Below are 115,343 nucleotides of genomic sequence, written 5' to 3'. Positions count from 1 at the left end.
GCGGAATTTATTTTTCTTATCCGAAAGAGCGAACGGAAGAAGTGGCGACAGATACACTTACGTATCATCGCCATGAAATTGAACGTATCGTTTCGTATGCTTTTCAATTAGCGAATAAGCGGAAGAAAAAAGTAACATCTATTGATAAAGCGAATGTTTTAGAGTCTAGTAAATTATGGAGAACTGTGACAGAAGAAGTAGCACTTCGCTACCCAAATGTGGAAGTAGAACACATTTTAGTAGATGCAGCAGCTATGGAATTAATTCGGAATCCAGGAAGATTTGACGTTATTGTAACGGAAAATTTATTTGGTGATATTTTAAGTGATGAGGCTTCAGTATTAGCTGGATCATTAGGAATGCTTCCATCAGCAAGTCACGCTGAAAAGGGGCCTTCATTATACGAGCCTATTCACGGATCAGCACCGGATATTGCGGGGAAAAATAAGGCGAATCCAATTGCGATGATGCGTTCTGTTGCAATGATGCTTGGGCAATCGTTCGGATTAACGAGAGAAGGATATGCAATTGAAGAAGCAGTTTCTGCAGTCCTTAAATCAGGAAAATGTACAGCAGATATCGGGGGGACTGAAACGACAACTTCATTTACAAAGGCAGTTATTCAAGAAATGGAAGAGCAAGCGTTAGTAGGGAGAGGAAGATAATGGGGAAAAGGTTACTAGATAAGCTTTGGGAAAGACATGTAGTTGCGACTAATGAAAATGGATTGGATTTATTATATATCGATCTACATCTTGTTCATGAAGTAACGTCACCGCAAGCCTTTGAAGGCTTGCGGCTTACAAATCGAACAGTCCGCAGACCAGATTTAACATTTGCAACGATGGATCATAATATTCCAACGAAAGATGTTTGGAATATTACCGACCGCATTGCGAAGCAGCAACTAGATACACTTCGGGAAAACTGTAAACAATTTCAGGTGCCATTAGCGGATATCGGAGATGAAGAGCAAGGGATCGTTCATGTAATAGGACCAGAACTTGGACTCACACAGCCAGGAAAAACGATTGTTTGTGGTGATAGTCATACAGCGACACACGGTGCTTTTGGCGCACTAGCGTTTGGTATTGGTACGAGTGAAGTGGAACATGTATTGGCAACGCAAACGTTATGGCAACGAAAGCCGAAAGCGATGGGCATTGAGTTAAAAGGAAAGTTACCGCAAGGTGTTTATGCGAAAGATATTATTTTACATCTTCTTTCAAAGTACGGAGTAGCAGTTGGAACAGGTTACGTAATGGAATTTTACGGAGAGGCCATTCATGCTATGGATATGGAAGAGAGGATGACGCTTTGCAATATGGCAATTGAAGGGGGAGCAAAGGCTGGCATTATTGCACCAGATGAAAAAACGGTTGCTTACGTAAAAGGGCGTAAATATGCACCGAAAGACTATGAATCTATTAAGAAAAAATGGTCAGAACTTTATACAGATTTAGATGCAGTTTATGATTTACATATTCTAGTAGATGTTACGGATTTAGCACCGTACGTTACGTGGGGAACAAATCCTAGTATGGGTGTTCGGATCGATGAGAAATTGCCAGAAAAGCATGATGCAAATGACGAAAGAGCGTTTTCTTATATGGGATTGAGTCCCGGACAAAGTACGTATGACATTCCAGTTCAACATGTTTTCATTGGATCTTGTACAAATTCCAGGCTTTCTGACTTAGAAATTGCTGCATCTGTCGTGAAAGGTAAAAAAGTAAAAGAAGGTGTGCGAGCACTTGTTGTACCTGGATCTCAAAGGGTAAGAGAAGCAGCGATGCATAAAGGATTACATCGCATATTTGAAGAAGCTGGATTTGAATGGAGAGAGCCCGGATGCTCAATGTGTCTAGGTATGAATCCAGATCAAGTGCCTGAAGGGGAACATTGTGCCTCTACGTCAAATCGCAATTTTGAAGGAAGACAAGGAAAGGGAGCACGAACGCATTTAGTTAGCCCGGCAATGGCGGCAGCGGCTGCGTTATATGGTCATTTTGTTGATATTAGAAAGGAGAGTTATGATGGAGCCATTTCGTATTCATAAAGGTACTGCCGCAGTACTGATGAATGATAACATTGATACAGATCAAATTATTCCGAAGCAATATTTAAAGAGAATTGAAAGAACTGGGTTTGGGAAGTTTTTATTTGATGAGTGGCGATATGATAATAATCGCCAAGAAAACCCTAATTTCCCGCTTAATGCACAAGAAAGAAAAGGAGCCAGTATATTAATCACAGGCGATAATTTTGGATGTGGCTCGTCAAGAGAACATGCTCCATGGGCACTTGCTGATTATGGTTTCCGCGTTATTATCGCTGGAGGATTTGCCGATATCTTTTATATGAATTGTATGAAAAATGGCATGTTACCGATTGTAATGGATAAAGATATGCGTGAACAACTTGCTAAAACAGATGCGAGAGAACAAATCACAGTTGATTTAGAAAATGAAATAATGACAACGAATACGCATAGATTCCATTTTACAATCGAGAGAATGTGGAAAGAGAAGTTATTAAATGGTTTAGATGAAATTAGTATTACAATGCAATATGAACAAGAAATAAAAGAGTATGAAAGAAAAGTGGCTTTACATTAAAAAAATGACGGAATATTAAAAATGTATTTACATTCAAAATTAACTGTTATATACTATGTGAAAATCAGAGGAGAAAGGGAGTAAGTATTATGAATATCGTGCAATCTATTACAATGCTTACACAACTACATCATCATACATGAAACCCTTGAACCTAGCGTGAAAACGTGTAGGTACAAGGGTTATTCCCGTTGTACCTACACTCTACTGAAGAGCCTTGTAGGTATTTTGTCTACAAGGCTCTTTTTATTTTCGGCTTAGGGGAATGAAATAGGCATACATTAGAAGGGGAAAGGTGTGAAAATTTAGATGACAAAATGGAAACGGGCAAATCCAAATGGAACGAGAGATTATTTATTCGAAGAATGTACGTTAATTGAAGAAGTAGAACAAAAATTAAGGCTTACTTTTTTAGAGAGAGGTTATGAAGAAATAAGAACACCTACAATTGAATTTTATGACGTTTTTGCATTTCAAAATAGACCGATAGATGAAGAGAAGATGTATAAATTTTTTGATGAAAAGGGAAGGATTATCGTTTTACGTCCAGATATGACAATTCCTTTAGCGAGAGTTATTGGAACACAGAGATGGGATACGCCACTTAAAGTGACGTATAGCGGGAATGTATTTCGAGCGAATGAATCCCATTCTGGAAAATATAATGAAATCGTACAAAGTGGTATTGAAGTTATCGGGATTGATAATGTAAGAGCTGAAATTGAATGTGTAATAAGTGTCATTCAAGCACTTCAAAAGTTGAAGGTGCAATCTTTTACAATTGAGATTGGGCAAGTACAGTTATATAAATGTATTGTAAAAAAACTCTCCATCCATGATGAAGAAGAAAGGGTACTTAGAACGTATATAGAAAGTAAAAATTATGCAGCCCTCTCAAATTTTATCGGAGAAAAGAAATTAAATCGATGCGATGAGACAGTAAGGTTACTTGAGAAATTGCCAAGGCTATTTGGAAATTTAGAAGTTATTGAGGAAGCAGAAAAGCTTGCTTCAAGTAATGAAATGAAAATGGCAATTGCAAGAATAAAAGAAATGTATGAAACAATTGAAACGTTAGGATATGGTTCTTACATATCAATTGATTTGGGCATGATTCAACACTTAGATTACTATACGGGTGTTATTTTCAAAGGATATATATATGAAATTGGAGAAGAAATCGTTAGTGGCGGAAGATACGATGAGCTAATTGGCAATTTTGGAGAAATGCTGCCAGCTGTTGGACTCGCGGTACAAGTAAATCAAATTGTGAAGGCGCTGCAAGAGCAGCAAGAACCATATGAACGAAATCAAATTGATATTGTGATTCATTATGAGTTAAATAGATTAGCGGAAGCAGAAAGGCTACGAAATTTACTTCGAAAGGATGGGAAAAATGCTTGGTTATCTCTATTCTCTAATTTAAGCGATACCTTTCAATTCGCAAGAAAAAATAAAATAGGAACGGTCGTTGAGGCAAAGAATGAATACTTAGTGGAATATGTATGGAATGAGAAATGGGTAGTCCAGAAAGAAGGAGAGGCTTCATGCGTAACATTCAAATTGCGTTAACGAAAGGAAGATTAGAAAAACATGTCATTCCACTTTTTGAGCAGATTGGAATTGATTGTTCCGAGCTCAAAAATAAAGGTCGGAAGCTTGTATTTCAAAGTAAAAATACAAATATTTCATTTATTTTAGTAAAAGCGGTTGATGTTGCTACTTATGTAGAACATGGGGTAGCTGATATTGGCATCGTTGGAAAAGATATTTTAATGGAAAACGAGAAAGATATTTATGAAATGCTGGATTTAGGAGTGGGGATTTGTAAGTTTTGTGTTGCTTCTATTCCTACGTATAATCCGAAGAGTTACCGGAAGAAAAGAATCGCTACGAAATACCCACATATTACTTCTACTTATTTTCATGATAAGGGAGAGGATGTAGAAATTATTAAAATAGAAGGTTCTGTAGAAATCGCTCCTCTTCTTGGATTGGCAGATGCGATTGTAGATATTGTTGAAACAGGAAAAACATTACAAGAGAATGGACTCATTGTATTTGAGGAAATGTACTTTATATCGGCTCGGATGATTGTAAATAAGGCAGCCTTAAAAACTAAAAAAGACGAAATATTCAGTATTATAAATATGATGGAGCAAGAAATCTTATCAGGGAAATAGGAGGATTTAAAATGGAAATCATTTATGAAGACTTTAAGGAGGCATTATCTAAAATAAAAGTGCTAAGAGAAAACGCTAATATAATAGAAGAAACTGTTCAAAGAAGTGCAAGAGAAATCATTAGACATGTAAGGGAAGGGAATGATGAGGCTTTATCTTTCTATACAAAAAAGTTTGATGGTGTAGAGATGAAAGATTTTCGTGTAAGTGAAGAAGAAATACAGCAAGCGAGTATGTTTGTAGAGAATTCATTTTTAGAAGCTTTAAAAGAGGCGAAGAAAAACATTGTTTCGTATCACGAAAAACAAAAGAAGTATTCAATCTTCGATTGTGAAAGTAAAGGCATAATTAGAGGGCAGCTTATTCGGCCATTAGAAAATGTAGGTGTATATGTACCAGGTGGGACAGCTTCATATCCTTCTTCAGTATTAATGAATGTATTGCCGGCGAAACTTGCAGGTGTGAAAAAAATTGTAATGGTAACACCGCCGAGGAAAGGGGGAATTGATCCTCATATATTAGCTGCTGCAAATCTTGCGGGAGTAGATGAAATTTATACGATAGGTGGCGCACAAGCAATTGCTGCTTTAGCATACGGGACGGAATCGATTCCGAAAGTGGATAAAATAGTTGGACCGGGAAATTTGTACGTCGCTCTAGCGAAACGAGAAGTATACGGGATAGTAAATATCGATATGATTGCTGGTCCATCAGAAATTGTAGTTGTCGCGGATGAAACAGGTAATGCAAAATATATCGCAGCGGATTTATTATCGCAAGCAGAGCATGATGAGAGAGCAACGGCGATTTGTATTACAACGAATATGGAACTAGCTAAAGAAGTAGAAAAAGAGGTAGAAAGACAGTTAGAAACGTTACCAAGAAGTGAAATTGCACGTGAATCAATAAATAGAAATGGAGCCATCTTTATCGTTGCTTCTTTAGAGGAGGCACTAAAGTTATCAAATGAAATTGCTCCAGAACATTTAGAGTTACATATAAAAGAACCGATGAATGCTCTAGATTATGTGAAACATGCAGGCTCTATTTTCCTTGGGCCATATGCACCTGAACCGCTCGGGGATTATTTGGCGGGACCGAATCATGTATTACCAACGAGCGGAACGGCAAGATTTTTTTCTCCGTTATCAGTCGATGATTTCGTGAAAAAATCAAGTTTTATTTCTTATACAGAGGAAGCATTAAAAAATGTACAGCATCATATTGTAGAGCTTGCAAATAAAGAAGGGTTACATGCACATGCGAGAGCAATCCAAATAAGGTTTGAGGAGGAAAAATAATGCGTCAGTCCAGTCAAGCACGTGAGACGACAGAAACAAAAATTAAATTAAGTTTGCAGCTTGATGAAAGTACGAGTGTATCTATTCAAACGGGGGTTGGTTTTTTCGATCATATGCTGACTTTATTTGCTAGACATGGAAGATTTGGATTGCAAGTTGAGGCAGAAGGTGATGTATTTGTCGATGCACATCACACCGTTGAAGATGTTGGAATTGTACTCGGAAATTGCTTGAAAGAAGCATTGCAAAATAAAGAAGGAATTAATCGTTACGGTTCCGCGTATGTACCGATGGATGAATCTTTAGGATTTGTTGCAATTGATATAAGTGGACGCTCATATTGTGTATTTCAAGGGGAATTAACAAATCCGAAGCTCGGGGATTTTGATACAGAATTGACGGAAGAATTTTTTAGAGCAGTTGCACATGCTGCCAATATTACATTACATGCGCGCGTTCTATACGGAAGTAATACACATCACAAAATTGAAGCATTATTTAAAGCTTTTGGTAGAGCGCTTAGAGAAGCGGTCGAAAAAAATGCCAACATTACTGGTGTAAATTCAACGAAAGGGATGTTGTAATTGATTGCCATTATAGATTATGGAATGGGGAATATTCGCAGTGTAGAGCAAGCATTAAAATATATTGAGGCAGAGTACATTGTAACGAGTGATAAAGAAGAGATATTGAGAAGCGATGGCGTGATTCTACCGGGAGTAGGTGCATTTCCGAAAGCGATGGAAGTATTAAAAGAAAGAGATTTAGTGTGTGTACTAAAAGAAGTTTGTGACATAGGAAAACCACTCCTCGGTATATGTTTGGGCATGCAACTTTTATTTGAACGAAGTGAGGAACTAAAAGATTGTAGCGGGTTAGGTTTACTACCAGGTGAAATTCGGAAGTTAAAAGTTTCGTATAAAATTCCTCATATGGGATGGAATGAATTAAGGAAGGAAAGAGAATTTCCGCTTTGGAATGGATTAGTGGATGGTTCTTTCGTGTATTATGTTCACTCATATTACGCGGATTGTCCAGATGAAATTGTATGCGGAGTAAGTGATTATGGAATGCAAATACCAGGGTTTGTCGCGAAAGGAAATGTATTTGGTGCACAGTTTCATCCAGAAAAAAGTGGCGAAATTGGCATGCAAATATTAAAAAATTTTCAAGGAGTGGTAGAAGCATGGAAATCTTCCCAGCTATCGATTTAAAAGAAGGGCGATGCGTTAGACTTTATCAAGGAGAGTTTAGTAAAGAAACGGTGATGAATGAAGATCCGGTAGCGCAGGCAATCATATTTGAAAAGCTTGGAGCGGAAATACTACACATTGTTGATTTAGACGGTGCAATTGCTGGCGAGTCGTTAAATTTGCCCGTCATTGAAAAAATCTGCAAGGCGGTACGTATTCCTGTGCAAGTGGGAGGAGGAATTCGTTCACTTGTAACGGTGGAGAAGTTATTGTCAGCAGGTGTAGAAAAAGTGATTTTAGGAACAGCAGCTCTTTATGATAAGTCATTTTTAGAGGAAGCAGTTCGTCTATATAAAGAGAAAATCATTGTTGGAATTGATGCGAAAAATGGTTTCGTAGCAACGAGAGGTTGGCTTGATCTGTCTGAAATTTCTTACGTTAGTTTAGCGAAACAAATGGAAAGTTTAGGTGTTCAAACGATTGTGTTTACAGACATTTCGAAAGACGGGACGCTTGCAGGTCCAAATTTTGAACAATTAGCGATACTTCAAAAAATTGTGGGCATTCGTCTCATCGCCTCTGGAGGAGTGGCATCTATTCAAGATGTGAAAAAGTTAAATGATATGAATATATATGGTGTCATAATTGGAAAGGCGCTTTACGAGAAAACGATTGATTTAGAAGAAGTGTTACAGGTAACGAAGTTATGTTAGCGAAACGAATCATTCCATGTCTAGATGTGAAAGAAGGGCGAGTCGTAAAGGGTGTAAATTTTATAGGATTACAAGATGTCGGTAATCCGGTTGAAATAGCTGAAGCATATAACGAGGCAGGGGCAGATGAAATCGTATTTTTAGATATTACAGCGACTCATGAAGGAAGAAAAACGATTATAGATGTTGTAGAAAAAACAGCAGCTAAAGTATTTATTCCTCTTACGGTTGGCGGGGGGATTTCAAGTGTGAAAGATATGTACAATTTACTAAGAGCTGGAGCAGACAAAGTTTCAATAAACTCAGCGGCAGTGCGAAACCCGAAGCTTATAGAAGAAGGGGCAGAACACTTTGGATCACAATGTATTGTCGTGGCAATTGATGCTAGAAAAGTAGCAGAAGGTAAATGGAACGTATACGTCAACGGCGGAAGAGTTGACACAGGAATGGATGCCATAGAATGGGCGAAGCGTGTTGTTAAACTTGGGGCAGGTGAAATTTTGTTAACGAGTATGGATGCAGATGGAACGAAAAGCGGATATGACCTTCGTTTAACAGAAGAAATTTCAAAAAGTGTTTCCATTCCAGTCATCGCATCAGGGGGCTGTGGTCATACGGATCACATTATAGAAGTTTTTCAAAAGACAACAGTTGATGCAGCGTTAGCGGCATCCATCTTTCATTATGGTGAGGCGACAGTGCAGAGTGTAAAGCGAAAATTAAGAGATGCAAATGTTGAGGTGCGGTTATGAAACCTAATTTTTCAAAAGGATTAATACCAGCAATTGTCATCGAAGAAGGTACGAAAGAAGTTTTAATGCTAGCTTATATGAATGAAGAAGCATATGAAAAAACGTTAGAGACGAAAAGAACATGGTTTTATTCTCGTTCGAGGCAGTCGTTATGGAATAAGGGGGAAACATCAGGGAATCTTCAATATGTGCAATCTTTATATTTAGATTGTGATCAAGATTCAATTGTTGTGAATGTGAAACAAGTAGGACCTGCTTGTCATACGGGAGAGAAGACATGTTTTCACTATCAAATTATATAGGGGGATACATATGGAAAATGCCTTTAAGTTGCTGTATAAAACAATTGAAGAACGAAAGGAAAGCCCACTTCCTGAATCGTATACAAATTATTTATTTTCAAAAGGAGAAGATAAAATTTTAAAGAAAATTGGTGAAGAGTGTGCTGAAGTAATTATCGCATGTAAAAATAATGATAAAGAAGAAGTAGTGAAAGAAATGGTTGATGTATTTTATCACTGTTTCGTTTTATTAGCTGAAAAAAATATTACATTGGAAGATGTCATGCGGGAGGTGAAAGAACGAAATGGAAAGCTTTCGAGAGTTGGGGATAGAAGGGAAATAGATACATTATAAGGGGGAATGTATATGAAAGTAGATTATCATCTTCACTTAGAAGAAGGACCGTATTCAATAGGATGGCTTGCTAAAATAAATGAAGCGCTGGAACGTTATGAACCGCTTCAAGAAAGGCATTCTATTGATTGGCTTATGAAAACACAAGAGCGTTTGCAAAAGCGTGTGAAGGAAGGGCCATTTACAACAGAATGGATGGACCTCTATTTAGAAGAAGCTGTGCGAAAAGGTATAACAGAAGTTGGGATTGTTGATCATTTATATCGTTTTCATGAAGCGAAAGGATATTATGAAAAATATGTAGATATTAGTGATTCTAAGCTCGGTCGTATACAGAAGGAATGGTTAGATCAAGTAAGGGTAGTTTCACTGTATGATTTTACAAAGGTCATTGAAGAGGCGAAAGAACGATGGAGTAAAAGAGGTGTCACACTTAAACTTGGAATTGAAGCGGATTATTTTATTGGTTGTGAAGGAGAGTTAAAAGAATTATTAGCGCTAGGAGACTTTGATTATATAATTGGTTCCGTTCATTTTCTAAATGGCTGGGGATTTGATAATCCAGATACGAAAGAATATTTTGAGAAGCATGACCTACGCGCATTATATGATATGTTTTTTAAAACAGTTGAGAGTGCGATTCGTACCGAGTTATTTGATATTATCGCTCATCTTGATAATATAAAGGTATTTAATTATCGATTGGATGAGAATGAACAGCTTTCTTATTATGAGGAAATTGCCTGTGCGTTAGTAGAAACGAATACGGCAACAGAAATAAATGCAGGATTATACTATCGTTATCCTGTTCGTGAAATGTGCCCAAGTCCACTATATTTACAAGTATTAGCTAAGTATGGTGTTCCAATTACGATTTCTTCGGATGCCCATTATCCAAATGATTTAGGGAATTATGTACAAGAAAATGTACAAACATTACTAGCTCACGGTGTTACTCAGGTTGCAACATTTACGAAGCGAGCAAGAGTAATGAGGTCGCTTGAAGAAGAAGTAACAAATTCAAAATGAAACGCAATTTTTTGATGAAAACCGTCCTTTTTGTCCAAAATAAGAAAGAATGAAAAGGAGGGTAAGAAATGGCGAAACAACAAAATAAACAAAATGTACAAGGTGCACAGCAACAAGCTTATACTTCTGAAACGAATGCTGAATCTCAATCGGTTATTGAGGAGCAAATTAGCGATACGGTTGCAGAAGGAACGATTGATGTGAAGCTTGGAAAAGAATCGCAGGAAAAAGCGTAAGAAAAGGGGAGAGTTGCATCTCCTCTTTTTTCATGGAAAAGTGTCGATTTTTAAAACTATAATCAAATTCCTTGGTTTTTATATGTGGATTTCTTACAATGAAATATAAGAGATATCTTATTTTCTATAGAAGAGGTGTTAGTAGTGGCAAAAATATTAGTAGCGGGAAAAATTCCGGAAATTGGATTAGAACTATTAAAAGATCATGATGTAGAAATGTACGATAAAGAGGAGTTAATTTCTATAGATGAATTAACAGAGCGTGTAAAAGATAAAGATGCATTGTTAAGTTTACTTTCGACAAAGGTGCCAAAAGAAGTTATTGATGCAGCGCCTCATTTAAAGATTGTTGCAAACTATGGTGCTGGTTACGACAATATTGATTACAAGTATGCGGGCGAAAAAGGAATTGCAGTTACGAATACACCGAAAGTATCAACGGAAGCGACTGCAGAATTAACATTTGCACTTCTTTTAGCAGCGGCGCGTAGAATTCCTGAAGGGGATACGTTATGTCGTACGACTGGATTTAACGGATGGGCACCGTTATTTTTCTTAGGACGAGAAGTTCATGGTAAGACAATCGGAATTATAGGTCTTGGAGAAATCGGGAAGGCTGTTGCAAAACGTGCGAAAGCATTTGGAATGGATGTTTTATATACAGGGCCAAATCGTAAGCTTGAAGCTGAAAGTGAGCTGGGGGCAACGTATGTGATGTTGGAAGAATTATTACAAACAGCAGACTTTATTACAATTAACTGTGCTTATAATCCAAATTTACATCATATGATTGATGAAGAGCAGTTTAAAATGATGAAGAAAACAGCGTATATTGTAAATGCTTCACGTGGACCAATTATGAATGAAGCAGCACTTGCTCATGCATTAAAAACGAATGAAATTGAAGGAGCAGCTCTTGACGTGTTTGAATTTGAACCGAAAATTACAGAAGAGCTAAAAGAATTAAAGAATGTAGTACTTGCTCCACACGTAGGGAATGCAACATTTGAAACTCGTGATGCGATGGCTGAAATGGCTGTCAGAAATATTTTAGCTGTATTAAACGGCGAAGAGCCAGTAACACCTGTAAATCAAAAGGTATTAGTTACAAAATAAAAAGAAACCTTCCGGACTCGGAAGGTTTTCTTATTTTTCTTTATTCGCTTTTTTAGACGGTCTTTGTCTAATGAATTGAGATAACATGTACAAAATATATAGTGGAATGGCAATAAATAAGAAAACAGAAAAATTTCCAAATCCTGTTTGATACATTGTAATAATGATTCCAACTAAAAATAGTGTAATAATGATGCTATATCGTGGAATTGGTACATCTTTTAAACTTGGGATACGAATGCGGCTCACCATTAAAAATGCGAACGTTACAAATACGGTAATAAGAACGATTTTTGGAATGGTATGTGAAAATAATGTTAAGAAAGCAACAAGCCCTCCCGCTGCTGTAATCGGTACTCCAGTGAAATATTTCATTGAAGTAGAAGATGGTGTTACATTAAATCGTGCTAAACGATATGCTCCGAAAAGAGGGAATAATCCCGCTATGTATAATCCGATGATTCCGTAGTTTGAGAAAGATGTGTAATACATTAAAACAGCTGGTGCTGCACCAAATGTTACGACATCTGCAAGCGAGTCGAGCTCTTTTCCCATTTGTGAATCAACACGTAATAAACGAGCAACACGACCATCAAGACTATCTAACATCATCCCGATAAGTACTAAAATAGCAGCTGATTTATAATATCCTAAAGATGCATAGCCGATTGATAAAAATCCGCTATATAAATTTCCGAGCGTAAATAAGTTTGGAATAGCTGCTCTATACAAAATCTGATCCCTTGCTTTCTGTAATAAATTCTTAATTAGTGTATGAAAGTTTACTTATTTTATCATACCATAAATTTATTCCTCATACGAAAGAAATTACCAATTTGTGAAAGATTTCATAGAAGGATGGTTTGAAAATTAAGTGCAAATACAAAGAGGAAGCAACTTGTATAAAGTTGCTTCCTTTACTATTCAAATTTCGTTGTCATCGTTCCAGTTTTATACCGATTATTAGGATCGAAGCGTAATAAATCTCCATAAATTAATTTGTCGGAGAGTTTTAATTCTGTTTTTGCTTTTTCAATATACGGCTGACATAGCGTCATGTCAGCTTCTTCACCCGTATTTCTTTTGTAACACATATTTTTTGTATAAACATACTCTTCAGAAACAAAGCTACCATCACGCATTACCATAAGCGGGTCTTTCTCTTTAATAAATAAGTCAGTTCCAAATTCAACGGATTTATTTGTTTTAATACCAAGTAAATGAAGGAGCGTTGGCTTAATATCAATTTGACCGGATACTTTAGAAACAACTTTTCCTTCTTGACCAGGCACATGAATAATAAGAGGGACTCGTTGTAATTGCATAGAATCGAATGGTGTAATAGTATCTTTTCCTAGGAACTGTGCCATAGCTGCGTTATGGTTTTCGGAAATACCGTAATGATCACCATAGATGACAATAACGGAATTATCATACAATCCTTCTTCTTTTAATTGTTTAATAAATAATTTAAGAGCTTCATCTGTGTAACGAACAGTTGGGAAGTAGCGGTTTACAACACCACTTTCCGAGTTGAATTCATCAACATATTGATCTTCCGGATTTAGAAGAAACGGAAAATGATTTGTTAATGTAATAAATTTTGTATAGAACGGTTGCGGTAAAGATTTTAACTTTGGAATAGATTGTTCAAAGAACTCTTTATCTTTTAATCCCCAACCGACAGACATTTGCTCCGTTCCTGCGTAATCATTTAAATTAAAGTAACGATCATATCCAAGCGCAGGATACATTACATCCCGATTCCAAAACGTTTTATCATTTGAATGGAAGACGGCAGAAGAATATCCGTATTTCTTTAATTGTTCTGGTGTCGCTGTGTATTCATTTGTTGCATGAGTAAAGAATACAGAACCACGATCTAGCGGATAAAGTGAGTTTTCAACGATAAATTCAGCATCAGAAGTTTTACCTTGTCCAGTTTGATGATAGAAGTTATCGAAATAGAAACTATCCTTAATAAATTCATTTAAAAATGGTGTAATTTCTTTTCCATTTATTTTTTTATTAATAACAAAGCTTTGTGTAGATTCCATTGAAATTAAAATTACATTTTTACCTTTTGCAGCTCCAAATAAGTTTTTATCAACTTGTTTGTCTTTTGAGTCTGTATAGTTTTTAATTTCAGAAAACCCATCCCCACTTGCAAATACACGCTCAGCTGAGGACTTGGATTGAAGCGTAATATCAAATAGATGATATGTGTATAAACCTAAATTCTTCACGACAGTTTGACGGTCAAATGAGCGTGAGAACATTTGTGGTTTATAAATAACTGATACAACAATTTGTAGTGCTAATAAAGCTGTTACACCGCTAAAGAAAGTTCGCTTCTCTGAGCGGGAAAGTGGTGTTTTGTCGCCAAATGATGGGAATTTACGCGAAATAAACATTAAAATAATTGCATCTGCAAATAAAAGTAATGTTTTGTACGTAAAGAGTTCTTTTATACTTGTCCCTAAATCAGCCATATTGTTTGTTTGGAATAAAACTGGGAAAGTAACGAAATCGTTATAGAACCCATAAAACATTGCGTTTCCAAATAAAATAAATGACAGTATAAAACTGATTCCAATTATAATTCGGTTTCGGTGCTTAGATGCAAGTAAAGCTAAGCCGAAAAATAAAAGTAACGCAGCTAGTGGATTGATAAAAAGCATGAATTCTTCAAAGAAATTATCAATTTTAATATCAAATGCTAGCTTGTACACAATATATGTTTTAATCCATAGTAAAACGACTGCAACGAGTGCAAATCGCAGTTTTGGAAACAGATGTTGTAGCATAATATACTCCTCTCCTAAAAAGCATGACAGTTCTTGAGAGTCAGTTTGCTTAACGACTCATTTTATATATACGAACAGTCCTTTGTTATTATGATTATTATACTATGAGTATCATTATACGAAAATAAAAGAAGGTTGTGGGCTTTTTTATAATAATCGAGTAGAAAAAGAGTGGTGGGAGACAATAAAACAGAATTTCTATGTATGATAATTATCGTACGCAGAAAGAATCGCGTGATAATACGGAGGTTATAATGCGAAAATTATTATATTTTATAGCATGCAGTAGTGTTATACTTTTTACTTCACCGAGTGTGTCGGTAGCCCAATATGATGCATCTCTTATGGAAGATGCACTTTATTCTGTTTTATTTCCAAAAATAAATAAAGCAATTGAAAAACAATATGGAAGTTTGAAACCTTATCAATGTCCTAAAATTATTAGTTTAAAAAAAGTGTATAGCGGTACATATTTATTTCAAGCAAGTATTGAAGTGACAAAGTATGAACGTGTTGCTGGGAAAATTGCTCCACCATTTGAGAAGGTAACGATTACATTTAATAACGAAGAAGGCGAATGGGAAGTAACAAAGGTATTAGTAAAGCGCTTACCAGACGATACGAAATTAAACTGCAAAAAAACAATATAAAAAATTGTTTGACAAATAAAATGGTCCTTTGGTATTGTTAATAGCAACAATTAGATGTTTGAAAATTAAATAGACTTACCTCATCTACTCTCAAAGGTAGAGGCCGCGATAGGAAAGAGTAAGCTATGGGAGATTTAATGGAATCTGTGATCATAGGTTGAAAGGGACTATTGCCGAAATATAAGAATAACCATCTTATTCATATATTGGGACTGCATTGAATAAATGTAGTACTGTCATAAGATTTATTTTATGGAGAGCTATTTGGAGATGTTGATGCGGTTTCTTATTTTGAGGAGATAACAACTCGTTTATTTTTTCAATATATATTTTTCCTAATAAGAAACGCGTGTGAACATTGTTCCGCGCGTTTTTTGTCTATCTAAAAGCGTGCTGCAATGAATAGAAGATTGGGGTTATGAGTTTTAGAGGAAATAAGGGAGGAATTTAAATGTATTTACACGGCACAAGCCGAATTAATGGGCAAGGACACTTAGAAATTGGAGGGTGCGATACGACGCAGCTAGCAAAGCAATACGGAACACCACTTTATGTATACGATGAAGAGTCTATTCGAGGAAAATGCCGAGCATTTCATCGTGCTTTTAAAGAAAGTGGTTTCTCTTATCAAGTAGCATATGCAAGCAAGGCGTTCTTGTGCATGGAGATGTGCCGAGTAGCTCGTGAAGAGAATATGTCATTAGACGTTGTCTCTGGGGGAGAATTATATACTGCGCTCCAAGCAGGATTTCCGGTATCACGTATTCATTTTCATGGAAATAATAAAACAGAAGAAGAAATAGTGATGGCTCTTCAGGCGAATATCGGTTGTTTTGTCGTAGATAACTTCTTTGAATTAGAAGTTTTACACGATTTAGCGATGCAACATGGGAAATTTGTGAACATATTAATTCGTGTAACGCCTGGAGTAGAGGCGCACACACATGAATATATTACGACAGGTCAAGATGATTCGAAATTTGGATTTGGCGTTTCAAACGGTCAAGCAATGCAGGCAATTGGATTTGCTTTACAAAAATCAAATTATAATGTGCTAGGGATCCATTCACATATTGGATCGCAAATATTTGAAACAGCTGGTTTTGTTCGAGCGATTGAAGTTCTTCGCCAATTTTTAGTAGAAGTGAGAGAGCAAACAAACTATGTAGTAAAAGTGTTAAATGTAGGCGGGGGATTTGGAATACGTTACACAGAGTCAGATACACCATTAACTCTTGAGACATATGTGCGAGCTGTAACAAGTGCAGTGAGAGAACAATTTACTGTATGTGAATATCCATTGCCAGAAATATGGGTTGAACCAGGCCGTAGCATTGTAGGTGATGCTGGGACAACACTTTATACAGTTGGATCTGTGAAAGATATTCCTGGTATTCGGAAATATGTATCAGTCGATGGTGGAATGACAGATAATTTAAGACCAGCTTTATATAGCGCGCGTTATGAAGCGATGTTAGCGAATCGAGGGAATGATGAGAATGAGGAACTCGTTTCGATTGCCGGGAAATGCTGTGAGAGTGGAGACATGTTGATTTGGGATATTCATTTACCGAAAGTCGTTGCTTCTGATTTACTAGCAGTTTCCTGTACAGGAGCATACGGGTACTCGATGGCGAATAATTACAATCGGATTCGAAGACCAGCCGTTGTCTTTGCAAAAGGCGGAACATCGCAAGTAGTTGTGGAACGCGAAACATATGAAAATATTATTGGGAACGATCGCATACGTATTAAAGAACTTGTCTAAATAGGAAAAGGAGTTGTTCGTATGGGCAATTCCTTTTTTATAAAATAAAATAATTAAAATATATCGGAAAACTAGGATTGAAAAAAATCAGAATTGTGATAAAATACAAATACAAAGCTTATCAAGAGAAGCGGAGGGAACTGGCCCGAAGAAGCTCGGCAACCTGCTTATAGAAAGCAAGGTGCTAAATCCAGCAAAATGGGATCCATTTTGAAAGATAAGGTAAAATATATTACCGAACAGTCTTTTCGAAATGGGAAAGATTTTTTTTATGAATAAAAAGGGGGGGCTGTTCGCGTGAGTGTACGGGAACATTTTGATGAAGTATCCGAGAAGATTGAAGCGATGCTTGCTGATATGAAATATGGTTCAATTACAATTGTTGTGCAAGATGGAAAAGTAATTCAGTTAGAGAAAAGTGAAAAAGTACGTTTAAAGTGAAAAGCGCTGACTAGAAAAACTAGAGGCGGTTTTAACCTATTTTCATTAGGTTAAAACCGTCTTTTTGCTTTTACAGGGGGAAAAAACATGTTGACGTATGAAACGTGGGAAGAAAATGTTGTTTCATTCTCGGAAGAAGACGAAACAAAAGGCGCGCTATCAGTATTAAAGTGGGCTTATGGAGAGTATAAAGATGAAATTGTCTACGCATGTAGCTTTGGGGTGGAAGGTATGGTATTGCTGCACCTTATAAACCAAGTAAATCCATATGCTAAAGTCGTATTTTTAGATACAAATGTTCATTTTCAAGAAACGTATGAATTAATTCGGAAAGTGCGGGAAAGATTTCCTTCATTGAATATTATAGAAAAACAGCCAGAACTTACACTTGATGAACAGGCGAAGTTGCATGGTGAAAAACTGTGGGAGAGCAATCCGAATCTTTGTTGTAAGATTAGAAAAATTTTACCTTTAGAAAAATCATTAGTCGTGGAAAAAGCATGGATATCGGGCTTAAGAAGGGAACAATCAGAAACACGTAAGCATACAAAGTTTATAAATCAAGATCATCGTTTTCAATCTATTAAAGTTTGTCCACTCATTCATTGGACGTGGAAAGAAGTTTGGCGATATGTATACAAACATAGCTTGCCGTATAACCCGTTGCATGATGTTGGCTATCCAAGTATTGGGTGTGAGAAATGTACGTTACCTGTAGGGGATGGTGGCGATTCAAGAGATGGTAGATGGGCTGGAAAAGTGAAAACTGAATGTGGTCTTCATTACCAATAAGATGAATCTTGAAATAAAGCTAAGAGAGGATATAGAAAAATGAGCATAGTAAACGAATTAGTAAACCGTATAGATGAGACATATGACGTATCACAAATTGAAAAAGAAATTAAATTAGACAATATTGCGTTAAGTGATTTAGAACTATTGGCGACAGGTGGATATAGCCCCCTTACTGGTTTTTTAGGGAAGGAAGATTATGATTCAGTTGTAGAAACGCTTCGTTTAGCAAATGGTAGTGTGTGGAGTATACCAATTACATTACCTGTAACAGAAAAAGTCGCAGAAAGCCTGAAAGTTGGAGAGGAAGTAAAGCTTGTCAACAATGGAAATATATACGGTGTCATTCAAATAGAAGATATTTTTGTACCAGATAAAGAAAAAGAAGCGTTACTTGTATATAAAACAACGGATGAGGCTCACCCAGGAGTGAAAAAATTATATGAACGACCAAACGTTTACGTTGGAGGAACTATTATTCTAACAAAACGCTTTGAAAATAATCAATTTCCTTCTTATCATTTAGACCCAATTGAAACGAGGGAAGCATTTAAAAAACGTGGGTGGAAAACAGTGGTCGGATTTCAAACGAGAAACCCGGTACATCGTGCCCATGAGTATATCCAAAAGTCTGCTCTTGAAATTGTAGATGGTCTCTTTTTAAATCCGCTCGTTGGAGAAACGAAATCGGATGATATTCCTGCTGATGTAAGAATAGAAAGCTATGAAGTACTCCTTCAAAACTATTATCCGAAAAATCGTGTCTTTTTAAGTGTATTTCCTGCTGCAATGCGTTACGCAGGACCAAGGGAAGCGATATTTCATGCGTTAGTAAGAAAGAATTTTGGATGTACCCACTTTATTGTAGGGCGTGATCATGCTGGAGTAGGAGATTATTACGGAACATACGAAGCGCAAGAAATTTTCACGAATTTTACGATAGAAGAGTTAGGAATTACACCACTATTCTTTGAACATAGTTTTTACTGCACGAAATGTGAAGCGATGGCTTCAACGAAAACATGTCCGCACGGAAAAGAAGATCATGTTATTTTATCGGGTACAAAAGTAAGAGAATTATTAAGAAACGGTGAGATTCCGCCAAGTACATTTAGTCGTAAAGAAGTAGTGGAAGTGCTAATTAAAGGATTGAAAAAAGAAGTAGTAACAGAATAGGGAGAGAACGAGATGGATACGAATATTACTTGGCATACAGCTTCGGTTTCAAAAGATGAGAGAAGAGCGAAGAATGGACATCATAGTTTTGTAATTTGGTTTACTGGTTTATCAGCTTCGGGTAAATCTACAGTAGCGAATGCGGTCGCTCGTAAACTGTTTGAAAAGAATATTGGAAATTATGTGCTGGATGGGGATAACATTCGCCACGGTTTAAATAAAGACTTAGGATTTTCTGAAAGTGATCGCATGGAAAATATAAGACGTATTGGCGAAGTGGCAAAGTTATTTGTAGATCAAGGAGCAGTTGTCCTTACAGCATTTATTTCACCATTTCGAGTAGACCGCAAACAAGTAAGAGATTTATTAGCGGCAGATGAATTTATTGAAATTTTTGTGAAGTGTCCGATTGAAGAGTGTGAGAAACGTGATCCGAAAGGGCTTTATAAAAAGGCAAGGAAAGGTGACATTAAGGATTTCACAGGTATTGATTCGCCTTATGAAGAGCCAGCACAAGCGGAATTAATTGTAGAAACGCACAAATATTCTATTGAAGAATGTGCGGAACAAATCGTGAAGTATTTACAAGAGCGTAGTTTTATATAGGGGGATAAACAATGAGTTATGAAAAAGTATGGGCTAACAATGAAAAATTAAATCAGACGGAGAAAAATAAATTAGAAAAAGATGGCTTAGAAATTTTTAATGATATTCCTTACTATGCGGAAAATGGATTCGAATCTATTCCAAAAGAAGAGTGGGATGCCTTTAAATGGGCAGGATTGTATTTACAACGTCCAAAAGAAGCTGGTTATTTTATGATGCGGGTAAATATTCCGTCAGGGATTATTACAAATGCACAGGCAGAAGTGCTTGCTTCTATCGCTGAAGATTATGGACGTGATGTAATAGATATTACGACGAGACAAGCGATTCAGTTTCACTGGTTAGAAATTCAGCAAATTCCAGATATTTTTAATAGATTAGCGAGAGTTGGATTGTCTTCAGCTGGAGCGTGTGGTGATATAACGCGTAATATTACAGGTAATCCGCTTGCTGGCATTGATGCAAATGAATTATTTGATACAACGCATATTGTAAAAGAAGTATACGATTACTTCCAGCATAATGAAGAGTTTTCTAATTTACCACGTAAATTTAAAATGTCTATTAGTTCTAATATTTATAACTCAGCAAACGCAGAGATTAACTGTGTTGCATTTACACCTGCTACGAAAGAAATAGATGGTGAGAAAAAAGTTGGTTTTCATATAAAAGTAGGTGGAGGATTATCAGCCCGTCCGTATTTAGCTGAGGAATTAGATGTATTCGTTTTACCAGAAGAAGTGAAGGCGGTGGCGATTGCAATTGCTACTATATTCCGTGATTTTGGATATCGTGAGAAACGTCATTTAGCGCGTTTGAAATTTCTTGTTGCGGACTGGGGAGCAGAGAAATTTAAGGAGAAACTAATAGAGTATACAGGGCCTTTACAAAGTAAAGGGGAAAGTGCACTCAAAGGATGGAATGCAGGCTATTTTTATGGTGTTCAAGACCAAAAACAAGAGGGATTAAAATATGTAGGTTTTAATGTACCGGTAGGTCGTTTACATGCAGAAGAAATGTTTGAGGTTGCAAGAATCGCAAAGCAATATGGAAATGGACAAATTCGTACATGTAATTCACAAAATTTCATTATTCCGAACGTTCCTCCGGAAAATGTAAAAGGATTACTTAGTGAACCGCTGTTTGAAGCGATATCTGCAAGCCCGAAATCATTTATTGGTCATGCGGTTTCATGTACCGGTATTGAATATTGTAATCTTGCACTAGTAGAAACGAAAGAAAGATTACGTCAAATTGCAGAATACTTAGATACACAAATTGCACTCGATGTTCCAGTTCGAATTCATATGGTAGGCTGCCCGAATTCATGTGGTCAACGTCAAATTGCTGACATTGGGTTACAAGGGGTGAAAATGAAAACGAAGGAAAAAGGCATTGTTGAAGCGTTTGAAATATACGTAGGTGGAACATTGTTAGATGGCGGTGCCTACAATCAAAAGTTAAAAGGAAAAATAGATGGCGAGGATCTACCTGATGTACTTGCATCATTTATAAGTTATTTCAAAGAGAATAAATTACCAGCCGAGACATTTTATGATTTTGTAGGTCGTGTTGGTGTAGATACATTACAAATAGCGTTAAATAACGTGTTAGAAGAAGTCATAGCGTCTTAGGAGGGACGATATGGATTTATATCGATTTGAAGCTGTATTAGTGAGTGATATTGTTCCGATAGTTGTTGTTGCTCAAAGTGAAGAACAGGCATTTAAGCTTGCGGAGATTGAGCTTGAAAAGCATTTTTTACCGTTGCCAGAGGTAAAAGAGATTTCTTTGTTTGAAAAAAAGAAGATTCGAAAAGGTGCGGCATTTGTTATTCATGAGTAGAGATCAGTAATACGAAAAAATAAAAACTTCCATTCTTATATACGAATGGAAGTTTCATTTTAATAGAAGAAATGAGGAGAGATGATGGGAAAGGTTTATATTGTTGGAGCGGGTCCTGGCGATCCAGATTTAATTACTGTTAAAGGGTTGAAATGTATTGAGAAGGCAGATGTTATTTTATACGACCGACTTGTGAATAAAGAGCTGCTTTCACACGCAAAGCCTGACGCGGATTTAATTTATTGTGGAAAACTCCCGAATTATCACACGATGAAGCAAGAGACAATTAACACGTTTCTTATTAAGTATGCGAAAAAAGGAAAAGTTGTAACGAGGCTTAAGGGCGGCGATCCATTTGTGTTTGGTAGAGGGGGAGAAGAAGCTGAAGCATTAGCAAAGCAAGGTGTACCATTTGAAATCATTCCTGGTATTTCAGCTGGAATAGCTGCTCCTGCTTATGCGGGCATTCCAGTGACGCACCGTGATGCAAGTGCAAGTTTTGCTATTGTGACTGGGCATAGGAAAGAAGGTGCTGAAGAAGAAGTGAAATGGGAGAGTTTAGCGAAAGGTGTAGAGACTTTAGCGGTATATATGGGGGTTAGTAATTTGCCCTACATATGTGAGCAACTTATGAAGCATGGAAAAGATAAAAGTACGCCAGCTGCTATTATTGAGCAGGGGACGACGTCTATGCAACGCACAGTTGTTGGAACGTTAGGGACAATTGTAGATGTTGCGAAAAAAGAGCAAATTCAAAATCCGAGTATGATTGTAATTGGAGAGGTTGTCCGTTTTAGAGAAAAAATTCATTGGTTTGAGAAGCAGACAGAAAATGCTTATCAAGTAAGTGGAGTGTTGTAAAATGAAAGCCGTCTTATATATATGTCATGGAAGTCGTTTGAAGACAGCGAAAGAAGAGGCGATTCAATTTATTACATCGTGTATGAGCCGTATAGAAGCGACTATTCAAGAAGTTTGTTTTTTAGAGTTAGCGAATCCTTCTATTGAAGATGGTTTTCGTACATGTGTGAAGCGTGGGGCCACTGAGATTATTGCTATCCCTGTTTTTTTATTAGCGGCAGGGCATGTAAAAAAAGATATCCCTTTTGAATTGGAAAAATTAACTAATCAATTTTCGGATGTTAAAGTGACCTATGGTAATCCGTTTGGTGTATCAGAAACACTTGTTAAATCGGTGTATAGCGGAAGTGGCATCGAACAGGAAGATAAAAATGAAGTGACGTTACTTCTTGTTGCAAGAGGGAGCAGTGATCCTGAAGTATTAAGAGATATAAACTGGATTGCTTCTTTATTTCAAACAAAAGAGAAGGTTAAAAAAGTAGAAGTTTGTTATTTAGCGGCTGCAGAGCCAAAATTTGAGGAGAAGTTAAAGGAAGTTGTAGAACAAAAAGAAAAGAACATCGTTGTACTGCCTTACTTGTTATTTACAGGTTTACTTATGAAACATATTGAGAAAGAAGTGCGCCAATATGAATTGGGAGAGATAAAAATCAGTCCATATTTAGGGAAGAATGAAGCGTTTCAAGATATGTTAATTCAGAAAACGACGGAGTTATTGAAAGGAGATCAGTATGTATCCACTTACAGTGCGAGTTAATGAGAAACGCGTTGTTGTTATTGGTGGGGGAAAAGTTGCAGGATTTAAAATTATTCCTTTACTCAAACAGGGTGCGGATATAGTTGTGATCAGTCCAGAATTAGATGCGAATTTAGTAAAACTTGTGGAAGAAAAGAAAATTCGTTGGTATCAAAGAGAATATGAGAAAAGTGATATTAAAAGTGCTTTTTTAGTTGTTGCAGCGAGTAGTGATTCAATATTAAATGAACAAGTTGCTGAAGATGCCGCCGAGAATCAATTAGTAAATGTTATTACAAATCCGGAAAGTGGTAATGTTCATTTTCCGGCAGCAATTCATCGTGGTTTACTTAATATAGCAGTTTCTACTGGGGGAGCGAGCCCTAAGCTCGCAAAAAAAATTCGAGATGAGATTGCAAATAAATATGATGAGACATATGAATCGTATTTAGATTTTTTATATGAAGTAAGGGTGAAGTTAAAAGATTTACAGTTAGAAAAGAGAGAGCGAAATATATTGCTTCAAGAAGTGTTGAAATCAGTATATGTGCAAAACGAGGGGAAAAGAGAAAGTTTTTTACGAGAATTAGAGGAAAAGGTTTTAAAATAATAAAAGATAAAGTGAGCTTTACAAATATAAAAATATAATTTATAATCACAAGTAACTTCAATAGATAAAATCGATGAGCAAGAAGAGTACGTATATTTGATGCGTTCAGAGAGCTGGGGTTAGGTGGGAGCCCGGTACGATAAAATATACAGAATGGGCTTGCGAGAGGTATGTTGAACATTGTAGTAGGCAACCCGGGTTCCGCCGTTAAAAGGATAGAGTATCGGAATTATTCCTGTACTTGAACAAGTGGGATTTATCAATCCAATTGAGGTGGTACCACGGTATTTATATTACATATATCGTCCTCTACATGCATATTTGCGTGTAGGGGACTTTTTTATTTTCTAAAGGAGGTGTGCGAGTATGAAATGAAAGTGTATAATTAACAAAAGTTTAAATATTCAGAAAAGGAGAATTTATGATGAAAGAAACACAGCAATGGACGTCGAAAATAGGCTTTGTACTCGCAGCAGCCGGAGCCGCAGTAGGTCTTGGTGCGATATGGAAATTTCCATATGTTGCAGGTAATGGCGGGGGAGGCGCATTCTTCCTTGTATTTTTACTATTAACTTTATTTATAGGTATGCCTCTTTTAATAGCGGAGTTTGTTATTGGACGTAGCACGCAAAAAGAGGCCGTTACAGCTTATAAAGTACTAGTGCCAAATAGCAAAGTATATCCTTGGATTGGTCGTATGGGAGTTGTTACTTGTTTTAGTGTACTATCTTTTTATAGTGTTGTAGGTGGATGGATTTTACTTTATTTATATTATAGTGTGACAGGAAGTTTCTGGAATAGAGCAGCTGATTATGGACAATTGTTCGGTGAAACGATTTCAAATCCGTTAAGTGCGATTGGAGCACAATTTATCTTTATGCTTTGTACAATTTTTGTCGTAAGTAAAGGTGTAGAGAAAGGTATAGAAAAGGCAAGTAAGTACATGATGCCGCTATTATTTATTTTATTTATTGCGATTATTGTTCGTGCGTTAACACTCGATGGTGCTTTTGCTGGAGTAGAGTTCTTCTTAAAGCCAGATTTTTCAAAGCTTACAGCAGATACGATTTTATACGCGATGGGACAATCTTTCTTCTCACTAACAGTAGGTGCCTCAGTAATGGTCACGTATAGTTCGTATTTAAAGAAAGAGGAACATTTAGCGAAATCAGCAACATCTATTGTAAGTTTAACTGTTTTTGTTACAGTACTTGCAGGATTAGCAATTTTCCCAGCGATTTTCGCATTAGGAGTAAAACCAACTGAAGGACCAGGATTACTGTTTATCGTCCTTCCAGCAGTATTTGCAAAAATACCATTTGGTCAATTTTTCTTTATTATGTTTTTAATTTTATTCTTCTTTGCGACTTTAACATCAGCAATTTCAATGCTTGAAATTGTAGTAGCATCTGTTGCGAAAGGTAATGAGAAGAAGCGTCCGTCAGCATCATTATTAATCGGTATTCTTATTTTTGCAGTCGGTATTCCATCAGCTTTATCATTTGGGATTATGAGTGACGTGAAAATATTCGGGAAAACATTCTTTGATTTAGTTGACTTTTCGGTAAGTAACGTATTGCTGCCGTTAGGAGTACTAGCTATTTCATTATTTGTACCAAATAAAATGAGTAAAGAGTTATTGATGAAAGAATTAGAAGTGACGGAAACGAAGGGGAAAATGTTATTTAACATTTGGTTCTTCTTACTTCGTTATGTTATTCCGGTAACTGTAATAATTGTATTTTTAAATGCGATAGGTGTATTTAAAATGTTTGCATAAAAAAAGGCGGGGATCTCCCGTCTTTTTTTATGTGGATGTTGATGAGTGTAATAAACGATTATATGCTTTATAGGCTGTAGTGACTGCAAGGAATGAACCGATTAAAAATAATACTGAGCCGCCAAATGTAAATATCCGGCCAATATACGTCTCTCTAGCTTCTTCTATTTTTTGTTGTAATTGCGTATTCATATTGATCACCCCGTAAACTATAGGCATTTAGTTATAGTCTATGTAGAATGCCTATATTGTGTGAAGTGTAAATAAAAAACCTCGGTAGGCACCGAGGTTTTTTATAATCCGATATAAGGAGATGGGTCAACTGCGTTTGTCTTGCCGACATTCCATTCTCCAAGATGAAGTTCGAAGTGTAAATGTTGTCCGTATGATTGGCCCGTGTTCCCCATAAATCCAAGCTGATCGCCTTGTTTTACAGTTTGTCCATTCGATACAGAACGGCTATTCATATGAGCATATACTGTCGTATATGTTTTTCCGTTTATACGGTGAGATAAATACACTACGTTTCCGTAACTAGATGATAATTCTGAACGAATAACAACGCCATCTGCAGCGGCGATAATTGGAACCGTTCCCGAAGCAGCGATGTCAATTCCTTTATGATTATCTAAAGAACGTACACCAAATCCGGAAGTTTTTGATCCAGCTGCTGGTTTGATAAAGCCACCGATATTTGTATCATGTGGTGTTGGGGCCGCTTGAGTTGCTTGAGCAGATTTAGTAGCTTGTTGTTTGCGAGCCTCTTCTGCCTGGCGAGCTTCTTCCGCTTTACGAGCTTCTTCGGCACGTTTTTCTTCTTCAATTGCTTTTTGAACAGCTTGACGTTGATTTTCTAAAATGCCTTTGGATTCTTCTAATCCTTCAATCTCTGAATCTACTTTTGCTACTTTCGTATGTAGATCGTTAATAAGAGTTTGTTGCTGTTGTTGGTTATTTTGTAATTCTTGCTGTTTTTGTTCTAGTTTTTGTTCAGATTCTTTCAGTTGTTGTTCTTTTTTCTCAACAGCCTCTTTTTCTGACGTTACAGCATTTTGATCAGATGTTTGTTTTTTTACAATATCTGTATCGTTGTTTAATATTAAACTTACGGAGTACATATTATCAACAAGATCAGCGATGTTTGTAGAGTTTGTTAATACTTCTGTAATGATATTTGTACGCGGTTTTTCTTGCATAGATTGTAATCGTTGTTTAATAACTTCCTGACGTGTATCTATGTTTGTTTGTAATTGTTCTATATGTTTCTTTTTGTCAGTAATTACTTGTTGTGTTTTGCTAATTTCTTTTTTTGTATCGTTTAATTCAGTCTCGTTTTTATTAATGGAAGTAGTTAATTCATCGATTTTCTTCTGTAATTCTTGAATTTCTTTTTCTATTTGTTCTTTCTCGACTGATTTATTTTGTAAGTCACTTTGTTTGCCTTCTAATTCAGATTGAATGTTAGATAATTTATCTTGATTCGTTTCAGCGTATACGGGTGAAAGTAACGGGGAAGCAAAAATCGTTCCTGCTGCTAAAACACTAAACGCTGCAAATTTCTTTTTCATTGTTGTCTGACTCCTTTCCCTATGAATGTTATATATCATAAGAAGAAGGGTGTCTATCGTTGTAATCATAATGTAAAGAAAATTTTATAAAATTGCTAAGTTTTGTCGGAATTTATCATTTTTCAACTGTAATTGTCATAATGCTTACATTTTATTCATATGCACATAAAGGTAAATTTTGGGATTCATCTGTAAAATGAAGGAGGAAAGTAATCGTTTTTATGAGGTGAAATATTACTTGGAAAGCTAATAAAACACTAGTGAGGAATCGTTCTCATGTTAGGTTTTCTGACATGGGTCTGCTTTTTGTCAAGAAAATTATTTGTGTTCGGGCAAAGTTATTTTGTTGTCAGATTTTAATTTTTGATTTATGATTTTTAACAGGGACAAAATGTAGTGAATTGTCGAATAATATGTAATACTCTTAATTTCTTAGTTTTATAGAGATAGAATGAGAGATAGAGTGACACATCGAAGAGGGGGTTACAACAAATATGAAAAGAATAGGACTTGCATGGCAAATATTAATAGGACTTGCGCTTGGTATTGCGGTTGGTGCGATTTTCTTTGATAATCCAGCTGTTGTGAAGTACTTACAACCAATTGGTGATATTTTCATCCGATTAATTAAAATGATCGTTGTACCGATTGTTGTAGCAAGTATTGTTGTTGGGGTTGCTGGTGTTGGCGATGTTAAAAAACTAGGTCGACTAGGCGGAAAAACAATTCTTTACTTTGAAATTATTACAACAATTGCAATTATTGTTGGTCTATTAATAGCGAATATTTTCCAACCAGGAAAAGGCGTAAATATGGAGCAGTTAACAAAGACAGATATTTCGAAATATACACATACGACAGAGCAAGTACAAAGTCATTCATTTGCAGATACATTTGTAAATATTGTTCCAACGAACATTATGAAGTCGTTAGCTGACGGAGATATGCTTGCTATTATCTTCTTCTCTGTACTATTTGGTTTAGGTGTAGCAGCAATTGGTGAACGAGGAAGACCAGTTCTTCAATTTTTCCAAGGTGTAGCTGACGCAATGTTTTACGTAACAAACCAAGTTATGAAATTTGCACCATTTGGTGTGTTTGCACTAATTGGTGTTACAGTTTCTACATTTGGTCTTGCTTCATTAATTCCATTAGGGAAATTACTAATTGTCGTATATGGGGCAATGATTTTCTTCGTCGTAGTTGTCTTAGGACTTACAGCGAAAATATTTGGAATTAACATTTTCCAATTCTTTAAGATTTTAAAAGACGAGCTGATCTTAGCGTATTCTACAGCAAGCTCAGAAACAGTTTTACCAAAAATCATGGAGAAAATGGAGAAATTCGGTTGCCCGAAAGCAATTACATCTTTCGTTATTCCGACAGGTTATTCATTTAACTTAGATGGATCAACTTTATATCAAGCAATTGCGGCTATTTTCTTAGCGCAAATGTACGGTATTGATTTATCTATTACACAACAAATTACATTATTGCTTGTATTAATGGTTACATCAAAAGGTATCGCAGGTGTACCGGGCGTATCATTCGTTGTATTATTAGCGACACTTGGTACAGTAGGTATTCCACCTGAAGGCTTAGCGTTCATTGCTGGTATTGACCGTATTTTAGATATGGCTCGTACAGCAGTTAACGTTGTAGGAAACTCTTTAGCAGCTGTAGTTATGTCTAAGTGGGAAGGTCAATATGACGCTGAAAAAGGACAAGCTTATTTAAAAGAGATTTCTGAAAAGGGTCAAGCGGCTTAATTATAATATGAACAAGCTCTCACATAATATGTGGGAGCTTTTCTGTATATAGAAGAGGAGCAGACATAATGAAACGAAAATATGGTGACGGTTCTTCGTGGAAGAGGCTAATAGAAAAGAGTTATACGGTTAAGCAAGTGGAAGAGGGAATGCTCGGAATACTGGATATAAAAAAGGTGAGAGAGCCTAGTTGTAAAGAATATGATGGTGAAGAACTTTGTATTGCAGCGGATCAGTATACGTGGGTTCAATATTTTATAGAAGGGAAAAACTTTGCGATTACCGCTATGTTAGATGATCAGAAAAAATTAGTGCAATATTATATCGATGTGGCGAAAGAATATAAAATAGACGATCGTGGTTTACCGTATTTTGATGATTTATATTTAGATGTAGTATTATTACCTAGCGGTAAGGTGTATGTATTAGATGAAGAGGAGCTAGAGGATGCTTATAAAAGTGTCGATGTCACGAAGGAAGAGTATGAGTTAGCTTGGTACACTACGAAATGGATATTAGCAGCAATAAAAAATAATGAATTTTATTGGATTTCAATGTTGAAAGAAGAAATAGAAAAGTTAAAATGATTGTTGTATTCGAATTTTTGTATAATTACCAAAAAAATCTATACAAAAAATAATTGACTTTTGTTTTGTAAGCGAGTAAAGTTAGGAAAGAAATTATTATTAAAAAATAAATATGAAACCTTCTTATAAAGAGAGGCGGAGGGACTGGCCCTACGATGCCTCGGCAGCGGACTCGATTTCAGAGTGCTGTGCCAAATCCAGCAAGCGTGTGCTTGAAAGATGAGAAGAGTGTTTCTTATAGATGTATAAGACCTCTTCTCATCGGAAGAGGTCTTTTGTTATTCATTAGAAAAAGGTTGAAACTAGGGAGAGATGATACTTTGAAAGAAACGAGAGGAAATGGTTTAGCTTTATTACCACTTGGGATATTTTTGGCGCTATTTATTGGTTCTGGAATTATTACAGGTGATTTCTATAAATTGCCGATACTTGTAGCGATCTCAATTGCTGTAGGAGTCGCTTTAATGATGAATCGTAAAGAAAGTTTTAATGTGAAAGTAGAGCGGTTCGCTAAAGGTGCAGGAAATCCGGATATTATGATTATGGTATTAATTTTTGTGCTTGCAGGTGCATTTTCTGAAACTGCTAAAGGAATGGGCGGAGTAGACTCAACTGTTAATTTAGCATTAACTATTTTACCGCCAGGATTTATCGTAGCTGGAATCTTTGTTATTGGTGCATTTATTTCATTAGCGATGGGAACTTCAATGGGAACAATTGCAGCATTAGCGCCGATTGCTGTAGGTATTAGTGGTCAAACTGATATCTCAATTGCGCTTGCAATGGCTACTGTTGTTGGCGGAGCGATGTTTGGTGATAATTTATCATTTATTTCAGATACAACAATCGCAGCTGTTCGTTCACAAGGAACAGAAATGAAAGATAAGTTTAAAACGAACTTTTTAATTGTGTTACCAGCGGCTATTATTACAATTGTACTATTAGTAATAGTTACTTCAGGGAGTGACACGCAGATTAAAGCACATAGCTTTGATTGGATAAAGATTTTACCGTACGCAGGAGTACTGATTACAGCGCTACTTGGCTGGAATGTACTTATTGTATTAACTGGTGGAACTGTACTATCTGGTGTTATCGGTCTTATAGATGGAAGTTACACGTTAGAAAGTTTCTTTAAAAGTGTAACGACTGGAATGGGCGGTATGATGGAGTTAGTATTACTTGCTATATTAATTGGCGGTATGGTTGAATTAATCCAATATAATGGTGGTATTCAATATTTAATGAATGTATTAACACGTAATATTCGTTCGAAAAAAGGAGCGGAATTTGGTATTGCTGGTTTAGTGAGTATGACGAATATGTGTACAGCGAATAATACAATTTCAATTATTTTTACAGGCCCGCTTGCAAAAAATATTGCAGATCAATATGAAATAGACCCTCGTAAATCAGCGAGTGTATTAGATCTTTTCTCATGTTGTGTGCAAGGATTGATTCCGTACGGTGCCCAAATGTTAACGGCAGCAGGATTTGCAGCGTTATCTCCAGTTGAATTGTTACCGTATGCGTTTTATCCAATTTTAGTTGGAGTATGTGGGATTGTTTCTATTTTAATTGGGTTTCCAAGGTTTTCGAAAGTAGCTAAGAAAAAAGAGTATCATAAAACTGCTTAATTTAATATGAATGTTAGTAATTAAAAAACGTGCAGAGAATAGACTCTGCACGTTTTTTTTGCGTAAAGGGCTGAATATGACTCGGTCTTAAGTCTGAGTTAAAAACGGTTCTTAAGCTCGTTATGGAAAGATGAAAAAATAGTTAAGATAAGAGTATCAAATCGAAGGGAGGCAAGCACAAGATGAAACAATTTCTAGCGTTTATCGCAGCCGGTATTTTGGCTTTAATTGCTCTTGGTAGTCTTGCTGGTATTGTAGGATTCGCAATCGGAGCAGGAGTTGTATATTGGAGCTATAAATCATTTGTGCGAGCTAAATCATTTTTTGGAAAGTTAGCTTGGGGTATTGTTGGTTTAATCGGTTTATCCATTGCACTTTCTCATTCGCCAGCATTAATCGGTATCGCTGCTTTAGTGGTTTTATACTACGGATACCGTGAGTGGAAAAAAGAAAAAGATGTAGTTGTTCAATCTGCTCCAGAAAGTTCTAAATCATATAGCAACTTTGAAGATGAGTGGAACAAATTAATGAAAAACTAAAACAATAAATCAAATTATAATTAAAGTAGAAGAGAGGAAGATTTATAATGAAACAATCTTTATTCGGACGTGTACGCGATGCAATTTTAGCTGATTTTCATAACGTGTTAGATGAGAAGGAAAGAAAAAATCCAATTGCGATGTTAAACCAATATTTACGTGATAGTGAGCGTGAAATAACAAAAATTGAGAAGTTAATTGAGCGTCATAAAACATTAAAATCTAACTTTGCTCGTGAGCTTGAGCAAGCACGTTATTTCGTTAATAAAAGATCAAAGCAAGCTATCATTGCTCAAGAAGCAGGTGAATTACAATTGCACGAACGTGCGTTAGAAGAGGTAGCTTATTATGAAGGGCAAGTAACTCGATTAGAAGAAATGTATGCAGGTGTTGTAGAGCAAATTGATGAGTTAGAGCGTCGTCTTTCTGAAATGAAAAATAAATTAAAAGAAATGCACGCAAAGCGTATGGAACTAATGGCACGTGAAAATATGGCACATGCAAATCGTCGTATGAATACTGCGATGCATAAAATGGATGAAAATAATCCATTCTTACGATTTGAAGAGATTGAAGATCATATTCGTGACTTAGAAACTCTTATGAATGAAGAGCATGAGCGTGACACATTTGATATGAAAATTGCAAAACTTGAGCGTGAAATGAAAGAAAAGAATGATGTATCGTTAACGAAAGAGTTAACAAAATAATAGTAGTATATTATAAAACAGGCTTATGATATAGTGATAGGAGAAAAGGTGTTGGAAAGCAATGCCTTTTCTTCTATGTATATGTGACAAGAAGGGGGGAGCTGAAATGAAGAAACATTTTTCAAAGACACAATTAATGGGGATGCTCCTCATCATATTTGGGTTCGGTCTTTTTCTTGATATGATACTTGGACATTTTGAACCAGGTGGTCTCATTTTTGCATTTATTATGCTTATGTTTGGAAGGCATTATCGTAAAAAGAATCGTTATGTACGGGGAAATGTATTTTTATTTGTTGGTGGTATCGTATTTTTATTCTTCTTATTTTCATCAGCAGCATTTGTTCTTGTCGTATTTGCTTGTTTAGCTTTAATTGGTTATCAATTGATTCAACAAGGGCATCAGCAAAAAGCAATGAAGGTTGAAATTAAAGAAAAAGGGATGATAGACGAAGAGAAGCAAATATATCGTACAGAACCATATTTAAAAAATATGTTTGTAGGCAATGTGCGAATGATGGATCATATTTATGAACTTGAGGATATTAATGTTCAATATGGTGCTTGTGATGTGGAAATAGATTTAACAACTGCTATGATTCCAGAAGGGGAAACGGTAATTGTTATTCGAGGTGTCGTTGGTAATATTCGTTTATATGTGCCATATGATATTGAACTTTCTTTAAATCATTCTGTTATTGTCGGGCGTGTGCTCTTGCCAGGTCATGAAGAGACAGGGTTTAACCGCAATGTTACATTTAGAACAGAGCAGTATAAAGAGGCTCCTCGACGTATTAAAATTATTTCTTCGCTTGTCGTAGGCGACACGGAAGTGAGGAAAGTATAATGAAGAAACAAAAAAATATTTCGTGGATGTATATTCGTTATTCTATGTTGTCCTCTGTTAGTATCGCACTCATTTGTACAATTGTATATGTATGGAAAAGCGAGCAACAAGTGTATGATTTATTATGGAAGGAATCCATCGCTTCTGTTCCAATTGGCTTGTTTATTATGACTACAAGTTTACTTATCGGGGGAATTGTAGGATATGCAATCGGTTACTATATAGAGCAGCGTATACAAGGATTAAATACGTTTCTATTTGAAGTAGAGCGAGGGAATTTTCCGAGCGATGTTTCGTTTACTGCAGATGATGAATTTCATGAAGTGGAACGAAAAGTAATCGTTCTGGCTCGTCGATTAGAGGAGCAAGCTGGACTCTTTCAAAAAGTAACGAATGAACGAGCTCATTGGAATGAAGAGATGAGACAAGAAGCGATTTCTCAAGAAAGGCATCGTTTAGCAAGGGAGTTGCATGATTCAGTAAGTCAGCAGCTTTTCGCAATGTCGATGATGATGTCAGCGATTAATGAACAAATAACTGAATTTCCAGATGTGACAAAAAAACAATTGCAACTTGTTGAAAATATGGTTGTAAATGCTCAATCAGAAATGAGAGCATTGCTCCTTCATTTACGTCCTGTACAATTGGAAGGTAAGAAACTGACAGAAGGTATAGAGGAATTATTAACGGAATTATCGCGAAAACAACATATGAAAATTGAATGGCTTATTGAGCCAATAGAATTAAAAAAAGGTGTAGAAGATCATTTATTCCGTATTGTGCAAGAGGCGCTATCAAACACGTTGCGACACGCGAAGGCAAAGAAAACAGAAGTGCGCCTTCGAAAAATTGATCAATATGCGATTTTAAAAATCATTGATGACGGCGTTGGGTTTGAAGTAGGGGTTAATAAGGCTGGTTCATATGGCCTAAGATCGATGCAAGAGCGTGTTCATGAAATTGGTGGGACACTTAAGGTACTTAGTTTCCCGGCCAAAGGTACACAAATAGAAGTAAAAGTACCGATTATGATTGAGAGAGGGGGAGAAGTATGATAAAAGTATTGCTTGTCGATGATCATGAAATGGTTCGTATGGGTGTATCGGCATATTTATCTACACAGCCAGATATTGAAGTAGTAGGGGAAGCTGAGAATGGAAGAAAAGGATCACAATTAGCATTGCAATTAAGGCCGGATATTATTTTAATGGACCTTGTTATGGATGAGATGGACGGTGTCGAAGCAACACGTGCTATTATTCAAGAATGGCCAGAAGCAAAAATTGTAGTTGTAACAAGCTTTTTAGATGACGAAAAATTGTATCCTGTTATTGAGGCTGGGGCGACCAGCTACTTATTAAAAACATCAAGAGCAAGTGATATTGCTGATGCTGTACGAGCTACTTATGATGGAGAAACAGTATTAGAGCCGAAAGTTACCGGGAAAATGATGTCCCGTATGCGTCAAAAGAAAGAGCAACCTTTGCATGATGATTTAACGGAAAGAGAGTTTGAGATTTTGTTATTAATTGCAGAGGGAAAAAGTAATCAAGAGATTGCGGACGAGTTATTTATTGCACTGAAAACGGTAAAGACACATGTGAGTAATATATTAAATAAATTGAATGTAAGTGACCGTACTCAGGCGGTTATTTATGCATTTAGGCATCAATTAACGAAGTGATAAAGTGAAACTTTAATTGGCGGGGAATTCCTCGCTGATTATTGGCTCGATACAATATAGATTTGGTGTTAAAACAATTGAATGTTTTTATTGACGATAAATAATGTAAGCGTTATCATTGAGGTGTTAACAGTACATATAAAGGGGAGAATGTATATGTTAGTTCAAACTATATTCGGAATGGATCAGTCTAAAAAATTAGGGGATTATGTGAACGCATTACAAGCGCTTTGTGAACGATATAATGTTGAAACAGATAAAATTGCGATTATTGAGGCAACAGAGGAATACTATTTATTTTTAGTAAAGCAAGAAGAGCGCTATGATGTTGTCAAGGTAGAAACAGTTGATACGAATATTGAATATTATACGAAGGCTTATAAAATAAGCAGTTTTAATCATGCTGCGTATCAAATATAAAAAAACTCCCTTTTGGGAGTTTTTTTAGGAGGCTTTTACTTCGTGAGATTCGGTTACTAATGGAACTTTTTTCGTACCGCTTAACTTAGCCATTGCAAGACCAATAAGAGCTCCTACTAATGCTGGTATTAGCCAGCCGATTCCTTCATTATATAAAGGGATAAATTCAAAATATGGTGTGATAAATGCAACTGAAATACCACCTTGTTTTAATCCATCAAATACGCTCACTACAGCTGCTCCAATTAAAGCACCTACATAAACAGAGCGATATCCACCGAAGTATTTATGAAGTAATGATAGTAGTACGAGTACAATCGCAATTGGATACACAACAAGTAGAATTGGAACAGAGATTGCGATAATTTTCGTTAAACCTAAGTTGGCAACTAGTAATCCTAATGCGCAAATGATACTCGCGAACGTTTTGTATGAAAATGTAGTCAATAATGTTGAAAAATATTGGCTGCACGCAGATACGAGTCCAACGCATGTCGTTAAACAAGCGAGTGTAACGATAAGAGATAATAGGAGCAAACCGTATGGACCGAATAATTGTTGTACGATAACAGTAAGTAGCTGTCCGCCATTTTTTGCATATCCGAGCGAGACGCTAGTTGCTCCAAGCCAGCCGAGTGCACCGTATACAAGTACGAGCCCTGTAGCGGCAATAAGCCCTGCTTTTGCTGTGGCGATGGCAATGGACTTACGATCATTCACACCTTTAGAGCGAATTGCATTTACAACGATAATTCCGAATGCAAGTGCTGAAATAGTGTCCATTGTTAAGTAGCCTTCCATAAAGCCTTTGAAGATTGGAGAAGTTTGATACTCTTGCATTGCTGGTCCTGATTGCCCAAGTGGTGTAAATACACTTTTAACAAACAATAAGAAAATAGAGAGTAATAAAATAGGTGTTAATACATTTCCAATACGATCAACAAGTTTAGATGGATTCAAACTCAGCCAAAATACGATAGTAAAGAAGATGATTGTATATACAAATAGCACTAGGCTGCTAGAGCGGATTGTTTCTGGTAAGAAAGAACTAACCCCCATTTCATAAGCGACATTTGCAACACGTGGGATGCCCATAGATGGACCGATAGCAATGTATACAATTACTGTAAAGAAAATTCCGAATAATGGATGAACATGACTTGCAAGTTGCTGCATTCCATTTCCAGATAGAGAAATTGCGATAACAGTTAGTAGTGGTAAGCCAACTCCTGTTAGTAAAAATCCAATCATTGCTGGCCAAAAGTTTTCACCTGCATTTTGGCCAAGCATGGGAGGGAAAATTAAATTACCTGCCCCAAAAAATAAAGAAAATAGCATAAGACCCGTGAAAAAAATATGTTTTTTTGATACAGTGTTCATTGTTTTTCCTCCTTTTTTATTCATTTGTAAGAACACAAAAAACTCGTCCCTAAAGAAAGGGACGAGTTATATTTACCCGCGATACCACCCTAATTTACACATGTAGAAATAAATCTATATGTATACGGCTTTGCAACGTACAACATGATACGTGTTCCTTGTAACGGGGGACGGCCGGTAAGAACTTACTGTAACATTCGGTTCTACTTCTCGGAGATGATTTTCGGTTACGCGCTGAACGTTGGCTTTCAGCAAATCGCCAACTCTCTGGGGAACAGTTCTATAACGTACTCGTTCTCGTCAATGAATTTTTATTCAAGTATTCTGACAGTATTGTTGCATGTTTTTTTTAGAAAGTCAATATGTTTTTTGAAAGATATATTTATATACGGAAATATCGAAAGTGATATTCGTTGTTGTAAAGGAAATGATGAATTGTAAAATGGTAGTGAAAATTTGCGGAGAATTGTAAATTTTATAGAGAAAATTGATATTTATAGGAGTGAAGAAGGGATTGTTTGAATTTATAGAGAATAATACAACAATCCACTTGCTGGAAAGAACAAACCAAAAGAGGTGACTGAAATGCTTGCGATGGGAGTATTATTTGGCATTATTGCTATAATTGGTTTTATGTGGTTATATTATTCGCGTTCGTTTAAACAAGCAGAAGTTTTACTCTTTCAAAAAGGTAGTTTGTTGACAAATCAGTCTAGATATTTAGTATGTCCGAAGTGTGGAAGTGCACAGGCCAGAAGTGGAGGATATCAAGAGTGTTGCAAAATTAGATTATGAAAGAAAGGAAGCCTCACATTATTTTGTGAGGCTTCCTTTCTTACAACTTCATGGCGCTCCAAATTGTCCATCGATCTCTTTCAATAATAGGAGAGACGTTTTGTAATGCGGTCTGTATATGTTGTAGAAGTTGAGAAAGTTCATCATCTGTTAACTCATATAGAATGGATCGACCTGTTCGAGGAGATAAATCTTGCAATAATGTTTCTACAGAATCATGTATTTTTCGTATTTCCCATTGTGTTTGTGTGGGAAGTACATGAAGAGAATGTTTTTGTAATTCTGTCTGTATAGTGTTGGTTTTTGGACGTCTTTTTGACTCTATTTCAATAAGTTTTGGAAATAGAGAGAAAAAATATCCGCGAATGTGTTCGGAACTTCCTGGAATTGTACAATCTTCAATTGTTCGATCTTGTAAAATAAGTACACCGTTTTTATTTAATATACGAGAAGCTTCACGTAAAAATGTAGGAATGTCTTGTAAATGATGAATAACTGCACGCGAAATAACTATGTCGAATGTTTCATTAGGGTATGGGATATTATGTGCATCACCGTGGATGAATGAAATGTTTGAAAAGTTGTTACAATTTTCTTTTGCAGCTTGTAATATTTCTTTTGAAAAATCAAGTCCCACAACATTATTGGCTCCCATAAGAGCGAGTTCTTTCGTATAAATCCCACCACCACAGCCGATATCAATTATTTGCTTGTTTTGTATTTCTGTAATGTTTTTTACCATTTCAGCCCAAGAAATATGAGCGTTTCTTGTTGCATATGTGTACTTATTATTTTCATCATGAAAATTAATGGACATGATAAAGACCTCCTTTCAATGATTAGTATAGCGTATTTAATAGGATGTCACGTTTTTGTTTTATGTATGAAGATTATAAGGATTTCTTATCGTAAGAGGAGGATTAATTTGAAAGGGAAATATGTATTGGTGTTGTTGTTTGTTATGTTACTAGCAGCTTGTGGTCAAGTTGAGCCGAAAAAAGAAACAAAAAAAGTAGAAGAGACGGTGAATGAAGTGAAAGAAACAATAGGGGTAACCGTTATACAAAAAAAACATAAAGAGAAAAAGTTGCAGGAATCAGAAGCGAAGTTAGTAATAGACATTTTGAATAAAGCTGAGAAACAAGAAATAACAGGAAGCTTCGGTGAACCTGAATATGAAATACAAATTAGTAGAGATGGGGAAAAAGAAACTTATTATGCATGGTTAAGGGGAGAAGATAGACGAGGATGGGTGCAATATAAGAAAGCTATGTATATGTTGAATGAAAAAGATACGGAAAAGCTTTTGGATATATTTCCAAATGTCTCAGAACAAAAAGAAGATGAGATGCAGGTAAGCCCTTTAACGGAAGTAACAAAAAAAGATTTGCAGATTACCGCGTTTCATATTAAAACAGGCGATCAAAACGTGAATTATACGGTACGGTATACGATTTCACAATCACTATACAATAAGTTAGTGAAGGAGCAAGAATATTATTTGCAACTCAATTTTCCAGAAAAAGTTCAAAAATTAATTGGAGCAAAAGAGAGTGAAATGATTTTAGGTGAAAAAGTAAAGGAAGGGTATAAGCAATATGAATTGCATGCTACTGTTCCGATAAAAAGCGCTTCAGAATCACAATTAAAATCATTAGAAACATATTACGAAAGTTATGATTTGAAAATATTAAACAGTAAAAAAGAAAAAATAGGTGTGTTTCAAAATATAATTCAGATTGTTAAAGATTATGGTGAAAAAATGAATTTTCAAAGATAAAGTGAGACTTTAATTAGCCCTTACGGATTGGAATGAATATAAACTCGTCAAATCTATATGACCTTTCCTAGGAAATGATAATAGAGAGGGGAAAGCACCCCTCTCTATTACTTTGCTTTTGCAGATGGCTCATTCATTGATTTTCGTGTAATAAGAAAAGAAATCATAAGAGCGGAAAGGATGACAAGGGCAATAAATACGTGATTGGGCAACAAATCTAATAATAATACGTAACTAACGGTATAAAAAATAAGAGTTGAAGCTAAAAACGATAGAGCACCTATTATAAGAGATTGTAAATTCATTTTTGTACACCTCCTTTTATTTATATTTTTGGCTGAAAATGGATTATATAAACATTATTTCTAACAATAGAAAAAAATATGTCATAATAGAGAAAAGAACAAGCTTTGATGAATGATATGATTCATTAATGAGGGATAAAGGAGAGGAATATGAAAAATAATAAAAAAGGATTATGGGGAATTATTGTTGCGATAGGTCTATTTTTACTGTCTAAGTTAAAGTGGGTATTTGCAATTTTTAAATTAGCAAAGTTTTCAACGGTATTTAGTATGTTTCTATCGCTTGGCGCATACGCAGTTCTATATGGTTGGAAATTTGGAGTGGCGCTCATTTATTTGTTGTTTGTTCATGAAATGGGCCATTTATGGGCTGCGAAAAGAAAGGGGATCCCAACATCGCCAGCAATCTTTATTCCATTTATGGGGGCCCTTATTGGAATGAAAGAGATGCCGAAAAATGCGAAAGATGAAGCTTACATTGCCTATATGGGTCCGCTTTTCGGACTTCTGTCATTTTTACCAGCGATACCGCTTTATATAATGACGAAAGAGCCATTTTGGGCGCTTGTTATTTTGCTTGGAAGTATGATTAATTTCTTTAATTTAATTCCCGTTTCGCCGCTAGATGGTGGGCGAATTATTTCAGTTGTCAGTACTAAAATTTGGGGAGCAGGCCTTATTTTATTACTTGGCTATTCAATTTACTTTAAAAGTATTTTGGGAGGATTTATTGTTATTATCGGTTGTATGGAGTTATATAGAGTAATAAAGAGAGATGAGCCGATTAAGGAATTAGGGCATAAAATTGATGGGATGAAAGAATATGTTACTAGGCTTGAAGAGGAATTAAAAGAAACGGGTGCTGTACATCGGACTATATACGTGATGCATCATGAGATGAATGCATTAAGACAAAGAGAACGGGAAAAAGAGTTACAAATAGGTGAACTTCAAAAAATGGAAGTGTTAGAGTATCTTTTACCGAAGTTCGAACCGTTAGATTATGTTCCATATGAAGATGAAAAAGATGAGTATACAATTCACATAAGGGAAGCATTTGAAGCGTCAGAAAGAAAATTAAATGAATGGAAAACAGAAAAGGAACAACAAGAAAACTATTATAAAGTGGATGCGAAAACGAAATGGACAGTATTTGCTTGTTATATCGGATTAATGGCTATACTCGGTTACACAGCTTATGAAGGATATATTGTTTTACAAGAACATTTGCCAACGAGAAATGTATAGAAAAATATTGTCGAAATGATAGGAAGAATTTATACAGGAATTATATTTCTACGAGAGAAAGTTACAAGTATAGTCATACATTGTAATATTTTTAGTAGAGACGGAGTTCTGTATATGAAGAAATTCTTAAGTGTATTCGGGATTATTATCGTGATGGTCATTGCAAGCTATAGTCTTATGAAAGTGCTGTTACATTATGCGAATAAGCCTGCTGAGGTAAATACAATAGCTCAAATAGAAGATGTGCAAGAAGAGACAAAAGTGCTAAATTTTATTCGAATGACACATGAAAGCTATAATAATTTCTTAAATTACGGTAAAGCAGAGAATTATACAGACGGGGATTGGAATCAATTTAAGCAATGGTTTCAACAACAAGAATCATCGTTAAAAAATATACATACAGAAATAAAGAATAAAAAAATAAAACGTGATGTAAATAGAAGCTATGAAATTGTAAAAAAAGGTGTGGAACTTCAAAATATTGAGTATGTAGTGTATGCCCACCGTGTATATCATGACTTGGATATTATCGTAAATAAATATAGAGGTGAAACGAATATCTGGGGATATACGGAGTTTGGCGATGGGAAAGATATAAAAGTAATTGAACAAGCTATACAAACAAAAAAATAAGCTAGCTAGAATTCTAGTTAGCTTATTTTTTTTTGTAAATACAATGTTCATATATTATTCACAAAAACACCGTGTTAATAGTGATTAAAATCACAATCTGCATTATAAGATTCAGTTAAACTAAAAACAGTTAAGGAAATAGAGGAGTGGGATACAATGTTAAGTGCAAAAACAATTGAAATCGTAAAGTCAACAGTACCATTATTACAAGAAAAAGGCGTTGAAATTACAACGAGATTTTATGAAATTTTATTTTCGGAACATCCGGAGTTATTGAATATTTTCAACCATACAAATCAGAAAAAGGGAAGACAACAACAAGCGTTAGCGAATGCTGTTTATGCAGCTGCAACGTACATTGATAATTTAGAAGCTATTATTCCAGTTGTAAAACAAATTGGTCATAAGCATAGAAGTTTAGGTATTAAAGCAGAGCATTACCCGATTGTAGGTAGATGTTTACTACGTGCCATTAAAGAGGTCGCAGGTGCACCTGATGAAGTTTTAAATGCATGGGGAGAAGCATATGGTGTCATTGCTGATGCATTCATTAGCATTGAAGCAGAGATGTATGAAGAAGCTGCACATAAAGAAGGTGGATGGAAAGACTTCCGCAACTTTGTGATTGTTAAAAAAGTGAAGGAAAGCGATGTTATTACGTCATTTTATTTGAAACCTGAAGATGGAGGGAAAGTTTCTTCATTCATCCCAGGTCAATATGTAACGATTCAAATCAATATTGAAGGTGAGACATATACACATAATCGTCAATATAGTTTATCCGATGCTCCTGGGAAAGAATATTATCGTATTAGTGTAAAAAAAGAAAAAGGTGTAGATACACCAGACGGTAAAGTGTCTAATTACTTACATGAACATGTAAAAGAAGGAGATGTTTTACCAGTAAGTGCACCAGCGGGAGATTTCGTGTTAAATATGGATTCAACATTACCAGTTGTACTAATTAGTGGTGGAGTAGGGATTACACCGATGATGAGTATGTTAAATACGTTAATTGAACAAGATTCAAAACGTAATGTATATTTTGTTCATGCAGCAATAAATAGTAATACACATGCAATGAAAGAACACGTTAAGGCAGTAGAAAATGAATATGAACAAGTTAAAGCATATACTTGTTATTCTGCACCGACTGAAAAAGATTTAGAAATGAAGAACTTTGATAAAGAAGGTTTCATTGAAAGTGAATGGTTAAAAACTATTATTCCGACAACTGAAGCAGAGTTTTATTTCTGTGGTCCAGTAGCATTTATGAAGCATATAAATGCTGCACTAACTGATTTAGGTGTGAAACAAGAGCATATTCATTATGAATTTTTCGGCCCAGCAACAAGCTTACAATAAGCAAAAAACGAGGTATTTATTTTACCTCGTTTTTTATTTGTTCTCGTAATAAACGGTTTACTGTTTCACGACGTATACCTATCAGTTGACCAATTTCGGTTTGTGTTAATATTTCATATATAGGAATGTCACCTAAATATAGGGTGAACCATTCTTGTAAACGATGAAGACGTTCTTTCGGAGAGACGGTTGTCAATTGATCAATTCGTTGTTGCATCATTCTTAATTTAGATTGCAATTGCATAGCGATGTTAGCATACGATTCGGGATTTGCTTGAAGTCTCTCGTACCATTCACTACTAGTGATCGGTTCCACTTCTGTTTTTATTAAAGCGATAGCTGTACCGTGATATTCTTTCGGTGAAATTAAAGAATGATGAGGTATCGTTTCACCTGGAACGATAATGTTGAATAAAAATGGTGTTCCGTCTTCTTCTAGCCGAACTACTTTTAATAAGCCTGTTTTTATAAAGTATAAAGGACCGTCCTCGCCTTGACGGAATAGTACATCTCCTTTGTGTAGAATCAATGTTAGCCCCCCATTAATATGTTTCTATTTCTTCTATTTTAGCGTATATGTATATAGACAATATGCTATTTCAACAGCAATTTCATTGACGAAATGTATGCTATTACAGTAGTATACTATTTAGTGTGTAATAGTACTAGCAATGAATACGCTGTAGGGGGTTTAGTATATTGTTAGATGCGATGAGAATGACGGATATGAGAATTCCGGCGAATGCTATCATTCATGTAGAAGAGATGAAAGGTGGAGTCGTTTTATCCGTTGAAGTAGACGGCCAAATTATTTATACGATGGCTTATGATGAAGAAACAGATAGCTATGCTGAATTATATGATCGAAACGATAAGAGGGCGTGCCAAGTACATGAAGACTTCATGGGGTGGTCACTTCTTCATTAAAAAAGATGTCAATATGACATCTTTTTTTATTAAATCGATAGAATATACAAAGAAATGAAATATAAGGATAAAATTTGTAATAATTGATTTTGCATTGTTAGCACTCTGTAACTGCAAGTGAACTATTTTTTCGCTATCATAAAGATAACAGTCGCAGTTATAGGAGTGGTCAACTTGAAGAAAGTACATATTTCAAATTATATGTTATTATGTGTTTGTTTAATTTTATTTGTTCTCCTCGGAGGATTTTTATATTCATGTGTATAAGAAAAACGCATTCTAAAAAGAATACGTTATAAAAGGGAAATAATGATTAATCTAGTTCCAAGAATAATCAACGTAATACGTAATAAATTAATTACGGCGTTACCACTTAGTTTTGTATTAATGTAAGCCCCGATTTTTCCGCCAATCCATGCACCCGGAATCAGGATTAATGCATAAATCCAGCTGACATTTCCAAGTGAGATGTGAGTTGCAGAACTTACAATTGCTGATAGAAATACGATGAACATTGAAGTTGCTACTGCAATATGTGCTGGGAATGCAAAAAGAAGCATCATTGCTGGAACAAGTAAGGCACCGCCACCAATTCCAAATAATCCAGATATAAACCCAACTATAAAGGCGATAAAGATAGCAAGAAACGGTGGGAATTGGTAGTGTACAGTATTTCCATCATTATCTGTAAAAGAACGCTTAATTACAGACGTATTTGAGAGGGAAAGAGGTTTTAATTTGTCTCGAAGCATAAGTAGAATTGAGACGAATATAAGGAAAATCCCAAAGTATAAAGAAAATGTGTCTTGGTTTAAAAATTTATTTGCCCATGATCCGATAATACCACCAGGGCCGCTTCCGATAAATAAAATAAGTCCACTTTTATAATCTACTCGCTTATGCTTCATGTAAGTAAGGGTGGAAGATAGTCCTGTGAAAACGACTGTTACCATGGAAGTCCCTACTGCAAGTTGTGGTGATAAACTGTGTAATCCAATTAATAACGGAACAATAATAATTCCGCCTCCAAGCCCAACTAGGCTGCCGACTGTTCCGGCGATTAGTCCGATGAAAAGTAACATGATGTATTCCAAAATTGCCAACTCCTCTAAATAACTTATCCACCAATTATTATACACGCTTTTTAATGAGAAATAGGCTTGTTCACAAAAAAGTCGTCTTCCTAGAAAAATAAGGAAGACGACTTTTGATTAGAAAACAAAATGTAATAGGTAGTAAAACAGAGCAGCTAAAGAAGCTGAAATAGGAAGTGTAATAACCCATGTAATTAACATGCGTTTTGCAGTTCCCCATTTTACCCCTTTCACACGGTGAGAAGCACCAACCCCTAAAATAGAAGAAGAGATAACGTGCGTCGTACTAACCGGTAAGTGAATGAATGTTGCACCGAAAATAACAAGTGATGATGATAAATCGGCAGCTACACCATTTACAGGACGAATTTTCATAATTTGTCCACCGACAGTTTTAATAATTTTCCATCCGCCGACAGAAGTACCAAGCCCCATTGCGATAGCACAAGATAATTGTACCCAGAACGGGATATCGCTAGAAGTATGATAGTTATTAGCCATAAGAGCCATCGTAATGATTCCCATTGCTTTTTGTGCATCATTCGTACCGTGTGTGTAGGCTTGTAATGCTGCAGTGAAAATCTGGAATATACGGAAGTTCTTATTCGTTTTTGTTAAGTTAAAGTTTTTAAATACTACTTTAAAAATACTGTATACGGTATAACCAATAACGAAAGCGATAATCGGTGAAATGATTAAAGCTTCAATAATTTTAATAAATCCTTTAAGATTTAGCGAGCTAATCCCAGCGGCCGCAATTGCTGCACCTGCGATTGATCCGATAATTGCATGCGAAGAACTACTTGGAATACCGTAGTACCAAGTAATTAAGTTCCAAGCTATCGCCGCAAGCAAAGCAGCTAAAATTACAAGAGAACCATTTTGTAAGGCGAATGGATCAACGATATCTTTTGTAATCGTTTTTGCTACACCTGTAAATGTCATTGCGCCCAAAAAGTTCATAATAGCCGCCATAATAATGGCATGTCTAGGCTTTAGAGCTTTCGTTGAAACAGCCGTTGCAATAGCGTTTGCTGTATCGTGAAATCCATTGATAAAGTCAAAAGCTAAAGCGCAAATGACTACTAAAACGGTCAGTATCAAGAGTGTATCCATGATCAAACTCCTTACGCGTTCTTCATAATAATTGTTTCTAATACGTTTGCAACGCTTTGACAGCTATCAGCTACTTCTTCAAGCTCTTCGTAAATCTCTTTAAATTGAATAATCTTAATCGGATCTTTTTCACGAGAGAATAAGTTCTTAATCGCATGACGGCGAATATCATCACACTGTGATTCATAATCCTTAATCTTAATCGCATTTGTACGAATGTCGACTAATTTTTTGTTAGACATTAATTCAACAGAGTTTGCAATCTCAATCGCACATTGATTAATTGCTTCTACGAATTTAATCATGTATTCATCTGCTTCTGTAATAGAATACATTTCGAACAGACCAGCACTGTGATCTAATCCGTCTAATACATCATCCATACTCATTGCAAGTTGTAGGATGTCCTCACGTTCAATCGGAGTGATAAACGCTTTGTTTAACTCCATAATGATTTCGTGAATAAATGAGTCACCTTTTGACTCATACTCTTTCATGCGCATAGAAAACTCTTTTAAATCGCTAGCATTTTTAATTTTATACTCCACGAAAAACTGCGCGCCTTCTTTTAAATTTTCGGAAACATTCATTAACATTTCAGAAAATTTATCTTTTTTTGATTTAAAGACCATTATTGTTACCCCCACAAAAGTAATATATGTAAAATATATTGGCTAATCAATTCTAACAAAAAACTGTCGTTTTTTAAAACATTTTATCGAAAAGTTTACAAAAACTTAACATAACTCTCGTTGTTCTATTAATAATATTAATATCCAATAGTGAATATCTTACTTGTAGAATGTCCTTTTCTTGCAAAAAGTATGAATGTAAAAGAAAAGCTTTACACTATAGGAATGACTACGTTATTATAATAAATTTAAAAGGCGGTATATTCTTCCTTTTAAAAAGAAGAGTGTAAATAAATGAAGGAAGTGAACGAATGAAATTGAAGAACACTCATTTTAAAAAAATGCTTGAGTGGTTCAATAAGAGGAAGAAACTTCGTAATTCATTAATTGTATTGGGAAGTGTATTCGTTACTCTATTTATTGCTGTAAATATAATAATTTCCATTCAAGACATATCTGAACTAAAACAAGCTGTTCCACAACCGACTTTAATTTATGATGCAAATAATGAGGTCGCAACTAAATTAGCTTCTTCGAAAACAGAAGGCGTTAAAAGAAAAGATATTCCTGATATTATGGTTCAGGCAATTGTTGCAGTAGAAGATAAGGAATTTTTTAACCATCATGGTATTTATTATAGTGGAATTATAAGTGCGGTTTTTAAAAATATTACAGCAGGAGAAGTTGTAGCTGGGGGAAGTACAATTACACAGCAGCTTGCGAAGAATGTATTTCTGACACAAGATCGTACATTTTCTCGTAAAATAAAGGAATACTTTTTAACAAAAAAAATAGAACGTACTTATACAAAAGATGAAATTATTGAAATGTATATGAATCAAATTTATTTTGGGGAAGGTGCTTGGGGTATAAAAAGGGCAGCAAAATCTTATTTTGATAAAGATGTAAAAGATTTAACAATTTCAGAAGCTGCAACGATTGCAGGCTTGATTAAAGCACCATCTGCATATTCACCTTATAAAAACTTTAACAAGTCAATTGAAAGACGTAATGTCGTATTAAGCTTAATGAAAGAGCAAGGGTATATTTCTGACGAACAGTATAATAAAGAAAAAGAGAGCGGTCTTGTATTAAAACGTGGTGTGGATGATAAATACAAGGGAAAATATTCTCAATATGTAGACTATATTGTTAGAGAAGCAATGGACAAGTACGAATTGACACAAAATGAAATTTTAGCGGGTGGTTATCGTATTTATACAGAGCTTGACCCGAAAAAACAACAGGCTGTAGAAGACGTTGTGAATAATGATAGTTATTTCAAAGATAATGGCTCAGACCAACTGATGCAAACGGGTGTAGTTCTTATGAATCCAAAAACAGGTGGTGTACCAGCTTTAGTTGGAGGGAGAGGACCGTATCAGTTTTTACAGTTTAATCATGCAACCCAATTAAAAAGACAACCTGGCTCAACGTTAAAGCCTTTAGCTGTATATGTACCCGCGTTAGAGCAAGGGTATGAAGTATACGATATATTGAAAGATGAACCATTTAATATTAAAGAATATAAACCACAAAATAGCGATCATACTTTTCACGGTGATGTGACAATGTATGAAGCTGTGGCAAAGTCGTACAATGTTTCGGCTGTTTGGCTATTGGAACAGATTGGATTAGATAAAGGATTGAAATCTTTAGAGCGATTTGGTATTCCATTAGTGCCAGAAGATCGTACGTATCCAATCGCTTTAGGCGGTATGCATGTAGGAACATCCCCATTTGTAATGGCTCAAGCGTATAGTACATTTGCAAATGATGGTGTTCAAGTGGAAGCTCATGCGATTAGAGAGATACAAAATGCGGAAGGTGAAACGATTGGAAAGTGGTATAAGAAAGAGACACGAGTGACAAGCGAGAAAATTTCTCAAAAGATGACATATTTATTAAAAGGCGTTGTCGAAAAGGGAACGGGCGAAAAGGCGAAAGTTAATAATGTTGATACGGCCGGTAAGACAGGAACTACTCAAATTGTAAATGGCCCAAGCACCGGCGCAAAGGATTCATGGTTTGTTGGATACACACCAGATTTGGTAGGTGCGATTTGGGTAGGATATGATAAAACAGATAGCGATCATTATGTTCCGGGTGGTAGTCAAATTACGACGACAATGTTCCGGGATATTATGAAAAAAGCGAACGCAAATCCAGCTCAAAAAGCATTTCAGTTATCGCTCATATCTGAGGCTGATTATAAAAAACAATTGACTACAATAGAAGAGGAAAAACGAAGAAAAGAAGAAGAGAAGAGAAGGAAAGAAGAGGAACAACAAAGAAAAAAAGAGCAACAAGAGTGGATTGATAAAGTGAAAGAATGGATTCCTTCATTTTGGTAAAAGAAAGAGGCGAATAATGAAATTCGCCTCTTTTTTGTATGAAAAACAAAATGAAACTTTAAACGATTGAAATTATCCCTTCTCCTTACTAGTTATTACTCGTTAAGTATAATGTTCGTACTGCCAAAGGATTGGGAATCGTATGTGACAATTATTTTTCCTTTACTAATAGGTTCGTAAGGTAATTCTTCTTCGTAATTACCATTATTTTCATTGTGGATAGAAAGTGTAATTTCATCGATTTTTTTATTTGTATACTGATCTTTAATCGTTTCAGCAATTTGAAGTAACGCTTCGGAACTAGAAGCTTTCGTAATAAGCATTCCCGTTATAACTTTCTTTTCATTTTTTGTTGCATTGGAATAAGGGATGTTGCTTTGTTTCGTATACAAAATTTTGTATGGAACAGTTTTTCTATCTGCTTTTGAAATAGTGGAATATTTTAGAGTTAAAAAAAATCCTACACATAAAATAATGCATACCATAAGAGCAATCCAAATGCGTATTAGTGACATAACTCTCATTTTCATCCCTCTTTCATATCTTTGACTTCACTATTTATCATACAAAATGAGGATTAAGATAGAGTAAATTTGAGGTAAAGAAACGTAAAGAAGGAGCACTTATCCTCCCAAACAAGTGCTCCTTTTTATTAAAAGAGAGATTTAATAGACAATCAAAATCACATCTATTAATTATAAATGTGCTTAGTCCTACCAAAATATTATCGGAAATTGTGGTTAGTAAATTCGGAAGACAGATAGTGTCGCAGTTGTATCGCCCGCAGGTCCTTGAGGCCCTTGAGCACCAGTAGCCCCCGTAGTTCCTCCGCCTAGGCAACCAGATCTATATTGAACTAGAATAGCTTGACCAAGAGCTTGAAGAAGTCTTTCTGTAAGTTCTGACTTAGGGATGTTAATATGGCTACATGCTTTTAATTTGCAACAATCATTACCATAAAATACTTTTCCTTTATTTTTATTGTTCATCTTTTCATTCTTTTCTTTCATAGAATCATTAGTCATTACTATATATTAAAATGAAATTTATACTAAATTCGTGATGGACAAACTACCATTTCTAAAAAAATAAGAAATTGGCCCACCTAGAAAGAAATAAGTAAGATATAGAGAAAGGTTTATATAATGTAAAAAAGAAAAGTGCAACATAAAAAACTACATGCTAATTGTTGGGAGTGTTTAACAATTGGCATGTAGTTCGTGGATAGTCCTTTATTTACATTGATTTAATTTTTCAAGGGTTGTTTTAGGTAAGATTGGAATTGAAATAGTGAAAGTTGTACCATCTTCATTACTAGTCATTTTTAATGTGCCGTTATGATTTTGGATGATTTTTTTTGTTACTGACAAGCCTAGTCCTGTTCCCGAATCCTTCGTTGAGAAGAATGGATCAAAGATATATTCTTGAATAGCTGGAGGAATACCAATTCCATTATCTGTGAAAGTAATCCGAATGAAGTTATTAAGGCGATAACTAGTAATTTGAATAGAAAGAGGTTTGTCGCCTTGAGCATCGACGGCATTTTGAAATAGATTTAAAAACACTTGAACAAGTTCATGTCGATCAATATTGACTAAAATATCATCTAATTCATTAGAGAAGTTATAATCAATTGAAATATTATGCAAGGAAACTTCACTAGCTAGTAACTGTTGAATATAGTCACGTAAAAATGTATTGATGGGAAACGGTTCTCTTGTAAATTCCCGTGTTTTTGAAATGGCTAAAAATTTTGTAATAATATTATTTGCACGATCTAATTCAGGGATAAGCAAGTTTTTAAATAACTCTTTATTTGATGGAGAAACGCTTTCTTGTAAAAATTGTAAGTATCCTCGTACTGTTGTAAGGGGATTTCGTACTTCGTGTGCAATTCCAGCTGCGATTCGCCCTGCTAACGAAAACTTCTCTGCATCACGTTCTGTATTTAAATAATGAAAGACACTAATAACTCTAAAAATCTCCCCGTTATAATCGCGAATAATTCGGTTATTTATAATGCCATAGTTTTTGTCTAAAACTTCTTCATTATATATTTCTGTTCCCGTTTTTAATGTTTCAATTGCTTTAATTTTTTCTTCCGGCAAGTTTAGTAATTGTTGAATCGGTTTTCCGATAATATCATTTCGTATTATACCGAAATCATCTGCAGCAACTTGATTACATAAAGTAATATTCCCTTTACTATCGATAAAGGTTACATGATGTGAAAAGGCATCAAAAATATGTACAAAGTGTTTTTCAAGTTGTTTAAATAAAAATAATGAATCACAAGTAAGTTGAAAATGAGCCTCTTTATTCTCTTTTGGTATTTCTTGAATGGAATGAGTCGTTCTAGTTTTCTTTATTCGTAAACCAATATGTGGATTTTTGTATGTGAAATGATGTGGTAATTGATTCACAAGTTCTTCATAAAAACGTACTTTATTTTCTAGTTCTTCAATTCGTTTTTCATGAGATACAGTAGCATCGTTTGGAAGCATAAATAAATAACCCCTCATTTTAAAAATTCTTCCATATAGTATATCATATTTTTATAAGGATACTCTTAAAGAAAAGGCTACATGATGCAAAGTGTTTGGAAAGTGAATTGAAGATGAAGTTAAAAGGGAGGGGTATATGTGCTGTTTATTGGAGTGACAGGATGGGGAGATCATGATTCTTTATACATAAATCCCTATGAGAATAGAAATAAATTACGAACATATAGCGAGTATTTTCCTATTGTGGAAGTGGATAGTTCATTTTACGCGATGCAACCTGCACGAAATTATATAAAATGGGCAATGGAAACGCCGAAAGATTTTTCCTTTGTCGTAAAAGCGTATCAAGGAATGACAGGACATATGAAAGGTGAAATTCCTTTTTCTACGTTCGATGAGATGTTTGATGTGTATAAACAGTCTATTCTTCCTTTAATAGAAGCTGATAAATTAAAAACAATTTTATTTCAATATCCACCATGGTTTGATTGCAAAAAGAAAAATGTAGATTTTCTTCGATATACGAAAGAAAAAATGGAAGGTTTACCATGTGCAATAGAATTTCGAAATCAAACATGGTTTTATCCAGAAATGAGAGATAAGACGTTACAGTTTCTAGAACAGGAGAAATGGATTCATACAATTTGTGATGAACCACAGGCTGGGATAGGTTCTGTGCCACTCGTGTTAGAGGTTACGAATTCAGACATGGCATTAATACGTTTTCACGGTCGAAATGTTCATGGTTGGCTTGATAAAGGGGAAAATTGGAGAGCGGTTCGCTGTTTATATCGCTACAACAATAAAGAACTGGAAGAATGGGTTGAACGACTAGAGCAATTAAAAAAGAAAACAAAGGATATATACGTACTGTTTAACAACAATTCAGGTGGGGATGCAGCAGATAATGCGAAACAGCTTATGAAAATGATGAACATTACATATGGTGAGCCGAAGCCGGAGCAATTAAATTTTTTTGAATGATAATAAACAAGAAAGGCACTGTACAAACAGGGGGAATGTACAGTGCCTTTCTATATGAAAAAGAGGGGTAACAATGTTACTGAGCGTTTGGTTGATTCATCAATTGTTGGCTTCACAATAAATGATAATGGTTATCATTATCATTGTCAATGGTTTTTCTAAAAATATATAAAAAACTTTGTGTATTTTAAATAGAGATAAAAAAAGAACAGCGATTAATGCTGTTCTTTTCCATTGACGAATTGTTGTAAATCAAAAGGAGTTATCGCTTGGATAAATTCTTTTGAGATAAGTGTTTGAACGAGAGTGCTCTCAGAGATAGAAGCACCTGTTTTCTTTTCATAAGCTTGTTTTAATAAATCAAGTTTTTCAGCCGTTTCTTTTGGTAATTCAATTGTAAGTGTGTTCATAATTTCTCCCCCTTATTATTAGAGTACCACTACAGTATAGGAGAGACAAGAAAAGAGAATATGAAATATAAAAAAGGTTACCAAATTTTAAAATGGTAACCTTTTTTATGTATAAGAGTTATTAAGCAATACCGATATACTTTAAAGTTTTTGATGGAGTACTGTGATCAAAGAAGTGTTGTAAAAACGCAATATCAACACCTGATTTGTATGCACAATAACCCCAAGTTTTTCGAAGTGTATGTGAGCTAATCCCTTCTAATCCAACTTCTTTTGCGGCTTTGTTTAAAATGTACCATGCATGTTGTCTCGTAATAGATTTTGTTCCTTTTTGAGATTTTAACAATGGTTCATTACGTTTCCAAGTTTTACGTTCTTTCATGTAGTCTTCGATTGCGTGCTGTAAGTCTTCATTTACAGCAAACCATTTATGTTTCTTCACTTTTTCATTGTAAAATAAAATGGAATGGCGAACATTTTCATTTTCATCGATTACATCACTAACTTTTAATTGTAAGATTTCACTTACTTTTAAGCCAGAATTTACAGCTAATACGAATAATAAGCCATCACGTTTCGAAGATTGTAAAAGTATATTTTTGATAGTTTCTAATTGTTTTTCATTTTGAATAGGTTGTCCTGCTTGTTTCATTTCACGCACTCTCCTCTTTTATATGTGTAAAGGAAAGGATTAACTTGTTTCTTACTATAAAGGGAGAGTGTGAATTTCATGTGAACTCCTAGTGAAATTAAGACAAATTATTTGACTTCTTTTACTTTTTGTAAATTGAAATAGAATACAACACTGTTAGTCGTATTATACACACCATACTCGGCATGATGAAGGTCTAAAATGTTTTTTACAATAGATAATCCGAGACCGGTACCTCCGGTGTGACGGCTACGTGATGCATCTAGACGATAGAAGCGATCCCAAATTTTTTCAAGGCTTTCTTCAGGGATAGGGTTTCCTGTATTCTCGATTTCGACTTTTACGGTATCTTCTGCTTCTATAATGGAGACTTGTATTTTTTCTCCCTCTGGCGTATAACGGATTGCATTACTTAGTAAGTTCACAACTACTTGTTCAATGCGACTGCGATTTGCTGTAACAAGTATAGAAGGGTCTGCATCGATGTTCACTTGTAAATGTTTTTCTTCCATGCTAAATAATAATTTTGTGTAGACTTGTTGCGTTAATTCACCGATTGAGAACGTCGTCATATCTAGTTTGTAAGTACCAGATTCCAACTTTGCTAATTCTAACATTTCAACAATCAGCCTGTTCATATTTTCTGTTTCTTCTAAAATAACATCAGTATAATACGAAGTATCCTTACTAACACCATCTTTAATTCCTTCTGCAAAACTTCTAATTACACTTAGCGGTGTTTTTAATTCGTGTGATACGCCAGAAATGAATTCTTTTCTTGTTTTTTCTAATTGACGTTCACGTTCAATATCTTGTTGTAACTTTGTATTAGCAACATTTAATCGATCGATTCGATCTTTTAAATTTACAGATAATGTATTGATACTGCCAGAAAGCCCGCCAATTTCATCGTCAGCTGTAACAGGTAATTTCTCGCTGAAATCAAAATTAGCCATTTTTTTTGTAACACGATTTATTTTAATTAATGGCTTTACAATAATTTTTGAGTAGTAGAAGGATAACAAAATAATTACGAGAAACACGATGATTAAGGCATAGACATAATAATCTTTTAAAACGAGCATCGCTTCATTAACAGGCTGCAAAGATGCTATCGCAAAAGCATATTCTGTAATCCTTCCATTTTCTATAATCGGTTTTACAAAGATACTATTTTTTATATTTTCTCCGCCATCTAATATGAAAGTACTTAATTGGTTCGAGTTAGAAGTGCCCTCTCTAATCATATCAGCAAAATATTGAACGGCTTGTAATGTTTCAATATCATTTGCAAGGCGAACCTCAGCTTTGGATGGGAGCTGTAACTTAGTTATAACACCTGTAAAGACGATTCGAGTTGTAGATTTGTATCGGCTCGCAAGTCTATTCTTAGAAGGATTTCCATTAATTGATTGAAAATCCGAATAGAAATGTTCGTTTTGCCATTGATTATAATTCGTTCCTAATTTTTGTGGTGTGATTATATTATTCTCTTGCACGACTCCATCAACATTGATTATTACATCTTTTTTTAAACCTAAATTTTCGAATTTATTATATTCTTCTGGTGTTAAAAGATTATTGAGTGGAATGGAATACTGTTTATTATTGTTGGGATTAAATACATCGATATAGTAATTGTTATCACTTTTAATAATACCGTTAGAATCTAAAAACTGCATATCGGCATTTGTTTTATCATGAAATTCTTGTTTTAGTTTTCTAACCTTCTCATAACTTTTATCACTTTTATCATAATTATCTACGAATTTTTCAAAAGCAGTTTGGACTGTTTTTACTTTCTTATTAATATAAAATTTCTCTAAAAATAGAGATTGTCCTAGGAAAAAAAGTAGGAATATGATTGTAAATAAAGTGGATGTTAATAAAAATAGTTTAAAGACGATACTTCTGTTTTTCACTGCGTCACCTCTTATGAGAAATACTGTAAATGATTTCTTTATCCCGCTTTAACGGGCAATAAGACTCCCACTTCAAAATTCGGCGAATACAAGGGAGTTAAGTGGGAGATCAATTGCCCGTAAAATCCGATTGGTTCAACTAATAATCAGTGGGGGATGGAAAAAACCCCCACTGATTAAAGTTTCACTTTATTATAACAAACGTTACAAGAAAGTAGAGGGGAGAAATCTGTCTCTTTATAAAGTAGTTATTTATAAAAAGTCACATAAAAAGAACTCGCCAGACGTATGACAAGTTCTTTAGTGTACTATTGTTGAATTGCTGCATCTAAAGCGATTTCAATCATTTCGTTAAATGTAGTTTGACGCTCTTCAGATGTTGTTTCTTCGCCAGTGAAGATGTGATCGCTAACTGTTAATACTGATAATGCATTTACACCGTATTTCGCTGCTAATGTGTAAAGAGCAGTTGTTTCCATTTCTACTGCTAATACACCGTAATCTCCAAGTTTTTTAACCATGTCCATGCTTTCACGATAAAACACATCTGCTGTTAAAACGTTACCGACACGAACGTGTAATCCTTTTTCAGTTCCAGCATCATAAGCTTTCTTTAAAAGGTCAAAGTTTGCAGCTGGTGCAAAATCAAATCCTGGGAATGTTAAACGGTTCATATTAGAATCAGTACAAGCCGTCATTGCGATAATAACATCACGAACTTTTACATCTTTTTGAATTGCACCGCAAGTTCCAACGCGAATTAAATTTTTAACTCCGTAGCTTTGGATTAATTCGTTTACATAAATAGAAATAGAAGGAACACCCATACCTGTACCTTGAACAGATACACGTTTTCCTTTATAAGTTCCAGTGAAACCTAACATACCACGCACATTATTATAGCAAGTAACGTCCTCTAGAAATGTTTCAGCGATATATTTTGCACGTAATGGATCACCAGGTAATAGAATAGATTCAGCGATTTCACCTTGTTTTGCTTCGATATGTACACTCATAAAAAAGTCCTCCTTATAATGTATTGATAGAAATCAATATCATTTGCATTATACACTACGAATCCTTTCAATTAAAATCTTTTTATTATTTGTAATATGTGCAAAATAGGAGGATTTCATAAATCATAATCTAGAATATATATCTTAAGAAGTTTTGTATGAATAGAGACAATAAAAATGGTAGGTGATGTTTTGAAAAATCTTGTCATTGGGCTTATTGCGTTAGTACTTATTGTGGCAGGAGGATTTTACATAAAAAAATATCAAGAAAACGAAGAGACTGTAGGAGATGTTCAGGAAGTAAAGTGGGATGTTTCGAATGGAAAGGGAAATGAGAAAGTAGATATTGTATTTCAGTTGTTAAACAACAAGAATAATGAAATTCGTGGTGTAAATGATCAAATGCGGGCAGTGATTGTAGATGGACAGTTAAAAAACATACAACAAATTAAACCCACATTTGCAGGGAACGGGTCATATAAGTTATCTTCCAAAATAGCGAAAGACGAAGAATATACAATATTTTTATACGAAGACAAAAATAAGTCCGTAGAGTCATTCGCTAGGAAGAATTTTGGTAGAACGAAAGAGGAGAACAATAAGAAAAAAGTGAAATTTCCAATCGACAGTGTACTTACAAAAAAAATAGGAGAGTATGAAGTTTCTCTTTTATTTGGTGCATTACATCCGAATGAACCAGTTACGTTAACATTTCAGTTTCAAGCGAAAAAGGGTGAAAAATTGAAATTGCATTCAGAGAGAGGAGAAGTAGAGTCACTCTATATAGTGGATGAAACGAAGGAGAATTTTTTATACGCTATGCCTGTAGATACAGATGAACAATTACAATACCGAATTACATTTCCTGCCGAGGGCACGTATAAAATGTGGGGGAATTTCTATATAAATGGTAAGAAGTATGAAAAAGAATTTATTGTACAAGTTCAAAAAAGAAAAAACAGCTAAGAATTTAGCTGTTTTTTCTTTTTCCTATTAATTTTGTTACAGAGAGCATTGTAATTGGTAAAGAATGATTCTTCCTAAATGCTAAATATTTACCGCTCCATGCTGGTTTATATTTTTCTTTAAAATGTCGTAATCCGCTGAAACTATACGTATAACGAACGTTATTAAAGATTGCAGCAGCCACTCGTTCAGACCAGAAAGACTGTGTGGATAAACCAACATTTGAAAGTGGTGCCATACCGATATTAAAGGAGTGGTATTCATTTTCTTTTGCCCACTGGAATAAGTGGATGAAAATTGCGTCCATAATGCCGCTAGGCGCATCTGGATAATATCGCATTAAATCGACAGATAATGATCCGTTTTGATATACAGGCATGAATGTTGTGAATGCAATAATTTTTCCATCCGCATCAGATAATGTTGCGATAGGAGCGCGACTAATATATTCACGATCGAAGTATCCGAGTGAAAAACCTTTCTCTTTTTTTCCACCAAGCCATGCATCTGAAACTTTTCTTAACTCTTCATATAATTCGTCGGAGAAAGGTGGCTCATGAATAGAGAATGTATAGCCTTCTCTTTCAAAACGGTTGAAAGTAGCTCGCATGCCAGCGCGTTTCTTTCCTGTTATTGTAAAGGTATTTAAATCAACAACAGCTTCTTCACCAAGCTTAAAGAAGTTATAACCAAAATCGTGGTATAAACTCATCCATTTACTTTCAATTTGATAGAATACACAAATGTATCCAAATCGATCAGCCTCAGCTAAAAACTCTTGCAATACAGTACGATAGGAGGAAGGGTCCCCAATTGGATCACCTAGTACAATAAGTCGTTTTCCAGTTATTGAGAAGAGAATGAGTGCTTTTCCATCACTACTGAAAAAGAACTGTTTATCTCCTAAAAAACCTAAATGACTAAGTACATTTCCACCATGTTCATCTAAGAAGTTTTGTAATCGTTTATCATTAGCTGGTTGCCCGGGAAATTCATTTCGATAACGATTTGCAATGAGTGAACCAATTAGTAAAAAAGTAGGAACAAAAAAGGCAGCTGCTAATGCACTTCGTTTCACTTGTGTAATATTACGAACGACAAAATCAGGTTTGAAAGCTTCTTTTGCACCTGCAAATAAAATACCTAAGTTTTTATATAAATATAACGTTACAAGTAGGAATATAAAAACTTTTACGATATCGGAAAGTGAGACTTCCATTTTCTCACGTACAAACCTTTTACGAAGCATATACAATACAGCGAGTACGATTAATAAAATAAAAGTTTCTTCAACATCAATTCCTTTTAGTGTGTTAAAAATAGCCGCTCCAATTAAAGAAACAATCGTCATATAATAAGAACGTTTTGTTCCGTAATATATCCCCCGCGAAAGAATGAGGAGGAGAATACCGAATGTTAGCGATAAGCTAAAAGAAAATTGAATAAGATGTTTTGGAGCTAGAATATGTAAGGCGTGTGCCCGATTTATACTTGTCGGTAGAATGGTTGATAAAATAACCATTAAGCCAGCAAATACTGTTAAAGCAGCAGATGCCCAAGAACCTAACTTTCCTAGAAAGTCACGCTGCAAAGTCCATATAACACCAGTTGTCTCTAATGCAGGCGCAATAAAAGGTTTATCTTCAAACTTTTTAATGGCTACTCCTGTCATTTCAAAAGCTGCAAAAATGAGACCAAGGCAGAAGGGCAAGATGTAATAGACGAGACGATATAATAACATAGCAGGGAGTAAAACACCTGTATCGATGCCGTATTGCCCAAGCCCAGTTAAGAAGACAAGATCAAATGATCCAAGGCCACCAGGAACAAGACTAACGACACCAGCTAAAGCAGCAATAACATATACGCCTAAAAACTTTTGGAATTCGATTTCAATGCCAAATAATAGTAATATGACGTACATAACAATACCAGCAGATACCCATTCGACTAATGAAACTAATGAGTATAAAACAGTTGGGTTTTTCTCCTCTTCTTCTTGTTCCTCTGTTTGCGTCGCTTTTCTATTTTTTAATTTAGAAAATCCGATATATATAGGGACGAAAAGAGCGAAGAAGATAAGAACAGGCCATAGCCATGGTTTTTCATGCAAAATAAATCTCGTGTCTAATATTCCGATGAGACCAAGAAATGAAAGAATGGCTAATCCATTAATAAAGGCAGTTGTCATCCAAGCGATACTTTTAATAAGTTTTCCATTTTCTTTTATATATGGACGATAAAGCATTGTGCGTACGCCGGCTCCAACAAGACCACCAAACCCGATAAATCCATTTAAAGTATTAGCAATCCACGAGATACGGAAAATCTTTTGGACAGGGATATCAGCTTTTAAGTAACGAAGCATAACATAGTCATAAAAGAACATTGTTGATACAGCGAATGCACCAAGTGTAATTGCTAAAAAGACTCCTCCAGTTGGAATGTTTTTAATTGTATCAATCGCTTCTAAAAAAGAAATGCCCGCTAATTCTTTTTTTGCTTGAAAGAATACAATTGTTAATACAACAAATGGGAAGACAATTTTCCCGATTTGTAAGAAACGTTTCCATGAAAACGACATAAATACAACTCTCCTTGTATAAGAAAACTGAGACAATAATATTATTATGACAAACTTCAAGAAAAATAAAAAGGTAAATTCCTGTATAGGCGAGCTATTTTTTATATAGGTATATTTAAAAGAATATTTTGTTTATCAGAAAATTAAGTTAGAATAAGATGAAAGAGGGGGAGGGGAGTATATGATTATAAAAGGTTACGTAGGATATGAGTTAGAAAAAGCGAAACCTAATACATCAGAAGATTTTTTTAACAGATCTGAAGTGACATATATATTAAATGGTAAAGAGAAAACTTTTTCGGTTTTATACGTTCGATATTTTGAAGAAGTTTTACAAGAAATTACTCCTTTTGAAGGAAATCCAGTGTATAAAGTAGAAGAACAAAACATATATTTGCGTGATATTGTAGCGATATGTTGTTTAGTGAAAGATAAGGAGCTTCGTGCGCAAAAACGTTTGTATTTAAATAATATGGAAGAATTTCAACAATATTTTGATGAGGGAACGGTGTCGAAAGTACAAGAAATATTGGCTGAATTACATAAAAATAAAAGAGTAGAAATAGCGTGAAATGGCAAAGGAGAGAGAAAAATGTCTAATTTGATGGTTGAAAATCAAACAGAACAAGTTTCTATATTTTTAGAAGATGCTATTAATTTGATAACTAATTATGTAAATTATCATACGTTACCTTCTTTATTAGAGGAAACACCAGCAGGGAATGAGCAATATTATAAAGGGGTATTAGCATCAATGAGACGACTTCTCGTTTTTTGCGAAGAAGGACAGGATGCATGTTTTGTTTTGTTGAATAGCCAGCCATTTCGAAAAACAGCAGCTGAAAAAATTTTATATAAGATTTACCATCAAGTAATTGCAGAGTTTTTTTCACCAAAGAGTGATCATTGGTATGAAAATAGTCGGTCTGCATATACAGGGAAAAATTCTATCGTTTTTCAACAAACACCACCTGCATCTTTGGAGCAAGTGATGAAGAGTTTAGAAGGTAAATTTCAATTGATGCGTGAAGAACTAGAATATTATGAGACGGATTATCAGACAAAGATGTTACACAAATATTGATTGAGGAAAAGAAGCTAAGGTTACTTAGCTTCTTTTCCTTTTGTACAGTTATATAAGGGATTTTCATTGAATATAGTTAAGTGGATAGCATTAGGGAGGTGCAACATGAATCAGCAAGGTGTATTTACAGATTACTTTCATGAAGTAGAAAATTGGTGTGAAAGTGTTCTTCACGTATTAGATAGCCGCGCAATGGAAGTGTATGATGTCCATATGCTTGCCTATAAAATTCAGACGTTATTAGAGCGTATGAAAGAGCATGAGTATGAAACAGATGCAGAGTTTATGTATGAAATAAGCGATGATGTAGAACATATTCAGCATCACTTGCAGGAAGTATTTATGCAAGAAGAAGAGGAATATGAATTATATGAAAGAGGGGATAGTGAACGAGCTGTCCCGATTGGAGGACATACACTCCCGCCATTACCTTATCCGTATAATGCATTAGAACCGTATATTTCTAAAGAAATTATGATGTTACATCATGATAAACATCATCGGAGTTACGTGGAAGGGTTAAATAAAGCAGAGAAGATGATGGAAGAAGCGAGAAAAACAAATAAATTTGATTTAATTAAGCATTGGGAAAGGGAAGCGGCTTTTCATGGGTCAGGTCATTACTTACACACGATATTTTGGAATAACATGAAAAAAGACGGTGGTGGAAGTCCAAGAGGAGCTTTTTCACAACAAATTGAACAAGATTTTGGGAGCTTTTTACGTTTCCAAAAACATTTTACAGAAGCGGCCTCTAAAGTAGAAGGTTCAGGCTGGGCAATTCTCGTTTGGGTACCCCGGTCTGGAAGGTTAGAAATTTTGCAAAGTACACTTCATCAATTATTTACACAATGGGATACGATACCGCTCCTTGTACTAGATGTCTGGGAACATGCGTATTATTTACAATACCAAAATCGAAAAGATGAATATATTAAAAACTGGTGGAATGTTGTAAATTGGCCTGATGTAGAAAAAAGGTTTGAAACTGCGAAACAAATTGAATGGACACCATATTAGACGCAAATTCTCTGCGTCTTTTTTAATGGAAGTAGAAGGAAGATTTCGTTCATATTTTAAAAGGCCAAGCATACACTTGTACAAAAAGTGCCAAAAGGACGTGGGGGGAAATATGAGACGAATTTGTGTAATCATTACGCTTCTTATGATGTATGCAAGCGTTATGCCGATTCCTACATATGCAAAGATGAACAGCAATGTCAGTGCTCGAAATGCTGTATTAATGGAGCAACAGTCTGGTCGTGTATTATACGGAAAAGCAGAACATGAGCCTCAAAAAATTGCTAGTATAACAAAAATTATGACCGCCTTATTAGCTGCTGAATCAGGGAAGATGAAAGAAATGGTATCAGTTAGTAATGAAGCGGTGAGGGTGGAAGGATCGGCAATCTATTTAAAGCCTGGACAAAAAGTGAAGTTAGAAGATTTAGTATACGGACTCATGCTTAGATCTGGTAATGACGCAGCGCAAGTAATTGCTGAAAGTGTGGGTGGGAGTATAGATGGATTCGTATATTTAATGAATCAAAAAGCGAAAGAAATTGGAATGAAAGATACGCACTTCTCAAACCCTCATGGCTTAGATGGAGATGGATCACATTATTCGTCGGCTTACGATATGGCATTATTAACGAAATATGCAATGGGAAACGAGACATTTAAGAAAATCTTTGGAACCAAAACATATAAATCAGATTCTTGGGATTACCCGTGGAAAAATAAACATAAGCTGGTAACGTCTTATTATGAATTTGCAACAGGAGGAAAAACAGGCTTTACGAAGAAAGCTGGGCGAACGCTTGTGACAACGGCATCAAAAGATGGACTAGATTTAATTGTCGTAACTTTGAGTGCCTCTAGTGATTGGGATGATCATATGAATTTGTTTGATAAAGGTTTTGAACGTTTCAAACAAACGAAAGTTTTAGGACAAGGAGCAATTGCTGAAATAAATGAAAAGAAGTATGCCAACCATGTTTATACGAAAAATAGTTTTTCGGTACCGTTAACTGAAGAAGAAAAAAAGAACGTAGTATTAAAAGTTGAACTCCATAAAAGTATAAAACTTACGGATGGAGTAAAGGTTGGGAAGACAGACATTTATGTTGGTAATGAGAAAGTTGGAGAACGGAATTTATTTTATAGTAAACGGAAGTTAGTAGCTACAACGGGACTTTACTGGAATAATGTGAAAGAAATTTTTTCTTACATGATAGGTGTTGGGAACGATGGTTAATCTCGTATGGGTAGCGATGGCTGTCATTGGGATTGTATACGCCATGATAAATGGAACGATGGAAGAAGTGAATAAAGCTGTATTTGACGGAGCAAAAGATGCGGTAACGATTTGTATAGGACTTATTAGTGTTTTAGTATTTTGGCTCGGTTTAATGAAAATTGCAGAGGAAGCCGGATTGTTAAAAAAATTAGTTACACTTTTTATGCCGATAGTAAAAAGGTTGTTTCCAGAAATACCAAAGGATCATCCGTCTATGGGATTTATTCTATCAAATATGATGGCAAACTTTTTTGGTCTAGGTAATGCAGCAACCCCTCTTGGTATTAAAGCGATGGAACAACTGAAAGAGTTAAATGGAGGAAAGGATTCGGCGAGCCGTTCTATGGTGACGTTTCTAGCATTAAATACATCAGCCATTACATTAATTCCTACGACAGTCATTTCCATTCGAATGACGTATGAATCAGCGAATCCTACTGAAATTGTTGGGGTAACATTTATTGCACAAGTACTTTCTATGATTGGAGCAATTTGGATTGACCGCTATTTTTACCGAAGAAGGAGTAGAAAGGGGCGGAAAAAATGAGTATTGTAAATACAATTTCCTTATGGGTAATTCCTTGTGTAATTGGTTTTATCCTTTTATATGGCACAGTAAAGAAAGTACCGACGTATGAATCGTTCGTTGAGGGAGGAAAAGAAGGGATTCAAATTGCAATTTCCATCTTACCGTTTATGGTTGGAATGCTTGTGTCTATTTCTATATTCCGGTCTTCAGGTGCATTAGACGCAATGATATCGGTAATGAAGCCAATGTTAGATTTGATCCATGTTCCAGCAGAAATTGTTCCACTAGCACTTATACGCCCTATTTCAGGCTCTGCTGGTTTAAGTATTACGACCGATTTAATTGCCACATATGGGCCAGATTCGTTTATTGGGAGATTGGCTTCTACGATGCAAGGGAGTACAGATACGACTTTCTATATTTTAACTGTATATTTTGGAGCGGTTGGGATCAGAAGAATGGGGGATGCACTAAAAGTAGGACTTTTTGCAGATTTAATCGGGATTATATGCTCAATTGTGTTCGTTTCTTTATTGTTTCAGTAATACTATTCATTTTTTACGCTATTTCGCTTATAATACGTATACGACCACTATTAAGGTGTAGCTTAATAGTGGTTTTTTTATGTGGTATTTTTGACAAAATGATGAACTTTTATTGTGAGAAATATGAAAAATATGGACAATAATAAAGGGTAAAAACATGATTTGACCTTTATATGTTTATTATCATCGCTATGTTGTTTAAGTAAGATGAAGCGAATAGCCGTAAAGCGTATGCGGTTGCCAAGTCTTTCTAATGTAAGGTAAGATAAATTCGAGGTGAAAAAAAGAAATGGAACGATTACAAAAAGTGATTGCGCAAGCAGGTATTGCATCGAGAAGAAAGGCTGAGGAATTAATTCAGCAAGGAAAAGTGAAAGTTAATGGAAAAATAGTGAAGGAGTTAGGGACAAAAGTAACTCCTCAAGATAAAGTAGAAGTAAATAACATCCCTCTTGAAAAAGAAGAACCTGTTTATTTTTTACTATATAAACCAACTGGCGTAATTTCAAGTGTATCAGACGATAAAGGAAGAAGTGTTGTAACGGACTTTTTCCCGGAAATTACACAACGTTTATTCCCAATCGGACGCTTAGATTATGATACGTCTGGCGTATTATTAATGACAAACGATGGGGACTTCGCAAACGTATTAATGCATCCTAGATATAAAGTTGAAAAAACATATGTTGCAAAAATAAAAGGGCCATTAACAGGTGAGAAAATTCGCATGTTAGAACGCGGTGTTACGTTAGAAGACGGTAAAACAGCACCAGCACGTGTGAAAATTATTTCTTGGGACAAGCGTAAAGAAATGGCTATTGTACAATTAACAATTCATGAAGGACGTAATCGTCAAGTACGTCGTATGTTTGAAGCGTTAGACTGTAAAGTAGTGAAATTAAAACGTGAACGTTATGCTTTCTTAGAAGTAGGAAGCCTGCGACCTGGTGATGCGAGAGAATTGACACCACATGAGGTGAAACAATTACGCGCGCTTGCTTCTACAAAGCCAAGATAAGCTATAGAGTTAAAAATTCACCAGTGGAGTGCTCTGCTGGTGATTTATTCAATACAACATTTACAGAAGATAATACATAACATTTATCGAGGAGAGGAGAAGTAATATGAAGAAAAATCGCTTATTATTTCGCGTTATTATTCTACTCATTTTATGTGGTGCTGTAGGATTTACCCTTTATCAAGGATTCTTTGCTAATAAAGAGAAAATGCAAATCGGAAAAGAAGCACCTAACTTTGTTGTGACGGATTTAGAAGGGAAGAAAATTGAACTAAAAGATTTAAAGGGAAAAGGTGTATTTTTAAACTTTTGGGGCACGTGGTGTAAACCTTGTGAAAAAGAAATGCCTTATATGAATGAATTATATCCAAAGTATAAAGAAAAAGGTGTTGAAATCATAGCGTTAGATGCAGATGAAACGGATATTGCAGTAAAGAACTTTGTGAACCAGTATGGTTTGAAATTCCCAGTTGCCATTGATAAAGGACAAAAGATTATAGGAACATATGGAGTAGGTCCATTACCGACAAGCTTTTTGATTGATAAAGATGGAAAAGTAGTGGAGCAAATTATAGGTGAACAAACGAAAGAACAGTTAGAAGGGTATTTAAAGAAAATTACTCCGTAATAAAGAAAGCCTTTACATAAGGGGTGCGTGTCTATAGTGCCTCTGGTTTAAAAATTCTGAGTATTGCGGTAACTTGAGGTTAGAATATACAATAGTACATATAGATACAGGGGCGGTGAGAGTGTTGAAAGAAATTAAATGTGAATGTGGACATGTTAATCCGATAGGAACCGTTTTTTGTGAAGCTTGCGGGAAACCATTTGAAAGCAATGAAAATACAAAACTATTGGATATGCGCTATGAGGGGAGTGCACGGAGATCTCTCACGCAGACAAAAACGATAATCGATAAAATTTGGAGCTTTTTCTCTTCTGTAAAAGTGGGTGTATGGCTAATCGTAATAACTTTAGCTGCATCAGCGATAGGAACTATTTTTCCGCAAGAAATGTACATAACTCCAGGGATTGCACCAGCTGAATATTATAAACAAGAATACGGATTTTTAGGACAATTATACTATCAATTAGGGTTTAATAATTTATACGGTTCATGGTGGTATATGATTTTGATTGCTTCTATCGGTATTTCACTTGTGATATGTAGTTTAGACCGTGTTATTCCACTTTATAAAGCTTTAAAAAAGCAAGGCGTAAAAAGACATCCTAGCTTTTTAAAGAGACAGAGATTATATGGGACTGGTACACCGCAAGAAGGTGACCTGGAAAGAGTGCAAAAGAATTTAAAGAAAAGAAACTATAACGTGAAAGTGGAAGACGGAAACGTTTTAGCAGAAAAGGGACGCTTCTCGCGTTGGGGTCCATATGTAAATCATATCGGTCTTATTATCTTTTTATTCGGTGCGATGCTTCGTTTTTTACCGAGTATGTACGTAGACGAAGCACTTTGGTTACGTGACGGTGAAACGAAAGAGATACCAGGGACGGATGGACAATACTACTTAAAAAACGAGAAATTTATAAAAGAAGTTTATGATAAAAGTAAGGACAAGGAAGTTTTTGATGAAGCGATTGATCGTGTAGGCGATAAAATGATTGCGAAAAACTTCCAAACGAATGCCGTATTATATAAAGCAGTAGGAGAAAATATAGCAGGACAAAAACCGAAATTAGAAAAAGTAAAAGAAGCGGAAATTCGAGTGAATGAACCACTGAAATTTGATCAATTTGCAGTGTATCAAGTGGATTATAAAGAAAGTGAATTTAAAAGTATGTCCTTTAACTTACAAAATAAAGAAAATAATCAAAAGTGGGGACCGATTAAAGTAGATTTAACGAATCCTAAGGAAAAATATGATTTAGGAACTGGCTATTCTCTAGAACTATTAAGCTATTTTCCTGATTTTTATTTTGATGAGAATGGAAAACCAAATACGAAAACGAAATTACCAAACAATCCTGCATTTGTATTTAAAATGTTTACACCTGAAACACCAGATGGCGAAGTGAGTTTTGTTGGTATTCAGCAAAATATAGAACCAGATGGAAACAACAAATATAAAATGTCGTTTGCAGGTGTTGAAATGCAAAATGCAACAGCACTTACTGTAAGAAAAGATTTAACGCTTTGGATTCTCGGCATTGGAGGATTTATATTTATGGTTGGTGTCATTCAAGGTATGTATTGGAATCATCGCCGTATTTGGATACAACGTGTTAATGATGAATGGTGGATTGCAGGGCATACAAATAAAAATTGGTTCGGTTTAAAGAAAGATATTGAAAGAGTAATAGAAGGTACAGCAATTCCACAGCCAAATGATAAAGTAATTGATAAAAAAATTAGTTAAGGTGGGGAAACGATATGGTGCAAATAAGTAGTAACTTTCTCTTTACCGCATTTATTTTATATTTAATTGCGACTCTATTTTTTGGAGGAGCCATTAAAGAAAAGGGTCATAAATGGGCAAATGTAGGAATAACGATTACAATTTTAGGGTTTATAGCACAAACAGTATATTTTGTTACAAGGTGGATTGCATCAGGGCATGCGCCAGTTAGTAACTTTTTTGAATTCGGTACATTTTTCGGCATGATGCTTGTAGGAGCATTTATTGTCATGTATTTTATGTACCGTGTAAGCATAATCGGACTATTTGCATTACCAGTTGCGCTTTTATTAATTGCCTATGCAAGTATGTTTCCGAGGGAAATATCTCCGCTTATTCCATCTTTAAAAAGTAATTGGTTACATATTCACGTGACGACGGCAGCAGCAGGACAAGCCATTTTAGCGATTAGTTTTATTACAGGCGTTATGTATTTATTGAAAAATGTAGATCAATCGACGAGAAGTAAACGTACATTTTGGCTAGAGACGGTAGTATTTACACTTGTTTGTACAGTTGGATTTATTGGAGTAACAACGGTATTTTCTAGTATGAAATATGAAGCGAAGTTTCAATGGATTGATAAAAATGAACAACAACTGGAAATGAAGTACAATCTTCCGGCTTTAGTTGGACCGCATGAAGGGAAGTTACTGACAGAAAATAAATTAGAACCGGCAGTTGAAGTTCCAGCAATTGTAAATGCAAAAAAATTAAATACTGTTATTTGGTCAGTGTTAGTTGGAACATTACTGTATATTGTATTAAGACTCGTTTTACGGAAGCGAGTATCGGCGGCACTTCAGCCGTTAGTAAAGAATACGAATAGTGATTTACTAGATGAAATCGGATATCGATCTATTGCAATTGGATTCCCAGTTTTCACATTAGGTGCATTAATTTTTGCGATGATTTGGGCTCAAATAGCGTGGACGCGCTTTTGGGGCTGGGATCCGAAAGAGGTTTGGGCACTTATAACGTGGCTCTTTTATGCTGCAGTACTACATTTACGATTATCTAAAGGGTGGCATGGAGAGAAATCAGCTTGGCTTGCAGTAATTGGTTTTGCAATCATTATGTTTAACTTTATTGTAGTAAACTTAATTATTGCCGGTTTACATTCATATGCATAGAGAAATAAAATAGGAGAGTGCATGTCACTTTCCTATTTTATTTTTGTCAACTTTTCTTCTTTTTTGAGAAAAACATGACAAAGTAGCGGTTGATTTTGTAAAATGATGTCGAGGACATTATATACAGTTCAAAAAAAATACATAGTTTTGGAAAAAAATTGAACAAAATTTATTATTCTTGTGAAGCATAATATGGGAAGTGAAACATTTAGAAGATTGCTTAAATAAACGAGAATAGCGCAACATAATAGTTAAAGAAGGGTAGGTGTGAACCGCTGAGGTGAGAGTACGCAGCGGGTAGAGATGGAAAATGAATCAAGAATTTTAATTGTAGATGATGAGGATCGTATTCGTCGTTTATTGAAAATGTACTTAGAAAGAGAACAATATACGATTGAAGAAGCAGATAATGGTGATACAGCTTTAGAAATGGCGTTGCAAAATGATTACGATTTAATCTTATTAGATCTTATGATGCCTGGTAAAGATGGCATTGAAGTATGTAAAGGGGTTCGTGAGAAGAAAGCGACACCAATTATTATGCTGACAGCAAAAGGTGAAGAAGTAAATAGAGTACAAGGATTTGAAGTTGGAACAGATGATTATATTGTAAAGCCGTTTAGTCCACGTGAGGTCGTGCTACGTGTGAAAGCGGTATTACGTCGTGCTGTACCAACAACATTCTTTACACAAGATACAACGACAAAAGATGTTACTGTATTCCCTCACTTAACAATTGATAACGATGCACACCGTGTTACTGCAGATGGCAATGAAGTAAACTTAACGCCGAAAGAATATGAGTTACTATTATTTTTAGCGAAAGCTCCTGATAAAGTATTCGATCGTGAGCAGCTGTTAAAAGAAGTATGGCAATATGAATTCTTCGGAGATTTACGTACAGTTGATACACATGTAAAGCGTTTACGTGAGAAGTTAAGCAAAAAATCACCAGATGCAGCGAAAATGATTGTTACTGTTTGGGGTGTAGGTTACAAATTTGAGGTTGTGAACGACTGATGCTTTGGAGAAGTGTAGTAGGGAAGTTATGGATGACCATATTACTTCTCGTTTCGTTTGTTCTTGGATTTGTTGCGATTTTACTTTCACAATTTTTTAGAACGTATTATGTTGATATGAGTGAAAATAGACTTCAAAAAGTCGCAACAAGTGTTACGGAATTAATTGAAGAAGGTGCCGATGTAAAAACGATTGAGAACATCGCGTACAAATTCTCTGATCCACTTTCAAGGATTATTATTGTAGAAGATGGCAAGGAAATCTCTTCTTCACCGAAACAAGAAGGGTTAGTCACCCTTACAATGGATAATTTAAAAGAAGATAAAGAATTAGCCGCTGTTTTTACGGACAAAAAAGAAATTAAGAACAACATTAGAAAAGCTTCTGATAGTAGAAAGAATAAAAGCACTGAAAATGATATTGTGATCGTTGGGAAACCAGTGCAATCAAAAAATCAAAGCGCAGTGTTCGTATATGAATCTTTACAAGTGCCAATAAAAGATATGGAGAGAACGACTGATTTCATTTTCTTAGCCGCTGGGATTGCGATTATATTAACAACTTTCTTTGCGTTCTTCTTATCTACTCGGATTACAGCACCGCTTCGTAAAATGCGTGAGGTTGCTTTTGAAGTGTCACGTGGGAAATTTGATGCAAAGGCTCCTATGGTATCTCAGGACGAAATTGGTGAGCTGGCAACGGCCTTAAATCAAATGGGTAAACAGTTGAAGTTTAATATGAATGCTTTGCAGCAAGAAAAAGAACAGTTAGCTAGTATTTTGAGTAGTATGGCAGATGGAGTTATTACGTTAAATCAAGAAGGTGAAGTCGTAGTTATTAATCCACCGGCTGAACATTTCTTACAAGTTTGGCAAGAAGAAAAAGAGATAGAGTTAAGTAAAAAATTACCTTCTGAACTTGTGGAACTATTCCATCTCGTTGTAGAAAGCGAGCAACAACAAGTTGTTGAAATTAATTTACAAAAAGGGAACTATGTAGTTCTTATGACACCACTTTACAATCAAACGAAAATTCGTGGGGCTGTAGCGGTACTGCGAGATATGACGGAAGAACGTCGTCTTGAGAAAATGCGTCAAGACTTTATTGCGAATGTATCACATGAACTTCGTACACCGATGGTCATGCTGCAAGGGTATAGTGAAGCGATTTTAGATGATATTGTGCAAACGAAAGAGGAAATAGATGAGTTTGTTCAAATCATTTATGATGAATCCGTTCGTTTAGGTAAACTTGTAAATGAATTGTTAGATTTAGCTCGTATGGAAAGCGGTCACGTAGAGTTACATATTGGTGAAGTGGACATACATCCGTTTGTGGAAAAAATTGGTCGTAAATTCCAAGGGATTGCAAAGGATAAAGAAGTTGAACTAACAGTTGATTTCCGGAATCAGATTGAAGAATATGCGTTTGATGCAGATCGGATGGAACAAGTGTTGACGAACTTGATTGATAACGCAATTCGTCATACGAATGCGGGTGGACATGTAACGCTTGTAATTGATACGAAAAATAATGGCCTCATTTTTGAAGTACAAGATTCGGGTGTAGGCATTCCAGAAGAGGATATTCCATTTTTATTTGATCGTTTCTATAAAGCTGATAAAGCAAGAACACGTGGGAAAAAGGGTGGAACAGGACTCGGGCTTGCAATTGCGAAAAATATTGTTCAAGGCCATGACGGTAAAATTTCTGTATCAAGTGTTGTTGGAGAAGGAACTACATTCTCTGTATATTTACCGAATCGTATAATTTAGATATGCTTTTTTAAAGTTGATAATGAATAAAGTTCTGCTGTTTTTTATTTTTTTGTAAACTCAATTAAATAAAGAATGGTAGAACTTTTTTCTATCTTGGTCGAATCAAGAATAACAAGAGAGGGTGCTGTGAAGAAATGAAATTATATACAAAAACAGGAGATAAAGGAACGACAAGTGTAATAGGTGGCAGGGTTGATAAAGATGATATCCGTGTGGAAGCGTATGGAACAATAGACGAGGCAAATTCTCATATTGGATATGCAATGACTAAGGTTCAAGGCGGGGCTTTTAGAGATATTTACAATGAGCTCGAAAATATTCAACATGAACTATTTGATTGCGGAGGAGACTTGGCAATAGTGGAACAAAAAATTCCTTATAAAGTGACAATTGAGATGGTTGAAAGTTTAGAAAGAAAGATTGATTTATATATAGAAGAAGCCCCGCCATTAGAACGCTTTATTTTGCCAGGTGGTAGCGAGGCGGCGGCTACTATTCATATTGCACGTACTGTTGTAAGGAGAGCAGAACGCTCTATAGTATCATTGCAAAAAGAAGTGAAAATAAATGAAGTTGTCTTAAAGTATGTAAATAGATTATCTGATTATTTGTTTGCGATAGCTCGAGTAATAAATGCCCGATTACAAGTGAAAGATGTGGAGTATAACCGTAGTGCATTAGTTTTTCGTCATAAGAAAGAGAAGGAAGTGGAGTAATTCACTTTCTTTTTTTGTATACTTTTTTCTGTAATATACCAAAATAGAGAAGGTATGGTGGTAATTAGAAAACGGAGGATGTATATGAAAGTTTTAAAATGCGGCGTCATGTTATTGAGTATGCTGTTTGTATCTCAATTACATGTTTATGCAGAAGAAAATCGATGGACATGGCCTGTTGAAGGTCAGATAAGTGATTATTTTGGGACAAGGCATGGAAAACACTATGGTATTGATGTAGCTGCGCCGATTGGAACGCCTGTGGCAGCTATTCAAGATGGTAGGGTAACGAAGTCTTATTATTCAAGTAGTTATGGAAATGTTGTATTTATTAAACACGGAGAATATGAGGCTGTATATGCACATTTAAATAAGAGATATGTGGGTCAAGGAGATTATATTTCCAAAGGAGAAAAAATTGGAGAAGTAGGGAACACGGGAGAATCGCGAGGTGCACACTTACATCTAGAACTTCATCAAGGAAGATGGACGATGGCGAAAAAGAATGCGATGAACCCATTGCTTGTTTTAAATGAACAAAGAAATGAAGTTGTTTCTTCATCATTATATGTCGTACAAAAAGGGGATACTTTAGTTAGTATTGCACGGAAATTTAGTATGACACTTAAGGAAATTAAAGAAAAAAATGGATTGCAGCAAGAGCTAATTTATCCTAATCAACAATTATATGTTAAGTAAAGGAAACATTTCAAAAATTAAACTTTGAACAAATTTATGTTCTTTTTAAATAAGGTTCAATGTAAATGAAATTATATGGGCGCTTTTGCTAGAACTATTGAGTGAATCAGAGCATCTATATCTAAAAGAAAACCGTCCCAAAATTTATTTTGGGACGGCTTCTTTTACCAAAAAATAAAGACACATATAAATCCAGAAATAGCTATATAGCTATATAAGTAAAAAACTTTTGTTCTTGTTTTCTCTTTTGTTCGAAACAGTACGATAGTCGGTTCAATTAAACCGATTGTCAAACAAAGTAGGCCAAGAAGCATACAACCAATCGAAATAGAATACAGGGCGATTTGTGGTGCTTGAAATGGAATCATCCATTTTAATAAAAATGCAATAAGTGCAGTGTAACAAATACTACCGATGTATTTATTCAGTGGTGTATTAGAACGAAAACCAGGAAGTTTTTTTAAGAAAGAGCGGGAAACAACTTCTGTTTGTAAAGATGTATGCTCTTCAATAATTTTTTGAGCTTCTTTTCCTTTTTGAAAAAGAGATAAGATCCAATTTCGCTCACCCTGAAAAATAAATTGAGAAGTTGTCAAATAGTGATCAATCTTCACTTTATTCCAACTCTTCCACGGATGACGCTCACACAATTTTAATTTACTTTCTGTTTTTTTATCATACTGATAAATACTAATGCCATCTTCATCGAAAGTAGCATAGTATGTCTCGTTTGAGAATGTGCCTAAATCAATTGGGCAGTAGAAAAGTAATTCTTTTTTTAAGTAAAAGTATTCTTTTCTTAAGTTTTTTTTCATTGCTTCTCGAATAGAATGTCTCTTGTCTTTTTTCATGACATTTCCTCCATAACTCAGAAAATGTTCTTATCTTAACAATTCAATATCTTATCACTTTTAATTATATATGACTAGGTAATTCAAAAGAGAAATGCCGAATAATAAAAAATATGGATTGTATTGTAAAATATCTCGCAATTTATTTTTTGTTACGAAAAATAAATAACTAATTTTAAATAAGTTACAATTTTTTAGTTCACAATGTTATGAGGTTGTTGTATAATGAAGGGGAAAATAGAATATCGGTCTATCTTCGGGGCAGGGTGAAAATCCCGACCGGCGGTGATGAACTATTTATGATTTTGTTCTAAGCCCGCGAGCCGTTAAGGCAGGATTTGGTGTAATTCCAAAGCCGACAGTATAGTCTGGATGGGAGAAGATGGAGGTTCAAGCGTTCAAAAAAGATATGGATTTGAACGTCTGTTTGATGTGCCTTAAATTCTCCCTTTGTGTAAAACACAAAGGGTTTTTTCGTTCTATGAAAAAATAGGCATAGCAGAACCTTTCCACTTTCCATGAGATGATCGATGGAAAAGGAGAGAGAAAGATGAAACAAAAAAACAGTGTAGTGCAGATGGTGAGTGTAGCGATGCTAAGTAGTATTGCATATTTACTAATGATGTTAGATTTCCCGTTCCCAGGGCTTCCGCTATTTTTGAAAATTGATTTTAGTGATGTACCAGCTCTAATTGCAGCAATTATCTTTGGACCAGTAGCAGGAGTGATTGTAGAGGCGATAAAGAACATTTTACATTACGGGATTCAAGGAAGTTTAACGGGAGTACCAGTTGGAGAAATTGCAAACTTTATTGCAGGATGTTTATTTATTGGACCAGCAGCTTTCTTATTTAGAAAGTATCGTACTGTGAAGAGTTTAACTACAGGATTAATGCTAGGGACAATTACAATGGCGCTTATTATGAGTGTATTAAACTACATCATCATATTCCCGGCTTACACTTGGTTTTTAAATTCACCGGCTATGTCTAGCGAAGCTATAAGAACAACGGTTGTAACGGCAATCTTACCATTTAATTTAATTAAAGGGATTGTTGTAACAATTGTATTTGTAGCATTATTCTCACGCCTGAAAGTATGGGTGTTTGCAAAAATGAAAAATGCATAATATATATTAAAACCATTAGTAGTGTGAAACTACTAATGGTTTTTTATTAAGGAAAATAAAATTTAGATACAAAAAATGCCCCTCATCAATATGAGGGGCATTTTTTGAAGTTAATAAAAGACTATTCGAATTTTAAAGCGTCTCCGTCGAATGATTCGTCAGCAACTTTAATTGAGTCAGTTGGACAGCCTTCGAATGCATCCATCATATCTTCAATTAATACATCTGGAATTTCAACGATACCTTGGTTATCATCTAATGTTACAAATGCAATACCTTCATCATCATAGTCATAAATGTCTGGTGCAGCAGCGCCACAAGCACCACATGCAATACAAGTATCTTTATCAACGATTGTATATTTTGCCATCTTTTTTCCCTCCTGATAATATGTATGTGAAAAGCTCGCCATAAAAATTATAACCTTATTGTAAAACGGTTTGTAAAACTTTTCAACATAAAATTATAATGATAATGCTTATCAATTAGAGTGTCAACTCATTTTTGAATTATGTCATAAGATTTTCAAAATACGTAAATATGATTTCGTTTGATACAATAGAAGATATACAAGTATATAGTTCTTATATGATAAGTTTAATGAGCGAAAGTAGATAGTGTAATTGTACTGAAAAGAATGAAATTAAGATTGGAAGGTGGAAGCGGTCATGCAAATACAATATACTTTGTTGCATTGTTTAAAACAATTGAATGGTGAAAGAACCGTTTCTTCTATTTATTATTTACTAAAGGGCAAACGTTCTTCGCAAACTTTACAAGATGGAAATATGTTCCGAATTTCTTTTTTGTTCGGAATATACAAATCATTGAATAGAAATGACTATGATGGTGAAGTTGCAAAGTTGTTGCAAGCGAATTTTATTCAAGAAATACATGAAAATACATATGTGTTAACACCTACGGGTAAAATGCAGTTACATAAATGGGAGGAAGTTTATGCTTTTCCGGCGCATTTGCATGGTTTACATTATGGTGAATTAGGTGAAACATTTTGGAAAAGATTATCATTAATTATTCAAACTATATCAAATTTACAACAGAATAATACGAAGTTTATCCCAATTCAGCAAGATACAGAAATAATGATGTGGGTGAAACGTTTTCTAACAGGAATACCATATAAGAGAAGTGAGTTGGCGAGAAAACTATGGACGGAAGTACATAATCTTTTAGAAAAGAGCAATACGATAGAAGCGACGATTGTAACATATCGACTAACGGGTTATGAACGTATTGGTTGTACATTGCAACAATTAGCAGAAATTACGAAACAAGATATATTCAGGGTGTATTTTTTATTTTGGGGTACAATGCATTTCTTTATACAAGAAGTTCGTGATAAAGAAAAGGAATTTCCACTATTAGCTGAAATTATATCTTATCCAAATGAGAGAGCTGAATTATTTAGTTTATCGACGAAAAAAACATATAATTTTTGGAGACAAGGACGTTCTTTAGAAGAAATAGCGACGATTCGGAATTTAAAGGTTGCAACGATAGAAGATCATTTTGTTGAAATTGCTTTGCGAGAAAAAGATTTTTCTATTGAAATGTTTATGGAAAAAGAAAAGATAGACAAAGTAATAAAAGTAATTGAAGCATTGCAAACGCGGAAGTTACGTGTTTTGAAACAAGCGGTTGGAGAAGATATCTCTTATTTTGAAGTTCGTCTTGTATTAGCGCGGATGGAGGGTGTAAATGAAACTTGAAGAATATTTATATAAGTGGTTTGGATATTCTGAATTTCGTCCAGGTCAAAAAGGAGTTATTACAGATTTATTAGAAGGAAAAGATGTGATAGCAATGCTTCCGACTGGAAGAGGGAAATCTATGTGCTATCAGTTTCCGGGGCTTATGCGAGAAGGAACAGTGCTTGTTGTATCACCGTTATTATCTTTAATGGAAGATCAAGTGACACAATTAAAGTATGTTGTGAAAAACCGAGTAATAGCATTTAATAGTTTTCGGACATTAAATGAAAAAAGAGAAGCGATGAAAAAATTATCTTCATATAAATTTATTTTTGTTTCACCAGAGATGTTACAGTCGGAGTTATTAATTAGGGAATTGAAGAAAATTCATATTTCATTATTTGTTGTTGATGAGGCTCATTGTATTTCTCAATGGGGTTATGATTTTAGACCGGACTATAAAAAACTAAATGTAGTTATTGAAAATATTGGTTCTCCTACAGTATTAGCATTGACAGCCACAGCGACAAAAGGGGTACTGCAGGATATCGCAAATAGTTTAAATTTAAAGGGTGCCGCGGAACATGTATACTCTATTGACCGTCCTAATATTGCAATGGATGTGCAATTTGTAGAGACGATAGAAGAAAAGAAAGAGGCGCTTTTAGAGCAGGTGATGTATTTACAAGGGCCGGGGATTGTATATTGCTCAAGTAGAGCGTGGACAGAAAGGTTAACGGAATACTTGAGAGGGAAAGGTGTTACTGGTGTAGCTTTTTATCATGGTGGTATGGAACATGAAGAGCGTATGTTAATTCAACAGCAGTTTATGAACGATCAATTGCAACTTGTAATATGCACAAGTGCATTTGGTATGGGGGTAAATAAGGCGAATACGCGATATATTATTCATTTTCATTATCCAACTAATATAGCTTCTTACTTACAAGAAATCGGAAGAGCTGGAAGAGATGGCGAACCGAGTATAGCTATTTTATTATGTAGTCCGTTGGATCATGATTTACCAATTTCAATCATTGAGGATGAATTGCCAAGTAAGTCACAAATACAATTTTTATTTTCTTTACTACAAGAAAGAATGTTTCAAACGAAAGAATTATCAATAGAAGATGTAGAAGAAATTTGTTATAATGCAGCAAGATTTAATGAGCAATATTGGCGTTTCGTTCGTTATCATCTCGAACAGGTTGGAATTATACAACAACGAAGATTATTATTAGAAGGTTTGTCAGATGAAATCATGAACCGATTAATAGCTGAAGTAGAAATAAGGTTGCGTAATAAATATAGTGAGCTAGAAAATATGAAGTCATGGATACAAGTTAAAGGATGTAGACGTGAATATGTGCTGCAACAGTTCGGTTATAGGAAAGAGCAAGAGTTAATTAATTGCTGCGATTATTGCGGTATTACAAAAGAAGATTATAAAAAAAGACGAGCGCAACAATCGGATTTCGACTATAATTGGGAAACAGAGTTACAAAAGCTTTTCGGCCTAGAAAAGATGGAGGAATGATGAACATTCAAAGACATAATGTTGAAGATATGAGTCCGCAGGAAATAAGGCTGAATCTATATATAACACAGTTAATTATTATCGGTATTGGCTGTTTACTGGCATATATATTATTTCAAGATGTAAAAGAAGTCTTTAATTTATGGAAATGGGAACCAGTATCTATACTTATTATAGGTGGTTTGTTAGCGATTGGTATTGTGTTATTAGATTATGTTGCAATGCGAGTGTTTCCGGAGTCTTGGTTTGATGATGGTGGTATTAACGATAAGATGTTTCGAGGAATGTCCGTTCTGCATTTACTCGTTATTACGTTCTTAATTGGTTTTGCAGAAGAATTTTTATTTAGAGGTGTAGTACAGACTCATTTTGGAATTGTAATTGCGAGCTTCGTATTTGCAGTGTTACATATTCGTTATATAACAAAGCCATTTTTGTTTTGTTTCGTCTGTTTCATTAGTTTCGTCTTTGGTTATGTATTTGAATGGACAGGAAATTTGTTTATAACAATCTTTGCACACTTTCTTGTTGATTTTATAATGGGACTCCAATTAAGAAAATAAATGGAAGGTGGTGGTGAACAACATGAGGAAACGAATTCCTGATTTTGAAGAGGAATTAGAAGTTGAGCGAGTGGAAGAAAAAGAAAGTTTACCGCCGCGTAGTGAAATTCATAGAAATAAAGAAAAAAAACAAAAGTTTAAAATAAATCACATTTTCGTCCGGGTTTTAACATTTCTATTCATTCTGCTGCCGATTAGTATTTTGTGGTACACGGATAAATATATTCAGGTGAAGGGTGATAGTAATAATGCCGGAAAAAGTGCGTTTGAAGTAATCTTCTTTGATTCAGCTAAATCTGAGTCGCAGAAACATTCTGAAAAAGTAATAACGCATACTGTGAAAGAGGGAGAAACTTTAGAAAGTATAGCGAAGCAATATTTTTCAGATGGAAATGGAATTGAAGTAATTAAAAAGTATAATAACTTGCAAGAAGATGAAGTGAGTGCAGGTCAAGAATTAAAAATTCCGATAAAAGATAAGTCCACAAAGCAAGAAAGCTAGTGAGTTAAGCGATCACCGTTTGTTATAAAAGCCTAGGATTATCTTTATGAGGAGGGGAGTCAAAAATATGATATGGATTATATTATTCAGTACTCTCATAGGCATGGGGATTTTATTGCTTCTTGTGATGTATAAAGAAGCGATGCGTAATACGGTGTTGGAACATACTTTAGTATTTAAAGAATTTCCGAAAAGTTTTCAAAAAGTAAATGTGTTTTTTATTTCTGATATTCATAGAAGAGTCATTTCGAATTTGTTAATTGAACAAGTAAAAGGAAAAGTAGATCTCGTAATTATCGGAGGAGATTTAGCAGAGAAAGGTGTCTCTTTATCAAAAATCTCTGCGAATATTCAAAAGTTAAGAGAGGTAGCTCCTGTATATTTTGTGTGGGGAAACAATGATTATGAGATAGAATATCATGAATTAGATGCGTTATTATTAGAAAATAACGTAAAAGTTTTAGATAATACAAGAGTGGTATTTGAGTCTGAATTAGGCGAGAAAATTTGTTTGCTCGGTATAGATGATGTTGGATTGCACCGTGATCGTCTAGATTTGGCATTGGCGGATTGTAAAGAAGATGGTTTTCGTATCCTAGTTAGTCACAACCCTGATATAATAAAAAAAATGTCTGGAAATGAACAGATTTCACTTGTCTTAAGTGGACATACGCATGGAGGGCAAATCCGATTATTCCCATCTAAAAAATATTTAAAAGGTGGCGTATATAACCATTTAAATACGATTCTCTTTGTTAGTAATGGGTATGGAACAACATTGATACCACTTCGTTTCCGAGCACCTGCTCAAACACACATCATTACATTGTGCGGAGGGAAATGATGCCAACTCTTAATGGGAAATACAATATAAAAGCCGTTTCGAATATAATTGGAGTTCAGCCGAGTACGCTTCGTGCATGGGAAAGACGATATCAAATTATTGCCCCAAAGCGGAATCAAGCTGGGCATCGTTTATATACAGAAGAGCATATTCAAATTTTAAAATGGTTAATGGAAAAAGTTTCTTCCGGTATGATGATTGGACAAGCAGTTCAATTATTAGAAGAAAATCGTTTGCAGAGTACAGTTCAAAAAGAGATACATTTCGATAAAGAAGTTGTTTTAGTGGACGATTTGCTACAAGCTTTGTTAAAATTTGATGAAATTACAATTGCTGCATTATTAAACGAAGCTTTTAGTATATATTCAACAGAGAAGGTTGTTGCCAGTATTGTTCTTCGAGTGACAGACAAATTATTAACGTCAAAAAATAATAATGAGATTTCAATGGTGCAATTTCAATATGCACTATCATTTTTACAAACGCGTCTAGGGATGGTGTATCACAATGCCTCAATGTTTTCCTCTTTACACAAAGTTATTGTGTTAGAAAAGGATGCATTGAAAGGATTTATTTTTTCAACTTATTTACGCTTAAAAGGATATGAGGCGATATATATTAGGACAAGCTTAGCTGAAGATGGTATGTTATCAGCGGTAGAGGAAATACAGCCGAAATATGTATTTATATCTTTTGCTGACGAACAAGAAATGAAAAAGACGATGAACTTTATAAATTTATTACAAGAAAAAAGGGAATCTCTTTCTGTTGGATTTATCGGAAAGCTAGGCGTTCTAAACCAGTTGGACATTGAAACAATCTTAATTGGTGATACGAAAGAAGAATGGGATGGATGGTTAAAAATGTCGGAATAGTTGTTCGAAAAGAACCATCTATTTTCTATTTCATATAATAAAAATTAGATGCATTGGTTACGTAGGGAGGGTATGAGATGAGGCTGGAACGATTAAATTACAATAAGATAAAAATTTTTCTAACATTTGATGATTTATCTGAACGAGGATTAACGAAAGAAGATTTATGGAGAAATGCACCGAAAGTACAGCAATTATTTCGTGATATGATGCAAGAAGCAAATAAGGAATTAGGATTTGAAGCAGATGGTCCGATTGCAGTTGAAGTGTTTTCTCTACAAGCACAAGGGATGGTTGTAATTGTAACGAAAGAAAATCAAGAAATAGATACAGATGATGAGTTCCGTGACGAGTTTATTGAAATGCAAGTGACTCTAGATGAAAGTGAGCATATATTATATGAGTTTGCTACGCTAGATGACGTAATTAACCTGTCGAATCGCTTATATAACCTTGGTGTAACTGGCGGAAAGCTATATACGTGGGATGAGCGCTTCTATCTTTGGGTGGAAGAAGAGGAACAAATTCAATTGTTAAAGGCGGATTTTATAGCTATTTTAGCGGAATACGGTAATCCGTCTACAGCAACCATTTATCGCATCATGGAGTACGGTAAAGAATTAATGGATGTTAACGCGATAGAACAAATACACAATTACTTTGTGAAAAAACAAAACCTCAGCTAATACAACATAGCTGAGGTTTTGTTCTTATTTGGAGAAGGGAAGGGATGATTGTAAATACTCGAACATACTTTTTGAAAATAAAATATGCAGTTTTATGGGAGTGTGGTTGATGAAAATAAAAAATATTTAAATATTTAAGTATTTTACTTTTCTAAAAGTAATAAAAGGACTATAATAATAGTGAAAACGCTTGCAATAGAAAATAGTTTGTATATATTTGTTAGCGTTTTCTATTGCATTCCAAATTTAAGGGTGTATACTAGGCAATGAAGGTTTACTAAACAAGTGAAATTACAGGGGGTTTACTTACTATGGTAGCCGAAAAGGGAACTCAAACAAAAACACAACAACAAAGGGAACAACATTTTGAACTATTGAATTCAACACAAATTGTTATTAGTGAAGCGTTAGAAAAATTGGGTTATCCAAACGAAGTATATGAATTATTAAAAGAACCAATTCGTATGATGACAGTGAAAATACCAGTTCGTATGGATGACGGGACTGTTAAAATATTTACAGGATATCGTGCGCAACATAATGATGCTGTTGGTCCAACGAAAGGTGGAATTCGCTTCCATCCGAATGTAACAGAAAATGAAGTGAAAGCACTTTCAATCTGGATGAGTTTAAAATGTGGTATTGTTGATTTACCATATGGTGGAGGTAAGGGTGGAATTATTTGTGATCCACGTGAAATGTCATTCCGTGAGTTAGAAAGATTAAGCCGCGGTTATGTACGAGCAATTAGCCAAATCGTAGGACCGACGAAAGATATTCCAGCTCCAGATGTATTCACAAACTCTCAAATTATGGCATGGATGATGGATGAGTATAGCCGTATTGATGAATTTAATTCACCAGGATTTATTACAGGTAAACCGCTTGTACTAGGTGGATCACATGGACGTGAAACAGCAACAGCGAAAGGTGTAACAATTTGTATTCGCGAAGCTGCGAAAAAACGTGGCATTGATATTAAGAGTGCACGCGTTGTTGTTCAAGGATTCGGTAATGCTGGTAGCTTCTTAGCTAAATTTATGCATGATGCAGGTGCGAAAGTTATTGCAATCTCAGATGCTTACGGCGCGTTACATGATCCAAACGGATTAGATATTGATTATTTATTAGACCGTCGTGATAGCTTCGGTACAGTAACAAAGTTATTTAACAATACAATTTCAAACAAAGAATTGTTAGAACTTGATTGCGATATTTTAGTTCCAGCTGCAATTGAGAACCAAATTACAGAAGAAAATGCTAATGATATTAAAGCGAAAATCGTTGTTGAAGCTGCAAATGGTCCAACAACATTAGAAGCGACTAAAATTTTAACAGATCGCGGAATTTTACTTGTTCCAGACGTGTTAGCAAGTGCTGGTGGTGTAACAGTATCTTACTTTGAGTGGGTACAAAATAACCAAGGTTACTACTGGACTGAAGAAGAAGTAGAACAACGTTTAGAAAAAGTAATGGTAAGATCATTTGATTCTATTTATGAAACAGCACAAGTTCGTAAAGTGAACATGCGCTTAGCGGCGTACATGGTTGGTGTTCGTAAAATGGCTGAAGCAAGCCGCTTCAGAGGTTGGGTATAAAATATTATATCTTGAGAAAACGTGATTTCCTTTCGAGGGAATCACGTTTTTTTGTTGAAGTATTAAATGAGGTGTTGTATATGGAGAATGAAATGTTGGAACGAGTAGAACAATTAGAAGAAAAGGTTAATAGGTTAGAGGGAGAACTCGCAAGAACGATGAAAGCTCGCAAAATAAGTACCGTTCGGATGTTCGGGGAAGGGCTACTGTTTCTGATATTTGGTGTGGTTGTAGTAGGGCCGATTATTGCCGTTGTAATCTCAATTTTTACTTGGCTTGCTGAAAAATAAAATAAAATAAAAATAAAAAAGAACGCTTGTTCTACACGAACAAACGTGCTATACTCTCCTTAGATAAACAAAACGGAAATGATTTTAAGGAGAGATAAATGATGAAAATGACAGTAGACCAAAGATTTATGATGCCAGCAGATGTTGTAGAGCGAGTGGAAGTATTACGAAACAAACAAAGCAAGCGTGGCACATTATTACAATCGGTAAATAAATTTTTCGGTTTAGATACGAAAGAAGATTGTGTTTGGTTTTACGGTTTTTATGGAGTGGCTGTAAGTATCTTGTTGTTTATGGTGTTCACTTCAAATATTTTCGATTTTCTCTTCGCGTAAGAAATATGCGATAAGGACATTGCTACCGAATACATATATAAGGAAGTAAGGTAATCTTCTAGAGCGGGAGTTGGTAGCAATGGCGATGTTTCCTATAGAGCGCAATTATATTGGATATGGAAGTTCACGACCGGGGATTCCTCTGACTAAAGTGAGATTTATCGTAAGCCATGATACGGGGAATCCTGGAAGCAATGCGATAGGCAATCGAGATTACTTTAATGAATTACAACCGAAAGCTTCGGCACATACATTTATAGATGATAAAACAATATTGGAGATTATTCCTATAAATGAAGTTGCGTATCATGTTCGATATGGTGTGCCGACGGATAATGACTTATATGGCTATGACGCGAATAAGGCGGCCATTGGAGTGGAACTTTGTTATGGTGGTGATGTTAACTTTTGGGAAGCGTATAATCGTTTTACATGGTATCATGCGTATTTATGCCAAAACTTTGGCTTAAATCCGAAAAAAGATATCGTGTCACATAAAACGCTTGATCCAGCTAGAAAGATTGATCCTGAGAATGTATTAGGGAAACAAGGTATTAAATTTCAGCAGTTTTTAGCAGATGTCTATCGGATGTACGTTTCGTTTAGATGACAAATATATGAAAAATGAATACAATAAAGATAGGTGCCTACTGCTGTAAGTAGGTTTTTTCTTGTTTTTATAAATAGTGCATTGGTAGAAGACTAGGAGTGGACGAGTATGCAGAAAGAAACAGTTATTATAATCGGAGGCGGTCCGTGCGGATTAGCGGCTGCAATTTCGTTGCAAAAGGTAGGGATAAATCCGTTAGTAATTGAAAAAGGAAACATTGTAAATGCCATTTATAATTATCCAACTCATCAAACATTTTTCTCTTCTAGTGAAAAATTAGAAATTGGTGATGTAGCTTTTATTACAGAAAATCGTAAGCCATTTCGAAATCAAGCGCTTGCGTATTATCGTGAAGTAGTAAAACGTAAATCTGTACGTGTAAATGCTTTTGAGCGAGTGGAGAAAGTTCAAAAAGATGGAGAAGTTTTTCGGGTTGAGACGACAAAGCGTGATGGAAGTAAGGAAATGTATATAGGGAAATATATTGTTGTAGCAACTGGATATTATGATAATCCAAATTATATGAATGTTCCAGGTGAGGAATTGAAGAAAGTAGCTCACTATTTTAAAGAGGGGCATCCTTATTTTGATCGAGATGTAGTAGTTATAGGTGGGAAAAACTCGAGTGTAGATGCCGCGTTAGAACTTGTTAAATCTGGTGCACGTGTAACGGTACTGTATCGTGGAAGTGAGTATTCACCAAGCATAAAGCCTTGGATTTTGCCGGAATTTGAGGCGTTAGTACGAAACGGTACAATTCAAATGCATTTTGGAGCTCATGTGAAAGAGATTACTGAGCATACATTAACGTTTACAGTTGATGGTGAAGCTTTTACAATCAAAAACGATTTTGTATTTGCGATGACTGGTTATCATCCTGATCATAGCTTCTTAACGAAGATGGGTGTTCAGATTGATGAAGAAACAGGACGTCCAATTTATACAGAGGATAGAATGGAAACGAATGCTGAAAATATTTTCATTGCAGGTGTCATTGCTGCTGGAAATAATGCAAATGAAATATTTATCGAGAACGGTAGATTTCATGGAGATGCGATTGCGCAAACCATTGCATCAAGAGAAAAATAAAAAGGAGCTGTCGGGAAAATCTCGACAGCTCCTTTTTATTCGTGCATAAACATATTTTGAATGGATTCATGAGAATTTGTATTCTCTAATGCAACAAGTAATTTAATGCGTGCTTTTTGTGCATTTAAGCCGTATGTGAATACAATGCCCATATCTTTTAAGTGTTTACCGCCACCTTCATACGAATATACGTCTTGAACGATACCGTTGAAACAGCGAGAAACTAATACGACAGGAATACCTTTATTTAATAATCTTTCTAGGCTAGGTAGTGTTCTTGGAGGGAGATTACCTTGTCCAAGAGCTTCGATAACAATGCCGTCTACAGGAAGATTTTCGATTGCTGCTAATAATGTATCATCCATGCCAGCATATGCTTTTAGAACAACTACATTTTTAGACACTTTATTTATCGTATATGATTCGCGATGTACTAAAGCGTGATGGAAGACAACGCCGCGTTTTGTTACCATTCCAATTGGTCCGTATTGTGGACTTTGGAATGTTGCGACATTACTTGTATGTGTTTTCGTTACATTTGTAGCGCAATGAATTTCGTCGTTTAATACGACTAAAACACCTTTTTCTGCAGCTTCATCACAACTAGCAACTTTTACAGCTGATAAGAAGTTATATAGACCATCAGCACCTAACTCATTACTAGAGCGCATTGCACCTGTCACTACGATCGGAATAGTTGCTTGTACTGTTAAATCTAAGAAATAAGCTGTTTCTTCTAATGTATCCGTACCATGCGTAATAACTACGCCATGAATGTTGTCTTGTTTTACTCTTTCATCAATGATGACTTGTAATTGTAACATTTCGCTCGGTGTCATATGAGGAGATGGTAGATGGAACACATCTTCAACGATTAAATCAACATCGCCTTCTAAATCAGGAATGAATTTTAAAAGAGGATTTTTTTTACCTGGTTGTACGACCCCAGTTTCTTTATCTTCCTCCATTGCAATTGTTCCACCTGTGTGTAAAACTAGGATTCTTTTCAATGCTTATACCCCTTTCAAGTAAAAAAATACATTTAGAACATAACATGTTTTGAGTAAATTCGACAATGGAAATGTATAAAAGTATGCCTCGAAAATGACAATAAAATTAACTGCTATATGTACGATGTATAAAATTACGAAACGAAATGTGCAAATATAGTATAGGAGGGAGAAATTACGGTGAAAAAGATGGAGAGAATTTTTATTCGTATATTAATAATACAATTCATTTGTCTTTCTGTTGTACAATTGTTATTTATACATAAGTCATCAGTGAAATATTTATCTAAAATTGTTTATTATGAGGGTGTTATGGTAAAAAACAAAGTGGAAATCTTGCAGGTGAATCGGTAGTTTTCATTTTCTTCTATGAAGGATTATGCTACAATAATTGAGGATTTAATGACGCGAAGCAAATGAGAAGAAGCAGGGTGAACACCTGCTTTTCGTTTTGTTTTATAAGTGAAAAAATGAGGTGTTACAATGGATAAACGAATTTCAATTGCTATAGATGGTCCAGCAGCTGCAGGGAAAAGTACAGTGGCAAAAGTTGTTGCGAAGGAACTTTCTTATGTTTATATTGATACAGGCGCAATGTACCGTACGCTTACATATGCAGCCCTTGAACAAAAAGTAGACATTGAAAATGAAGAGCAGTTAATGGAAGTTGTAAAGAATGTAAATATTGAGTTTCAGCAAGGAGAAAATACACAGCTTGTATTTTTAAATGGACAAGATGTTTCTGAAGTAATTCGTACACCTGATGTGACGAATCGAGTATCTATTGTAGCGAAACATCGCCTTGTTCGTGAAGAAATGGTACGTCGTCAGCAAGAGTTAGCGAAAAAAGGCGGCGTTGTAATGGACGGCCGTGATATTGGTACACATGTATTACCGGATGCTGAAGTGAAAATCTTTATGCTTGCTTCTGTTGAAGAAAGAGCGGAAAGAAGGCATTTAGAAAATTTAAATAAAGGTTTCGATTCTAATTTAGAGCAGCTAAAAGAAGAAATTGCTCAGCGTGATAAATTAGATTCAGAACGCGAAGTTTCTCCACTAAAAAAGGCTGATGATGCATTGGAATTAGATACGACTTCTTTATCAATTGAAGAAGTTGTCCAAAAAATTATGAGCATTGTTTCTGGAGTGTTTGCGAAATAAAGAAAGGGGATAATCCTCTTTCTTTTTTTGTTTAAATAGAAATGTAAAGGATACGTGAATTATGAGTCTCTTTCCTTGACAAATGAGCTGATTTGTAAGAAGTTAGTTAAAGAGGAATGAAACTGTCAGAATATATTCGCTATTATATTTCAAAACATACTTTTTTCAAGCTGGTTTTGCTGTATACTATTTATATAGGTTTAATATATTTTCTTGTGAATGTTATTGAAAAAGAGTATGTGATGAGAAATTCTTAAACATGCAAATGAAAACTTTGTTTTCATTTCGTATATACATAAAAAATGCTTTGTCAATTCTGTAGGGAGGTATTTCCATGGTAGAGAAAATGAATGAAGAAGTTATGGATTCAAAAGAATTACAAGTTGGTGACGTTGTTACAGGTTCTGTAACGAAGGTTGAAGAGAAACAAGTGCTTGTAAATGTTGGATACAAAACAGATGGCGTAATTCCAATTAGTGAATTAGCTAACGTTCATATTGAAAAAGCAAGCGATGTTGTAGAATTAGATCAAACACTAGAGTTGAAAATTATTAAATTAGAAGAAGATGATCTTGTCTTATCTAAACGTGCTGTTGATGCAGAAAAAGCATGGGTAGAACTACAAGAGAAATTTACTTCTGGTCATGTATTTGATGTTACTGTAAAAGATATTGTGAATGGCGGATTAGTTGTGGACCTTGGTGTTCGCGGTTTTATTCCAGCTTCACTTGTAGAAGTACATTATGTAGAAGACTTTACTGACTATAAAGGTAAAACATTAGCGGTGAAAATTGTTGAATTAGACCGTGAAAAAAATCGTGTAATCCTTTCGCATAAAGCGGTAGTAGAATTAGAACTAGATTCTAAGAAAAAAGAAGCAATTTCTTCATTAAAAGAAGGGGACGTTGTTGAAGGAACAGTACAACGATTAACTGACTTTGGCGCATTCGTTAATGTTGGTGGAGTGGACGGTTTAGTTCACATTTCACAAATTTCACACGAACGTGTAGAGCAACCTTCTGAAGTGTTAGAGCAAGGTCAAAAGGTTAAGGTAAAGGTGTTATCTGTTGATGCTGATACACAACGTATTTCTTTATCAATTAAAGCAGCTCAACCAGGACCTTGGGAAAACGTTGCTGGCGAAATAAAAGCTGGAGATATTCGTGAGGGAGTAGTAAAACGCCTTGTTACATTTGGTGCATTCGTTGAGATTTTACCGGGCGTTGAAGGACTTGTACACGTATCTCAAATTGCAAATCGTCACGTGAAAAATCCGAATGAAGTATTGGAAATGGGACAAGAAGTAAAAGTGAAAGTACTTGAAGTTCACGTAGCAGAGAAACGTATTTCTTTAAGTATAAAAGAAGCGCTTGAGGAAAATAATGTAACTGAAGATTATAGTCAGTATGAGCCAAATGCTGATTCTGCTACTTTCCAATTAAGTGATATTATTGGTGAACAACTGAAAAAATTAAAGAAATAATGAGGGGTACAAGTGGTAAGGGCAAAACGTAAATTAGATCATATTGAATACGCTCTTTCTACTGGTCAGTCTCGTACGCATGGCTTTCATGATATTGATTTTGTGCATCAAAGCTTGCCAAATTCAAATTATGACACAATAACATGTGAAACAAAAATCGGCGAACTTTCACTAAGTTCGCCGATTTTTATCAATGCGATGACTGGTGGTGGAGGAGAGAAAACGTTACATATTAATGAGCAATTAGCATATGTAGCGAAACATCATAACCTTGCTATGGCTGTAGGTTCGCAAATGGCGGCGTTAAAAGATGAAAGTGAAGCTGCTTCTTATAAGGTGATCAGAAAGGTAAATCCAAATGGTATTTTCTTTGCTAATTTAGGTAGTGAGGCAACTATCGAACAGGCAGAGCGTGCCGTTGATATGATTGAAGCGAATGCATTGCAAATTCATTTAAATGTCATACAAGAGTTAACGATGCCAGAAGGAGACCGTGATTTTACTGGAGTACTTCAGCGCATTGAGAAAATTGTTTTAAATAGTAAAGTTCCTATCATTGTAAAAGAAGTTGGATTTGGGATGAGTAAGGAAACAGTGCAGCAGTTAGCGAACGTAGGTGTAACAGCAATTGATATTGGTGGGCAAGGTGGTACGAATTTTGCTGCTGTTGAAAATGAAAGAAGACAGCGAATGCTTTCTTATTTTAATAACTGGGGCATACAAACAGCAACCTCGATTATTGAAGCAACCTCTACAAATAATAACCTCTCTTTTATTGCATCTGGGGGCATACAAACAGCGCTTGACGTAGCGAAAGCGATCGCATTAGGGGCGAATACAACTGCGTTTGCTGGTTACTTTTTACGTATTTTAATGCAAGATGGTATCGAGAAGTTAGTGGATGAAATTGAGCTCCTACATACAGATTTGAAATTTATAATGACAGCTCTTGGTGCGAAAACGATAGAAGAGTTGCAATCTGTACCTCTTGTTGTAAAGGGTGAAACGTATCATTGGTTAATGCAGCGTGGTATTGATACTGCGCATTATAGTAGGAGATAAAAAATCAACCGTTCGGTTGATTTTTTTTGTTCTATTCTTTTTCGTAATATAAAGTGGAGAAAGGAATTAGTATTATATAAAAATATCATTTCGTAAAAATTGCAATTGAAAAAGGGTTGAAAAATGTAGATGGTGTGTTGTCGAATTACTGGAGAGAACTTAATTTTTAATAGGAATAGGTGAAGATAAAAAGAAGTAATGGGAGGATATAGTGTGTGAAATATTATTTCAATATAAATAGAAAACATTAAACTGATTATGTAAAAGACGGTTTCGTACAATATCGAAACCGTCTTTTTGCATTAATTAGTGCTGGTTTTGTTTTCGAGCCTGTTCTGGTGTATCAAGTCCAGTTGCACCTGGATATTGTAGTGATTGATCACGATCGGATTCAACGCGGCGTGATTCTCGTAGTTTTCGTTCTTGGCGATCTTTACCCATAATGAATAACACCTCCTTGTTAAAAGTGTTGCTGTTATAAGAAAAAACTATGCGTAAATAAAGTGGATTAACTTTCATAAAAAGTTCCCATAATGGAAAACATAGGAGGTGAAGTTGATGGATGGAAGTACTTTTTATTTTGTAGCTTGGATAGGGTGGATCATTGTAACCTTTTTTATGAAAAAGGACCTTATTCGGTGGAAGTTAGGCGCTTGTATACTGATTTTTATAATTTGCTCTCCGTTACATGTAACGATCGCCTCATTCGTGGTATCAGTAAATGCTCTTTTACTTTGTATTATTTCTTTTATAGGGATCACGCTATATTCTGTCTGGAAAAAATTATATAGCTTACTTTCGGCGCTTATTATTGCAATGTTATATACAAGTTTTCATCTGTTAGAAATATATGATCCGATTTGGATTGTGGTGGATAGAGTGTTTCTGCTAAGTAGTGGTCTTGTGTATGCATCGGTGTTATTGCATGGAGATCGCATATTACGATTATGTTCTCTATATGTAGGGATGTTACAAGGAGAGCTGCTAGTGACATTTATTTTTAGGAAATTGAATTTTCCATATGATTACGGTAGTTTAGCATTTTTTGATATCGTCGCCATTTCTACATTATTCATGGCAATATTGTTTTGGATTGCAAAAGCATCAGTATACATGGAACGGTTTAAGAGAAAAACACGTAAAAGAAAGGCGAGGGTAATACATGACTGAATATACACCAGCCATTTTATGCGGCGTAATAGCGGGGACAGTTACAAGGGTGCTAATGCTTCGGACGGATACACGGCAATATCCGACGAGGCTACATGGGAAAATTATTCATATTGCAATGGGGTTAATTGCAGCTGCTTTAGGAGCGATTGCAATCCCGTCTATTTTGAAAAAAGATTTTTCTGCCATTACATTTCTTACATTAGCAGCGACACAATTTCGTGATGTACGTAATATGGAAAGAAATACGCTTCAACAATTAGATGGGTATGAGCTCGTACCGCGTGGAAATACATACATTGAAGGAATTGCATTGGTTTTTGAAAGTCGCAACTATTTGGCAATGTTAACGTCGTTTGCAACGACGTTTGCGTATATAGGATTCCGTTCATGGATTGCAGGAGTAATTATGGCTATAATCGCATTTTTTATTGCGAAAAAATTAATGTCTGGTAAAAGGCTACATGATCTTGTTGAAATTGAGCACGTTCCGCTTCGTTTTGAAGGAGCAGGGCTTTATATTGACAATATTTACATTATGAATATTGGATTGCCAGCAAGACAAGAAGAAATTATGAAATATGGTATGGGTTTTATTTTAAAGCCGAAATCAATTGATGCGATGGTTACAATCTCAAATTTAGGGCAACGACAAGCTATTTTACACGATGTTTCAGTAGCGTTAGGGATTTATAGAGATTCTGGTACACCAGCGCTTGTACCGTTAGCAAAGCGTGATTTAGAGGATGGCAGGGTTGGGATTTTTGTCCTGCCGCAAGATCAAGATGCAGAGAAAGCGATAGGTGTCATAGGAAATGTACCAACGTTAGAAAGTGCTGTCCATATGTCATCGGAAGCCCCGAAAGGAAGGGGAGATAAGAGATGATGTTAGAAAGTGTTATTCTGGCAGTTATAACAACGACTCCAGAAAAATTTGCAGGTGGTGCTCCTTTATTCGTTTGCGAATCGACAGAGGAACTAGAATTTGTTGCAAATAATTTAGAGGCAATTTTAGATGGTATTGCACATCGCTTACAAGAGAATGTATATATTATTGTGAAACATTAGCAACGTGTGTTATAATGTGAGGTGTTTTGATACGTTGAGAAATATTCTGGAATGCAAATCCCTTCTTGCACAAAGAAGGGATTTTTACATAATAAACAGAAGCAAGTTGAAAGGATGAAAGTATATGCCGAAACCAGTAATAGCGATAGTAGGTCGCCCGAACGTAGGGAAATCTACTATTTTCAATAGAATTGTTGGAGAAAGAGTTTCAATCGTAGAAGATATTCCAGGTGTAACGCGCGATCGTATTTATAGCGCTGGAGAATGGTTAAATCATGAATTTAACATTATTGATACGGGCGGAATTGATATTGGAGACGAGCCGTTTTTGACACAAATTCGTCAACAAGCTGAAGTAGCAATTGATGAAGCGGATGTTATCATTTTTATGACAAACGGTCGTGACGGTGTAACAGCAGCTGATGAAGAAGTTGCAAAAATTTTATATCGTTCAAATAAACCGGTTGTACTTGCAGTAAATAAAGTGGACAATCCGGAAATGCGCAGTGACATTTATGACTTTTATGCATTAGGATTTGGCGAACCATTCCCAATTTCAGGTACACACGGATTAGGGTTAGGTGACTTACTAGACGAAGCTGCACAACATTTTCCAAAGATTGAAGAAGACGGATATGATGAAGACACAATTCGTTTCTCTTTAATTGGACGTCCAAACGTAGGAAAATCATCACTTGTAAATGCTCTTCTTGGTCAAGAGCGTGTAATTGTTAGTAATGTAGCAGGAACAACTCGTGATGCTGTCGATACACCATATAGTAAAGATGGAAAAGATTATGTAATTATTGATACAGCTGGTATGCGTAAAAAAGGAAAAGTGTATGAAAGTACAGAAAAATATAGTGTACTTCGTGCGCTAAGAGCGATTGAACGTTCTGACGTTGTTTTAGTCGTTTTAGATGGTGAAGAAGGAATTATTGAGCAAGATAAAAAAATCGCTGGATATGCTCATGATTCAGGGCGAGCTGTTGTTATCGTTGTAAATAAATGGGATGCAGTGAAAAAAGACGAAAAAACAATGAAAGCATTTGAAGAAAATATCCGTGCTCATTTCCAATTCTTAGAATACGCACCAATTGTTTTCTTATCTGCAAAAACAAGAAAACGTACACAAACATTAATACCGGTTATCGATGAGGTAAATGAAAGTCATAGTATCCGTATTCAAACGAACGTATTAAACGATGTAATTATGGATGCGGTAGCGATGAATCCGACGCCAACTCATAATGGTAGCCGTCTGAAAATTTTCTATGCAACACAAGTTGCGGTAAAACCACCGACATTTGTTGTGTTTGTAAACGATCCAGAATTATTGCACTTCTCATATGAGCGTTTCTTAAAGAATCGCTTACGTGAATCATTTGGCTTCGTAGGAACGCCGATTCACATTATCGCTAGAGCAAGAGACTAATGGAGAGGATGTGATTTTATGACAAAAATCACAGTAGTAGGAGCAGGTAGCTGGGGAACAGCGTTAGCGATGGTATTAGCTGACAATGGACATGATGTACGTATTTGGGGAAATCGCCCAGAACTTATGGATGAAATTAATACGAAACATGAGAATAGTCGATATCTCCCAGGCATTACATTGCCAAGCACAATCGTAGCCTACTCTTCTTTAGAAGAAGCATTAGTAGATGTAAATACAGTACTGTTAGTAGTACCAACGAAAGCGTACAGAGATGTATTACAAGAGATGAAAGAAATTGTTACTGAACCAATTACTTGGATTCATGCGAGCAAAGGAATTGAACCTGGTACGTCAAAACGTATTTCGGAAGTGATTGAGGAAGAAATTCCAGAGCACTTAATTAAAGATGTTGTTGTACTGTCTGGACCGAGTCATGCTGAAGAAGTCGGTTTACGACAAGCGACAACAGTTACGTCTGCAGCAAAGCGTATGGAAGCGGCTGAGGAAGTACAAGATTTATTTATGAATAGTTATTTCCGTGTATACACAAATCCAGATATCGTTGGAGTTGAACTTGGTGGTGCGTTAAAAAATATTATCGCATTAGCTGCTGGTATAACTGATGGTCTTGGATTAGGTGATAATGCAAAGGCGGCATTGATGACACGTGGTTTAACAGAGATTGCTCGTTTAGGAAGAAAAATGGGCGGGAATCCGTTAACGTTTGCTGGTCTAACTGGTATGGGAGACTTAATTGTAACGTGTACAAGTGTTCATAGCCGAAATTGGCGCGCTGGAAATATGCTTGGAAAAGGACACTCTTTAGAAGAAGTGTTAGAAAGCATGGGTATGGTTGTGGAAGGTGTAAGAACAACGAAAGCTGCTCATGAATTGGCAGAGAAAATGGAAGTTGAAATGCCGATTACAGCTGCTTTATATGACGTGCTGTTCAATGGGAATAACGTAAAAGATGCGGTAGGCTCATTGATGGGGCGTGTTCGAAAACATGAAGTGGAAGCTATACCTGATTTACTGTAAAGAAAAGCGACAGAAGTACATTTGTACTTCTGTCGCTTTTTTATTTTTTGGGTCTTTTCACCATTTTTTCATTTTTGCATAGGATGAAGAGTAACTTGAGGAGAGGGTGAAAAGAATGGATAATAACATTTTTAATAATATTGAGAAGGAAGCGAAAGTAAATAAAGAGGATATTTTTAAATTAGCATCATCTGTGCAAAATGCGAATTTACGTGATGAAACTGTACTTCGTCAATTAATTCATCAAGTGGCTCTTATGGCGGGACGTGAAGTGCCGAAAGAGCAAGAGGATCAAATTGTAAAAGCGATTATTAATAATAATATGCCAACAGATTTTGGCTCGTTAAGCAAAATGTTTAAAAAATAAATTATGAGAAACAAAGAGTTTGTAGATTGCATATGATAGCCATGAAAGAATGGGAATAGAGCTGTTTTTGGGCATATTTGGTCAACCGAAGCGAGAGATACAATCGCTTCGGTTTTATTTTTGTCTAGATTGGTGAGAAATGCTGGAAAACCTATTGATTAAAGTTACATATTCGCAATTTGTAGTAAAAAGTTCTTTTTGTATTTGTTTAAAGATTTTAATTTGTTAAAATAGTATAAAAATAGATTGATAAAAAGGGGTGTTTATATGTCAGAAGGGCTTATGAAAATGTGGTTAGCTTTAGGGGCAATTGGATTTATGTTTTTTGCAGTAAGTTTTATTTTATTAAGTAGACATAAAATAAAGAATAAATTTTTGAAAGGGATTACAGCGTTAGTAGCGTACACCCTTATGATTGTGTCAGGAATTGTTATTTTTCTTGTTGTATTTAGTGGACCTGTACAGCAGTAAATGGAATGGTCTGGAAAATACTACATACGGAGCAAGTTAGATTAGTATGAAAAGGTGATGGTAGTGAAAAAATTACATATTATTTTAATATTTTGTTGTATGAGCCTTTTAACGGGGTGTCTGTATCCGAAAGAAAATATGAAGCAAAATGCGGTTCCTTATGAAGATCAGCTACAGGTTGTTCAAAAAGCTGTTGTGACATTTAAGGAGCAAAATGATGGGATATTGCCAATTAAGACGAGGGATATGAGTACACCTATTTATCAAAAGTATCCGATCGATTTTCAACAGATTGCCCCGCGTTACATACAAGAAGCGCCAGGGAATGCGTATGAAAGTGGAGGAGTATACCAATACGTATTAATAGACGTTGAAACAAATCCAACAGTAAAGTTAATTGATGTTAGGATAGCTGAACAAATTCAGGAACTATCTTTAAAGCTTAGGATGTATCGTGATGAACATCAATATCCACCTTTTAAAAAAGTAATTTCAGATGGTGTATATGAATTGGATTTCAAAAAACTAGGATATAAAGATGTGCCACAAGTGACAAGTCCATATTCTGGTAAAGGACTTCCTTTTGTAATTAATGAAAAAGGAGAAGTTTTTGTTGATTATAGAATCGACTTATATGACGCTTTGAAAAGAAATGAAGGGCAGTTTACGGAGGGAGAAGATATTCGAAATATGCTTTCGAAAGGTTCCCCGTTTGTACCAGCTTATTCTTTACCGTACACAGTAAAGGACGGAGAACCAATTTTTTTAAAATGATAAGTCATGAACCTTTCTTTTAGTGAATAAGTTCTAGAAGAAAGGTTTTTTATGTTATACAACTTACGATGCAAACAAAAGATATTTTTTAATAGTCATATGAAATTGGACAAAATTATATGATATATTGTCCGAACTTCTAGAATACCATTATATTATATCAGATATTATAGGCAACGTTAGAGAAGGTATTAGTTGACTATAAACGCGGAATTATTCCCAAAAATTTTGAGGGAGGGAATCACTTGGAAAAGGTAGATATTTTTAAAGATATTGCAGAACGAACAGGCGGTGATATTTATTTTGGAGTTGTAGGAGCTGTTCGAACAGGGAAATCAACATTCATTAAAAAATTTATGGAACTTGTAGTTATTCCAAACATTGAGAATGAGTCTGACCGTCAAAGAGCGCAGGATGAATTGCCTCAAAGTGCTGCTGGTCGTACAATTATGACGACGGAACCGAAGTTTGTTCCAAACCAAGCGGTTTCTATCGAAGTAGATGAAGGACTTGAAGTGAATATTCGATTAGTAGATTGTGTTGGATATACGGTTCCTGGAGCGAAGGGCTATGAAGATGAGAATGGCCCACGCATGATTAATACCCCTTGGTATGAAGAACCTATTCCATTCCATGAAGCTGCAGAAATCGGCACGCGTAAAGTAATTCAAGAACATTCAACAATTGGTGTTGTAATTACAACAGATGGAACAATTGGTGAAATTCCAAGAAGAGATTATATAGAGGCAGAAGAACGCGTTGTAAATGAGTTGAAAGAAGTAGGAAAACCTTTCATTATGATAATTAATACGGTACAGCCGTATCATCCAGATACAGAGCAATTACGCCAAAGTTTATCAGAAGAATATGATATCCCGGTTATTGCAATGAGTGTGGAGAGTTTAAGAGAAACAGATGTATATAATGTACTTCGTGAAGCACTATTTGAATTCCCTGTATTAGAAGTGAATGTGAACCTTCCGAGCTGGGTAATGGTGCTAAATGAAGGGCATTGGTTGCGTCAAAGTTATCAAGAAGCAGTTCAAGAAACTGTGAAGGATATAAAACGTCTTCGTGATGTGGATCGCGTTGTTTGGCAGTTTAGTCAATATGAATTTATTGATCGAGCGAGCCTAGCTGGCATTGATATGGGGCAAGGTGTGGCTGAGATTGATTTATATGCGCCAGATGAATTATATGATCAGATTTTAAAAGAAGTAGTAGGAGTAGAAATTCGAGGGAAAGATCATTTATTAAAGCTTATGCTCGATTTATCTCATGCGAAAATAGAGTACGATCAAGTGGCGGATGCACTGCGTATGGTTAAGCAAACAGGATATGGTGTAGCAGCGCCTGCATTAGCGGATATGAGCTTAGATGAGCCAGAAATTATTCGTCACGGTTCAAGGTTTGGTGTGAAGTTAAAAGCAGTAGCGCCATCTATTCATATGATTAAAGTAGATGTAGAGTCAACGTTTGAGCCGATTATTGGTACTGAAAAGCAAAGTGAAGAATTAGTTCGTTATTTAATGCAAGATTTTGAAGATGACCCGTTATCAATTTGGAATTCTGATATATTTGGACGTTCACTTAGCTCGATTGTTCGAGAAGGAATTCAGGCGAAATTATCTTTAATGCCAGAAAATGCTAGATATAAATTAAAAGAAACGCTAGAAAGAATTATTAATGAAGGATCTGGCGGATTAATTGCGATTATACTATAAGAAAAAATCCCTCTCATTGTAGAGGGATTTTTTGTTTTTTTGATTATAAAATAGAAAAATAAACAGTCATTATCTAATACATTGTTGTAAATTGTCAAGTTTCATCAGATTTTCACATTTTCAGAGTAACAATTTCCTTAAAAATATTGAATTATAAAGGAGAATCGTATAATATAGGCGTTGATAATGATTTATCTACATCTTTGTAGTATAGAATTTGCAAAAATTGCCTACAAATGAAAGTAAGACTCATTTTATGATCATTATACAGTCTTATCTTTGGGAGGAGGTGAATGGCATGAACAAGACAGATTTAATCAATGCTGTTGCAGAAGCAAGTTCCCTTTCTAAAAAGGACGCAACAAAAGCAGTAGACGCTGTTTTTGATTCTATCTTAGAAGCTTTAAAACAAGGTGATAAAGTACAACTGATCGGATTCGGTAACTTCGAAGTTCGTGAGCGTGCGGCTCGTAAAGGTCGTAACCCACAAACAGGTGAGGAGATTGAAATCGCTGCAAGTAAAGTACCTGCATTCAAACCTGGTAAAGCGTTAAAAGATGCGGTTAAATAATCCTTACATATTAACAGGGAAGAAGAGTTTCCTTTTTGGGAACTCTTCTTTTTGCTTTTAAAAACATAAATATGCTAGAATGTGTTCGTATCACTTTTAGGTTTTCGGGAGGGCTAGCGGATGGCAAAAGTTAATTTAGAACAAATTGAACATGCAGTACGCCTTATTTTAGAGGCGATTGGGGATGACCCAAATCGTGAGGGAGTACTTGATACACCAAAGCGTGTTGCAAAAATGTACGCAGAAGTGTTCTCAGGTATGCATGAAGATCCGAAAGAGCATTTGCATAAAGTATTCGGAGAAGATCACGAAGAGCTTGTACTAGTAAAAGATATACCATTTTATTCGATGTGTGAGCATCATTTAGTTCCATTCTATGGAGTTGCTCACGTTGCATATATTCCGCAAGGTGGAAAGGTGACAGGGTTAAGTAAATTAGCTCGTACCGTAGATACAATTGCACGTCGCCCACAACTGCAAGAACGTATTACATCAACAGTAGCGAACTCTATTATGGAAGTACTAGAGCCTCATGGTGTAATGGTAGTAGTAGAAGCAGAACATATGTGTATGACGATGCGTGGTGTAAAAAAACCAGGTGCGAAAACAGTAACGACAGCAGTGCGTGGTGTGCTTGAAAATGATGCTGCAGCGCGCAGTGAAATTTTATCGTTTATTAAAACGAAGTAAAGAAAAGCGGGAAACTGCTTTTCTTTTTTTTTTTAGTAAATAAATGATATAGTTTTAACTAGACAGAGTGAGATTAGAAAGATTGCTTACATGAATGGTAGGTGTAGCCAAGTTTTGGTTATAGAAAATAGAGTGTATGTGTTATAATAAGTTTTATGAATTAGAAAACAAGGGTGATTTTTTGTGTGTGACATCTACGGAGGGTATGCGGGTATAAAAGAAAAATTGATGGAGAAATTACGCCATCCTTACTTTATAAACTATATTGAAGAACCATTTATTGATGAAGAAAAGATAGCATTGTTATATGGTGCTTTAAAGAGTGCAAACTTACATATAGAACAAATTGAGCATTACGTAGTAACAATTATGCTTGTACAAATTGCGCTTGATACGCATGAAAGGGTATCAAATAAAGCAGGCGAGGAAGAGATTGAATTCCATAAATGTCGTCAATTAACAGTACTTGCAGGCGATTACTATAGTGGACTATATTATTATTTATTGTCTATGAATCGTGATATTGTTTTAATTCGTGCACTTGCTGAAGGAATTAAAGAGATAAATGAACACAAAATTATGTTATACCAAAAAGCGCATGAAACGACGGATGACATAATGAAAAGCATAGTAATGATTGAGTCTGCGCTCCTTCAAAAAACATGTGATCATTTTCAGTTATCACATTGGAAGCCATTTATCACATACGTATTAGGTGGAAATCGCCTTCAAAAAGAAATTCAATTGTATGCTGATAAGCAACATTCGCCTGTTTTTCAAGCTATGCAAGATGCTTTAGGGGATAAAGCAGAAGTAGTGATTAATGGTTGGATGAAGGAATTGAGAAAGAAAGAAAAACAATTTTTAGAAAATCATACAGACATAAATGAAATAAATTCTGTGTTAAGGAATAAATAGAAGACATAAGCAATTTTACATTGGAAGAAGGTACGAGCATGCAACAATCAAAAGAAGAAAGAGTACATGACGTATTTGAAAAGATTTCTGATAAATACGATGTGATGAATTCTGTAATTAGTTTTCAAAGACATAAAGCGTGGCGTAAAGAAACGATGCGAATTATGGATGTACAACCAGGCAGTCAAGCGCTTGATGTATGCTGTGGAACCGCAGATTGGACAATTGCGCTAGCTGGAGCCGTAGGTGAACAAGGAAAGGTTGTTGGCTTAGACTTCAGTGAAAATATGTTATCTGTCGGTAAGCAAAAGGTAGAGGCGTTACAATTAAAACAAGTAGAACTTCTACATGGGAATGCAATGGAACTTCCGTTTGAAGATAATACGTTTGATTATGTGACGATTGGGTTTGGTTTACGTAACGTACCGGATTATATGCACGTATTAAAAGAAATGACGCGTGTAGTAAAACCAGGTGGAAAAGTAATCTGTTTAGAAACATCTCAACCAACAATGATTGGTTTTCGACAAGGGTATATTTTATACTTTAAATATATCATGCCGTTATTTGGAAAGATGTTTGCGAAAAGTTATAAAGAGTATTCATGGCTTCAAGAATCTGCTAGTACGTTCCCAGGGATGAAAGAATTGGCTCAAATGTTTGAGCAAGCTGGACTTGAACGTGTGCAAGTGAAACCATTTACTTTTGGGGTAGCAGCGATGCATTTAGGTATTAAACCAGAATCAAAATAGAAAAAAGAAGTTTTAGGTTAAGGTGAACAATATGAAGTTACAACTTATGTACTCTTTTTTACGATCGGATATTAATGTGATAGAAAAAGAATTAAAAAAGACAGTCGCTTCTGAACAGCCATTAGTAGAAGAGGCAGCATTACAGCTTATTGAAGCTGGTGGGAAACGAATTCGTCCTGTATTTGTGTTGCTTGCAGGGAAATTTGGAGATTATAAGTTAGATGCGATTAAGCATGTTGCTGTTGCGTTAGAACTTATTCATATGGCTTCTCTTGTTCACGATGATGTTATTGATGCTGCATTTTTACGACGCGGCAGTGCGACTGTGAATGCGAAATGGGGAGATCGTATTGCGATGTATACAGGGGACTATCTGTTCGCTAAGTCTCTTGAATGTATAACAAATATCGAAATTCCAGAGGCGCATCAAGCGTTATCACATACTATTTTAGAAGTCTGTAAAGGTGAAATTGAACAAATTAAAGATAAATACAATTATGACCAAAATTTAAGAACGTATTTAAGAAGAATAAAGCGAAAAACAGCATTATTAATTGCCGCGAGTTGTCAATTGGGAGCGATTGCTGCTGGTGCTAATCGTGATACGGTAAATCGTCTATTTTGGTATGGGTATTTTGTAGGAATGTCTTATCAAATTATTGATGACATTTTAGACTTCGTTTCTACAGAAGAGAAACTTGGAAAACCTGCTGGCGGAGATTTACTACAAGGGAATATTACACTTCCTGCTTTATATGCGATGGAAGATCCAGTACTTCGTCAGAAAATCACATCTGTACATGAAAATTCAACAGCAAGTGAAATACAAGAAATTATTGATGCTGTAAAAAATAGTACAGCAATTGATCAAGCATTTGCATTTAGTGAACGTTATTTACATAAAGCTTTAGAAATAATAAAACCACTCCCACGTGGAAAAGCAAAGTACGCATTACAAAATGTTGCAAAGTATATTGGAAAACGAAAATTTTAATGTTTATTCTAAAAAATAAAATAATCTCTCTATTTCAAAACTATTGCACAATTGTGATAAGGGTGATAATATGTGTGTGGGGATATACAATTACATACATAATTCAGAAGTGGAGAGATTTTTTATGGAAAAAACATTTCTAATGGTAAAACCAGACGGTGTACAACGTGCCTTCATTGGGGAAATTGTAGCTCGTTTTGAGAAAAAAGGCTTTCAATTAGTTGGTGCAAAATTAATGCAAGTCACTCCGGAAATTGCTGGACAACACTACGCTGAGCATAAGGAAAAACCTTTCTTTGGTGAGTTAGTAGACTTTATTACATCTGGACCTGTGTTCGCAATGGTATGGCAAGGTGAAGGTGTAGTAGATACAGCGCGTAACATGATGGGGAAAACAAGACCACATGAAGCAGCTCCTGGAACAATTCGTGGAGATTTCGGTGTAACTGTTGCGAAAAACATTATCCATGGTTCTGATTCTTTAGAAAGCGCAGAGCGCGAGATTGCTATTTTCTTTAAAGAAGAAGAATTAGTTGACTACTCAAAATTAATGAATGAATGGATTTACTAATTATTTTGAAATAATTTGTAAACGCTTTAATCACTGTGATAATAGTAAAAAGTGCAAGGAGAATAGGGGTATTCTTCTTGCACTTTTTTTATTTTCAGTTAGTTACGAAGTTTGAGCTGTTATGATATGTTGATATTTAAATTAGGCCTATCGGAAATATAGAATAAGAAAATGGTCGATTTATGATATAATTTCTTTAATATTTTTAGAATGATAAAAGTTAATATAGTGAGATAAATACATATACGAAAAGAGGAATAACGTATGCGATATATTACAGCTGGTGAATCTCATGGTCCACAACTTACAACGATTATAGAAGGTGTTCCGGCAGGATTGTCTTTAGTAGCAGATGATATAAACGAAGAGTTAGCTAGAAGGCAAAAGGGATATGGGCGCGGTAGACGCATGCAAATTGAAACGGATCAAGTGCAAATTTTAAGTGGTGTTAGACATGGAGAAACATTAGGTTCCCCTATTGCACTTGTTGTTGAAAATCGTGATTTTGCACACTGGACAAAAATTATGGGGGCGGAGCCTTTAACTGAGCAAGAAGAAAAAGAGATGAAAAGGAAAGTGACAAAACCAAGGCCTGGGCATGCTGATTTAAATGGTGCGATTAAATATGGTCATAGAGATATGAGGAATGTACTGGAACGTTCGTCAGCGCGCGAAACGACGGTGCGTGTTGCTGCTGGTGCGGTTGCTAAAAAGGTGTTAGCAGAACTTGGTATTAAAGTGGCGGGCCATGTAATTGAAATTGGCGGTGTACAAGCTAAGGAGATTACGTATAGTTCAATTGAAGAATTAAAGAGTATTACAGAAGCATCTCCTGTACGTTGCTTAGATGAAGAAGCTGGTAACCAAATGATGAAAGCGATTGATGATGCGAAAGCAAATGGTGATTCAATTGGTGGAATCGTTGAAGTAATTGTGGAAGGGATGCCAATTGGAGTAGGTAGCTACGTGCATTATGATCGAAAACTGGATGCGAAATTAGCAGCTGCAATTATGAGTATTAATGCTTTTAAAGGTGTCGAGATTGGAATTGGTTTTGAAGCAGCGCATAGACCAGGAAGTGAAGTTCATGATGAAATTCTGTGGGATGAGGAGCATGGATATACACGAAGAACAAATAATGCAGGTGGACTAGAAGGCGGTATGACGACTGGAATGCCAATTGTTGTGCGCGGTGTGATGAAACCGATACCTACACTTTATAAACCTCTTCAAAGTGTAGATATTGATACGAAAGAGCCTTTTACAGCGAGTATTGAACGTTCAGATAGTTGTGCAGTGCCAGCAGCTAGTGTCGTTGCAGAAGCGGTTGTGGCTTGGGAATTAGCGACAGCTTTAATAGAACAATTCGGATTAGATCGTATGGAACTAATTCGTGAAAATATTGAGAAACATAATGAATATGCGAGGGGATTTTAATGGGAAACATACATATTCAAACGAAATCAAAAGAATATGATGTACATGTTGGTAAAGAAGCGTTGTCAAACTTAACAACGATCGTTCAAAATATGCAGCCAGCGGTATCTAACGTAATGATCATTTCAGATGAAGCTGTTGCATCACTACATTTACAGACAGTTATCGATGCATTACAAGTAGAGCAGCACGTGTTTTCGTTTGTTGTACCAAGTGGCGAAAAAGAGAAGTCTTTCGAAAATTTCTATGCGGCTCATACGTCAGCTCTTGAAAATAAATTAGATAGAAATTCTTTAATTCTTGCACTTGGAGGCGGAATGATTGGAGATTTAGCTGGTTTTGTTGCTGCATCGTTTATGCGTGGTATTCGCTTTGTGCAGGTTCCGACAACTTTATTAGCGCACGATAGCGCAGTGGGTGGTAAAGTAGCGATTAACCATCCGTTAGGTAAAAATATGATTGGTGCATTCCATCAGCCAGAAGCAGTTGTATATCATACACCGTTTTTACAGTCTCTTCCTGAAAAAGAGTGGCGTTCAGGTTATGCAGAGGTGATAAAGCATGCTCTTATTGGTGATGTGGAGCTATACCATTGGTTAAAAGAAGAAGTGCAAACATTAGCGGATCTTCATGATGAGAAGTTAATCCATATATTAACGAAGGCGATTCCTGTAAAGGCAAATGTTGTGTCACAAGATGAAACAGAGAAGGGTGTACGTGCTCATTTGAACTTTGGACATACGTTAGGACATGCTCTTGAAAAAGAGCTAGGGTATGGAAATATTACTCACGGTGACGGTGTAGCGGTTGGAATGTTATTCGCCATATTTTTAAGTGAGCAAGTGTACAAGGTTGATCTTGCTTATGAAGATATGAAGCAGTGGTTCTTGAAATACGGCTATCCAAAAATGCCAAGGGATTTGAATGTAGAGCGCCTCGTTCAATTGATGAAACAAGATAAGAAAGCAAATGCAGGAGCAATTCATATGGTGCTTATGCAGGAATATGGGGTAGTGAATGTCGTATCTATTTCAGATGAGACTGTTCATATTGCGTTAGAGGCATTTCAAAAAGATATGGTTTAAAATGATAGCGAAGTGCTGTGAAGTGCTCATTTAGAGGTATTCTCGTAATAGTGACGGTTATGACAAAAGATTACAGTAAGGGGCTATAACCGTATTGTAATCAAATTGAATGAAATGACTGGGGGAAGAAAAATGAGAGTGAAAGAGCAATTGTTAACTTTGAGAGCGTATGTGCCTGGGAAAAACATTGAAGAAGTAAAAAGAGAATATGGTTTATCAAAAATTGTGAAATTAGCATCCAACGAAAATCCATTCGGTTGTTCAGCACGTGTGACAGAAGCATTAACTTCTTTAGCGAGCCAATATGCCCTTTATCCAGATGGATATGCCTTTGAACTTCGGACAAAAGTAGCGGAACATTTAGGTGTAAAAGCAGAACAACTACTATTTGGTAGTGGATTAGATGAAGTCATTCAAATGATTAGCCGAGCGTTACTACATGAAGGAACAAACGTTGTAATGGCGAATCCTACGTTTTCACAATATCATCACCATGCTGTTATTGAAGGAGCAGAAGTTCGTGAAGTATCACTTAAAGATGGTATTCATGATTTAGATGCAATGCTAGAGCAAGTAGATGAGAAAACGAAAATTGTATGGATTTGTAATCCGAATAATCCAACAGGTACATATGTTGAGAAACAAAAATTACTTTCATTTTTAGAATCAGTTCCTAAGTCGGCTCTCGTTATTATGGACGAAGCATATTATGAATACGCGGAAGCAGAAGACTATCCGCAAACATTACCACTTCTTGAAAAGTATGAAAATCTTATGGTTTTACGCACGTTTTCAAAAGCATATGGTTTAGCTGCTTTTCGTATCGGATATGCGATTGGGGATGCGAAGTTAATCGGACAGCTAGAAGTAGCTAGGTTACCATTCAATACATCAACTGTAGCCCAATCTGTAGCACTCGCTGCATTAGAAGATCAAGCCTTTTTACAAGATTGTGTGCAAAAGAATGCTGAAGGTTTAAATCAGTATTATGCATTTTGTAAAGAATATAACGTATTCTATTATCCATCCCAAACAAATTTCATTTTCTTAAAACTTGGTATACCGGGTAATGAAGCTTTCGAACGATTAATGAAAAAAGGATATATCGTTCGTTCTGGTGCTGCATTTGGTATCGATGATGGTATTCGTATTACTGTCGGTTTGAAGGAAGAAAATGATGAAATTATAGAGTTGCTGAAAGAGCTTGTAAATGAGCAAGTACAGAAAGAAGAAACATATTCTTAAGAGATTGTGAAGGCTCCTAGTATAGGAGCCTTTTTTATCGCATTCAAAATAAAGGTTGAAGACTGCTAATTAAGTTATTCTGTAAACCACGGTTTGTATGGCTCGATAATTAGTGAGAGAAGTTATTTGCACGGTCATAAAAGAAAGCGGTACAATAGAAGATGATGGTAAGGTATCGGTGTCATATCCGAACCTTTTGAACAATTAACTACTCTGTAAGAAGAAGTATAAGAAGAAGTATGCTCATTCTAAAGGTTGCGTTCTAACAGTGAGTTGCTTATGATAAATGAACAGAAGAGAATATTTTTTAGAATTAAAGGAGACGTTTATGCAAAAGTTTGAACAAGCTGTTTCATATATTGAAAATGGTGAAGCGGAAAAAGGATTACAATTATTAAAAGAACAATTAAAAATTGCGAATGATGAAGAGAAGTATGATATCGCTCGTTACTATCATACGCTTGGATTTACAGATGAGGCATTAGCAATTACTGAAGACTTACGTTTACTGTATCCAGAAGAAAGTGAATTCACTGTATTTTTAGCAGAATTATATATTGATCTAGATAAAGAAGATGAAGCGATTGAAGTGCTTCATGATATTCCAGAAAATGACGATTTATATGTTCAATCGTTATTACTTGTTGCAGATTTATTCCAAATGCAAGGTTTTGATGATGTAGCAGAGCAAAAACTATTAAAGGCGAAAGAAATGATGCCTGATGAACCTGTTATTACGTTTGGGTTAGCAGAATTATATAGTAGTAAAGGTGAAGAACAAAAGGCAATTACTTATTATGAATCGCTATTAGCGGAACATAAAGTAATGGGTGGTGTTGTGATCGCACTTCGCCTCGCAGAAACGTTAAGCGCGATCGGAAACTGGGAAGAAGCGATTTCTTATTATGAAGCAGGCCTAGAGGAACAAAAAGATATTCACTCATTATTTGGATATGCCTTTACATTATACCAAGGTGAAGAATATCAGAGAGCAATTGGTGCTTGGCAAGAACTAAAAGAATTAGACCCTGAGTACGCATCACTGTACATGTATTTAGCGAAAAGCTATGAAAAAGAAGGAATGCTTCAAGAAAGCTATGAAACGCTTCATGAAGGAATTAAAGTAGATGAGCTTTCAGTTCCATTTTATGTAGAGTTAGCGAACATTGCGGCGAAATTAGGGAAAATAGTAGAAGCAGAGGAAGTTCTTCAAAAAGCGCTTGAGTTAGATCCAGGGCATTTAGGTGCAACATTAAAATATGCATATATCTTAAAAGAACAAGAAAAGTACGAAGAGTTAATTGCAATTGTAGAGCGTGCTATTGATAGTGGAGAACCAGATACACAACTACTTTGGGATCTTGCGTATGCAAAAAAACAATTAGAAATGTATTCGGATGCATTAAAACACTATGAAAGTGCATATACTTCTTTTAAGAATCATCCAGACTTCTTAGAAGAGTACGGTTATTTCTTATTGGAAGAAGGAAAACGAAAAGAGGCGAAAGAAGTATTTACCCAGTTATTACAACTAGACCCGACACAAATTCATATTGAAGAATTGTTATATAATTTAGAGGATTTTTCATAAGTTGGAAGGAAACTGAATGCCGCTTCTTGAATCTAAAAAGAAAAGAGAAAGACAGAGGAGGGACTTAATTGCTATGAATACCCCTGTTTCTGTAAACGAGAAGAAGGATTTTGTAAAATGGTTTTTGAATAATTACCAACTGAAACAGCGTGAATGTGTATGGATTCTGAATTATTTAATGAGTCACGACCAATTGATGCATAAAGTCCACTTCGTAGAGCATGCAAAATATTGTCCGCGTGGCTTAGTGATGTCAGCGAATTGTGTGAAAGACACACCGTTTCACTTTTTTAAACAAAATGTTATGACAACAGATGCTGAAAAATCGTTTCATGATATTCGTTTAAATCGAGATGAGGATATTTATATTCAACTCAACTTTAAATCATCGTTTCAAAATGCGAATTATGTAGCTGTATTAGAAGAAAACCCATATCTACCAAAGCATATTGAAGTAAATGAAAAAGATCGTTTACTTGCAGAAAGGTTTTTGGAAGAAAGTGTATTTTCGTTTAGGAGAGAACGCCTTTTGAAACAAATTGATGAAGCGTTAGATAAGCAAGATAAGGAAGCGTTTCATAGATTAACGGCAGAGTTAAAGACTTTATAGAATTTATTTGGATTAATTAATTTTTACAAATTTCAGACTTTTATAAAGAAAAACTACCTATATTGGGTAGTTTTTCTTTTTTTACCTCTTTTAGTGTGGTTTAATATATATAAAGTGAAAGTTCTGTCATTTGCAAGTGAAGGAGGGAAGGGATTTGAAGTGGATTGTAAAAGATGTAGAACAGTTTGAGCAAGCAAGAGAGTATGTTGATACAGGAGTAATACCGCTGTTATCAATTTCGGCAGCAAAAGAAATGAAAATGGTTGTAGAACAAGGTGAATTTATCGAATTGTTGAGCACGGAATTGGAAAGAGAGTATAAAGGAAGAGTGCTTTTACTGCCTGCGTTTACGTATTTGGTAGAAAGTCAAAAGAATGAAAAAGGTCGTTTGCAAGAATGGACAAATCATTTACGAAGTGAAGGTTTTAAGCATATTGCTTATGTTACAAGTGATTTTTCATGGAAAGAGGATATGCAAGAGTTACAGGGAGATTTATTTTGGTTTCCTTCATTAGCGTTAGAACAATTTAGTGATCAAGCAAAAAGAGAAGTTATTCATGCGCATATAAAAAATATAATGGTGATGTTGGAAGAGAAATGGGGAAACTCGCAATAAACAGAAAGTTCTTATTATTATGAGTAGTATGATATTGACCTGTGCATGAGCGTATTATATCATGATAGTGTCCTAGTTTTTATTTTTTATATAATTTATCACGAGGGGACAATTTCTGATAGAGGGGGGAAATTTTCGTGAGCGACAAAGAACATCGCGTGTCAAGAAGACAATTTTTAAATTACACACTCACAGGGGTAGGAGGCTTTATGGCTGCCGGTATTTTAATGCCGATGACGCGATTTGCGCTTGATCCGGTGTTAAGAAAAGAAGCGGGAACAGATATGGTTGCTGTTGCGCAAGTAAAGGATATTACAACAGAGCCGAAGCGTTTCGATTTTAAAGTGAAGCAGGTTGATGGTTGGTACAAGTCTGAAGAACCAAAATCGGCTTGGGTTCATAAAGATGAAAGCGGAGACATTGTTGCGTTCTCTCCAGTATGTAAACATTTAGGATGTACAGTTAACTGGAATTCGGACAAAGCACATCCGAATCAATTCTTTTGCCCATGTCACGGGGGGCGTTATACAAAAGATGGGATTAACATTAAAGGTACGCCACCCCTTGCTCCGCTTGATGTGTACGAGTCTAAAGTGAAAGATGGAACGCTGTATCTAGGAAAAGCGAAGCCAAGAGGGGGTGCAAAGTAGATGTTAAATAAAATTTATGATTGGGTGGATGAAAGATTGGATATTACACCAATATGGCGTGATATCGCTGATCATGAAGTACCTGAACATGTAAACCCGGCACATCACTTTTCTGCATTCGTCTATTGCTTTGGAGGACTTACCTTTTTCGTTACTGTAATTCAAATTTTATCTGGAATGTTTTTGACGATGTATTATGTGCCTGATATTAAAAATGCTTGGGAATCAGTTTACTATTTACAAAATGAAGTTGCTTATGGGCAAATTGTTCGTGGTATGCACCACTGGGGTGCTAGTCTCGTAATTGTAATGATGTTTTTACATACACTCAGAGTTTTCTTCCAAGGTGCGTATAAAAAGCCCCGTGAGTTAAACTGGATTGTTGGTGTTCTTATTTTCTTTGTTATGTTAGGTCTTGGTTTTACCGGATATTTATTGCCGTGGGATATGAAAGCTTTATTTGCTACAAAAGTAGGGATTCAAATTGCAGAGCAAACACCGCTCATTGGTCCTTATATTAAAACATTACTCGCTGGTCATTCCGAAATTGTTGGCGCTCAAACATTAACTCGCTTCTTTGCTATTCACGTCTTCTTCTTACCAGCAGCACTTCTAGGTTTAATGGCCTTCCACTTCATCATGATTCGCAAACAAGGTATTTCCGGTCCACTATAAGAGATTGCTAAATTAAAGGGGAAAGAACTAAAGGAGGGAGATTATGCATCGCGGCAAAGGGATGAAGTTTGTAGGAGATTCTCGGGTACCAGTAGCTCGGAAACCAAATATTCCAAAAGACTATTCTGAATACCCAGGGAAAACAGAAGCATTTTGGCCGAACTTCTTGTTAAAAGAATGGATGGTTGGTGCAGTTTTTTTAATCGGTTATTTATGTTTAACAGTGGCGCATCCGTCGCCGCTTGAGAGAATGGCGGACCCAACAGATGCTGGATATATACCACTTCCAGATTGGTATTTCTTATTCTTGTATCAGTTATTAAAGTATTCGTATGCTTCCGGTTCATTTACTGTAATTGGAGCATTTATTATGCCAGGGATTGCGTTTGGAGCATTACTGTTAGCTCCATTTCTTGATCGAGGTCCAGAAAGACGTCCATTGAAGCGTCCTGTGGCAACTGGATTTATGCTTTTAGCAATTGCATCGATTATCTTTTTAACTTGGGAATCTGTAGCACACCACGACTGGGAAGCTGCAAAAAAACAAGGAGCAATTGTAAAAACAGCGCCAGTTGATAAAAATGATGATGGCTATAAATTAATGCAAAAAAATACTTGTTTAACATGTCATGGTGACAATTTACAAGGCGGGGCAGCAGCACCGGCACTGCAAAACTTAACTTTAAAGCCAGAAGAAATTGCTAAAATTGCGAAAGAGGGAAAAGGTTCAATGCCTAAAGGTGTATTTAAAGGTACGGATGAGGAACTGAAGAAGCTTTCGGAATTCGTTGCAAAGTATAATAAAAAATAATAAAAAGCTGACTACAAAATTTGTAGTCAGCTTTTCTATTTAGTTGGATGAAGTTTGTTATAATAGAGTAGGATTTAATGAATGAATTACTTTGCTTGAAAGGTGTTGGACATACGGATTGGTGTACTTGTATGCAATGTTAAGACAACGCTCGGTATTATTATTTTTATTAATTGTTAACATATTAGGTACAATTTACGGATTTATATGGTACGGAAATCAATTGAAAGAAACGTCACCTATATTTTGGCCGTTTGTACCAGATAGTCCTATGGCGAGTCTCTTTTTTGTCTTTGTTTTAATTGCTTTTTTGGCAAAGAGAAACTGGGGATTAATAGAAGCGTTAGCGATTGTAACTTTAATAAAATATGGTATTTGGGCTGTTGTTGTAAACGGGATTATGATTTACGTAAAAGGGCCTATTGGCCTTATGGGCTACATGTTAATGCTTTCGCACTTTGCGATGGCAGTACAAGGATTTTTATATGCTCCATTCTATCGTATAAAAAAATGGCATTTTATAGTAGCAGCTGTGTGGACGTTGCATAACGATGCAATTGATTATTTATTTTGGCAAATGCCGCGATATGGAATTATGCATTTGTTTGTAGAGGAAATTGGTTATTTTACGTTTTGGTTAAGTATTGCTGTACTATGTATTACATATTATTGTTGCTTACGTGAGCAAAGGAAACAATTTTCTTTATGATGGTTAGAACATTTAGGGGGAGAACATGGAGAAAAATAAGAGTGGTACAAAAATATTGGATCGATTGATTACTTTAGTTGTTTCATATAGCATAGCATTTTCTATTTTTGCACTCGCAACAACGGCAGTTGTCTATGGAAAATGGCTGTATTATTTTGAAATTGATTTTTTAAATATTCCTGATTTAGCGGATATGACGAAGGATGAAATTAAAAGAAATTACGATGTGCTTATTACATATTTATCCCCGTTTTATGACGGAGCATTACATTTGCCAACATTAGATATGTCCACAAATGGCCGTATTCATTTTGTAGATGTTAAAAATATTTTAGTAAAGATTCAATATGTGATGTATGCGACAATTATGATTGCAGTGATAGGCGGAATTTATTTATTAAAAAAGAAAAATGAAAAGTTTTTACTGCACGGATCGATTTTAACAATCATTTTTCCGATAGCGCTTATGTTACCAATTGCTATTAATTTTGAAAAGAGTTTTGTATTATTCCATAAACTTTTATTTAGTAATGATTATTGGGTTTTTGATCCTGAAAAAGATCCAATTATATTAATGTTACCAGAAGAGTTCTTTATGCATGCTGCGTGTGCTATTTTATTATTCATTTTAGGTGGTAGTATACTTTGTTACAGTTTATATCGATATTTCGTAAAAAAGAAAAGGATGTCACAGAAAAAATTCTCTGCTTAAAGAGAATTTTTTTCTTTGTAAAATGATAATATATTTTTCGGTCTAGTTCTGTTCTATTCTTGTCCAAATTAACATATTTTGTACTAGTAGTTATAGGGGGGACCGGGATGAAGAGAACATTAATTGGATTGATAGCATTTCTAATTATAATGTTTCCGTTACGTATATATGCTGAAGAGTGGAATGAGCTAACAGGGTTGTTAGACGACTCGTTACAGTTAGTGAAGCGTAATGAAGATGAAAAAGCGGTACAAGTATTACAACATTTCTCGGAGCAATTTTTAATAAAGGGGAATGAAAAGAAGCAGGAAGTAACACCAGATCAAGTTAGAGTTATTTCTTTAGCTTACGATAAGGCGCAACAATCGCTCTCTGAAGAAGGTTTAGGTAAGCAAGCTAAAATTGATAATGTGCTGGCATTACAACTTGCTGTTGATGCACAAGTATCGAAATATCAACCACTTTGGATGGAAAGAGAAAGGAAAGTAATGGATGCCTTTTCTCAAATGGAAAAAGCGATGGAAAAAGAAGATGCTGGGCAGTTTCAACAAACGTTAAATACGTTTTTAAATGAATTCAATATTATTTATCCAAGCTTAATGATTGCTTTGCCAGAAAACGAGGTTCAGCGTGTAAATGTTCATTTATCTTATTTAGATGAATTTCGTAACGTTATGTTAAAAACGAAAGGCGGCCAAATGCAATTAGGGATTATTAAAGGGGATTTGCAAAAGATATTTCACACAGTAAAAAAAGATGAAATTGCACCCTCTCTCATTTGGTTTATGACAATTACTGGGGGACTTATTTTCTTCACATTAACTTATGTTGGATGGAGAAAGTATAAAGGAGAGAGAGAAAAAAGAAAAAGTAATGTACATTCTAAAAATAGATAATGCAATAAATAAAGATATGGATTGTAAGGTTTATTCATTGACAATAGTGGCAGAAGAAAATAGAATGAGAAGTACTATAATTAAAACTTCAATGGAGGTTCATGATGTTTTATTTAATTTACTTCGCGATCATAATGATCATACCGTTGTATGCACAGTCAAGAGTACGTAGTGCCTATAGCAAGTATTCACAAGTTTATTCAACATCAGGTATGACAGGAGCGGAAGTGGCTCGAAAAATTTTAGATGAAAATGGATTATACAACGTAGCTGTAGAAGAAACACCAGGTCATTTATCAGACCATTATGATCCAACCGCTAAGACGGTTCGATTATCAACAGATAACTATTATGGACATTCAGTTGCTGGTACAGCAGTTGCAGCACACGAAGTAGGACACGCAATTCAAGATGCAAAAGATTATAAATTTATGCGCGTTCGTCATTCGTTAGTGCCAGTTGCAAACTTTGGTTCGAATATGTCTTGGATTTTCGTCCTAATCGGTATATTTGCACAAATGTCTGGTTTGTTGTTATTAGGTATCATTTTAATGGCAGCAGGTGTTGTGTTCCAGCTCGTTACATTGCCAGTTGAGTTTGATGCGTCAAAGCGCGCAATGCAACAAATTGAAGCGTTAGGTATTGTATCAACAGATGAATATGGGCAAGCTCGTAAAGTATTAAATGCGGCAGCATTAACATATGTAGCAGCTGCAGCTGTAGCGGTATTTGAATTATTACGTCTCGTATTAATGTATACTGGTATGCAGCGTAGCGACGACTAAAGACTATCAATTTTGAAGTGCACCCCAATTGTTAGACACATAACTAACAATTGGAGGTGCATTTTTTATGGCTAAATTTTCTTCAAAAGATAAAATACAAGCAGTAAAACGATATCTAGAAGG

Annotated in this window: 127 protein-coding genes, 4 riboswitches and 2 other annotated features (1 of these 133 running past the window's edge); of the genes, 104 read left to right on the top strand and 23 right to left on the bottom strand. The window is 35.4% G+C overall.

Going from position 1 to position 115,343, the window contains the following annotated elements; translation table 11 throughout:
- The 15 genes from leuB to QO049_RS08010 all read left to right on the top strand — a co-directional run.
- Positions 1–665, top strand: the 3' portion of a protein-coding gene (leuB, locus tag QO049_RS08080) for a 3-isopropylmalate dehydrogenase (protein ID WP_246962387.1). Its footprint begins 400 nt before the window's first position; only the last 665 of its 1,065 coding nucleotides appear in the window; its start codon lies beyond the left edge, outside the window; it ends in the stop codon at positions 663–665.
- Positions 665–2,059, top strand: coding sequence for a 3-isopropylmalate dehydratase large subunit (gene leuC / locus QO049_RS08075; RefSeq protein WP_000518102.1), 1,395 nt, complete (start codon positions 665–667; stop codon positions 2,057–2,059). The genes leuB and leuC overlap by 1 nt, the downstream gene beginning before the upstream one ends.
- Positions 2,037–2,618 (top strand): 3-isopropylmalate dehydratase small subunit, encoded by a 582-nt coding sequence (gene leuD / locus QO049_RS08070; protein ID WP_000433190.1) that lies wholly within the window; start codon positions 2,037–2,039, stop codon positions 2,616–2,618. Before leuC ends, leuD begins: the two co-directional genes overlap by 23 nt.
- Positions 2,619–2,927: 309 nt before the next feature.
- Positions 2,928–4,190, top strand: coding sequence for an ATP phosphoribosyltransferase regulatory subunit (locus QO049_RS08065; RefSeq protein WP_000170293.1), 1,263 nt, complete (start codon positions 2,928–2,930; stop codon positions 4,188–4,190).
- Positions 4,166–4,801, top strand: a complete 636-nt coding sequence (hisG, locus tag QO049_RS08060) for an ATP phosphoribosyltransferase (protein ID WP_001244487.1) — start codon at positions 4,166–4,168, stop codon at positions 4,799–4,801. Before QO049_RS08065 ends, hisG begins: the two co-directional genes overlap by 25 nt.
- Positions 4,802–4,812: 11 nt before the next feature.
- The gene (gene hisD / locus QO049_RS08055; protein ID WP_246962389.1) at positions 4,813–6,102 is read left to right on the top strand and encodes a histidinol dehydrogenase; all 1,290 of its coding nucleotides are present in this window, start codon (positions 4,813–4,815) and stop codon (positions 6,100–6,102) included.
- On the top strand, positions 6,102–6,686 hold the full coding sequence (hisB, locus tag QO049_RS08050; RefSeq protein ID WP_001249951.1) for an imidazoleglycerol-phosphate dehydratase HisB: 585 nt from the start codon (positions 6,102–6,104) through the stop codon (positions 6,684–6,686). Before hisD ends, hisB begins: the two co-directional genes overlap by 1 nt.
- Positions 6,687–7,316 (top strand): imidazole glycerol phosphate synthase subunit HisH, encoded by a 630-nt coding sequence (gene hisH, locus QO049_RS08045; protein WP_000560336.1) that lies wholly within the window; start codon positions 6,687–6,689, stop codon positions 7,314–7,316.
- On the top strand, positions 7,289–8,008 hold the full coding sequence (gene hisA / locus QO049_RS08040) for a 1-(5-phosphoribosyl)-5-[(5-phosphoribosylamino)methylideneamino]imidazole-4-carboxamide isomerase (RefSeq protein WP_021728360.1): 720 nt from the start codon (positions 7,289–7,291) through the stop codon (positions 8,006–8,008). The genes hisH and hisA overlap by 28 nt, the downstream gene beginning before the upstream one ends.
- Positions 8,002–8,760, top strand: a complete 759-nt coding sequence (gene hisF, locus QO049_RS08035) for an imidazoleglycerol phosphate synthase cyclase subunit (RefSeq protein ID WP_000880117.1) — start codon at positions 8,002–8,004, stop codon at positions 8,758–8,760. The genes hisA and hisF overlap by 7 nt, the downstream gene beginning before the upstream one ends.
- Positions 8,757–9,062 carry a phosphoribosyl-AMP cyclohydrolase gene (hisI, locus tag QO049_RS08030; RefSeq protein ID WP_000803961.1) on the top strand — a complete coding sequence of 102 codons (306 nt, stop codon included), beginning with the start codon at positions 8,757–8,759 and terminating at the stop codon, positions 9,060–9,062. Before hisF ends, hisI begins: the two co-directional genes overlap by 4 nt.
- A gap of 10 nt (positions 9,063–9,072) precedes the next feature.
- Positions 9,073–9,396 carry a phosphoribosyl-ATP diphosphatase gene (gene hisE, locus QO049_RS08025; protein WP_000426357.1) on the top strand — a complete coding sequence of 108 codons (324 nt, stop codon included), beginning with the start codon at positions 9,073–9,075 and terminating at the stop codon, positions 9,394–9,396.
- 12 nt (positions 9,397–9,408) lie between these two features.
- Positions 9,409–10,425: a histidinol phosphate phosphatase domain-containing protein gene (locus QO049_RS08020; protein ID WP_000861846.1), complete on the top strand. Its 1,017-nt coding sequence runs from the start codon at positions 9,409–9,411 to the stop codon at positions 10,423–10,425.
- Between the two features lie 68 nt (positions 10,426–10,493).
- A complete protein-coding gene (locus tag QO049_RS08015) occupies positions 10,494–10,661 on the top strand; it encodes a YozQ family protein (RefSeq protein ID WP_001118880.1) in 168 nt (55 codons plus the stop codon).
- 144 nt (positions 10,662–10,805) lie between these two features.
- Positions 10,806–11,777, top strand: a complete 972-nt coding sequence (locus QO049_RS08010; RefSeq protein WP_001062829.1) for an NAD(P)-dependent oxidoreductase — start codon at positions 10,806–10,808, stop codon at positions 11,775–11,777.
- 30 nt (positions 11,778–11,807) lie between these two features.
- Here the strand turns inward: QO049_RS08010 and pssA are convergent, their stop codons facing one another.
- Both pssA and QO049_RS08000 read right to left on the bottom strand, forming a co-directional pair.
- A complete protein-coding gene (pssA, locus tag QO049_RS08005) occupies positions 11,808–12,509 on the bottom strand; it encodes a CDP-diacylglycerol--serine O-phosphatidyltransferase (protein ID WP_000285417.1) in 702 nt (233 codons plus the stop codon).
- A 188-nt stretch (positions 12,510–12,697) separates the two neighbouring features.
- Positions 12,698–14,584: an LTA synthase family protein gene (locus QO049_RS08000; protein WP_246962391.1), complete on the bottom strand. Its 1,887-nt coding sequence runs from the start codon at positions 14,582–14,584 to the stop codon at positions 12,698–12,700.
- Between the two features lie 254 nt (positions 14,585–14,838).
- Here QO049_RS08000 and QO049_RS07995 point away from each other — a divergent pair, with 254 nt between their 5' ends.
- From QO049_RS07995 to QO049_RS07940, 12 genes are all read left to right on the top strand, one after another.
- A complete protein-coding gene (locus QO049_RS07995) occupies positions 14,839–15,234 on the top strand; it encodes a DUF3888 domain-containing protein (protein WP_246962393.1) in 396 nt (131 codons plus the stop codon).
- Between the two features lie 89 nt (positions 15,235–15,323).
- A riboswitch (Lysine riboswitch) is annotated at positions 15,324–15,505 on the top strand.
- Between the two features lie 180 nt (positions 15,506–15,685).
- Positions 15,686–17,002, top strand: a complete 1,317-nt coding sequence (lysA, locus tag QO049_RS07990) for a diaminopimelate decarboxylase (protein WP_246962395.1) — start codon at positions 15,686–15,688, stop codon at positions 17,000–17,002.
- Positions 17,003–17,117: 115 nt separating this feature from the next.
- Positions 17,118–17,226: riboswitch (SAM riboswitch) on the top strand.
- 73 nt (positions 17,227–17,299) lie between these two features.
- A complete protein-coding gene (locus tag QO049_RS07985) occupies positions 17,300–17,443 on the top strand; it encodes a YezD family protein (RefSeq protein WP_000116158.1) in 144 nt (47 codons plus the stop codon).
- 87 nt (positions 17,444–17,530) lie between these two features.
- Positions 17,531–18,235 carry a phosphoadenylyl-sulfate reductase gene (locus QO049_RS07980; protein WP_246962397.1) on the top strand — a complete coding sequence of 235 codons (705 nt, stop codon included), beginning with the start codon at positions 17,531–17,533 and terminating at the stop codon, positions 18,233–18,235.
- Between the two features lie 39 nt (positions 18,236–18,274).
- Positions 18,275–19,411 (top strand): sulfate adenylyltransferase, encoded by a 1,137-nt coding sequence (sat, locus tag QO049_RS07975; RefSeq protein ID WP_246962398.1) that lies wholly within the window; start codon positions 18,275–18,277, stop codon positions 19,409–19,411.
- Positions 19,412–19,423: 12 nt separating this feature from the next.
- On the top strand, positions 19,424–20,017 hold the full coding sequence (cysC, locus tag QO049_RS07970; protein WP_246962400.1) for an adenylyl-sulfate kinase: 594 nt from the start codon (positions 19,424–19,426) through the stop codon (positions 20,015–20,017).
- Positions 20,018–20,028: 11 nt separating this feature from the next.
- Positions 20,029–21,651, top strand: a complete 1,623-nt coding sequence (locus QO049_RS07965) for a nitrite/sulfite reductase (protein ID WP_000119615.1) — start codon at positions 20,029–20,031, stop codon at positions 21,649–21,651.
- 10 nt (positions 21,652–21,661) lie between these two features.
- Entirely contained in the window at positions 21,662–21,862 is a 201-nt protein-coding gene (locus tag QO049_RS07960) for a DUF3906 family protein (protein WP_000366918.1), read from the top strand.
- 84 nt (positions 21,863–21,946) lie between these two features.
- Positions 21,947–22,723: a uroporphyrinogen-III C-methyltransferase gene (cobA, locus tag QO049_RS07955; RefSeq protein WP_000521255.1), complete on the top strand. Its 777-nt coding sequence runs from the start codon at positions 21,947–21,949 to the stop codon at positions 22,721–22,723.
- 1 nt (position 22,724) lies between these two features.
- A complete protein-coding gene (locus tag QO049_RS07950) occupies positions 22,725–23,480 on the top strand; it encodes a sirohydrochlorin chelatase (RefSeq protein ID WP_000648885.1) in 756 nt (251 codons plus the stop codon).
- Positions 23,455–24,069: an NAD(P)-binding protein gene (locus QO049_RS07945; RefSeq protein ID WP_000283363.1), complete on the top strand. Its 615-nt coding sequence runs from the start codon at positions 23,455–23,457 to the stop codon at positions 24,067–24,069. Before QO049_RS07950 ends, QO049_RS07945 begins: the two co-directional genes overlap by 26 nt.
- A 64-nt stretch (positions 24,070–24,133) precedes the next feature.
- Positions 24,134–24,382 (top strand) — a binding site (T-box leader).
- 111 nt (positions 24,383–24,493) lie between these two features.
- The gene (locus QO049_RS07940; protein WP_246962402.1) at positions 24,494–25,849 is read left to right on the top strand and encodes a sodium-dependent transporter; all 1,356 of its coding nucleotides are present in this window, start codon (positions 24,494–24,496) and stop codon (positions 25,847–25,849) included.
- Between the two features lie 27 nt (positions 25,850–25,876).
- Here QO049_RS07940 and QO049_RS07935 read toward each other — a convergent pair whose 3' ends face one another.
- Together QO049_RS07935 and QO049_RS07930 are read right to left on the bottom strand one after the other, a co-directional pair.
- Positions 25,877–26,041: a hypothetical protein gene (locus tag QO049_RS07935; protein ID WP_001096002.1), complete on the bottom strand. Its 165-nt coding sequence runs from the start codon at positions 26,039–26,041 to the stop codon at positions 25,877–25,879.
- Between the two features lie 101 nt (positions 26,042–26,142).
- Entirely contained in the window at positions 26,143–27,417 is a 1,275-nt protein-coding gene (locus QO049_RS07930) for a murein hydrolase activator EnvC family protein (RefSeq protein WP_246962404.1), read from the bottom strand.
- Positions 27,418–27,911: 494 nt separating this feature from the next.
- On the opposite strand from QO049_RS07930, the gene gltP reads away from it, so the two are divergent.
- From gltP to QO049_RS07885, 9 genes are all read left to right on the top strand, one after another.
- Positions 27,912–29,186 carry a glutamate/aspartate:proton symporter GltP gene (gltP, locus tag QO049_RS07925; protein WP_000821130.1) on the top strand — a complete coding sequence of 425 codons (1,275 nt, stop codon included), beginning with the start codon at positions 27,912–27,914 and terminating at the stop codon, positions 29,184–29,186.
- A 68-nt stretch (positions 29,187–29,254) separates the two neighbouring features.
- Positions 29,255–29,773, top strand: coding sequence for a ribonuclease FAU-1 family protein (locus tag QO049_RS07920; protein WP_000824666.1), 519 nt, complete (start codon positions 29,255–29,257; stop codon positions 29,771–29,773).
- A 120-nt stretch (positions 29,774–29,893) separates the two neighbouring features.
- Positions 29,894–29,999, top strand: a riboswitch (SAM riboswitch).
- A 94-nt stretch (positions 30,000–30,093) separates the two neighbouring features.
- Positions 30,094–31,410: a Na+/H+ antiporter NhaC family protein gene (locus QO049_RS07915; RefSeq protein WP_000665486.1), complete on the top strand. Its 1,317-nt coding sequence runs from the start codon at positions 30,094–30,096 to the stop codon at positions 31,408–31,410.
- Between the two features lie 182 nt (positions 31,411–31,592).
- Entirely contained in the window at positions 31,593–31,949 is a 357-nt protein-coding gene (locus QO049_RS07910) for a lmo0954 family membrane protein (protein ID WP_246962406.1), read from the top strand.
- 47 nt (positions 31,950–31,996) lie between these two features.
- Positions 31,997–32,659: a PspA/IM30 family protein gene (locus QO049_RS07905; protein ID WP_246962408.1), complete on the top strand. Its 663-nt coding sequence runs from the start codon at positions 31,997–31,999 to the stop codon at positions 32,657–32,659.
- A gap of 106 nt (positions 32,660–32,765) precedes the next feature.
- Positions 32,766–33,506, top strand: coding sequence for a cell wall-active antibiotics response protein LiaF (gene liaF, locus QO049_RS07900; RefSeq protein WP_000716096.1), 741 nt, complete (start codon positions 32,766–32,768; stop codon positions 33,504–33,506).
- A complete protein-coding gene (locus tag QO049_RS07895) occupies positions 33,506–34,561 on the top strand; it encodes a sensor histidine kinase (protein ID WP_000744326.1) in 1,056 nt (351 codons plus the stop codon). The genes liaF and QO049_RS07895 overlap by 1 nt, the downstream gene beginning before the upstream one ends.
- Entirely contained in the window at positions 34,558–35,190 is a 633-nt protein-coding gene (locus tag QO049_RS07890; protein ID WP_000598713.1) for a response regulator, read from the top strand. Before QO049_RS07895 ends, QO049_RS07890 begins: the two co-directional genes overlap by 4 nt.
- A gap of 81 nt (positions 35,191–35,271) precedes the next feature.
- The gene (locus QO049_RS07885; protein WP_246962411.1) at positions 35,272–35,610 is read left to right on the top strand and encodes a DUF3922 domain-containing protein; all 339 of its coding nucleotides are present in this window, start codon (positions 35,272–35,274) and stop codon (positions 35,608–35,610) included.
- A 24-nt stretch (positions 35,611–35,634) separates the two neighbouring features.
- Here QO049_RS07885 and brnQ3 read toward each other — a convergent pair whose 3' ends face one another.
- Positions 35,635–36,990 carry a branched-chain amino acid transport system II carrier protein BrnQ3 gene (gene brnQ3, locus QO049_RS07880; protein WP_246962412.1) on the bottom strand — a complete coding sequence of 452 codons (1,356 nt, stop codon included), beginning with the start codon at positions 36,988–36,990 and terminating at the stop codon, positions 35,635–35,637.
- Between the two features lie 54 nt (positions 36,991–37,044).
- Positions 37,045–37,303: a binding site (T-box leader), on the bottom strand.
- Between the two features lie 272 nt (positions 37,304–37,575).
- On the opposite strand from brnQ3, the gene QO049_RS07875 reads away from it, so the two are divergent.
- The gene (locus tag QO049_RS07875; protein ID WP_000880630.1) at positions 37,576–37,785 is read left to right on the top strand and encodes a hypothetical protein; all 210 of its coding nucleotides are present in this window, start codon (positions 37,576–37,578) and stop codon (positions 37,783–37,785) included.
- Positions 37,786–37,825: 40 nt separating this feature from the next.
- On the opposite strand, the gene QO049_RS07870 is transcribed toward QO049_RS07875, so the two are convergent.
- Entirely contained in the window at positions 37,826–38,602 is a 777-nt protein-coding gene (locus tag QO049_RS07870) for a class I SAM-dependent methyltransferase (RefSeq protein WP_098450977.1), read from the bottom strand.
- Between the two features lie 108 nt (positions 38,603–38,710).
- On the opposite strand from QO049_RS07870, the gene QO049_RS07865 reads away from it, so the two are divergent.
- Positions 38,711–39,565, top strand: coding sequence for a YhfM domain-containing protein (locus QO049_RS07865; protein WP_246962414.1), 855 nt, complete (start codon positions 38,711–38,713; stop codon positions 39,563–39,565).
- Between the two features lie 107 nt (positions 39,566–39,672).
- Here QO049_RS07865 and QO049_RS07860 read toward each other — a convergent pair whose 3' ends face one another.
- On the bottom strand, positions 39,673–39,870 hold the full coding sequence (locus QO049_RS07860; RefSeq protein ID WP_001053356.1) for a hypothetical protein: 198 nt from the start codon (positions 39,868–39,870) through the stop codon (positions 39,673–39,675).
- 150 nt (positions 39,871–40,020) lie between these two features.
- Here QO049_RS07860 and QO049_RS07855 point away from each other — a divergent pair, with 150 nt between their 5' ends.
- The 3 genes from QO049_RS07855 to hmpA all read left to right on the top strand — a co-directional run bounded on the left by QO049_RS07855 (position 40,021) and on the right by hmpA (position 43,119).
- Positions 40,021–41,118 carry a site-2 protease family protein gene (locus QO049_RS07855; RefSeq protein ID WP_000794491.1) on the top strand — a complete coding sequence of 366 codons (1,098 nt, stop codon included), beginning with the start codon at positions 40,021–40,023 and terminating at the stop codon, positions 41,116–41,118.
- A 114-nt stretch (positions 41,119–41,232) separates the two neighbouring features.
- A complete protein-coding gene (locus QO049_RS07850) occupies positions 41,233–41,754 on the top strand; it encodes a hypothetical protein (RefSeq protein ID WP_098450976.1) in 522 nt (173 codons plus the stop codon).
- A 156-nt stretch (positions 41,755–41,910) separates the two neighbouring features.
- Positions 41,911–43,119, top strand: coding sequence for an NO-inducible flavohemoprotein (gene hmpA / locus QO049_RS07845; protein WP_167320129.1), 1,209 nt, complete (start codon positions 41,911–41,913; stop codon positions 43,117–43,119).
- Positions 43,120–43,135: 16 nt separating this feature from the next.
- On the opposite strand, the gene QO049_RS07840 is transcribed toward hmpA, so the two are convergent.
- Positions 43,136–43,648, bottom strand: a complete 513-nt coding sequence (locus tag QO049_RS07840) for a Crp/Fnr family transcriptional regulator (RefSeq protein WP_000600585.1) — start codon at positions 43,646–43,648, stop codon at positions 43,136–43,138.
- A 170-nt stretch (positions 43,649–43,818) separates the two neighbouring features.
- Here QO049_RS07840 and QO049_RS07835 point away from each other — a divergent pair, with 170 nt between their 5' ends.
- Positions 43,819–44,046, top strand: coding sequence for a hypothetical protein (locus QO049_RS07835; protein ID WP_000883009.1), 228 nt, complete (start codon positions 43,819–43,821; stop codon positions 44,044–44,046).
- A 293-nt stretch (positions 44,047–44,339) separates the two neighbouring features.
- Here QO049_RS07835 and QO049_RS07830 read toward each other — a convergent pair whose 3' ends face one another.
- From QO049_RS07830 to QO049_RS07820, 3 genes are all read right to left on the bottom strand, one after another.
- Positions 44,340–45,140: a sulfite exporter TauE/SafE family protein gene (locus tag QO049_RS07830; RefSeq protein WP_000455762.1), complete on the bottom strand. Its 801-nt coding sequence runs from the start codon at positions 45,138–45,140 to the stop codon at positions 44,340–44,342.
- Between the two features lie 117 nt (positions 45,141–45,257).
- Positions 45,258–46,256, bottom strand: coding sequence for an inorganic phosphate transporter (locus QO049_RS07825; RefSeq protein ID WP_000380273.1), 999 nt, complete (start codon positions 46,254–46,256; stop codon positions 45,258–45,260).
- Between the two features lie 11 nt (positions 46,257–46,267).
- Positions 46,268–46,888 (bottom strand): DUF47 domain-containing protein, encoded by a 621-nt coding sequence (locus tag QO049_RS07820; RefSeq protein WP_000231449.1) that lies wholly within the window; start codon positions 46,886–46,888, stop codon positions 46,268–46,270.
- A 311-nt stretch (positions 46,889–47,199) separates the two neighbouring features.
- On the opposite strand from QO049_RS07820, the gene QO049_RS07815 reads away from it, so the two are divergent.
- Positions 47,200–49,242 (top strand): transglycosylase domain-containing protein, encoded by a 2,043-nt coding sequence (locus QO049_RS07815; protein ID WP_000769232.1) that lies wholly within the window; start codon positions 47,200–47,202, stop codon positions 49,240–49,242.
- Between the two features lie 95 nt (positions 49,243–49,337).
- On the opposite strand, the gene QO049_RS07810 is transcribed toward QO049_RS07815, so the two are convergent.
- The 3 genes from QO049_RS07810 to QO049_RS07800 all read right to left on the bottom strand — a co-directional run bounded on the left by QO049_RS07810 (position 49,338) and on the right by QO049_RS07800 (position 51,746).
- Complete coding sequence (locus QO049_RS07810) at positions 49,338–49,766, bottom strand: hypothetical protein (RefSeq protein ID WP_088065939.1); 429 nt, start codon at positions 49,764–49,766, stop codon at positions 49,338–49,340.
- 216 nt (positions 49,767–49,982) lie between these two features.
- The gene (locus QO049_RS07805) at positions 49,983–50,252 is read right to left on the bottom strand and encodes a hypothetical protein (RefSeq protein ID WP_167320150.1); all 270 of its coding nucleotides are present in this window, start codon (positions 50,250–50,252) and stop codon (positions 49,983–49,985) included.
- A 222-nt stretch (positions 50,253–50,474) separates the two neighbouring features.
- A complete protein-coding gene (locus QO049_RS07800; protein ID WP_167320130.1) occupies positions 50,475–51,746 on the bottom strand; it encodes an ATP-binding protein in 1,272 nt (423 codons plus the stop codon).
- A 138-nt stretch (positions 51,747–51,884) separates the two neighbouring features.
- Between QO049_RS07800 and QO049_RS07795 the strand changes: the two genes are divergently transcribed.
- Positions 51,885–52,730 (top strand): DUF72 domain-containing protein, encoded by an 846-nt coding sequence (locus QO049_RS07795; RefSeq protein WP_000897354.1) that lies wholly within the window; start codon positions 51,885–51,887, stop codon positions 52,728–52,730.
- Positions 52,731–52,945: 215 nt separating this feature from the next.
- Here the strand turns inward: QO049_RS07795 and QO049_RS07790 are convergent, their stop codons facing one another.
- From QO049_RS07790 to deoD, 4 genes are all read right to left on the bottom strand, one after another.
- Entirely contained in the window at positions 52,946–53,140 is a 195-nt protein-coding gene (locus tag QO049_RS07790) for a DUF3924 domain-containing protein (RefSeq protein ID WP_001094860.1), read from the bottom strand.
- Between the two features lie 121 nt (positions 53,141–53,261).
- A complete protein-coding gene (locus tag QO049_RS07785) occupies positions 53,262–53,792 on the bottom strand; it encodes a tyrosine-type recombinase/integrase (protein ID WP_000806236.1) in 531 nt (176 codons plus the stop codon).
- 107 nt (positions 53,793–53,899) lie between these two features.
- A complete protein-coding gene (locus tag QO049_RS07780; RefSeq protein ID WP_167320131.1) occupies positions 53,900–55,714 on the bottom strand; it encodes a sensor histidine kinase in 1,815 nt (604 codons plus the stop codon).
- 308 nt (positions 55,715–56,022) lie between these two features.
- Positions 56,023–56,730 (bottom strand): purine-nucleoside phosphorylase, encoded by a 708-nt coding sequence (gene deoD / locus QO049_RS07775; protein ID WP_000110707.1) that lies wholly within the window; start codon positions 56,728–56,730, stop codon positions 56,023–56,025.
- A 177-nt stretch (positions 56,731–56,907) separates the two neighbouring features.
- On the opposite strand from deoD, the gene QO049_RS07770 reads away from it, so the two are divergent.
- Complete coding sequence (locus tag QO049_RS07770) at positions 56,908–57,696, top strand: hypothetical protein (RefSeq protein WP_000232610.1); 789 nt, start codon at positions 56,908–56,910, stop codon at positions 57,694–57,696.
- 4 nt (positions 57,697–57,700) lie between these two features.
- Here the strand turns inward: QO049_RS07770 and mprF are convergent, their stop codons facing one another.
- Entirely contained in the window at positions 57,701–60,280 is a 2,580-nt protein-coding gene (mprF, locus tag QO049_RS07765; RefSeq protein WP_000010892.1) for a bifunctional lysylphosphatidylglycerol flippase/synthetase MprF, read from the bottom strand.
- Positions 60,281–60,461: 181 nt separating this feature from the next.
- Here mprF and QO049_RS07760 point away from each other — a divergent pair, with 181 nt between their 5' ends.
- From QO049_RS07760 to QO049_RS07695, 14 genes are all read left to right on the top strand, one after another.
- Complete coding sequence (locus QO049_RS07760; RefSeq protein ID WP_000584363.1) at positions 60,462–60,851, top strand: hypothetical protein; 390 nt, start codon at positions 60,462–60,464, stop codon at positions 60,849–60,851.
- Between the two features lie 21 nt (positions 60,852–60,872).
- Positions 60,873–61,364, top strand: a complete 492-nt coding sequence (locus tag QO049_RS07755) for a YpuI family protein (protein ID WP_000067556.1) — start codon at positions 60,873–60,875, stop codon at positions 61,362–61,364.
- Positions 61,365–61,469: 105 nt separating this feature from the next.
- Positions 61,470–62,384 (top strand): superoxide dismutase, encoded by a 915-nt coding sequence (locus tag QO049_RS07750; protein WP_001075739.1) that lies wholly within the window; start codon positions 61,470–61,472, stop codon positions 62,382–62,384.
- 112 nt (positions 62,385–62,496) lie between these two features.
- Positions 62,497–63,621 carry a D-alanyl-D-alanine carboxypeptidase family protein gene (locus tag QO049_RS07745; RefSeq protein WP_001252636.1) on the top strand — a complete coding sequence of 375 codons (1,125 nt, stop codon included), beginning with the start codon at positions 62,497–62,499 and terminating at the stop codon, positions 63,619–63,621.
- On the top strand, positions 63,614–64,210 hold the full coding sequence (gene spmA, locus QO049_RS07740; RefSeq protein WP_000247811.1) for a spore maturation protein SpmA: 597 nt from the start codon (positions 63,614–63,616) through the stop codon (positions 64,208–64,210). Before QO049_RS07745 ends, spmA begins: the two co-directional genes overlap by 8 nt.
- Positions 64,207–64,737: a spore maturation protein gene (gene spmB / locus QO049_RS07735; RefSeq protein ID WP_246962419.1), complete on the top strand. Its 531-nt coding sequence runs from the start codon at positions 64,207–64,209 to the stop codon at positions 64,735–64,737. The genes spmA and spmB overlap by 4 nt, the downstream gene beginning before the upstream one ends.
- Positions 64,738–65,026: 289 nt before the next feature.
- Positions 65,027–65,755 (top strand): 23S rRNA pseudouridine(2605) synthase RluB, encoded by a 729-nt coding sequence (gene rluB / locus QO049_RS07730; RefSeq protein WP_000440556.1) that lies wholly within the window; start codon positions 65,027–65,029, stop codon positions 65,753–65,755.
- Between the two features lie 106 nt (positions 65,756–65,861).
- Positions 65,862–66,383, top strand: coding sequence for a thiol-disulfide oxidoreductase ResA (gene resA, locus QO049_RS07725; RefSeq protein WP_000742194.1), 522 nt, complete (start codon positions 65,862–65,864; stop codon positions 66,381–66,383).
- A gap of 121 nt (positions 66,384–66,504) precedes the next feature.
- On the top strand, positions 66,505–68,130 hold the full coding sequence (gene resB / locus QO049_RS07720) for a cytochrome c biogenesis protein ResB (RefSeq protein ID WP_000910547.1): 1,626 nt from the start codon (positions 66,505–66,507) through the stop codon (positions 68,128–68,130).
- A 14-nt stretch (positions 68,131–68,144) separates the two neighbouring features.
- Positions 68,145–69,302 (top strand): cytochrome c biogenesis protein ResC, encoded by a 1,158-nt coding sequence (gene resC, locus QO049_RS07715; protein WP_000250081.1) that lies wholly within the window; start codon positions 68,145–68,147, stop codon positions 69,300–69,302.
- A 303-nt stretch (positions 69,303–69,605) separates the two neighbouring features.
- Positions 69,606–70,322 (top strand): DNA-binding response regulator ResD, encoded by a 717-nt coding sequence (gene resD, locus QO049_RS07710; protein ID WP_000426861.1) that lies wholly within the window; start codon positions 69,606–69,608, stop codon positions 70,320–70,322.
- On the top strand, positions 70,322–72,097 hold the full coding sequence (resE, locus tag QO049_RS07705; RefSeq protein WP_000964697.1) for a sensor histidine kinase ResE: 1,776 nt from the start codon (positions 70,322–70,324) through the stop codon (positions 72,095–72,097). The genes resD and resE overlap by 1 nt, the downstream gene beginning before the upstream one ends.
- A gap of 137 nt (positions 72,098–72,234) precedes the next feature.
- On the top strand, positions 72,235–72,816 hold the full coding sequence (locus QO049_RS07700; RefSeq protein ID WP_167320132.1) for a cob(I)yrinic acid a,c-diamide adenosyltransferase: 582 nt from the start codon (positions 72,235–72,237) through the stop codon (positions 72,814–72,816).
- An 84-nt stretch (positions 72,817–72,900) separates the two neighbouring features.
- Positions 72,901–73,515: a peptidoglycan DD-metalloendopeptidase family protein gene (locus QO049_RS07695; protein ID WP_000866125.1), complete on the top strand. Its 615-nt coding sequence runs from the start codon at positions 72,901–72,903 to the stop codon at positions 73,513–73,515.
- 164 nt (positions 73,516–73,679) lie between these two features.
- Here QO049_RS07695 and QO049_RS07690 read toward each other — a convergent pair whose 3' ends face one another.
- Complete coding sequence (locus tag QO049_RS07690) at positions 73,680–74,366, bottom strand: hypothetical protein (protein WP_053512848.1); 687 nt, start codon at positions 74,364–74,366, stop codon at positions 73,680–73,682.
- 248 nt (positions 74,367–74,614) lie between these two features.
- Positions 74,615–74,754, top strand: a riboswitch (FMN riboswitch).
- A 162-nt stretch (positions 74,755–74,916) separates the two neighbouring features.
- Between QO049_RS07690 and QO049_RS07685 the strand changes: the two genes are divergently transcribed.
- Complete coding sequence (locus QO049_RS07685; RefSeq protein WP_246962429.1) at positions 74,917–75,495, top strand: ECF transporter S component; 579 nt, start codon at positions 74,917–74,919, stop codon at positions 75,493–75,495.
- A 121-nt stretch (positions 75,496–75,616) separates the two neighbouring features.
- Here QO049_RS07685 and QO049_RS07680 read toward each other — a convergent pair whose 3' ends face one another.
- Positions 75,617–75,865, bottom strand: coding sequence for a ferredoxin (locus QO049_RS07680; protein WP_001151993.1), 249 nt, complete (start codon positions 75,863–75,865; stop codon positions 75,617–75,619).
- A 298-nt stretch (positions 75,866–76,163) separates the two neighbouring features.
- Between QO049_RS07680 and QO049_RS07675 the strand changes: the two genes are divergently transcribed.
- The 12 genes from QO049_RS07675 (at position 76,164) to QO049_RS07620 (ending at position 86,136) form a co-directional block, all read left to right on the top strand.
- Entirely contained in the window at positions 76,164–77,225 is a 1,062-nt protein-coding gene (locus QO049_RS07675; protein ID WP_098022691.1) for a YpbB family protein, read from the top strand.
- Positions 77,215–78,744, top strand: a complete 1,530-nt coding sequence (gene recQ, locus QO049_RS07670) for an ATP-dependent DNA helicase RecQ (RefSeq protein ID WP_167320133.1) — start codon at positions 77,215–77,217, stop codon at positions 78,742–78,744. The genes QO049_RS07675 and recQ overlap by 11 nt, the downstream gene beginning before the upstream one ends.
- Positions 78,744–79,307 (top strand): CPBP family intramembrane glutamic endopeptidase, encoded by a 564-nt coding sequence (locus tag QO049_RS07665; protein WP_001025780.1) that lies wholly within the window; start codon positions 78,744–78,746, stop codon positions 79,305–79,307. The genes recQ and QO049_RS07665 overlap by 1 nt, the downstream gene beginning before the upstream one ends.
- Positions 79,308–79,329: 22 nt before the next feature.
- Positions 79,330–79,809 (top strand): LysM peptidoglycan-binding domain-containing protein, encoded by a 480-nt coding sequence (locus QO049_RS07660; protein ID WP_001231553.1) that lies wholly within the window; start codon positions 79,330–79,332, stop codon positions 79,807–79,809.
- A gap of 67 nt (positions 79,810–79,876) precedes the next feature.
- On the top strand, positions 79,877–80,653 hold the full coding sequence (locus QO049_RS07655; protein ID WP_000637799.1) for a metallophosphoesterase: 777 nt from the start codon (positions 79,877–79,879) through the stop codon (positions 80,651–80,653).
- A complete protein-coding gene (locus tag QO049_RS07650; RefSeq protein WP_001142650.1) occupies positions 80,653–81,528 on the top strand; it encodes a MerR family transcriptional regulator in 876 nt (291 codons plus the stop codon). The genes QO049_RS07655 and QO049_RS07650 overlap by 1 nt, the downstream gene beginning before the upstream one ends.
- A 77-nt stretch (positions 81,529–81,605) precedes the next feature.
- Positions 81,606–82,214, top strand: coding sequence for a genetic competence negative regulator (locus QO049_RS07645; RefSeq protein ID WP_001235397.1), 609 nt, complete (start codon positions 81,606–81,608; stop codon positions 82,212–82,214).
- Positions 82,215–82,525: 311 nt separating this feature from the next.
- Positions 82,526–83,812, top strand: a complete 1,287-nt coding sequence (gudB, locus tag QO049_RS07640; RefSeq protein ID WP_246962433.1) for a Glu/Leu/Phe/Val family dehydrogenase — start codon at positions 82,526–82,528, stop codon at positions 83,810–83,812.
- An 80-nt stretch (positions 83,813–83,892) separates the two neighbouring features.
- Entirely contained in the window at positions 83,893–84,102 is a 210-nt protein-coding gene (locus QO049_RS07635) for a hypothetical protein (protein ID WP_000426768.1), read from the top strand.
- 98 nt (positions 84,103–84,200) lie between these two features.
- Positions 84,201–84,437 carry a DUF3961 domain-containing protein gene (locus QO049_RS07630; RefSeq protein ID WP_001983018.1) on the top strand — a complete coding sequence of 79 codons (237 nt, stop codon included), beginning with the start codon at positions 84,201–84,203 and terminating at the stop codon, positions 84,435–84,437.
- Between the two features lie 79 nt (positions 84,438–84,516).
- Entirely contained in the window at positions 84,517–85,047 is a 531-nt protein-coding gene (locus QO049_RS07625; RefSeq protein ID WP_001240655.1) for a peptidoglycan recognition protein family protein, read from the top strand.
- Between the two features lie 108 nt (positions 85,048–85,155).
- Complete coding sequence (locus tag QO049_RS07620) at positions 85,156–86,136, top strand: YpdA family putative bacillithiol disulfide reductase (RefSeq protein ID WP_167320135.1); 981 nt, start codon at positions 85,156–85,158, stop codon at positions 86,134–86,136.
- A 35-nt stretch (positions 86,137–86,171) separates the two neighbouring features.
- Here QO049_RS07620 and ansA read toward each other — a convergent pair whose 3' ends face one another.
- Entirely contained in the window at positions 86,172–87,146 is a 975-nt protein-coding gene (ansA, locus tag QO049_RS07615) for an asparaginase (protein WP_000822026.1), read from the bottom strand.
- A gap of 180 nt (positions 87,147–87,326) precedes the next feature.
- Here ansA and QO049_RS07610 point away from each other — a divergent pair, with 180 nt between their 5' ends.
- From QO049_RS07610 to QO049_RS07595, 4 genes are all read left to right on the top strand, one after another.
- Positions 87,327–87,500: a YpfB family protein gene (locus tag QO049_RS07610; protein WP_000738057.1), complete on the top strand. Its 174-nt coding sequence runs from the start codon at positions 87,327–87,329 to the stop codon at positions 87,498–87,500.
- Positions 87,501–87,629: 129 nt separating this feature from the next.
- The gene (cmk, locus tag QO049_RS07605) at positions 87,630–88,307 is read left to right on the top strand and encodes a (d)CMP kinase (RefSeq protein WP_000361252.1); all 678 of its coding nucleotides are present in this window, start codon (positions 87,630–87,632) and stop codon (positions 88,305–88,307) included.
- Positions 88,308–88,641: 334 nt separating this feature from the next.
- Positions 88,642–89,790 carry a 30S ribosomal protein S1 gene (gene rpsA, locus QO049_RS07600; RefSeq protein ID WP_000229559.1) on the top strand — a complete coding sequence of 383 codons (1,149 nt, stop codon included), beginning with the start codon at positions 88,642–88,644 and terminating at the stop codon, positions 89,788–89,790.
- A 12-nt stretch (positions 89,791–89,802) separates the two neighbouring features.
- On the top strand, positions 89,803–90,852 hold the full coding sequence (locus QO049_RS07595) for a type 2 isopentenyl-diphosphate Delta-isomerase (protein ID WP_000251037.1): 1,050 nt from the start codon (positions 89,803–89,805) through the stop codon (positions 90,850–90,852).
- Between the two features lie 306 nt (positions 90,853–91,158).
- Here QO049_RS07595 and QO049_RS07590 read toward each other — a convergent pair whose 3' ends face one another.
- Entirely contained in the window at positions 91,159–91,293 is a 135-nt protein-coding gene (locus QO049_RS07590; RefSeq protein WP_000513900.1) for a YpzI family protein, read from the bottom strand.
- 117 nt (positions 91,294–91,410) lie between these two features.
- Here QO049_RS07590 and QO049_RS07585 point away from each other — a divergent pair, with 117 nt between their 5' ends.
- The 28 genes from QO049_RS07585 to QO049_RS07450 all read left to right on the top strand — a co-directional run bounded on the left by QO049_RS07585 (position 91,411) and on the right by QO049_RS07450 (position 115,220).
- A complete protein-coding gene (locus QO049_RS07585) occupies positions 91,411–92,022 on the top strand; it encodes a YphA family membrane protein (protein ID WP_000349098.1) in 612 nt (203 codons plus the stop codon).
- The gene (locus tag QO049_RS07580; RefSeq protein WP_000141596.1) at positions 92,015–92,908 is read left to right on the top strand and encodes a YIEGIA family protein; all 894 of its coding nucleotides are present in this window, start codon (positions 92,015–92,017) and stop codon (positions 92,906–92,908) included. Before QO049_RS07585 ends, QO049_RS07580 begins: the two co-directional genes overlap by 8 nt.
- Positions 92,905–93,090, top strand: coding sequence for a capping complex subunit for YIEGIA (locus QO049_RS07575; RefSeq protein WP_000979059.1), 186 nt, complete (start codon positions 92,905–92,907; stop codon positions 93,088–93,090). Before QO049_RS07580 ends, QO049_RS07575 begins: the two co-directional genes overlap by 4 nt.
- A gap of 124 nt (positions 93,091–93,214) precedes the next feature.
- Positions 93,215–94,525 carry a ribosome biogenesis GTPase Der gene (der, locus tag QO049_RS07570; RefSeq protein ID WP_001125893.1) on the top strand — a complete coding sequence of 437 codons (1,311 nt, stop codon included), beginning with the start codon at positions 93,215–93,217 and terminating at the stop codon, positions 94,523–94,525.
- Between the two features lie 18 nt (positions 94,526–94,543).
- Positions 94,544–95,566 (top strand): NAD(P)H-dependent glycerol-3-phosphate dehydrogenase, encoded by a 1,023-nt coding sequence (locus tag QO049_RS07565; RefSeq protein WP_000161763.1) that lies wholly within the window; start codon positions 94,544–94,546, stop codon positions 95,564–95,566.
- Positions 95,567–95,681: 115 nt separating this feature from the next.
- Positions 95,682–95,933, top strand: a complete 252-nt coding sequence (locus tag QO049_RS07560; RefSeq protein ID WP_000369754.1) for a stage VI sporulation protein F — start codon at positions 95,682–95,684, stop codon at positions 95,931–95,933.
- Between the two features lie 267 nt (positions 95,934–96,200).
- The gene (locus QO049_RS07555; RefSeq protein WP_001289004.1) at positions 96,201–96,404 is read left to right on the top strand and encodes a DUF2768 domain-containing protein; all 204 of its coding nucleotides are present in this window, start codon (positions 96,201–96,203) and stop codon (positions 96,402–96,404) included.
- Between the two features lie 63 nt (positions 96,405–96,467).
- On the top strand, positions 96,468–97,178 hold the full coding sequence (locus QO049_RS07550) for a hypothetical protein (protein ID WP_000733109.1): 711 nt from the start codon (positions 96,468–96,470) through the stop codon (positions 97,176–97,178).
- Positions 97,179–97,423: 245 nt separating this feature from the next.
- The gene (gene spoIVA, locus QO049_RS07545) at positions 97,424–98,902 is read left to right on the top strand and encodes a stage IV sporulation protein A (protein ID WP_000416519.1); all 1,479 of its coding nucleotides are present in this window, start codon (positions 97,424–97,426) and stop codon (positions 98,900–98,902) included.
- A 298-nt stretch (positions 98,903–99,200) separates the two neighbouring features.
- Positions 99,201–99,473: an HU family DNA-binding protein gene (locus QO049_RS07540; RefSeq protein WP_001043860.1), complete on the top strand. Its 273-nt coding sequence runs from the start codon at positions 99,201–99,203 to the stop codon at positions 99,471–99,473.
- Positions 99,474–99,593: 120 nt separating this feature from the next.
- Entirely contained in the window at positions 99,594–100,163 is a 570-nt protein-coding gene (folE, locus tag QO049_RS07535) for a GTP cyclohydrolase I FolE (protein WP_001151482.1), read from the top strand.
- A gap of 183 nt (positions 100,164–100,346) precedes the next feature.
- Entirely contained in the window at positions 100,347–101,081 is a 735-nt protein-coding gene (locus QO049_RS07530) for a heptaprenyl diphosphate synthase component 1 (protein WP_000332846.1), read from the top strand.
- A gap of 38 nt (positions 101,082–101,119) precedes the next feature.
- Positions 101,120–101,833, top strand: coding sequence for a 2-heptaprenyl-1,4-naphthoquinone methyltransferase (gene menG, locus QO049_RS07525; protein ID WP_001187674.1), 714 nt, complete (start codon positions 101,120–101,122; stop codon positions 101,831–101,833).
- Between the two features lie 31 nt (positions 101,834–101,864).
- The gene (hepT, locus tag QO049_RS07520) at positions 101,865–102,827 is read left to right on the top strand and encodes a heptaprenyl diphosphate synthase component II (RefSeq protein ID WP_000776076.1); all 963 of its coding nucleotides are present in this window, start codon (positions 101,865–101,867) and stop codon (positions 102,825–102,827) included.
- Between the two features lie 124 nt (positions 102,828–102,951).
- Positions 102,952–103,398: a nucleoside-diphosphate kinase gene (gene ndk / locus QO049_RS07515; RefSeq protein ID WP_000415883.1), complete on the top strand. Its 447-nt coding sequence runs from the start codon at positions 102,952–102,954 to the stop codon at positions 103,396–103,398.
- A gap of 264 nt (positions 103,399–103,662) precedes the next feature.
- On the top strand, positions 103,663–104,835 hold the full coding sequence (aroC, locus tag QO049_RS07510) for a chorismate synthase (RefSeq protein WP_001269386.1): 1,173 nt from the start codon (positions 103,663–103,665) through the stop codon (positions 104,833–104,835).
- Positions 104,835–105,920, top strand: coding sequence for a 3-dehydroquinate synthase (aroB, locus tag QO049_RS07505; protein WP_000526812.1), 1,086 nt, complete (start codon positions 104,835–104,837; stop codon positions 105,918–105,920). Before aroC ends, aroB begins: the two co-directional genes overlap by 1 nt.
- Before the next feature lie 132 nt (positions 105,921–106,052).
- Complete coding sequence (gene hisC, locus QO049_RS07500; RefSeq protein WP_001264023.1) at positions 106,053–107,165, top strand: histidinol-phosphate transaminase; 1,113 nt, start codon at positions 106,053–106,055, stop codon at positions 107,163–107,165.
- 328 nt (positions 107,166–107,493) lie between these two features.
- Positions 107,494–108,756, top strand: a complete 1,263-nt coding sequence (locus QO049_RS07495; RefSeq protein ID WP_001168671.1) for a tetratricopeptide repeat protein — start codon at positions 107,494–107,496, stop codon at positions 108,754–108,756.
- Positions 108,757–108,829: 73 nt separating this feature from the next.
- Positions 108,830–109,366, top strand: coding sequence for a ReoY family proteolytic degradation factor (locus QO049_RS07490; RefSeq protein ID WP_001095925.1), 537 nt, complete (start codon positions 108,830–108,832; stop codon positions 109,364–109,366).
- A 154-nt stretch (positions 109,367–109,520) separates the two neighbouring features.
- Positions 109,521–109,982 (top strand): YpiF family protein, encoded by a 462-nt coding sequence (locus tag QO049_RS07485; RefSeq protein ID WP_000871314.1) that lies wholly within the window; start codon positions 109,521–109,523, stop codon positions 109,980–109,982.
- Between the two features lie 137 nt (positions 109,983–110,119).
- Complete coding sequence (gene qcrA, locus QO049_RS07480) at positions 110,120–110,632, top strand: menaquinol-cytochrome c reductase iron-sulfur subunit (protein WP_001280593.1); 513 nt, start codon at positions 110,120–110,122, stop codon at positions 110,630–110,632.
- Entirely contained in the window at positions 110,633–111,307 is a 675-nt protein-coding gene (gene qcrB, locus QO049_RS07475; RefSeq protein ID WP_000932700.1) for a menaquinol-cytochrome c reductase cytochrome b subunit, read from the top strand. It begins immediately after the preceding gene.
- A gap of 43 nt (positions 111,308–111,350) precedes the next feature.
- Complete coding sequence (qcrC, locus tag QO049_RS07470) at positions 111,351–112,118, top strand: menaquinol-cytochrome c reductase cytochrome b/c subunit (RefSeq protein ID WP_000554603.1); 768 nt, start codon at positions 111,351–111,353, stop codon at positions 112,116–112,118.
- 118 nt (positions 112,119–112,236) lie between these two features.
- Entirely contained in the window at positions 112,237–112,827 is a 591-nt protein-coding gene (gene lhaT, locus QO049_RS07465) for a lipoprotein heptaprenylglyceryl N-acetyltransferase LhaT (RefSeq protein ID WP_025967075.1), read from the top strand.
- Between the two features lie 25 nt (positions 112,828–112,852).
- A complete protein-coding gene (gene lit, locus QO049_RS07460) occupies positions 112,853–113,539 on the top strand; it encodes a lipoprotein intramolecular transacylase Lit (RefSeq protein ID WP_000414377.1) in 687 nt (228 codons plus the stop codon).
- Between the two features lie 107 nt (positions 113,540–113,646).
- The gene (gene ypjB / locus QO049_RS07455) at positions 113,647–114,435 is read left to right on the top strand and encodes a sporulation protein YpjB (RefSeq protein WP_000831583.1); all 789 of its coding nucleotides are present in this window, start codon (positions 113,647–113,649) and stop codon (positions 114,433–114,435) included.
- A 101-nt stretch (positions 114,436–114,536) separates the two neighbouring features.
- Positions 114,537–115,220, top strand: coding sequence for a zinc metallopeptidase (locus QO049_RS07450; protein WP_058839490.1), 684 nt, complete (start codon positions 114,537–114,539; stop codon positions 115,218–115,220).
- Positions 115,221–115,343: the final 123 nt, after the last annotated feature.

The organism is Bacillus sp. RB3 (genome assembly GCF_030164735.1).
In the GTDB taxonomy this organism is placed as follows: domain Bacteria; phylum Bacillota; class Bacilli; order Bacillales; family Bacillaceae_G; genus Bacillus_A; species Bacillus_A cereus.
The sequence above is the reverse complement of the archived record's forward strand: the minus strand, read 5'-3'. Positions and strand labels throughout refer to the sequence as shown.

Excerpts from the sequence above, each read along its gene's own strand:
- leuC (WP_000518102.1), top strand. The coding sequence starts at position 665 with ATGGGGAAAAGGTTACTAGATAAGCTTTGGGAAAGACATGTAGTTGCG.
- leuD (WP_000433190.1), top strand. The coding sequence starts at position 2,037 with ATGGAGCCATTTCGTATTCATAAAGGTACTGCCGCAGTACTGATGAAT.
- QO049_RS08065 (WP_000170293.1), top strand. The coding sequence starts at position 2,928 with ATGACAAAATGGAAACGGGCAAATCCAAATGGAACGAGAGATTATTTA.
- hisG (WP_001244487.1), top strand. The coding sequence starts at position 4,166 with ATGCGTAACATTCAAATTGCGTTAACGAAAGGAAGATTAGAAAAACAT.
- hisD (WP_246962389.1), top strand. The coding sequence starts at position 4,813 with ATGGAAATCATTTATGAAGACTTTAAGGAGGCATTATCTAAAATAAAA.
- hisB (WP_001249951.1), top strand. The coding sequence starts at position 6,102 with ATGCGTCAGTCCAGTCAAGCACGTGAGACGACAGAAACAAAAATTAAA.
- hisA (WP_021728360.1), top strand. The coding sequence starts at position 7,289 with ATGGAAATCTTCCCAGCTATCGATTTAAAAGAAGGGCGATGCGTTAGA.
- hisF (WP_000880117.1), top strand. The coding sequence starts at position 8,002 with ATGTTAGCGAAACGAATCATTCCATGTCTAGATGTGAAAGAAGGGCGA.
- hisI (WP_000803961.1), top strand. The coding sequence starts at position 8,757 with ATGAAACCTAATTTTTCAAAAGGATTAATACCAGCAATTGTCATCGAA.
- hisE (WP_000426357.1), top strand. The coding sequence starts at position 9,073 with ATGGAAAATGCCTTTAAGTTGCTGTATAAAACAATTGAAGAACGAAAG.
- QO049_RS08020 (WP_000861846.1), top strand. The coding sequence starts at position 9,409 with ATGAAAGTAGATTATCATCTTCACTTAGAAGAAGGACCGTATTCAATA.
- QO049_RS08015 (WP_001118880.1), top strand. The coding sequence starts at position 10,494 with ATGGCGAAACAACAAAATAAACAAAATGTACAAGGTGCACAGCAACAA.
- QO049_RS08000 (WP_246962391.1), bottom strand. The coding sequence starts at position 14,584 with ATGCTACAACATCTGTTTCCAAAACTGCGATTTGCACTCGTTGCAGTC.
- QO049_RS07995 (WP_246962393.1), top strand. The coding sequence starts at position 14,839 with ATGCGAAAATTATTATATTTTATAGCATGCAGTAGTGTTATACTTTTT.
- lysA (WP_246962395.1), top strand. The coding sequence starts at position 15,686 with ATGTATTTACACGGCACAAGCCGAATTAATGGGCAAGGACACTTAGAA.
- QO049_RS07980 (WP_246962397.1), top strand. The coding sequence starts at position 17,531 with ATGTTGACGTATGAAACGTGGGAAGAAAATGTTGTTTCATTCTCGGAA.
- sat (WP_246962398.1), top strand. The coding sequence starts at position 18,275 with ATGAGCATAGTAAACGAATTAGTAAACCGTATAGATGAGACATATGAC.
- cysC (WP_246962400.1), top strand. The coding sequence starts at position 19,424 with ATGGATACGAATATTACTTGGCATACAGCTTCGGTTTCAAAAGATGAG.
- QO049_RS07965 (WP_000119615.1), top strand. The coding sequence starts at position 20,029 with ATGAGTTATGAAAAAGTATGGGCTAACAATGAAAAATTAAATCAGACG.
- QO049_RS07960 (WP_000366918.1), top strand. The coding sequence starts at position 21,662 with ATGGATTTATATCGATTTGAAGCTGTATTAGTGAGTGATATTGTTCCG.
- cobA (WP_000521255.1), top strand. The coding sequence starts at position 21,947 with ATGGGAAAGGTTTATATTGTTGGAGCGGGTCCTGGCGATCCAGATTTA.
- QO049_RS07950 (WP_000648885.1), top strand. The coding sequence starts at position 22,725 with ATGAAAGCCGTCTTATATATATGTCATGGAAGTCGTTTGAAGACAGCG.
- QO049_RS07945 (WP_000283363.1), top strand. The coding sequence starts at position 23,455 with ATGTATCCACTTACAGTGCGAGTTAATGAGAAACGCGTTGTTGTTATT.
- QO049_RS07940 (WP_246962402.1), top strand. The coding sequence starts at position 24,494 with ATGAAAGAAACACAGCAATGGACGTCGAAAATAGGCTTTGTACTCGCA.
- QO049_RS07935 (WP_001096002.1), bottom strand. The coding sequence starts at position 26,041 with ATGAATACGCAATTACAACAAAAAATAGAAGAAGCTAGAGAGACGTAT.
- QO049_RS07930 (WP_246962404.1), bottom strand. The coding sequence starts at position 27,417 with ATGAAAAAGAAATTTGCAGCGTTTAGTGTTTTAGCAGCAGGAACGATT.
- gltP (WP_000821130.1), top strand. The coding sequence starts at position 27,912 with ATGAAAAGAATAGGACTTGCATGGCAAATATTAATAGGACTTGCGCTT.
- QO049_RS07920 (WP_000824666.1), top strand. The coding sequence starts at position 29,255 with ATGAAACGAAAATATGGTGACGGTTCTTCGTGGAAGAGGCTAATAGAA.
- QO049_RS07910 (WP_246962406.1), top strand. The coding sequence starts at position 31,593 with ATGAAACAATTTCTAGCGTTTATCGCAGCCGGTATTTTGGCTTTAATT.
- QO049_RS07905 (WP_246962408.1), top strand. The coding sequence starts at position 31,997 with ATGAAACAATCTTTATTCGGACGTGTACGCGATGCAATTTTAGCTGAT.
- liaF (WP_000716096.1), top strand. The coding sequence starts at position 32,766 with ATGAAGAAACATTTTTCAAAGACACAATTAATGGGGATGCTCCTCATC.
- QO049_RS07895 (WP_000744326.1), top strand. The coding sequence starts at position 33,506 with ATGAAGAAACAAAAAAATATTTCGTGGATGTATATTCGTTATTCTATG.
- QO049_RS07890 (WP_000598713.1), top strand. The coding sequence starts at position 34,558 with ATGATAAAAGTATTGCTTGTCGATGATCATGAAATGGTTCGTATGGGT.
- QO049_RS07885 (WP_246962411.1), top strand. The coding sequence starts at position 35,272 with ATGTTTTTATTGACGATAAATAATGTAAGCGTTATCATTGAGGTGTTA.
- brnQ3 (WP_246962412.1), bottom strand. The coding sequence starts at position 36,990 with ATGAACACTGTATCAAAAAAACATATTTTTTTCACGGGTCTTATGCTA.
- QO049_RS07875 (WP_000880630.1), top strand. The coding sequence starts at position 37,576 with ATGCTTGCGATGGGAGTATTATTTGGCATTATTGCTATAATTGGTTTT.
- QO049_RS07870 (WP_098450977.1), bottom strand. The coding sequence starts at position 38,602 with ATGTCCATTAATTTTCATGATGAAAATAATAAGTACACATATGCAACA.
- QO049_RS07860 (WP_001053356.1), bottom strand. The coding sequence starts at position 39,870 with ATGAATTTACAATCTCTTATAATAGGTGCTCTATCGTTTTTAGCTTCA.
- QO049_RS07855 (WP_000794491.1), top strand. The coding sequence starts at position 40,021 with ATGAAAAATAATAAAAAAGGATTATGGGGAATTATTGTTGCGATAGGT.
- QO049_RS07850 (WP_098450976.1), top strand. The coding sequence starts at position 41,233 with ATGAAGAAATTCTTAAGTGTATTCGGGATTATTATCGTGATGGTCATT.
- hmpA (WP_167320129.1), top strand. The coding sequence starts at position 41,911 with ATGTTAAGTGCAAAAACAATTGAAATCGTAAAGTCAACAGTACCATTA.
- QO049_RS07825 (WP_000380273.1), bottom strand. The coding sequence starts at position 46,256 with ATGGATACACTCTTGATACTGACCGTTTTAGTAGTCATTTGCGCTTTA.
- QO049_RS07820 (WP_000231449.1), bottom strand. The coding sequence starts at position 46,888 with ATGGTCTTTAAATCAAAAAAAGATAAATTTTCTGAAATGTTAATGAAT.
- QO049_RS07815 (WP_000769232.1), top strand. The coding sequence starts at position 47,200 with ATGAAATTGAAGAACACTCATTTTAAAAAAATGCTTGAGTGGTTCAAT.
- QO049_RS07810 (WP_088065939.1), bottom strand. The coding sequence starts at position 49,766 with ATGAGAGTTATGTCACTAATACGCATTTGGATTGCTCTTATGGTATGC.
- QO049_RS07805 (WP_167320150.1), bottom strand. The coding sequence starts at position 50,252 with ATGAAAGAAAAGAATGAAAAGATGAACAATAAAAATAAAGGAAAAGTA.
- QO049_RS07800 (WP_167320130.1), bottom strand. The coding sequence starts at position 51,746 with ATGCTTCCAAACGATGCTACTGTATCTCATGAAAAACGAATTGAAGAA.
- QO049_RS07790 (WP_001094860.1), bottom strand. The coding sequence starts at position 53,140 with ATGAACACACTTACAATTGAATTACCAAAAGAAACGGCTGAAAAACTT.
- QO049_RS07785 (WP_000806236.1), bottom strand. The coding sequence starts at position 53,792 with ATGAAACAAGCAGGACAACCTATTCAAAATGAAAAACAATTAGAAACT.
- deoD (WP_000110707.1), bottom strand. The coding sequence starts at position 56,730 with ATGAGTGTACATATCGAAGCAAAACAAGGTGAAATCGCTGAATCTATT.
- QO049_RS07770 (WP_000232610.1), top strand. The coding sequence starts at position 56,908 with ATGGTAGGTGATGTTTTGAAAAATCTTGTCATTGGGCTTATTGCGTTA.
- mprF (WP_000010892.1), bottom strand. The coding sequence starts at position 60,280 with ATGTCGTTTTCATGGAAACGTTTCTTACAAATCGGGAAAATTGTCTTC.
- QO049_RS07760 (WP_000584363.1), top strand. The coding sequence starts at position 60,462 with ATGATTATAAAAGGTTACGTAGGATATGAGTTAGAAAAAGCGAAACCT.
- QO049_RS07755 (WP_000067556.1), top strand. The coding sequence starts at position 60,873 with ATGTCTAATTTGATGGTTGAAAATCAAACAGAACAAGTTTCTATATTT.
- QO049_RS07750 (WP_001075739.1), top strand. The coding sequence starts at position 61,470 with ATGAATCAGCAAGGTGTATTTACAGATTACTTTCATGAAGTAGAAAAT.
- QO049_RS07745 (WP_001252636.1), top strand. The coding sequence starts at position 62,497 with ATGAGACGAATTTGTGTAATCATTACGCTTCTTATGATGTATGCAAGC.
- spmA (WP_000247811.1), top strand. The coding sequence starts at position 63,614 with ATGGTTAATCTCGTATGGGTAGCGATGGCTGTCATTGGGATTGTATAC.
- spmB (WP_246962419.1), top strand. The coding sequence starts at position 64,207 with ATGAGTATTGTAAATACAATTTCCTTATGGGTAATTCCTTGTGTAATT.
- rluB (WP_000440556.1), top strand. The coding sequence starts at position 65,027 with ATGGAACGATTACAAAAAGTGATTGCGCAAGCAGGTATTGCATCGAGA.
- resA (WP_000742194.1), top strand. The coding sequence starts at position 65,862 with ATGAAGAAAAATCGCTTATTATTTCGCGTTATTATTCTACTCATTTTA.
- resC (WP_000250081.1), top strand. The coding sequence starts at position 68,145 with ATGGTGCAAATAAGTAGTAACTTTCTCTTTACCGCATTTATTTTATAT.
- resD (WP_000426861.1), top strand. The coding sequence starts at position 69,606 with ATGGAAAATGAATCAAGAATTTTAATTGTAGATGATGAGGATCGTATT.
- resE (WP_000964697.1), top strand. The coding sequence starts at position 70,322 with ATGCTTTGGAGAAGTGTAGTAGGGAAGTTATGGATGACCATATTACTT.
- QO049_RS07700 (WP_167320132.1), top strand. The coding sequence starts at position 72,235 with ATGAAATTATATACAAAAACAGGAGATAAAGGAACGACAAGTGTAATA.
- QO049_RS07695 (WP_000866125.1), top strand. The coding sequence starts at position 72,901 with ATGAAAGTTTTAAAATGCGGCGTCATGTTATTGAGTATGCTGTTTGTA.
- QO049_RS07690 (WP_053512848.1), bottom strand. The coding sequence starts at position 74,366 with ATGAAAAAAGACAAGAGACATTCTATTCGAGAAGCAATGAAAAAAAAC.
- QO049_RS07685 (WP_246962429.1), top strand. The coding sequence starts at position 74,917 with ATGAAACAAAAAAACAGTGTAGTGCAGATGGTGAGTGTAGCGATGCTA.
- QO049_RS07680 (WP_001151993.1), bottom strand. The coding sequence starts at position 75,865 with ATGGCAAAATATACAATCGTTGATAAAGATACTTGTATTGCATGTGGT.
- QO049_RS07675 (WP_098022691.1), top strand. The coding sequence starts at position 76,164 with ATGCAAATACAATATACTTTGTTGCATTGTTTAAAACAATTGAATGGT.
- recQ (WP_167320133.1), top strand. The coding sequence starts at position 77,215 with ATGAAACTTGAAGAATATTTATATAAGTGGTTTGGATATTCTGAATTT.
- QO049_RS07665 (WP_001025780.1), top strand. The coding sequence starts at position 78,744 with ATGAACATTCAAAGACATAATGTTGAAGATATGAGTCCGCAGGAAATA.
- QO049_RS07660 (WP_001231553.1), top strand. The coding sequence starts at position 79,330 with ATGAGGAAACGAATTCCTGATTTTGAAGAGGAATTAGAAGTTGAGCGA.
- QO049_RS07655 (WP_000637799.1), top strand. The coding sequence starts at position 79,877 with ATGATATGGATTATATTATTCAGTACTCTCATAGGCATGGGGATTTTA.
- QO049_RS07650 (WP_001142650.1), top strand. The coding sequence starts at position 80,653 with ATGCCAACTCTTAATGGGAAATACAATATAAAAGCCGTTTCGAATATA.
- QO049_RS07645 (WP_001235397.1), top strand. The coding sequence starts at position 81,606 with ATGAGGCTGGAACGATTAAATTACAATAAGATAAAAATTTTTCTAACA.
- gudB (WP_246962433.1), top strand. The coding sequence starts at position 82,526 with ATGGTAGCCGAAAAGGGAACTCAAACAAAAACACAACAACAAAGGGAA.
- QO049_RS07635 (WP_000426768.1), top strand. The coding sequence starts at position 83,893 with ATGGAGAATGAAATGTTGGAACGAGTAGAACAATTAGAAGAAAAGGTT.
- QO049_RS07630 (WP_001983018.1), top strand. The coding sequence starts at position 84,201 with ATGATGAAAATGACAGTAGACCAAAGATTTATGATGCCAGCAGATGTT.
- QO049_RS07625 (WP_001240655.1), top strand. The coding sequence starts at position 84,517 with ATGGCGATGTTTCCTATAGAGCGCAATTATATTGGATATGGAAGTTCA.
- QO049_RS07620 (WP_167320135.1), top strand. The coding sequence starts at position 85,156 with ATGCAGAAAGAAACAGTTATTATAATCGGAGGCGGTCCGTGCGGATTA.
- cmk (WP_000361252.1), top strand. The coding sequence starts at position 87,630 with ATGGATAAACGAATTTCAATTGCTATAGATGGTCCAGCAGCTGCAGGG.
- rpsA (WP_000229559.1), top strand. The coding sequence starts at position 88,642 with ATGGTAGAGAAAATGAATGAAGAAGTTATGGATTCAAAAGAATTACAA.
- QO049_RS07590 (WP_000513900.1), bottom strand. The coding sequence starts at position 91,293 with ATGGGTAAAGATCGCCAAGAACGAAAACTACGAGAATCACGCCGCGTT.
- QO049_RS07585 (WP_000349098.1), top strand. The coding sequence starts at position 91,411 with ATGGATGGAAGTACTTTTTATTTTGTAGCTTGGATAGGGTGGATCATT.
- QO049_RS07580 (WP_000141596.1), top strand. The coding sequence starts at position 92,015 with ATGACTGAATATACACCAGCCATTTTATGCGGCGTAATAGCGGGGACA.
- QO049_RS07575 (WP_000979059.1), top strand. The coding sequence starts at position 92,905 with ATGATGTTAGAAAGTGTTATTCTGGCAGTTATAACAACGACTCCAGAA.
- der (WP_001125893.1), top strand. The coding sequence starts at position 93,215 with ATGCCGAAACCAGTAATAGCGATAGTAGGTCGCCCGAACGTAGGGAAA.
- QO049_RS07565 (WP_000161763.1), top strand. The coding sequence starts at position 94,544 with ATGACAAAAATCACAGTAGTAGGAGCAGGTAGCTGGGGAACAGCGTTA.
- QO049_RS07560 (WP_000369754.1), top strand. The coding sequence starts at position 95,682 with ATGGATAATAACATTTTTAATAATATTGAGAAGGAAGCGAAAGTAAAT.
- QO049_RS07555 (WP_001289004.1), top strand. The coding sequence starts at position 96,201 with ATGTCAGAAGGGCTTATGAAAATGTGGTTAGCTTTAGGGGCAATTGGA.
- QO049_RS07540 (WP_001043860.1), top strand. The coding sequence starts at position 99,201 with ATGAACAAGACAGATTTAATCAATGCTGTTGCAGAAGCAAGTTCCCTT.
- folE (WP_001151482.1), top strand. The coding sequence starts at position 99,594 with ATGGCAAAAGTTAATTTAGAACAAATTGAACATGCAGTACGCCTTATT.
- menG (WP_001187674.1), top strand. The coding sequence starts at position 101,120 with ATGCAACAATCAAAAGAAGAAAGAGTACATGACGTATTTGAAAAGATT.
- hepT (WP_000776076.1), top strand. The coding sequence starts at position 101,865 with ATGAAGTTACAACTTATGTACTCTTTTTTACGATCGGATATTAATGTG.
- ndk (WP_000415883.1), top strand. The coding sequence starts at position 102,952 with ATGGAAAAAACATTTCTAATGGTAAAACCAGACGGTGTACAACGTGCC.
- aroC (WP_001269386.1), top strand. The coding sequence starts at position 103,663 with ATGCGATATATTACAGCTGGTGAATCTCATGGTCCACAACTTACAACG.
- aroB (WP_000526812.1), top strand. The coding sequence starts at position 104,835 with ATGGGAAACATACATATTCAAACGAAATCAAAAGAATATGATGTACAT.
- hisC (WP_001264023.1), top strand. The coding sequence starts at position 106,053 with ATGAGAGTGAAAGAGCAATTGTTAACTTTGAGAGCGTATGTGCCTGGG.
- QO049_RS07495 (WP_001168671.1), top strand. The coding sequence starts at position 107,494 with ATGCAAAAGTTTGAACAAGCTGTTTCATATATTGAAAATGGTGAAGCG.
- QO049_RS07490 (WP_001095925.1), top strand. The coding sequence starts at position 108,830 with ATGAATACCCCTGTTTCTGTAAACGAGAAGAAGGATTTTGTAAAATGG.
- qcrB (WP_000932700.1), top strand. The coding sequence starts at position 110,633 with ATGTTAAATAAAATTTATGATTGGGTGGATGAAAGATTGGATATTACA.
- qcrC (WP_000554603.1), top strand. The coding sequence starts at position 111,351 with ATGCATCGCGGCAAAGGGATGAAGTTTGTAGGAGATTCTCGGGTACCA.
- lit (WP_000414377.1), top strand. The coding sequence starts at position 112,853 with ATGGAGAAAAATAAGAGTGGTACAAAAATATTGGATCGATTGATTACT.
- ypjB (WP_000831583.1), top strand. The coding sequence starts at position 113,647 with ATGAAGAGAACATTAATTGGATTGATAGCATTTCTAATTATAATGTTT.
- QO049_RS07450 (WP_058839490.1), top strand. The coding sequence starts at position 114,537 with ATGATGTTTTATTTAATTTACTTCGCGATCATAATGATCATACCGTTG.